The sequence below is a fragment of the Streptomyces stoeckheimensis genome (assembly GCF_045822005.1).
Lineage (GTDB): Bacteria > Actinomycetota > Actinomycetes > Streptomycetales > Streptomycetaceae > Streptomyces > Streptomyces stoeckheimensis.
Genome location: NZ_CP169550.1, coordinates 282415 through 396499 on the forward strand (window position 1 = coordinate 282415; position 114085 = coordinate 396499).

The window sequence follows — 114085 nt, forward strand, 5'->3', positions numbered from 1 at the left end:
CCCGGGACTCGTCACCGGCTTCGACACCACCACCTGGCAGGACCCAGTACACCGGGATGCCGGGTTTGGTGCGGCGGATGACCAGCATCGTGTCGTGCGCGGTGACGAGGACGGCTCGGACTCGTTCGATCATTTCGGTCTGTCTCCTTGCTTGTTGGCTTCTCAGTGCAGCAGCCGGCCACCGTCGACGTGGACGGATCTGCCCAGTGATGAACGACGCGGACGGGCTGACGAGGAACGCCACCAGGGCCGCCACGCCTTCGGGGCGTCCGCGTCGTGGGAGGCACAGGCGATTGATGGGCCGTGACCACGCGAGGATCGTCGGAGCTGCTGAGCGCGGTTCCCCGGCCGGCTACGCCTCCAGGGGCCGGCCGGTGAAGAAGGCGGTCAGGACGGGCGCCAGGGCCTGCGGGTCCACGGCGTGGGTCTGGCCGGGGAGGGTGTGCAGGGTGTAGTTGTCGCCGTGGGAGGCGAGTTCCTTCGCCGCGTGGGCCGTGTACGCCTCGCCCGCGCCGCCGTGGGCGACCAGGACGGGCACGCTCACCGAGGACCACCGGTCGGTGGGCAGCGGCCGGCCGGACATGGTGCCGGACATCAGCCGGCCGTCGTAGGGCAGGGTCCGGGCGGCGGCCTCCCACGCGGCCCACACCGGGGTGTTCCGCATGCCGGCGATGTCCTCGTCGGGGAGGGCCAGGCCCGTGGTCAGGAAGTGGGTGAGCGCCTCGGTGGCGCTCCCCCGCGCCAGGGCCGCTTCCACGCGGTCCACGTAGTCGGCGGGCAGGGGCGGGCGGGTGCCGTCGACCACGAACGGCGGCTCGTACAGGGCCAGGGCCGAGACGGAGCTGCCCCGGGCCACGGCCTCCAGGGCCAGGACGGCTCCGGAGGACATCCCGAAGAGCAGCACCGGCCCGCCGACGCTCTCGATCAGCGCGTCGAGGTCGTCGATCTCGCGCTGCACCTCGTAGACGGGGTGGTCTCCGCTGTCTCCGCGGCCCCGCCGGTCGTAGTTGACGACGCTGAACTCGCTTGCCAGGAGGGCGGCGAGCGGTGCGTGCCGGGCCCGGGTCATCAAGGTGCCGCCGACGAGGACGAGTACCGGGCCCGTGGTGCCGTGGCGCTCGGCAGCGATCGCCGTACCGTCGGACGAGACCACAGTGAACATGTCGATTCCCCCAGCATGTGGTTCTGCTGTCCCGTCGTCCCGCGCCCGCGGAGCTCTGGATCCTACCCAGCGCGGCCGGACCGCGAGCCCCCCACCCCCGTGGGAGGGCATCGCTCCGTCCGTGCCGTCCGCGCCGTCCGCGCCGTCCGTACCGTGCGGCCACGAACGCCACGCTACGACGGGGCAGTTCGGCTGCCCCAGGGCAGCACGCGCCAGCAAGGGGACCGACCGCGCCACGGGGGGACCCTGCGCGCCGTGTTGGGGTCCGCATGTGCCTAACCCCCACGACGACCTGGCACTTCGGGCTGGACTATGCTCTGCCGCTGTGGTCTCGCATGCACATCAGGGGACAACCTCCTCCGCCCTCGCCCGTCTGAGCGTCAGCGTCGCGCGACTGGTCGGCATACGTCCGCACGGATACGCCCACTTGCCGGGCATGGCGCCCCAGCACCTCAACGACGACCTGTGCCGCACTCCCTCGGCGACGGCCATCCGGATCGCGGAGCTCACGACGGTCCACGCCCCCTGGACCGACATGTCCGTGCTGCTGGCACAGGCGTCGGGCATCGGCACCCTGGGGGTCTGGGACTACCTGATCACCTCCGCGCCCACCCCGCTCGAAGGTATCCGGGACGCCGCCGCCTACTTCGCCACCGTCGCGGACCCCATGACGGACGGCATGCAGATCACCGAGGACGGCGAGCGCGTCACCATCAGCCACGTCAATCGGGCCGACATAGCCCACGAGGCGGCCTGCGGGATCCGCGGCTACGCGCTCGGTCTGTACCGGCGCCGGCTCGGCGAGGCCGCGGGGCGGTGCCTCGTTCCCCTGCACGTGTCCCTCTCCACCCCGGCGCCGCCGCGGCACGAGGGCCTGATCGAGCTCTACGGCACCCGGAAGATCGAGTTCGAGGCCCCGACCAGCTCGATCACCTTCCGTGCCTCCGACCTGAGCGCCCCGACGCCGCACGCCCAGCCCGGGCTGTCGGCCGTGCTCCGCCGGCACGCCGAGCAGAGCCTCGCGAGCGCGATCCCGCTGCACGACTGGCTGAACCTGTTCCGTACCGCCCTTGCGTCCGCGCACGACGCGGGCGCGCCGACCCTGTCCTCGGTGGCGCAGCGCATGGCCCTCAGCGCGCGGACCCTCCAGCGCCGCCTCGAGGAGCACGGGACGACGTGGAGCGAGGAGGTCGGGACCGTGCGGCGGGACCACATCACGCGGCTGCTCCACGACACCGACCTGAGCGTCGACTCGATCGCCGCCCGGAGCGGTTACGCCGATGCCCGCGCCCTGCGCCGGGCCGTCCAGCGCTGGTACGGGACCACACCCGCGGCCCTGCGTCGCGCGGGGCACGGCAGCGACGTTCAGGCCGGGGTGTAGCCGCGGGCTCGGACGTGCTCGTGGGTGAGCCGGGTGAACGCACCTGCGGCGGAGCTCCGGTAGGCGTTCTCGCGTCGCAGGAGGGCGACGGTGCGCGTGGGCAGGGCCGGTTCCAGGGCGACCGGAGCCAGATGGGGGTGGTCCTCCGTGACCGCGTCGGGCAGGACGGTCGCGAGGTCGGTGCGCCGGACGATTTCGGTGAGGGTCTGGACCGAGTTGGCCTCCACCGCGATGCGCGGCCGTACCCGGTGGCCGGCCAGATAGGCGTCGATGTGCCCGCGGGTGGCGAAATCACCGCTGAGCAGCGCCAGTTGACGGTCCGCCAGACCGGTCACGGGCAGGGGTGGGTGCGGGTCGGCGGCGGGGGCCGCCGGGCCGGCGGCGGTGACGAGGCTGAGGGTCTCGGCGTACAGCGGGGTCGCGGTGATCCCGGGCAGGTGCGGGCCGTCGAAGGCGATCCCCAGGTCGAGTTCGTCGGCGAGCAGGCCGGCTTCGATGCGGTCCTGGGCCATGTCCTTGACGTCCAGGGTGATGCCGGGGTGGCGGGCGTGGAGCTCCGCCGCCAGGGGCCCGACGAGGTAGGCGGTGAAGGTCGGCGTCACGGCCAGCCGCAGGTGGCCCCGGGAGAGGTCGGCGACGTCGTGGACGGCGCGTTCCGCGGCGGCGAGGTCGCGCAGGGCCCGACGGGCATGGAGGACGTAGGTCTCGCCGGCGTCGGTGAGGCGGACGCCGCTGCGGCCGGTGCGGTCCAGGAGCTGGACGCCGATGGTGCTCTCGAGCTGCTTGATCTGCTGGGACAGGGTCGGCTGGGAGATCCGCAGCTCTTCGGCGGCGCGGGTGAAGCTCGCGTGTTCGGCGACGGCGAGCAGATAGCGCAGGTGACGGAGTTCCAGGGCGGCCATGAGACCGATTATAGATCTCATCTATAGCAGAGATGGCCAATGCGTCTTGGACGCTATAGGCGCAGGTCGTGCATGGTGGATCTCGTCGGCCCGACGGGTCGGCAGGCAGCGAAGGGAGTCACCATGCACGACCTCATCGAGGGCGTCGCGCAGTTCCGGCGGGAGGTCTATCCGGCCAAGGCGGAGCTCTTCGCCCGGCTGGCGACGACCCACCGGCCGCGCACCCTGTTCATCAGCTGCTCCGATGCCCGTGTGGTGCCGGAGCTGATCACCCAGAGCGAGCCGGGCGAGCTGTTCGTCATCCGGACCGCGGGCAACCTCGTGCCCGCCCACGCCCCCGGCACGGACGGGGTGGCGGCAAGCATCGAGTACGCCGTGGCCGTCCTGGGTGTGAGCGACATCGTGGTGTGCGGGCACTCCGCCTGCGGAGCGATGACCGCCCTGGCCGAGCGGCACGACCTCAGCGGCGCCCCGGCGGTCGCCGTCTGGCTGCGCCACGCGGACGCCTCGCTCGCCCGTACCGGCGCCGCGCAGGACGGGCGGAGGGTCGACGCCCTGGTACGGGAGAACGTGCTAGCGCAGTTGGCGAACCTGGCCACCCATCCCTCGGTGGCCCGCGCCCTGGCCGCGGGGTCGGTGACCCTGCGCGGCTGGGTCTACGACATCCGTGCCGGGGGCATCGAGGAACTCGGCACCTCCCGGGCGGCCTCCCCGACGAGCTGACCGCCGCCACCCCTCGGGTCCCCGACCCGCATTCCCGCCTCCACCCCACCCCACCCCATCCGCCGCTCGCCCCCATCCCCCGGTGCGCGGCTCGTCCGAAAGGAAGCCCTCTCATGGTGCACGCACAGTTCGACAACACCGCCCGCCAGGCCCTGGCCGTCAAGGCCGTGGACGCCAAGATCCGCGAGGACCTGACCTGGCAGCGGATCGCGGACGCCGCCGGCCTGTCGGTCGCCTTCGTCACCGCGGCCGTGCTCGGCCAGCACCCGCTGCCCCGGGCCTCGGCCGAGGCCGTGGCCGGCCTGCTGGGCCTGGACGCCGACGACGCGGTGCTGCTGCAGACCATCCCGACCCGCGGCTCGGTCCCCGGCGGCGTCCCCACCGACCCGACGATCTACCGCTTCTACGAGATGCTCCAGGTCTACGGCACCACGCTGAAGGCCCTGGTGCACGAGCAGCTCGGCGACGGGATCGTCTCCGCGATCAACTTCAAGCTCGACGTGAAGAAGGTCGCCGACCCCGACGGCGGCGAGCGCGCGGTCATCACCCTGGACGGCAAGTACCTGCCGACGAAGCCCTTCTGATCCGCCCTCGCCCGCCTCGCCCGCTCTCGTCCGCCCTCGCCCGCCCGCGATCAGCGGTGGAGCCGTCGGCTCCAGTCCTCGGGGAGCCGGTCCGCCGGACCCGGGGCCGGCTGGTCGGACGGGTGGCCGGACGGCGGGGTCAGCTCGGGGCCGGACTCGTACAGCTCGTTCGTCGCGTAGTCCCAGAACCAGTCCTCACCCGGTTCGTAGCTCTGCACCAGGGGATGGCCGGTCGCCTTCCAGTGGGCGGTGGCGTGCTGGGCCGGCGAGGAGTCGCAGCAGCCGATGTGGCCGCACTGGGCGCAGCGCCGCAGGTGGAACCACCAGCCGCCCGCGGCATCGCATTCGACGCAGCCGCTGCCGCTGGGCGGGACGCTCGGGTCGACTCCGTCGATGGCGGTCATGCGGGCTCCTCGGAGGGCTCGGGATCGGCTGCGGACTCGGATTCGGGATCGGGCTCGGGCTCGGACTCGGGCTCGGATTCCGGTGCGGTCAGCGGGAGCAGCACCTGGAAGCGGGTGTCGCCCGGGACGGACTCGACCTGGAGGCTTCCGTGGTGCTTGTTGACGATGATCCGCCAGGAGATGTCCAGGCCGAGACCGGTGCCCTCGCCGACGGGTTTGGTGGTGAAGAAGGGGTCGAAGATGCGGCTGCGGATCTCGGACGGGATGCCGGGCCCCGTGTCGCGGAACTCCACGAGCAGCCGTTCGCCCTCGCGTGCCGTGCGGACCGTCAGGGTGCCCTCGCGACCCGTGCTCCCGATGGCGAAGACGGCGTTGTCGATGAGGTTGGTCCACACCTGATTGAGTTCCGCGGGGTAGGCCGGTACGTCCGGCGCGGAGCGGTCGTACTCCTTGACCACCCGGATCCGGGGGCCGATCTTCCCGGAGAGCATCAGCAGGGTGCTGTCGAGGAGTTCGTGGACGTCGACCACCCGGTGCGGGGCGCGGTCGAGCTGCGAGTACTGCTTGGCGGCGTCCACGAGGTGCGAGATGCGGGTGGTGGAGTCGTCGATCTCGTCCATCAACAGTTCGGTCTCGACCGTGTAGTTGAGCCAGCCGAGGGCCGCCGGCAGGAGGTCCTCGGCCACGCGCGCCGCGACCTGCTCCAGCCAGTCCGTGTCCAGGCCCGCCTGGACGAAGACCGGTGCGATGCGCCAGCCCTCGGGGAAGCCGTGGTCCTCCAGCCAGTCGGCGATCTCGTCCTCCCGGTCGGAGGCCTGCAGAGGGCTCAACACCGGGGCCTTCGCCACCCGTTCGACGGTGCGTTCCTGGATCTCGATGAGCTCGGCGATGGCCTCTCGCGGGTAGTTGCCCTGGGAGATGTGGGCCAGCTTGTGCCGCATCTTGCCGACGCGCTCGCGCAGGGTGGCGGTGGCCCGGACGGCTGCCGCGGCCGGGTTGTTGAGCTCGTGGGTGAGCCCCGCGGACAAGGAACCGAGGGCGAGGAGCCGTTCGCGCTGGCCGATGACCTGTTGGGTGCTCCTCGCGCCGAAGAAGAGCCCCTCCAGCAGGTGCGCGGCCATCGGGAACCATTCCCGCATGACGTCCGAGAAGGACTGCGCGGGCAGGACGAAGAACCGTGTCGGCTCGGTCACCCGCATCGTGTTGTTGTACGTCTGCGGGACCCGGTCGCCCAGGTAGGCCTGCATGGCGCCCGCGTACACCCCGCGCTGGGAGGTCCGGCCGACCTCCACCTCGTCGCCGCCGACCCGGCGGGACAGCACCACCGTGCCCTCGATCATCACGTAGAAGCAGGTGGCGGGGTCGCCCTCGGCGTACACGGGGCCGGTGTCGAACCGCTCGATGCGGCCCTCGGCGCACAGCCGCCCGAGCTGCTCCGGGGTGAGCTTCTCGAAGAGGAAGAGCGAGCCGATCTCCTGCGGGGAGCACGGCATCGCCTGCCCGCTCACGACTCCTCCAGGTACCGGTGGACGAGCATCACGGCCATGGCTCCCTCTCCGACGGCGGACGCGACCCGCTTCGCCGACCGGGCGCGCGCGTCGCCCGCCACGAACACTCCGGGCACGCTGGTCTCCAGGTGGTAGGGCGGCCGGTCCAGGGCCCACTCGGCCGGGGGCCGCCCGTCCGGGGTGAGGTCGGGCCCGGCCAAGATGAAGCCGTGGTCGTCGCGCAGCACCGTACCGTCCAGCCAGTCGGTGAGCGGGGCCGCGCCGATGAAGACGAACATCCACTGGGTGTCGACGAGTTCGGTCGCGCCGGTGTCCACGTCGCGCAGCGTGAGCTGCTCCAGGTGGCCTTCGCCGTGCGCCGACTCGACGGTGGTGCGGGTGCGCACCGTGATGTTCGGCATCTCCTCGATCTGCTGGATCAGGTAGTACGACATGGACGCGGCCAGGGACTTCCCGCGCACCAGGAGCGTCACCGATTTCGCACCGCGGGCGAGGTACATGGCCGCCTGTCCGGCGGAGTTGGCGCCGCCGACGACGTACACGTCCTGCTCCAAGCAGGAGGAGGCCTCGGTGAGCGAGGAGCCGTAGTACACGCCGCGGCCGGTGAGGCCGTCGCAGCCCGGCGCCCCGAGCTGCCGGTAGGAGACTCCGGTGGCCAGGATGATGCTCTGCGCGCCGATCGCCGAGCCGTCGGAGAAGCGGACGACGCGCGCCGCGCCGTTGACCTCCAGTCCGGTGACCTCGCGTGCCGTGAGGATCTCGGCGCCGAACCGGCCGGCCTGGCGGCGGGCGCGTTCGGTGAGCTGGGCGCCGGACACTCCGTCGGGGAAGCCGAGGTAGTTCTCGATGCGGGAGCTCTGCCCGGCCTGTCCGCCGGTCGCCGACCGCTCGACCAGTACGGTGCGCAGCCCCTCGGAGGCCCCGTACAGCGCGGAGCCGAGTCCGGCCGGGCCTCCGCCGATCACGACGAGGTCGTAGAAGTCGGCGGTGGGTGTGGTCGCGAGTCCCACGTGGGCGGCCAGGTCGGGTGCCGCCGGTTCGATCAGCACGGTGCCGCCGGGGGTGACCACCACGGGCAGCCGCTGACCGTCGACCCCGGCCGCCCGGAGCAGCCGCTGCCCCTCCGGCTCCTCGCAGGAGTACCAGCGGTACGGGACCTGGTTGCGGGCCAGGAACTCCCGCACGGCCGACGAGGGGGCCGACCAGCGGTGTCCGACCACTTTGGTGGCGGGCACGGGCCGGTGGTCGCCGGTGCGCCAGGCGGTGAGGAGGTCGTCGACGACGGGGTAGAGCTTCTCCTCGGGCGGGTCCCACGGTTTGAGGAGGTAGTGGTCGAGGTCGACGACGTTGATCGCGTCGATCGCCGCGTTGGTGTCGGCGTAGGCGGTGAGCAGGACGCGGCGCGCGCCCGGGTACACGGCGAGCGCCTCTTCGAGGAACTCGATGCCGTTCATCTGCGGCATGCGGTAGTCGGCGAGGATCACGGCCACCAGGTCGCCGCGGAGCTTCAGCTCGCGCAGCGCCTCCAGTGCGGATTCACCGGACTCGGCGCGCACGATCCGGTAGCCGGAGCCGTACCGTCGCCGCAGGTCACGGGCGATGGCCCGGGACACTCCCGGATCGTCGTCCACGGTCAGGATCACGGTCCTCGCCGTGTCGGCGGCCTCTGTCATGGCTCTCCCACCCCGAGCGGCCTGCGCTGGCGGCGTCGCGGCGAGCCGCCCGCACCCGGTTCCCGTCCATCCTAGGGTCGATCGTCCGGGTCCGCGCGGACGGGGGGTGGCGGGCCGGGCGGCCGGGGCGGGCGGTACGGGGCGGGCGGCCCCGGCAAGCGCTCCCGGGCGGGCGATTCCGGCGGGCGGGCGCCCTCACCGGCGGAAATTCCGTACCGCGGCGGCGGGAAGTGGATCAGACTCGCCCCATGGCTGACATGGTGGCGTTCGGGGATGCGGTGACCGCGTGGGCGGCCGGTGACGCCGGTGGACTCGGTGACGTCGGGCATGCCGGGGAGGCCGCGGACACCGCGCGCGAACTCGCCGCGCGGCTGCCCGTACGGACCGTCGTGCTGCTCGAAGGCGCGAGCGACGCCGAAGCGGTCGACGCGCTGGCCGTGCGACGGGGCCGGAACCTGGCCGCCGAAGGGGTCTGCGTCCTGCCGATGGGCGGCGCCATGAGCGTGGCGCGCTTCGCCGGCTTCCTCGGTCCGCGGGGCCTGGGCCTGCGCCTCACCGGTTTGTGCGACGAGGCGGAGCGCGGCTTCTACGAGCGCGGCTGGGAGCGGGCCGGTGCGCCTCCGCAGGGCTTCTTCGTCTGCGCGGCGGATCTGGAGGACGAGCTCATCCGCGCGCTGGGCGTGGCCCGGGTGCACGAGCTCGTCCGGGACGAGGGGGACGACCGCGCCCTGCAGACCTTCCTGCGCCAGCCCGCGCAGCGGGGCCGCACGGCTCAGCAGCAGGTGCGGCGCTTCCTCGGTACGAAGAAGGGGCGCAAGATCCGCTACGGCCGCGTCCTCGTCGAGGCCCTCGACCCCGGCCGCGTACCGGCGCCCCTCGACGGCCTGTTCGCGAGCCTGTAGCCCGGCCGCGTGCGGGCGGGCGCTCGGGTCAGCCCAGCTGCTCCAGGAAGAAGGCGGCGGCATCCTCGCCGGCCCTGACCCGGGCGGTCGGGTCTGCGGGCTCCGGGGCGAAGAAGTCGTCGTGCCGGACGGCCGGGCCGATCGAGCGGCCGCTCGCGGTGGGGACGTACTCCAGATAGGGCCGCGTGTCGGACTCGTACGGGGTGATCGTGTCCGCTCCGCCCCAGCGGACGGCGAACGGTACCCGTACGGCTTCCAGGCTCTCCCGGGTCACCAGGGAGCCGATTCCCGGAGCCATCTGGAAGACCGCCCGTACCCGGGGATCGGAGAGGTCGCCGTCCGCGCCGTCCAGTGTGCGCCGCGCATCCTCCTCCTGCGGGTACTTCGCGCGCAGGGCCTCCAGCACCCCGGGGAACTCGGGGATCTCCGGGAGCGGCACCTCGCCCGTGAGGACGGCCCACAGGATCCCCGGATCGACGCGGGCCCCGGCCAGTGCCGCGGCCGTGTAGCCGCCGATGGAGAAGCCCGCCACGCCCACCGGGCCGAGGGGTTGTTCCCGGGCGAGCACGTCGAGGGCGAAGGAGATGTCCCGGGGCCGTTCCCAGGGGTGGAGGAAGCCCTCCGGCTCGTAGCCGTCGACGAAGTTGTTGCCGTGGTGGTCGAGGGCCACCACCCGGAACCCCGCCGCGTGCAACGGGCCCACCAGCCACTCCATCTCGCTGCCCGAACCTCCGGTGCCGTGCGAGACGACGACGAGCGGGGCGGGTGCCTCCGCCGCTCCCGGGCCCGCCGTTTCGCCCGTGTCGCCCGGGTCCCCCGAGCGGGTCGGCTCCCACAGGTACAGGCGGACCGGCCGTGGCCGGGACGGATCGCCCAGATCGGGGCGGGACTCGTCGTACAGGACGCGTATCAGCGGCTCTGGCGCGGAGAGGATCATGCCGGCATCGTAGCGACGCGACGCGCGGTGCCTGCCAAGCCCCCGCGGATCAGCGCATCTTGAGCACGTGTCCGGGCGCGAGGGCGGCGGAGATGCGTTCGGCTATGGTCTGGGCCGAGTTGCCCTCGGGGCTCTTGGGGCCCTGGGTCACGGTGACGGAGATGGCGAGCTTCTCCGCCGGCAAGTAGGCCTGGATGGCCGCGTAGCCGGAGAAGGACGGGTTCGTCAGGATCCAGTCGTCGACGACGATCACGCCCAGTCCGAAGTGGTGGGCCGCCGTGTTGGTCAGGAGGCAGACGGTGTCCGGGCAGGAGTCCGTCGGGTGGCCGAGGCCGATGGTGCCCGGGTCGAGCTGGGTCTTGAAGGACTTCGCGGACAGCAGTTCGCCGGTCCCGATGCCGCGCGCGGACCGGTCCAGGTCGCAGATGTTCTGGACGAGGACCGCACCGGGCGCCGTGGTCCAGGAGGGGTTCCAGAAGGTGGACTCCTCGTAGGTTCCGCGCTCGGAGGTGAAGGCGTGCAGGACCGGTTCCGGGATCTGCGGGGTGTACTGGTTGCTGGTCGCGCTCAGCTCGAGCGGGCCGTACACGCGCTCCTTCAGCAGCCGGTCCAGCGGGAGGCCGCTGATCTTCTCCAGCGCCTCGCCGAGCAGTGCGAAGTTGGCGTGCGAATAACTCCAGTTGGTGCCCGGCTTGTAGAGGAGCGGCTTGTCCGTGGCGATGCGGATGACCTCGGCCGCCGTCCACTTGCGGAACGGTTTGGCCTCCAACTCGGCGAGGAAGGCCGGGTCGGTGACGTAGTCGTGCAGGCCGGACGTGGAACTGCCCAGCATGCGCAGGGTGATCTCGGATCCGTGCGGAACGTCCGGAAGCCAGCGGGACACGGGGTCGTCGAGCGAGGCCTTGCCCTCCTCGACGAGCTGGAGCAGGACGGCGCCCATGTAGACGATGGCCACGGACCCCGTACGGAATTGCATGGACGGCTCGGCCGGGACGCTCGTCATCGATTCCCCGAGAGCCGTGGTGAGCACCTCGCCTTCTGCGGAGGAGACCCGCAGGACCACCGCGTTCAGGCCGAACTCCTTCTGGGCCTGCTGCGCGATGGTGAGGACCTTGAGCGCGTCGCCCTGGGCGGGGCCGGGAGAGTTCACGCATGCCCCGGGGGGCGCGGCGGCCGGCTCCTGGCCCGCGGCCGTCCCCGCCGGTAGGGCCGCGCCCATCAGACCGGCGATGCACAGCAAGACCGTACGAGTACGCCTCACGCTCCCAGTATGGACGGGCCCGGCCCGGGGCGCATGTGGTGTCCCCCGCGGTCCCTCCGGCGGGAATCAGGGACGAACCTTGCCGAACCGGACAGGTTTTCCGCCCCATCTCGACCTGACGGTCATTCAGGTGACGAGAACTGCCCCGCGGGGACTTCCAGAGCCATGTGATGTGTGCCATGTTACATCGCACACTGCACAGCCGTGTACACGACAGAGTTGAAATCCCCACCAACTCCCGTCGACGTCACGGTCCGCACCCCTCGTCCGCCGCGTTGCCAGCGCGGCCGCAGACCGGCTCGGAGGCCCACCCCTCATGCGCAGTTCCCCCACCACGAAGGGCCGTGCCCGGCCCCTGATAGCCGCTCTGGCCTGTTGTCTGGGCCTGACGATGCTCGCCCCCGCCGGCCAGGCCTTCGCGCGCGAACCGAAGCCCGCCACGCCCGCTCCGGCCCCGAGGTCCGGCGCGGCCCCGCAGCCCTCCACCCCGGCCGCCGCGGCCGCCGCCCTCAGGGCCGAGCACGCCGCACGCCCGGACGCGAACCTGTCCGAGCGCGCCCCGCTCCGGGCCACCAAGGAGGACGCGCGCACCGAACAGCAGGCCTCCAAGGCGAAGTTGGCGCCCGGCGCCGCCGCCGCGGCCGAGGCACTCGCCGCGGCCTGCAACGTCGCGGACTTCACCTCGAAGACCGGGGCCGCGCTGGTCCAGCAGATCAAGTCCTCCGAGATGGACTGCGTGAACTCGCTGTTCCTACTCAAGGGCAACGACGCGAAGGCCGCCTTCCGCGAGGCGCAGATGGTCTCGGTGGCGGACGCCCTGCGCACCGTGGCCGCCAACTACCCCGGTGACAACAGCACCAAGACCGGGCAGCTCGTGCTCTTCCTGCGCGCCGGCTACTACGTGCAGTGGTACAACGAGTCCACCGTCGGCACCTACGGGCCGGCCCTGAAGAGCTCGATCCGGGGCGCCCTGGACACGTTCTTCGCCGCTCCGCGCGCGGCCGACGTGACCGACGCCAACGGCCCGACCCTGGGCGAGTCGGTCATCCTGATCGACAGCGCCCAGGAGAACGCGCGCTACCTCGGCGTGGCCAAGCGGCTGCTGACCGGCTACAACTCCTCGTACGACAGCTCCTCGTCGATGGTCGGCGCCGTCAACAACGCCTACACGGTGCTGTTCCGCGGCCACCAGACCGCCGAGTTCCTGCCCGCCGTGCAGGCCGACCCCAGCATCCTCACGGTGCTGCGCGACTTCGCCGTGGCCCACGACAACCTCCTGGGCACGGACAAGAGCTACCTGACGGCCAACGCCGGCCGGGAACTGGGCCGTTTCCTCCAGCATTCGGCGCTCCAGGCGACCGTGCGGCCGCTCGTCAAGCAGCTGCTGGACCGCACGTCGATCACCGGACGGACCGCCTCCCTCTGGGTGCCGCTCGCCGAGATGACCTCCTCGTACGACGCCACCAACTGCTCCTCCTACGGAACCTGCGACCTTCCGGCGCGGGTGCGCGCCGCCGTCCTGACGGTCAACCACACCTGTAGCCCCAGCCTCCGGATCGTCGCGCAGCAGATGACCACCGCCGAGCTCGGCGCGAGCTGCACCAGCCTGGCCAACCAGGACGCCTTCTTCCACAACGTGGCCAAGGACGGCGGCCCGGTCGCCAACGACAAGAACACCGCGCTCGAGGTGGTGGCCTTCGACTCCAGCGCCGACTACCAGACCTACGCCGGTGTCATCTTCGGGATCAGCACCAACAACGGCGGCATGTACCTGGAGGGCGACCCCTCGGTCACCGGGAACCAGCCGCGCTTCATCGCCTACGAGGCGGAGTGGGTCCGGCCGCAGTTCCAGATCTGGAACCTCAACCACGAGTACACCCACTACCTCGACGGCCGCTTCAACATGTACGGCGACTTCGACGCCGGCATGACCACCCCGACCGTGATGTGGGTCGAGGGCTTCGCCGAGTACATCTCCTACTCGTACCGTGGCATCACCTACGACCGCGCCGTCACCGAGGCGGGCAAGAACACCTACAAGCTCAGCACGCTGTTCGACACCACCTACGACAACTCCGACTCCACCCGCGTGTACCAGTGGGGCTACCTGGCGGTGCGCTACCTGATCCAGTCGCACCCGCAGGACGTGGCCACGCTGCTCGGCCACTACCGCACCGGCAACTGGGCGGCCGCCCGCACCCTGCTCACCTCCACCATCGGCACCCGCTACGACGCGGACTTCGCCGCCTGGCTGGTCAAGTGCGCGGCCGGAGACTGCGGCGGCGGCACCACCCCGCCGGTCAACCAGGCCCCGGTGGCCGGGTTCACCGCCGCCGTGAACGCCCTGGCGGTCACCTTCACCGACACCTCCACGGACGCGGACGGCACCATCGCCTCCCGCGCCTGGAAGTTCGGTGACGGCACCACTTCCACCTCCGCCAGCCCGGCCAAGACCTACGCCGCGGCCGGTACGTACACCGTCCAGCTCACCGTCACCGACAACAAGGGCGCCACCGCCACGACCAGCAAGGCCGTCACGGTCGGTACCGCCGGGCCCGGCGAATGCACCAGCCCCGACGTGCGGGTGCTGGGTGACAACTGCCGTCGCTCCAACGTCTCCGCCACGACCGGCAACTACGGCTACTTCTACCTGGACGTCCCGGCCGGCACCGGCTCCCTCAAGGTGTCCGTCTCGGGCGGCACCGGCAACGCCGACCTCTACTACAGCCCCACCGGCTGGGCCACCACCAGCAACTACACCGCCCGCTCGGCGCAGAGCGGCAACAGCGAGTCGCTGACCATCAACAACCCGGCGGCCGGACGCGTCTACATCAGCCTGTACGCCGTCCAGGGCTTCGCGGGCGTCACCGTCTCGACCCAGTTCGGGACGGCCCAGGTGGAGTGCGCGGACGCCGACATCCGGGTCCTGGGCGCCGACTGCAGCCGCTCCAACGTCTCCGCCACCGCCGGGAACTACCGCTACTTCTACGTGAACGTCCCGGCCGGCACCGCCTCCCTCAAGCTCACCGTCTCGGGCGGCACCGGCAACGCCGACCTCTACTACAGCCCCACCACCTGGGCCACCACGAGCAACTACACCGCCCGCTCGGCCCAGACCGGCAACACCGAAACCCTCACGATCAACAACCCCCCGGCCGGCTACCTCTACATCAGCCTGCACGCCGCACAGGACTTCGCCGGAGCCACCGTCTCCAGCCGCTTCTGAGCCCTGACGGCACACCGGCCCCCGTCCCTCCTCGGAGGGACGGGGCCGCTTCCGTGTGCCGTGTGTCACCCCGGAGGCGCAGGGAACTCCGAGCCCCCGAGCGCTTTTTCCCCCGCCCTAATGGGCGGAGCACTGCGCAGGATCAGAGGTTTCACCAGCGCAGGACGGCCCAGGCGCGGTGCGGGAGTTCGGGGTCCAGGCGCAGGGTGTGACCCCGTCGGCCGGTGTCCGCGGGGCGGGGCTCCGCAAGGGGCGCCAGGACGGTGGCCGCGACCGCGTCCGGGAGCGCGGGCAGGTCCACCACGGGCCGGGCGGGGTCCTGGCAGCCGTTGGCCACGGTCAGGGTGGTGACACCGTCGGCGTGTGAGAGGTGCGGGATCAGGTACGGGCCGCCGCTGACCAGGGGCAGGCGGGCATCCTCCCCCTCCAGGAAGCGGACCGTGCGGTGCAGCAGCCGCTGCGCGTGGCCGTCGGCCGGCAGCGTGTGGGGCTCGGTCGCGGCGAGTACGGCGACGCGTCCGCCGAGGGTGTTGGTGAAGACGGTGCGGCCCGCCCCCCAGGCACGGCCGTCCGGGGTGCGGACCTCGCTCCAGCGCTGTGCCCCGGGTGCCTCCCGGAGCCGGACGAGGGCGGGTTGGGTGTTGACGCTGAGGAGGAGACCCGCGAGGTCCTCGCCCGCTGCGGCGCACAGGTGCTCGGTGGCGTACGGGCCCGGCCCGCCGGGGGTGGCCGGGGCTTCGCGGTCCACCGGTTCGGCGTCGGTCAGCCCGAGGAGGGGTCCGAAGCCGCGCCGGTGCAGGATCACCGCGGCGGTACCGTCGATGAGCAGGCCTCCGGCCAGCAGGGCCCGTACCGCCTGGTCGTCGAAGGCCCAGGCCGACGGGCCGAACAGGGCCTGCACCGGGGCGGTTTCGGCCGTCACGGGTACTCCGTAGCGGAGCAGGAACTCGGCCGCCGGGCCCGGGTCGACGGCCAGCTCGGACAGGTCTCCGCCGTGGGCCCGCACGTGGGCCGCGGCGTCCTGGGCGAAGGGCAGGCCGACGCCGAGGGTGCGCTGCCCGCGCGGGTGCTGCCGGTGGACGAGGTCCAGCGCGGGGCGGGCGCGGCGGAGCAGTTCGGCGATCCCGGGATGGCTGCCGGGGTGGGCGCCGTGCATGGGGTGGAGGTTGAGCAGCAGGGCGTCCGCTCCGGAGAGCTGGGCGGCGACCATCTCCGACCAGGTCTGGACATCGGACTTGGACCAGGCGGTGTGCGGCCAGTTCTCGATCTCCGGCTCGCTGTCCACGCACTCCGGTCGCAGGGAGCGCTGCAGTTCCGGCATCCACAGCTGCCTGGCGAGCTCGCGTCCGGGGGCGTCCGCGTACGGGGCGAAGTGCGGGCGGTGCACGGCGCGGCCTCCGGGGGCGGCCAGGGCCCCGAGGAGAGCTCCCCAGTCCCGGCCCTCCACGGAGGCGGCGTCCAGGCCCGAGCTCATCAGTCCGGTGCGGGAGCGGCCGGCCGAGCGCCGGTGGACCTCGGCGGCCACCTGTGCGGCCACCTCCTGCTGCGCGGTGCGCCAGACCTGCTGCCACAGGGCGCGCAGCGGGTGCGGGGGTCCGGGGGCGGTGAGTGCGGCGACGAGTTCCGGTCGTGGGACCGGGCGTCCGGCCAGGGCGGCCAGCCGGTCCAGCATGAGGGGTTCGAAGCCGCCGCCCCAGTCCAGCGGGGCGTGGTTGTGGAAGCGGAAGTCGTCCTCCAGCCACAGCACGCGGAAGCCCAGTTCGGCGAAGCGTCCGTAGTGCCCGGTCAGCCAGGCGCGCCAGCGCGGGCAGGCGAAGGAGGCCTGGGCCGCGGAGACCTTGCCAGTCGGGGACACCATCGGTGCGAAGCCGTGGGTGTCGGTGCGGCCGCGGTCGGCGTGGCCGGTGGTCACCCAGGGGTTGAGGCTCACGTCGAGGCCGGCCCCGAGGAGGACCTCCTGCGCGAGGGCCGCCGCTTCGTACCAGAGGTCCTCGTCGGGTCCGGAGAGGTGGCCGGCGAAATGCTCCTCGGCCCCCAGGAGCAGCACCACTTCCGCCACTCCCGCGTCGGTGCAGGTCTTGGCGAGTTCGGCCGCCGTGGCCGCGACGGCGGCCGTGCCTTCGTACGGATGGATCTGGAACCGCAGGTGGTACCGGGCACTCACGCCGTCGGCCTCCTCGCCGTCAGCTCGCGGCCGGACGATCCGTCGAGCAATTAGTTTGGTTAGGATCTGAATTAATGAGGGTCCCGTCAACCCCGCGGGCCGCATCCACTCTTGAACGCGGAGGCGGGACCAGGGCCCGCGGGTGGCAGACTCTCGGGGACGGCAGTGAGGAGCACCGGTGAGGACTGATCCGCGCAGCACGCAGCGCAGCGGCGACGAGAGCGGGCGGGGTGACGCCGGCATCGGACCCGTCGTGATCAACGGCCCGGCGCGGCCCGCCGGGAGGGCTTCCATCCGCCGGGCCAACCTCGGTCTCGTGCTGCGCCTCCTGCGCGACTCCGGACCGCGCTCCCGCGCGCGGATCGCCGATGACGCGGGGCTGCCGCGGCCCACGGTCACCGGCCTGGTCACCGAGCTCATCGAACTCGGCCTGCTCCGCGAGGGGGACGCCGAGCGGGACGGCTCGGTCGGCCGTCCCGGCCAGAGCGTACGGATCGACGGCCGCGCGCTGTGCGGGATCGGCCTGGAGATCAACGTCGACTACCTGGCCGCCGTCGCCCTGACCCTGGGCGGGGACACCGTCTTCGAGCGGCGGGTCGCCATGGACGTCCGCGGCGCCGGGCCCGAGGCCGTTCTGGACTGCGCCGCCGGGCTGGTCCGCGAGGCCCTCGCCACCCTCGACGCCGCCGGGATCGCCACGGCCGGGGTCACCGTCGCCGCCCCGGGAGTCGTCGACATCACCGCGGGCACCGTCGTCTACGCCGCGAACATCGGCTGGCACGGCATCGAAGCGGTCAGCGGGATCCGCGCCCGCCTGGGGCGCGGGGCGCCGCCGCTGCGGCTGGAGAACGACGCGAAGCTCGGCGCGGTGGCCGAGTACGTGGAGGCCTCCGCGGCCGGCATCCACGACCTCATCTACGTCACCGGCGAGACGGGCGTGGGCGGCGGCATCATCAGCGGCGGCCGGCTCCACCGCGGAGCCGCCGGGTTCGCCGGGGAGATCGGCCACATGCCGCTCGATCCGGGCGGCGCGCTCTGCGCCTGCGGGCGCCGGGGCTGCTGGGAGACCATGGTCGGACTCACGGCCCTGCTGCGGCACGCCGCCGCCCCGGAGGATCCCGTGCACGACCCCTCCCTCGACCTGGAGGCCCGGCTGACGGACCTCCAGGGGCGGGCGGCCGCCGGGGACGCCCGCACGCTGGAGGCCCTGGACCGGATCGCCGACGGTCTCGGCCTCGGGCTGGCCCTGCTGGCGGACGTCCTGAACCCGCGCGCGGTGGTGCTCGGCGGCTACTTCACCTACTTCGGCGACCGGCTGGCCCCGCGGGTGGAGCGGCTGATGGCCGAACGGGTGATGGCCCCGGACACGGGCGGTTGCCGGCTGCTGCTGTCCACCCTCGGCTTCACCGCTCCGGCCCGCGGCGGCGCCCTCCTCGCCCTCGACCCGGTGTACGAGGACCCGGCCCGGACGGTGGCGGCGGCGACGGGCGCCTGAGGCCCCCGGGCCCCACCCGCGTCACGGGCCGCGCGTCACGCCCCTGCGGTCCAGAACGGCCGGGCCAAGAGGGCCGCTGCGCGCACCGCGGCCCCGTCCAGGATCCAGGTGGCGTCCCGCAGTCCGCGTTCCGGCCACGCGCACGACAGCGCGAGGGGGCCCGGCGGCGGCAGCGGCCACGTCCACAGGGTCAGGCGCACGTCCTCGCCGTCCTCGGGGCCGCCCCGGGCGGCCTGGTACCCGCTGACGACCATCACCGGTCCGCGTCCGTTCCGCAGTCCGGCCTCGTCGTCCTGCACCACGACCCTGCCGTCGCCGAGCCGGAGGCGGAAGGACGGCTGCGCGGGCTCGGTGAAGCCGTGGGGGTCCGTGAAGCCGTGGGGGTCCGTGAAGCCGTCGGGGTCCGTGAAGCCGCCGGGGTCGGACAGCGGCCCGCCGGGAGGTGGGGACGCGCCGCGTGCGTGGGCCTCCACCTCGATCTCGAGCCCGGCCGGGTAGGCCAGGACCTGCCGGGCGAGCACCACGAGCCCGTCCGTCCGGCCGATCACCGCCGGGCCCGCGACGTGTCCGCCGATCATCCGCGGCGGCGCGTGCCACTCGGGCAGATCGCCGGCGCTTTCCCTGCCCGGTTGCTCAAGCACGCCCAGAGCGTAGCCGGTTGAGACCCTCCCGGTGCGGCCGACGCAGAGGGACGCCGTGGGCCCGCCCGGCCGCGCAAGTCTTCGATGTCTGTTCACTCCCCCGTGACCTGCATCTTCCCGGCGGGAGGCGGTGCGGCCGGTCGAATGGTCGGAGCAAAGGTCTGGACCACCTGAGATGCGCCAATCCCGTGGCCGATTGCACGTGTTGGTCGTGCGGAAACAAATGGTCTATACCTCTGGCGCTATGGTGGCCATCTGAAACGGGCGCATAAACAGCTGTGGGGGGCTTTATGACGTTATCTCATCTTCCGCAACCTCCTTCCGACGAGGAGCTCTACTGGTACTTCGGCCCGCAACGACGCTGGGTCCTCATCAGCACGAGCCTCGCCTTCGTCTTCACCGCGGCGACCATGTTCACCTTCGCGCTGCGCACTCCGGCCCTGTGGGCCTTCCTCGCCGTCCTCGGGCTCAACCTCGTGGCGCTCGCCCTCTCCTCGGTGAACAGCCTGCGCCAGCGCAGGCTGACCCGGCCCTCTCACGAGGTGCTCGTCCGCGCCTGGCAGCCCGCCCGACTGCCCACCGTGGACCTGTACTTGCCGACCTGCGGCGAGCCGCTCCCCGTCCTGGACAACGCCTACCGCGCGGTGTCGGCCGTCGACTGGCCCGGCGCGCTGACCACATGGGTCCTGGACGACGCCGACCGTCCCGAAGTCGCCGCACTGGCGGCCTCGTACGGGTACGAGTACGTCGTACGGCCGGACCGGGGCCACCTGAAGAAGGCGGGGAACCTCAATCACGCCCTGACGCTGAGCAGCGCCGAGTTCATCGCCATCCTCGACGCCGACTTCGCACCCCGGCCGGACTTCCTGCGCCATCTCGTGCCCTATCTGGCCGACCCGGCCGTCGGGATCGTGCAGAGCCCGCAGTGCTTCGACACCGACGGGACGATGGGCTGGATCCAGCGGGCCGCGGGCTCCGCCCAGGAGTGGTTCTTCCGCTGGATCCAGCCCTCCCGGGACGCGAGCGACGCCGCCATCTGCTGCGGCAGCAACGCCGTCTACCGGCGCGCCGCCATCGACCTGGCCGGCGGCTTCGCCCGCCTCGACCACAGCGAGGACCTGTACACGGGCCTCGCCCTGCACGCGCAGGGGTTCCGCACCCTGTACGTACCGGTGCTGGTCGCCAAGGGCACCTCGCCCGACGAGGTCACCTCCTTCGTCAACCAGCAGTACCGGTGGGCGATGGGCAACCTCCACCTGCTCACCTCGCCCGTCCTGCGGACGATGGGCGCGCCCTGGCGGATGCGCCTGTGCTTCTACGAAGGCGTCGTCGGCTACCTGGCCGCCGCCGTGAACACCTTCGCGGCGCCGCTGCCGCCGCTGGTGATGATGTTCTGGTACCCGGACGACATCCGGCCCTGGCACGTCCTGCCGCTGCTCGCCCCGCTGTGGCTCTGGCACGTGCTCCTCCCGCGGATCAGCAGGACCCGCTGGCGGGTGGAGGTGATCCGGGCGAACGTCCTGACCAGCGTCGCCGCCGCCACCGCCTTCCTGCACACGCTGCGCGGCCGCAGCGCCGACTGGGTGCCCACCGGCACCCGGGGGCCCGCCCGTTCCGGCGGAATGGCCCGCCGGGTGGTGGGCGTCTCCCTGGTCTGGCTGGTCCTCTCCAACGGGGCGGCCGCGGCGGGTCTGGCGCTGGCCGTGGCCCGCAACGGCTGGGAGCCCAACTGGGGTCTGCTCCTCTACTTCCTCGTGCAGTGCCAGATCAACGGTCCACTGGTCCGGGACCTGATCTCCGAGATGCGGCCGGCGGCGGCCTCCGGGCAGCGGTCCGGGGAGGCGGCGTCCGGGGGCCGCGCGCGCAGCCTCGTACGGGCCCTCGGCGGCCGCGCCTCCACCGGCGTACTGCCGCGCCGCTGGCCCGAGACCCTCGCCGCCTCGGCGGTGCTCCTGCTCACCGGCCTGCTGGCATCCGGGTGGGTCAACCCCATGCTTCCCTGGCTGAGTTGAAAGGCTCGACGACCACCATGCACTCCCCCGTCCCCTCCTCCCTGACCTCCCCCGTACCACCTCCCGAACCGGCCTCCTCGGCGCGCTCCGGCGGCGAGTCCGGGCCCAGTCCGCACCGGTCCGCGTTCCGGCCCGACATCGAGGGGCTGCGCGCCGTAGCCGTCCTCGCGGTCCTCGCCTTCCACGCCGGGGTTCCGGGACTCGCGGGCGGTTTCGTCGGCGTGGACGTCTTCTTCGTCGTCTCCGGCTACCTCATCACCGGGCTGCTCGTCCGCGAGGCCGTCACCACCGGCCGGATCCGGCTCCTGGACTTCTTCTCCCGGCGGGCCCGCCGGCTCCTGCCGTCCGCCGCGGTCGTCCTCGGCGCGGTGGCCCTGGCCGGGGCCTGGCTGACCGTACCGCTGCGCCGCGCCGACTTGGAGCAGGACGTGGTCGCGTCGGCGCTCTCCGCCGCGAACTGGCGGTTCGTCGCCCAGCGGACCGACTACCTCGCCGCCGGGCACGAGCAGAGCCCGCTCCTGCACTTCTGGTCCCTCGCCGTCGAGGAGCAGTTCTACCTCCTCTGGGCTCCCCTGCTCGCCCTGATCGTGCTCGGAGCGGCCCGGGCCGTACGCCGTGGCCGTGCCGTGCGGGCCGCCGTGGCCCTGGCCGCCGTACCGCTGGTGCTCGCCTCGTTCGCGCTGTCCCTGCGCTGGACGGACCACTCCGCCTCCCTCGCGTACCTCGCCACGCCCTCCCGGGTCTGGCAGTTCGGCGTCGGCGCGCTGGTGGCACTGTTGCCCTGGCACCTCATGCGCGGCCCGCGCCCGCTGCGGCTGCTGTGCGGCTGGGCCGGGATCACGGCGATCGCCTGGAGCGCCGTCGCGTACGACGCGGCCACGCCCTACCCCGGCCACGCGGCCCTGGTACCGACCCTGGGGGCGGCGGCCGTCATCCTCGCCGCGATCCCCGGCCGGGGCGAGCGCAGCACGCCGGGCGGCTACGGAATCGGCCGGCTGCTCGCGGGGCGGGCTCCCCGGGCGGTGGGACGGCTGTCCTACACCCTGTACCTGTGGCACTGGCCGGTGCTCGTCCTCGCCGAGGCCCGCTTCGGGCCCCAGGACTGGCCGGTGAAGGCCGCGCTCACCCTGGCGGCCGCACTGCCCGCCTACGCCACCATGCGCTGGGTCGAGCAGCCGCTGCGCCGCAGCCGCACCGTCTCCGAATTCCCGCGCCGCGGGCTGTCGGTGGGCATCACGGCCGTGGTCCTGCCGGTGGTGCTCGCGCTGGTGGTGGGCACCACGACGCTCAACCTGCTGGGTCCGGCAACGCCCGTCCAGCTCGGCGGCCTGCCACCCGGCGCCGCTTCCGGCCCGCACCTGCTCGCCCGTACGGGCTCCGCGCCGCCGGCCGCCGGCCCGGTCGTGCCCGGCCCCGCGCAGGCGCGCAAGGACTTCCCGCCGGACGGGGCCTGCGAGGTGGCCCCGGCCGTGACCCGCAGCCCGGACTGCCTGTTCGGCGCGGTGGACAGCCCGGACCGGATCGTGCTGCTCGGCGATTCGCACGCCGGCCAGTGGTTCTCCGCGATGCTGGCCATGGCCGCGCAACGGGGCTGGGCCCTGCAGGAGTTGGTGAAGCAGGGCTGCCCCTTGCCGCAGCTCGCGGTGGACAGTCCGCAGCTCGGCCGCGCCTACCGGGAGTGCGACACGTGGCGCGCCGACGCCCTGGAGCGGCTGCGGCAGCAGCCGAAGCCGCGGCTCATCGTGATCTCCTCGCTCAACCGCTACACGGCCGATTCCGGACTCCTCGCCGAGGCCTGGGAGAAGACCCTCGCACCCCTGCGGGCGATCGGTGCGCCGATCGTCTACATCGAGGACACCCCCGTACCGGGTGCGGACGTCCCCGCGTGCGTCTCCGGCAGCCCCGAGGAGCCGGCGGCCTGCGCGTTCAGCCGTACGAACGCCCAGCAGCCCGATCCGCTGGCCCGGCGGATCGCCGCCGGCGCCCTGCCCGGCGTACGCGCCGTGAGCGTGAACCCGGTCCTGTGCCCGGGCGACGGGCCGACCTGCCCGGCCGTACTGGACCGCATCCTGCTGTACCGGGACGACGCCCACCTGACCAACGTGGCGGTCGTCGTCCTGACCCCCCGGCTGGAACGGCTGCTCACGGATTCGGGGGCGCTGCCCGCCGTGGGCGGGGCGGGGGCCGCGTCCGGGGCGGCGGGGCCCGCGGGCTGGACCGAGGTGTTCCGGGAGGAGTTCGACGGTCCCGCGGGCAGCCCTCCGTCCTCCGCCAACTGGCTTCACGACACCGGTACTTGCTATCCGGGATGCCCCGCCGCCCAGTGGGGCACGGGTGAGATCGAGACGATGACCGACTCGACGGACAACGTCCGTCTCGACGGCAAGGGCGCACTCGAGATCGTCCCCACCCGCACGGCGGACGGCGCGTGGCGCTCGGGCCGCATCGAGACCCGGCGCTCCGACTTCGCGGCCCCGGCCGGCGGGATCCTGCGGATCGAGGCCGCGATCGCCCTGCCGGACGTGACCGGCGCCGAGGCGGCCGGCTACTGGCCGGCGTTCTGGACCCTCGGGGCACCGCTGCGCGACGGGTACACGGGCTGGCCCGGGATCGGGGAGCTCGACATCATGGAATCGGTCAACGGCCGGGACAGCGTCTTCGCGACCATGCACTGCGGGACCCTCGAAGGCGGCCCGTGCCGGGAACCCGCGGGCCTGAGCTCGGGCCCGCAGCCGTGCGGGGACTGCCGTACGGGGTTCCACACGTACGCCGTCGAGGTCGACCTCTCCCCCGGCGCCGAGGAAGTGCGCTGGTACCTGGACGGCCGCGTGCACCACCGGGTGGCCGCCTCCCGGATGGACCCGGACACGTGGAAGCGGGCGGTGGACCACGGCCTGTTCCTGATCCTCAACGTGGCCATCGGCGGCGGCCTCCCGCTGGCCGACGGCGCGACCCCGGGCCCGGCCACCGAACCGGGCCACCCGATGCGGGTCGACCGGGTGACCGTCTCCACCCGGGCCCGGGTCGCGTAACCCCGCTGCCGCGCTGACCGCTCACCGCTCACCGCTCCCCACGGCGAGCTGTCAGTGCGGCCCGAAGCCGCGGAAGGTCCCTGATGCATCAGCGGCTTCGGCGTACTCCTCGAAGTACATGTTCGCGAGGCCGAGGTTGGCCGACACGTCGAAGAACCAACGGGCCGGGACCCTGAACGTCCGCCCGGGCTCGACCCAGAGGTCCACGATCAGAAGCGGGTGGACCGGATCCGCCATCGCGGTCGCGTCCGCGATGAACAGGTGGTTGAACCGCTCGTGTTCCTCCGCGGCGGCCGCCGCGTCCACCAGGGCCCGGACCTCCGCCCCGGCGAAGCGGCGGTCGCTGACGAACGTGGCGCCGTCGATCGCGCTCCGTAGCGCGTCCCACGCCACCTCGTCGCCGAAGTGGGTGCGCAGCACCAGAGAGGTCAGGTTGTCAGGCTGAGGCAGACGCATCGGCATGGGCGCGATCCTCCCACCCTGCTCTGACAACGGCCCCGGACACGACGTCCGTGTGTGGCGGACTCGGGCCCTCCCGGCCGGGAAGGGTGGGACAGTGGAGGCATGTGTGGTCGATACGCCTCCTCCCGGGCACCGGAAGACCTCGCCGGCCTCTTCGATGCCCGGCTCGATCCCGGCCGCGAGCTCGGGCCCTCGTGGAACGTCGCGCCCACCGACGAGGTGTGGGCGGTGCTGGAGCGCGCTGACCGGGACACCGGCGAGCTCGGGCGGCGGCTGCGTCCGGTGCGGTGGGGTCTGGTGCCTTCCTGGGCCAAGGACCCTGCCGTGGGGTCACGGATGATCAACGCGCGGGTGGAGACCGTCCACGAGAAGCCCGCGTTCCGGCGGGCCCTGGCCAAACGCCGGTGCCTGCTGCCCGCGGACGGCTTCTACGAGTGGGAGGCCGTACCCGCCACCGGTACGGCCAAGGCCTACAAGCAGCCCTACTTCATCCGGCCCGAGACCGGCTCGGTCATGGCCATGGCCGGGCTGTACGAGTTCTGGCGCGACCCGGCCGTCGCCGACCGGGACGACCCGGACGCCTGGCTCACCACGGCCACGATCATCACCACCGAGGCCACGGACGCGGCCGGCCGCATCCATCCCCGGATGCCGCTCGCCCTCGACCCCGGCGACTACGAGGCGTGGCTCGACCCCTCACACGAGGACACGACGGATCTCCGTGCCCTGCTCCACACCCCCGCCGGCGGCCGGCTCGCGGTGACCGCGGTCTCGACGGCCGTCAACAGCGTCCGCAACAACGGCCCCCACCTCCTCGACCCCGCCACTTCGTAACCTCGCATCCTCTCGGAAATTCGTACGAGCCCGGTGGCCGATTTCGGGGTTTCCAACGGTTTGGCGGGACGATCCGGCATTTGGCGCCCGCCGCGCCCCGGCCGCTGCGATGCTTCCGCCGGTATCACCGGGCCGTGGTCCTTCCAACCGGCCCTGGAATACCGGCGAACGGGCGGCACCGCCGGAGGAAGCTGCACTCCGGTCCGTCGTACGGGAGCGTCCGGCCGCGGCTTCCCGGGAGTATGCGACTCCGGCCGCCGCCGGACGGAGGCGAGAGGGGGAGACTCGATGTCTTCGACTGCTGTGTTACATGGTCCGCGCGCCCGGTGGCGGCGCCGGCTGCTGGCGGTGGCCGCGTCCTCGGCGCTGGCCGCGGGCGGCCTGACGGTTCTGGCGCCCCCGGCTTCGGCGGAGGGGGTGTGCGCCGCCCCGGTCCTGGTGGCCGCCACGACCACGATCACCTGCTCGGCGGGGGGTTCCGGAAGCGTCACGGTGCCCGCCGGCGTCTCCCTCGGCGTGGTGACCCTGGACGGCGCCGGGGGCGGGAACGCCGCCGACGGCACGGCCGGAGGCAAGGGCGCGCACCTCGTCGCGACCGTCCCGGCCACGCCCGGGCAGACCTTCAACGTGACCGTCGGCCGACGCGGCGCCAACGGCACGGCGAGCGCACAGTTCGGCGTGCCGGGCTCCGGCGGCGCCCTGGTCGCGGTGACCACCGCCACCAACGCGCCGCTCCTGACGGCCGGTTCGGGCGGTGGGGCGGGTGGAGCGGGCATCGGCTCCCCCGCCTACCGGGGAGCGGCCGGCGGTGACAGCGGCAGCGCGGGCGCCGACGGCAACGGCCTGGTCCCCGACGCGCAGGGCGGTACGGGCGGCGGCCCGGGCACCGACACGGCCGGCGGGGCCGCCGGAATCGGGGGTGCCGGGGCGGACAACGAGGGACCGAACGGCTCCCCGGGCGCCTTCCCGAACGGCTCCGGCGGCTCCGCCGGCCAGGGCGTGTTCAGCCCGACGGGCGCCGGCGGCCGCGGCGGAGCCGGGTACGGCGGCGGAGGCCGGGGAGGAGCCGGAGGCAGATACGGCAGCACCGGTGGCGGCGGAGGAGGGGGTGGCGGAGGGTCCAGCCTGGTCTCCGGGACGGTTCCCGGCTCGTCCGTGACCCTCACCGAGGGGGCCAACGCCGGTGACGGGCGGATCGTGTTCGCCTTCACCCTGCCGCCCACGGTCACCTCCGTCGGCCCGGCCGCAGGACCCACGGGCGGCGGTACGGCCGTGACGGTCACCGGCACGAACCTGTCGGGCGCCGTCCTCAGCTTCGGCGCGGACAACCCCGCCACCAACGTGGCGTGCACCGAGACCTCGTGCACCGCCACCGCTCCGGCCGGAACCGGCACCGTGGACGTCCGGGCCACCACCCCGGGCGGCACCAGCGACCCGTCCCCCGCGGGCCGCTACACCTACGTCCCCGTCCCCGTGGTGACCTCGCTCAGCCCCGCCGTCGGCACGACGGCGGGCGGTACGGTCGTCACCGTCGGCGGCACCGGCCTGGACGGCGCCACCGCGATCGCCTTCGGCCCCGGCAACCCGGGCACCGGCCTCTCCTGCACCCCCACGGCCTGCACCGCGACCGCACCCGCCCACTCCGCGGGCCCCGTGGACGTCCAGGTCACCACGCCCGGCGGCACCAGCGCGGTGACCGGCGCGAGCCGGTACACGTACCAGCTGCCGCCCGCGGACATCGACGTGGATCTGACCGCACAGCCGGGCTTGAGCCTGCTGGTCCCCTACCTCACCTACACCCTCACGGCCCGCAACACCGGTCCCGGTACGGTCACTTCGGCCACGCTCACCGCAACCCTGCCGTCGGGCGCGTCCGCCAACACGCTGTCCCCGGGATGCACGGCCGCCGGGTCCACGGTGACATGCGCCTACGGGACCATCGCCAACGGCGCCAGCGCCACCAAGACCTTCCGGGTACCGCTGGGCCTGCTCTCGCTGGGGCGCGTCACGGTCTCCGCCACCCGTACGGCGTCCTCGCCGACCGACCCGGGCCCGCTCAACGACAGCGCGACCGCCAGCTGCACGGTGGTCTCCGTCCTCCTGGCCACCTGCCCCTGATCCGGCACCGGCGTCGCCGCCAACGGGACGCCCCGCACGCGTGATTGCCGCCGGCCCGCCTCGTCACGAGGCGGGCCGGCGGTGCGTCCGGGGCGCGGTCGGGCGGGGCCGCGGTCAGGCGGGGTCGGCCTCCTCGTGGCCGGTCAGCTCATGACCCGTGACGGCCCGCGCGTAGGAGCGCAGGGCGGCGATCACCTCGGTGCGCGTGCGCCGCCCGGCGAGCACCTCCATCTGGTATCCGTCCTCCATGGCGACGAAGTTCGCGGCGAGCAGGCGGGGCGGATCCTGGAGCAGGAAGTGTCCCTGTGCCTGGCCGAGGACCAAGATGCCGGAGTACACAGCTATCTGGCGCTCCGTCAGGGCACTGTCGAGCGCCGCCGCCCGGGCGTCGCGCAGGCAGCGCGGCCAGTACTCGAAGAGCAGCCGGGTCAGCGCGTCGTCGGGGCCGCCGGCGACGCCGTGGTCGATGCAGGCCCGCAGTTTGTCGCGGGCGTCGTCGAAGCGGTCCGCGGCTTCCTCGCGCTCCTTGCTGTAGCGCTCGATGGCCTCCTGGTAGGTGGAGTGGACGAGGGCGTCCAGATCGCCGTAGTAGAGCACCGCGGCGGGGGTGACCCCGGCCTGGTCTGCGACATCCCGCAGCCGCAGGCCCTCCAGCCCGCGCACCAGTACGGCGCGCTCCACCGCCTTGCCCAGCTCGGTCCGGCGGTTCTCCTTGCCGGTCCCCTTCCTGGCTGCCACGCCATGCCCTCCAGACATCAATCATCTAAATCCAGATTTAACAATATCGCTCAGACCATTGACGGTCCAGGAAGCTGAGCATTAAATCTGCGTTTAACGCGGCGTCTCACGCTCTGCGCACCACACCTGCGGCCTCCAGGAGGCATCATGACCAACCCGACCGACACCGGGGCCAGAACCGGGCCGGCGCCCGCCCCCGTCGGCAAGGGGCTGCGCGGCGGCTCCGTGGGCCTGCTCGCCTCCGTCACCCTCGGGCTGTCGTCCGTTGCACCCGCGTACAGCATCGCCGTCACACTCGGCTTCGTGACGCTCGCCGTGGGAGACCTGGCTCCGGCCGCCCTGCTCCTGGGATTCGTACCGATCCTGCTCACCGCCTTCGCGTTCCGCGAGCTGAACCGCGAGATGCCGGACTGCGGCACCAATTTCGTGTGGACCACCCGCGCCTTCGGGCCGGTGGCCGGCTGGTTCACCGGGGGCTGGGTCGTGATCGTCGCCACCCTCATCGCGATGACCGCCCTGTCCCAGGTCGGCGCCGTGTACCTGCTGAACCTGCTCGGCCTCCATTCCCTCGCCGAGGACGACGTCGTCGTCACGGTGACCGCCCTCCTCCTGCTGGCCGCGTGCACCCTGGTCTCCGTCCGGGGACTGCACCTGGCCGCCTCCGTGCAGTACGTGCTCCTGGGCCTCCAACTTGCGGCCCTGCTCGGCTTCGGCGCGGCCGCCTTCGCCCGCGACGGCGCCGTCACCCCCTCCCTGGCCTGGCTCGACCCCAGCGCCTTCGACGGATTCGGACCCTTCGCCGAAGCCGTCCTGCTCTGTCTGTTCATCTACTGGGGGTGGGACTCGCTGCTCGCCGCGAACGAGGAGACCCGGGACGGCGAACGCGTGGCCGGGCAGGCCGCCGTCATCTCGACGCTCCTGCTCCTGGGCACCTACCTGTTCACCGCGTTCGCGGCGATCAGCTTCGCCGGGACCGGAACCACGGGCCTGGGCCTCGGCAACCCGGAGAACGCCGCCGACGTCCTCACGACCCTCGCGCCGCCCGTACTCGGCGGCGCACTCGCCAAGGTGATGCAGCTCGCCGTCTGCGTCTCGGCGGTCTCGGCCCTGCTCACCTGCCTCGTCGGCAATTCCCGCGGCACCTTGTCCATGGCCGCCCACGGCGCCCTGCCGCGCACCTTCACCCGGATCCACCCCCGGCACCGCACGCCCGCCTTCGGGACCCTGGCCTGCGGGACGGCCGCGGCCGGCACGCTGATCCTGCTCCGGCTCGTCTCCGCCGACTTCCTCGGCGACGCCGTCCTCTGCGTCGGGCTGCTCATCGCCTGCTACTACGGCACCACCGCCCTGAGCTGCGTCTGGTACTTCCGGCGGAGCCTGCGCGATTCCCCGCGCGACCTCCTGCTGCGCGGCGTCCTGCCCCTGCTGGGCGGCCTGCTCATGCTGGCGGCCTTCGCCCGCAGCGCGTACGACATGTACGACCCCGCTTACGGCAGCACCTCCTTCCACGGCGTCGGCGGAGTCTTCCTCCTCGGCGCCGGGTCCCTCGCCGCGGGCGCCCTGGCCCTGCTGATCGCCCGCACCCGTTTCCGCCGCTTCTTCCGCGAAGGCCGCACGTCGGTCGCCGCGCTCACCATCACCGAGGACTGACCACACCCATGCGCACTCTCGCCATCGCCGCCCTCCAGACCACGCCCGTGGCCCACGACCTCGAAGCGAGCTGGCAGCGTTTCAGCGACCAGGTCCGCGCCACGCACGAGCTCTTCCCCCACGTCCAGCTCGTCGTCGCCCCCGAACTCCTGCTCGCCGCCGAGGGCCCGCTGCTGCGCCCCGCACCCGACGACTGGATGGAGCGGGCCGCCGTCACGATCCCCGGACCGCTCACCGACCGGATCTGCGCCCTTGCCCGGGAGACCGAGCTGTGGCTGGTCCCGGGCAGCCTCTACGAGCGTGCGGAGGACGGCCACGTCTACAACACGGCCATAGCGGTCTCGCCCGAGGGCGAGATCGTCGCCCGCTACCGCAAGGTCTTCCCCTGGCAGCCGTACGAAAAGGCCCGGCCCGGCCACGAGTTCACCGTGTTCGACCTCCCCAGCATCGGGCGGGCGGGCCTGGCCATCTGCTACGACGGCTCCTTCCCCGAGACGGTCCGCCAACTCGCCTGGCTGGGAGCGGAGATCGTCATCCAGCCCACCCTGACACCCACCCGGGACCGGGAGATGGAACTGATCTGCGCCCGCGCCAACGCCTGGACCAACCAGGTCTACGTGGTCAACGTCAACGCCGCCGACCCCGCGGCGGTCGGCGCCAGCGCGATCGTCGACCCCGAGGGCACCGTCCGCCAGCAGGCCGGCCCCGGCGAGGAGGTACTCGTCGACGTACTGGACCTCGACACCGTCACCCGGGTGCGCCGCTACGGCTCCACCGGTCTCAACCGGCCCTGGAACCAGCTCGCCCGGTACGGGGAATCGATCGCCCTCCCGATGTACGGCGGCGCGACGTTCCGTACGCCGCGCTGGCTGGAGGAGGAGACGAAGGAGGAGGAGAACCCCACCGCGTAGCCGCCCGGGCCGGAAACCCGGTCGACAGGCGGGCCCCGGCGCGGTGGGATGGCTCCGAACGCCCGCCGTCCGGAGCGGGCCGGGAGCTGTCCGTCCGGCTCCCCCGCGGGCCCGGGGTCGCCGGGCAGGCCGCGAAGGAAGCCGAGTGGCTGCCGCGGCTCGCCCCGCACCTGCCGCCACGCCGCGACCGACCGCCGCGTCGCGGCGCAGACCACCCGGCAGATCGCCGAGGCGCTCATCGGCTGATCCCTCGGCCCCTCACCACACCTTGGCGAGGAAGGCGCGGGTCCGGGGGTGCAGCGGGTCGTCCAGGACGGCCCCGGGCGGTCCCTGCTCCACGACGGCCCCGTCATCCATGAACACGACGGTGTCGGCGACCTCCCGGGCGAAGCCGAGCTCGTGGGTGACGACGAGCATGGTGGTGCCGGTGCGGGCCAGGTCCTTGATGACGTCCAGGACCTCGCCGACCAGTTCCGGGTCGAGCGCCGAGGTCGGCTCGTCGAAGAGCAGCACCTTCGGTTCGAGCGCGAGCGCCCGGGCGATGGCCACCCGCTGCTGCTGTCCTCCGGACAGCTGCCGCGGGTAGGCGTCCGCCTTGTCGCTCAGGCCCACACGCTCCAGCAGCCCGCGGGCCGCCGCGTCGGCCGCCTCCCGCGGCCGGCGCAGCACGGAGACCGGGGCCTCGACGAGGTTCTCCAGCACGGTGAGGTGCGTGAAGAGGTTGAAGTCCTGGAAGACGAACCCGATGTGCGTGCGCTGTCTCAACACCTCCTTCTCCTTGAGCTCGTACAGCTTGCCGCGGTGGCCCCGGTAGCCGATGAGCTCGCCGTCGACGCTGATCCAGCCGCGGTCGACCTTCTCCAAGTGGTTGATGGTGCGCAGGAGGGTGGACTTCCCCGAGCCGGAGGGCCCCAGGATCACGGTGACCTCCCCGGCGCGGACGGTCAGATCGACCCCGCGCAACACCTCCAGGGGTCCGAAGCTCTTGTGGACTCCGCGGACCTCGACCATGACGGGTCCGGGCACGGGCTCGCTCACGTGTGCTCGGCCGGGTTGATCTGCGAGGTGTCGATCGCGGAGGGCGTGGTGCCCCACTTCTTCAGGATCCGCGCGTACGTGCCGTCCTTGATCAGCTCGTTGACGGCGGCCTGGAAGGCGGGGGTCAGCGGGGATCCCTTCTTGAAGGCGAAGCCGACGTCGAGGCGGTGGTACTCGCCGAGGAAGGTGGTCTGCGCGGCGGGCTGTGCGGCCTGGTGGCGCAGGCCGTTGATCGTCGACATGACGACGTCGATCCGGCCCTGCTGGAGGGCCGTGGTCACGGCCCCGGGCTCGGAGAAGACCTTGACCTCGTACGGCTTCTTCCCGGCGGCCGCGCAGACCTCCTTCTTCGCGGTGAGGGTCTTCTCGAAGGTCGTGCCGGCGCCGGTGCCGATGGTCAGCCCGCACAGCTGGGTGAGGTCGGAGACCTGCCCGGTCAGTGTGGTGCTGCCCGTCTTGACGGCGAAGCCCTGGCCGTCGTTGATGTAGGTGACGAAGTCGACGGACTTCAGGCGTTCTGTGGTGACGCCGAAGTTGCCCGTGCCGACGTCGTACTTGCCGCTGCCGAGGGCGGGGAGGATCGTCTCGAAGGAGGCGTCCTGGCGCTCCAGCTTCAGACCGAGGACCTTGGCCACCGCGGTGGCGATGTCGATGTCCTGGCCGGCGGGCGGCTTGTCCTGTCCCTTGGGGTAGTACGCCGACGGCGGGGATCCGACGGAGCCGCCGAGCCGCAGGCTGCCCGCCTTGCGGACCTCGGCGGGAAGCAGGGCCGCGATCGACTCCACGGCCCGTACGCCGGCGACCGGATCGTCGGCCGGCGCGGGTGAGGCGAGGGCGCCGGCCACCGGCGGGGATCCCTCGCCGGAGCCGCAGGCCGTCAGTGCGGTCAGGAGGGGCAGGACGGGCAGGAGCACGAGTGCGGTGCGCAGGCGCCCGCGGAGCCCGCTCGTGTGGAGGCTCATCCGCGCACCGCCGTCAGGGTCTGGCGGGGAGAGCCGGTCTCGGGGCGGGCACCGCGTACGGTGTCCGGGCCGGCGCCTTCCCGAGCTGCGCCTTCCCGGGCGGCGTCCCGCTTCGCGACCTCCTCGCGGACGAGGGGGATCACGTACCGGCCGAAGTCGATGGCGTCGTCGCGCAGGTCGTAGCCGCGGGCCGACAGGATGTCCACGCCGAGGTCGTAGTAGTCCAGCAGCGCCTGGGCCACCGTCTCCGGGGTGCCGACCAGGGCGTTGGAGTTTCCCGCGCCCCCGGTGGCGGCGGCGGTCGGGGTCCACAGCGCCCTGTCGTAGCGCTCCCCCGCCTCCGCGATGGCGATCAGACGCTGCGATCCCGTGTTCTGCGGCGCCGCGGCCTCCGTCACTCCGTTGCTGCGGTGGCGCTGCACGGTCCCGGCCAGCCTGCGCTCGCGGATGGCGCCCACCGTGCGGTGGGCCTTCTCCCAGGCCAGCTCCTCGGTCGGGGCGATGATCGGGCGGAACGCGACCTGGATCCGGGGCGGTTCCGCACGGCCGGCGGCCCGCGCGGCTTCCCGTACCGCCTCGATCTGCTGGGTCGTCTGTTCCAGGGGCTCGCCCCACAGGCAGTAGATGTCCGCCTCCGCGCCGCCGGCCGCGTAGGCGGCGGGCGAGGAACCGCCGAACGAGACGTTCGGGCGCGGCTGCTGGACGGGGAAGACGTCGCTGACGAAGTCGTGGAAGCGGTAGTGCTCTCCCTCGTGGTCGAAGGCCTCGTGGGTGGTCCAGATCTTCTTGACGATGCGGATGTACTCGCGGGTGCGGGCGTAGCGCTCGTCCTTGCCGAGGACGTCGCCCTCCCGGCCCTGCTCGTGGTCGTTGCCGCCGGTGATGAAGTGCACGGCCAGCCGGCCGCCGCTGATCTGGTCGAGGGTCGCGAAGGTCTTGGCGGCGAAGGTGGGGTACGAGACGTTGGGCCGGTGGGCCAGCAGGATCTGCAGCCGGTCCAGCTTGCCCGCGATGTACGCGGCGGCCGGCGCGGGGTCCGGCGTACCGGAGCCGTAGGCGAACAGCACCCGGTCCCAGCCGTGCTCCTCGTGCGCCCTGGCGAGCCGGAGCGTGTACTCCTTGTCGAAGGAGGCGCCGGATCGGGCGGTGGTTTCGGAACCGTCGTTGGTGGCGGCTATGCCGAGGAACTCCACGGGCATGGGTGTGGCCTTTCGGAAGGTGCGGCGGATCGCCTCGCGGCACGGTGAACCGGGCCCAGTGCGGCGGTGCATGAGGCTCCGTCAGCCGCAGAAGGTGCGCGGGGCGGAGGAGAGCGCGTGATGTGCAGGCGTGACGACGCGGGGCGTCGGGGTGCGGTGCGGCGGCAGCGCGCGTCCGGGTGCGCGGCGGCGCGAACGCCTTGCGGCGGTCACGGACGGCACGGAGGTGGCGCGGAGGGAGAGCTCGGCCCACGACGGGGTCACCGAGGGAGGGAAGGGCCGTTCAGGCAGCCCGCTGCCGCGTCAGGCGCAACAAGCCGCGGACCACACCCGACCGAAGTCGATGTAGTCGCGCGAGACCAGGCGCTGATGGGCATTCATGCGACTACTTGAACAGTACGGACTGCTCTTCGTCAAGCAACGGCCCGCATGCCGGACGGTCCCGACCCCCGCCGGACCGGGCACCGTTGACATGGCCGTGCCGTCGCCGCATACGATCGACGGCGGACCGGATGCGCCGTGCACGGAGCCGGTCCGGCCGTGTTGAGGGACACGGCGAGCGTGACGACCGCACCCCTGTCCGGCGGCCCGGGCGTGTCCGCCCGACCGCCGCCTGGCAGTCGTTGCCGCCCGCGATCCCTCCCATCCCCGGAGCACCTCCATGAGCACCGCTTCCGATCTCTCCCGCCCGCCCCGCACACTCGATGGGCTCGACTCGGCACCCCCCGGCAAGGAGCCGCCGCCGATCGTGCCCCGGCGGCGCGTCGGCCGCCAGGTGTCCGCTGCCGCCGCCCTGTTGGTCTTCGCGATGGTGCTGGCCTCCGTCGTCCGCAACGACGCGTTCCAATGGGGCTTGGTGGGGCGGTACTTCACCACCTCCGCCGTGCTCGACGGGCTGCTGCTGACCCTCTGGCTGACCGGCGTGGTGATGGTGCTGGGGTTCCTGTTCGGCACCGTCCTCGCCGTGATGCGGCTGTCGGCCAATCCGGTGCTGCGCACCCTGAGCTGGGGCTACGTGTGGATCTTCCGGTCCACGCCGCTGCTGGTCCAGCTGCTGTTCTGGTTCAACATCGGCGCCCTGTACCCGACGCTCGGCCTGGGTATCCCCTACGGCCCCCAGCTCTTCACCGTCTCCACGGTGAACCTGCTCGGCCCGACCCTCACCGCCGTCATCGGCCTGACCCTGCACGAGACCGCGTACGCCGCCGAGGTGGTCCGCGGCGGCATCCTCTCCGTGGACCCCGGCCAGACCGAGGCCGCGCAGGCGCTCGGGCTGAGCAGGCGTCGCACGCTGTACCGGATCGTGGTTCCGCAGGCGATGCGCTCGATCGTGCCGACCGCCGGGAACATGCTCATCGGGACGCTCAAGGGCACCAGCATCGTCAGCGTGCTGGCCGTGCACGACCTGCTGTACTCCGTGCAGTTGGTCTACAACCAGACCTACCAGGTCATCCCGCTGCTGATGGTGGCCACCCTCTGGTACGTCGCCGTCACCACCGTGCTGAGCGCGGGCCAGTACTACGTCGAGCGGTACTACGCGCGCGGCAGCTCGCGGGGCCTTCCGCCCACGCCGCTGCGGCTGCTGCGCATCCGGCTGGCCGGCCTGCGCGGGCGCCTGAACTCGGTGACCGCGCCCGGCGACCGCTGAGTTTCATTTCACGAACAGGCGTTGTGTGTACGGCGGATGAAATCGGAACACGATTTCGCGCATTCCGATATCCAGGCCGTTGACACCCCTTCTCCGGGCTGCCTAGCTTACGCCGCAGATAAAGAGATATCGGCGGCCTCTCCTGTACTGCTTGACGGCTGCTTTTCGATTCTGCGCCTATTCGAAGCCGTGGAGCGTCCTTGACCGAATCACTGCTCCTCTCCGCGCCCGCCGGCCCTTCCGGGCCGCCCGGGCCGGCCGAGCGGGTCCTCCCGCTGCGCCGGCCCGGGCGGTGGGTCGCCGGCGTCGTCGTCCTGGTGCTGGTCTCGCAGGCCGCCCACGGGCTGATCACCAACCCCTTCTACCAGTGGGACCGGTTCACGTACTGGTTCGCCCGCCCGGTGATCCTGGACGGGCTGCTCATCACCCTCCAGGTGGCCGCGTACAGCGCGGTCCTCGGCCTGGCCGGCGGCATCCTGCTGGCCCTCGGCCGGCTCTCGGGCAGCCCGGTGCTGCGGTCGGTGAGCTGGACCTACATCTGGCTCCTGCGTTCCGTGCCGCTGATCGTCGTCCTGCTCTTCCTCTACAACCTCAGCGCCCTGTACCCCACCCTCAGCATCGGCATCCCGTTCGGCCCCGCCTTCCTGACCTTCGACGAGTCACGGCTCGCCACCGACATGGCGGTCGCGGTGGTCGGACTGAGCCTGAGCGAGGCCGCGTACGCCGCCGAGATCGTCCGGGCCGGCGTGCTCTCCGTCGACCAGGGCCAGCACGAGGCGGCCGCGGCCCTGGGACTGCCCAAGCGCTACCAGTTCGCCAGGATCGTCTTCCCGCAGGCGCTCCGCTCCATCGTGCCGTCCTACGTCAACCAGCTGATCGGCCTGCTCAAGGCCACCTCACTGGTCTTCTACGTATCGCTGCTCGACCTGTTCGGCTCGGTGCAGAGCCTGGCCAGCACCTACCCCGGCGACGTGGTGCCGCTGCTGCTGGTGGCGACGGTCTGGTACGTGATCCTCACCAGTCTGGTCTCCGTCGTGCAGTACTACGTCGAGCGGTACTACGCCCGCGGAGCGCTGCGCACCCCGGCGCCCACTCCCCTCCAGCGGGCCCGGGCGGGCCTGATCGACCTGCGGATCCGCTACCGGAAGGAGACGGCCCGATGACTGGGAACGCGAGTACCGTCACCGCCACCAGCACCGCCACCGCACGGCCGGCCGCCATCGAGGTGCACGACGTGCACAAGTGGTTCGGCGGCCGGCGGGTCCTCGACGGGGTGAGCCTGACCGTCGAGCCCGGCACGGTCACCGTGATCCTGGGGCGCTCGGGATCGGGCAAGTCGACGCTCCTGCGGGTCCTCAACCACTTGGAGAAGCCCGAGGCCGGTCACGTCAGCATCGGCGGCGAGCTGATCGGCGTCCAGCGGCACGGGGGCCGGCTCAAGGAGCTGAGGGAACGGGCGATCCTCGCCCAGCGCGGCCGGATCGGCTTCGTCTTCCAGAACTTCAACCTCTTCCCGCACCTGACCGTGCTGGACAACGTCGCCGCCGCCCCGGTGGCCACCGGCAGGTTGTCCCGGCCACAGGCGCAGGCCCTGGCGCAGGACCTGCTGCGCCGCGTCGGACTCGGGGACCGCGGCGGCGCCTACCCGCGACAGCTGTCCGGCGGGCAGCAGCAGCGGGTGGCCATCGCCCGGGCGCTCGCCCTGCGACCGGGGGTCATCCTCTTCGACGAGCCCACCTCGGCACTCGACCCCGAGCTGGTCGGCGAGGTGCTCTCCGTGATCAAGGACCTGGCCACCGGGGGCACCACCCTCGTGATCGTGACCCACGAGATCGGCTTCGCCCGCGAGGTCGCCGACGAGGTCGTCTTCCTCCACGAGGGCCGCATCGTCGAACAGGGCCCGCCCGCACAGGTGCTGGACCACCCCGCGCACCCGCGCACCCGGGAGTTCCTCAGCAAGGTGCTCTGACGGCCCGGCCAGGCCCTCCGCTGCTTCACGCCGTCCGGCCTCGGCCTCCCTTGCTCCGGCTTCCTTTCCCGCAGCTTCCCTTCCCTCACCCTCCGTTCCTCGGCCTTCCCCGTATCGCCGCACACCCGAAAGGCAACGCCATGCACCGCCCGTCCCTCCTGCGCAACAGACTCGTCGGCGGCCTCGGCGCCACGACCGCCGCCGTCGCCCTCGCCGCCGGACTCACCGCGTGCGGCGGTGACGCGAAGGCCACCGGCAGCGCACCGAGCTCGGACAAGGTGACCATCGGCGCCTACTCCAACGGGGCCGCCCAGCAGGCCGAGCTGTCCGTCCCGGTCGTCGAGTCCCTGCGCGCACAGCTCCCGAAGGAGGTGCGCGACCGCGGGGAGTTGGTCATCGGGGTCGGCGCCCTGCCCGCCGGCTTCCCGCCCCTCGCCTTCGTCGGCACCGACCAGAAGACCCTCACCGGCTCGGAGCCCGACCTCGGCCGCCTCGTCGCCGCGACCCTGGGCCTGAAGCCCGTGGTGAAGAACTCGACGTGGGAGAACCTCTTCGTCGGCATCGACAGCGGCAAGGTCGACGTGGCCTTCTCCAACGTCACGGTCACCGAGGAGCGCAAGAAGAAGTACGACTTCGCGTCCTACCGGCAGGACAACCTGGCCTTCGAAGCCCTGAAGGAGAACACCTGGGAGTTCGGCGGCGACTACCGCAACCTGGCGGGCAAGACGGTGTCGGTCAGCAGTGGAACCAACCAGGAGAAGATCCTCCTGGAGTGGCAGAAGAAGCTCCAGTCCGAGGGCAAGGACATCACGGTCAAGTACTTCCCCGACGCCAACAGCGTCTACCTGGCGCTGAGCGGCAAGAAGATCGACCTCAACTTCGGCCCGAACCCCTCGATCGCCTACCACATCACCCAGACCGCGAGCAGCAACGCTCCGACGCGCAACGCCGGTTCGTTCTCCGGTGCCGGCGAGACCCTCCAGGGGCTGATCGCCGCGACCGCGAAGAAGGGCAGCGGACTGGCCGAGCCCGTGGCCCAGGCCATCAACCACCTGGCCGGGAGCGGCGCGTACGGGCAGCTCCTCACGGCGTGGAACCTCTCCAACGAGGCCGTGACCACCTCGCAGGTGAACCCGCCCGGGCTGCCCGCGACCAACTCCTGACCCCCCGCGGCCGTCCCCGGCCCGGCAGCCCACGGAAGGAGGGTTCCGCCCCCATGCCCACCACCACCATCCCCAGCCCCAGCCCGGCGCCCAGCTCCGCCGCCGGTGCGGTGATCCCGGGGATCCCAGGGATCCCGGTGACCCCGCACGTCCTCGACAACCCGGCCTGGGCCTCGCTGTCCGGCCCGCACGCGGCCTTCGCCGTGCGGGCCGGCGGTCACGCCGCCCGCTACGCCCCGGACGTCGCCGTGTTCTCCGCGGTCGCCGATCCGGCCGACCCCCGGTCCTGGGAGGCGCTGCGCTCCCTGGCCGGCCCCGACGGGGTCGTCTCGCTCTCCGGGGTACTGACGCCGCCCCGCGGGTGGGAGACCGTCTGGTCGGCGCAGGGGGTCCAGCTCGTCGACACCTCGCTGCGCGCCGAGCCCGCCCCCGAGGCGGTGCGGCTCGGGCCGGCGGACGTGCCCGAGGTCCTGGAGCTGATCGAGCTGACGAAGCCGGGGCCCTTCCTGCCCCGCACCATCGAACTGGGCACGTACCTGGGCATCCGCCACCGGGGACGGCTGGTGGCCATGGCCGGGGAGCGGCTGCGCCCGCCCGGCTGGACGGAGATCAGCGCGGTCTGCACCCATCCCGACTTCCGCGGCAGGGGCCTGGCCACGCGCCTGGTCCGCGCCGTCGCGGCGGGTATCCGGGACCGGGGAGACGTACCGTTCCTCCACACGGCCGCCGAGAACACCCGGGCGGTCCGCCTCTACGAGTCGATCGGTTTCACCGTGCGCCACAGCCCCTTCTTCTTGGCCTTCCGAGCGCCGGGCGGCGCGGACGACCTGGCCGCCACACAGATTTGATTCTGCCGAATCGAAATTCACACTCCCGTCATTCCGCACCCCCTGTTTCAGGGCCTGCCTGATTCAGGGCCTGCCGCCTTTCGATAGGAGCGAGATTGAAGTTCCTCGCCATCACCCTGATCACGGACGGGACGGACCCGGCGACGGGCGCCCCGACCCCCACGCGCGAGCGCTTCCGGCAGGTGGTCTCCGCCGCCCTGCAGGCGGAGGAGCTCGGCTTCGACGGGTTCGGGGTCGGCGAGCGCCACGAGCGGCCGTTCCTGTCGTCCTCGCCCCCCGTAGTGCTCTCCCACATCGCGGCCCTGACCCGGAACATCCGGCTGTACACCGCCGTGACCACCCTGAGCCTGCTGGACCCGGTGCGGGCGTACGAGGACTACGCGACGCTCGACCACCTCAGCGACGGCCGGCTCGAGTTGATGATCGGCAAGGGGAACGGCATCGCGCAGCGCGAGCTGTTCGACGTCACCCCCGAGGACCAGTGGGAGCGCAACTCCGAGGGCTACGAGCTGTTCCGGCGGATCTGGAGCGAGGACAAGGTGACGGCCGACCCCCGCTTCCGGCCCGCGCTGACCGGCGCCGAGGTACTGCCCCGGCCGTACCAGAAGACGCTGCGCGTGTGGCACGGCAGCGCCACCAGCCGGGAGTCCGTGGATCTCGCCGCGCGCTACGGCGATCCGCTCTTCTCCGCCAACGTCACCCACCCCATCGGCCTGTACGCCGCACTGATCCGGCACTACCGCGAGCGCTGGGAGCACTACGGACACGATCCGGCCCGCGCGGTCGTGGGCGCGGGCACGGCGGGCTTCCACACGGCGCCCACCTCGCAGGGCGCGGTGGCCGCGTACCGGCCGGCGTTCGCACGGTACCTCGCCGCCCACGCGGCGCAGGGTGTGGATCCGGTGTTCGCGACCCTGGAGGACTTCGTCGAGCGCAGTTCGGCCCTGATCGGCAGCCCCGAGCAGGTGATCGAGAAGGTGCACCGCTACCACGAGGAGTTCGGCCACACGGTCCTGCACCTCCAGGCCGAGCCGGGCGGCCTGACCGAAGCCCGGCACCGCGACTCCCTCGCGCTGTTCCAGTCGGAGATCGCCCCGGTGCTGCGCCGCTCGATCCCGGATCCCGCGTTCGCCTGAGGCGTCGAAGGGGGCCTATGGCGAAGGGCAGTTGACAGGAGCACCCCCTTGCACCACCCTTTCACTACTTGCCTAGTGAAAGGGTGGTGTTGTCGTGCTCGAGTACCGCATCGACCGGCGCAGCGGCATCGCCACGTACCTGCAGATCGTCCAGCAGACCAAACAGGCCCTGCGCCTGGGCCTGTTGGAGCCGGGCGACAAGTTGCCGACCGCGCGGGAGGTCGTCGAGGCCACCGCCATCAACCCGAACACCGTCCTCAAGGCCTACCGCGAGCTGGAACGCGAAGGGCTCGTCGAGGCGAAGCGGGGACTGGGCACCTTCATCCGCAAGTCCCTGGGCGGCGCCCCGGCGGATTCCCCGCTGCGCGCCGGACTCGCGGACTGGGCGCGGCGGGCCCGGGAGGCCGGGATGGAGCGGGACGACGCGGCCGCGCTCTTCTCGGCCGTACTGGAAGAGCACTTCAAGGGGGACGAAGACGTATGACGCACACCGTGATCGAGGCGGAGGGCCTCGGCCTGCGCTACGGACGCCGGGGCGGGTGGGCGCTGCGCGCGTGCTCCTTCCGGCTGCCCGAGGGCCGGGTCTGTGCACTCGTAGGACCCAACGGGGCGGGAAAGTCGAGCCTGTTGGCCGTCGCGGCCGGCCTCGTGTCCGCGACGGAGGGTCACCTCCGCTCGGTGCGGCGCGAGGAGCTGGCGTTCGTGGCCCAGGACAAGCCGCTCTACCCGCAGCTCACCGTCGGCGAGACCCTGCGCATGGGCCGCGAGCTCAACCCCGGCCGCTGGGACGCGAGTACGGCGGAGCGGATCGTCGAGGCGGGGGACCTCGACCCGCGCGCGAAGGTCCGTACGCTCTCCGGCGGACAGCGCACCCGGGTCGCCCTCGCCCTGGCCCTGGGCAAGCGCCCCAGCCTGCTCCTGCTCGACGAGCCGATGGCCGATCTCGACCCGCTCGCCCGGCACCGGCTCATGGGCATGCTGATGGCCGACGCCGCCGAGAACGGCACCTCCGTGGTGATGTCCTCGCACATCCTCACCGAGCTGGAGGGCGCCTGCGACCACCTGCTGCTCGTCGACGGCGGCCGGATCCGCCTCTCCGGCCCCGTCGACGAGGTCGGCGCGGCGCACCTGCTGCTCACCGGCCCCGCCACCGCCCGCGAGGAACTCTCCGCGCACACCGTCGTCGAGGCCCGCACGACGGGCCGGCAGCTCACGGCACTCGTACGGCCGCGGGGCCCCGTAGACAGCGGCACCTGGCAGACGACCCACCCGTCCCTGGAGGAACTCTTGCTCGCCCATCTGCGCGCGCCCGAAGCCCCGGCGTTCGCCGTCGACGCCGACACCGACACCGCCTCCGCCTCCGCCTCCGAGGGGGTGCAGGCATGAGCGCGCTGACGCTGAAGGGCTCCCACTGGGTCGTGGTGCGCCAGCACCGGCGCGTGCTGTGGGCGGTGCCCGCGCTGGTGGGCGCGAGCCTCGCGGCGGTGATCGTGCTGCGCGTGTGGCTCCGCGATCCGGGCTCCGACCAGGTGCTCCGGACGAACGACTTCTACGCGGAGGGCCTGCTCCGGCTCTGCATGGAGTACGCCGCCAACGCCCTGCTGTTCCTCCCCCTGCTGGTGGGAGCCTTCGTCGCCGGCCCGATGGTCGCCCGCGAGCTGGAGAGCGGGACCTGGCGGCTCGCCCTCACGCAGTCGACGACGGCGAAGGCCTGGCTCGGCTCGAAGGTCCTGGTGGCGGCCGCGGTCTCCGTGGCCGGTTCGGCCGCCCTGATCGGCATCTACCGTCTCGGATGGGTGCGGGTGAGCGGGACCTGGCAGCTCACCTGGGCCGACCGCGGACCGTACGAGGCCACCGGCCCCGTGCTCATCGCGTACTGCCTGCTCGCGGTGGCCCTCGGCGCTCTCGTCGGCCAGCTCGTGCGGCGCACCCTGGTCGCCATGGCGGTCACCGGTTTCGTCACGGGCCTGGTGCTGCTGGTCCTCGGGGCGCTGCGCTGGTCCTTCCTGCCCGTGGTGACGAACACCGCGCCGTTCCCGTGGGACAGGTCGCCGCTGTTGCCGGAGGGTGCCCTCATGATGGACACCGGGTTCCTCAATGCCACCGGCGAGCGCCTCTCGGAGAACATCTGTTTCGAGCGGACGCAGCGGCTGAACAGCTGCCCCGCCGACCTGAAGATCACCGCCGAGTACGTGGACTTCCACCCGGTCTCGCACCACTGGCCGACCCAGCTCATCGAGATCTCCCTCCTCCTCGCGCTGGCCGCCGCCGTCCTCTACGCGGCGTTCCGCCTGGTGCACGCGCGACATCCCTGAGGCGCCCGCGCGGGCCGAACGACCCGGCCGGTTCCGGGGCCGAAGGCCCTGGCCGGCCGGGACATCCGAGTCTCCGGTCAAGACCATCGCCGCTGGCGAGTGCCGTACCCCGGACCGTGCAATGGAAGGAGGTCCACGAGGCAGGAGAACGCCGTGTCCGAAGAGAAGAGGGGTTTCTGCACCCTCTGCAAGTCGCGCTGCGGCGCGATCTTCACCATCGAGGACGGCCGGCTGACCGGCGTACGGCCGGATCCCGATCATCCGACCGGCACGGCGATGTGCCCCAAGGGGCGCTCCGCCCCCGAGATCGCGCACAGCACCCGGCGGCTGACCACCCCGCTGCGCCGGACCAACCCCAAGTCCGACCCGGACCCGGGCTGGGTGCCCGTCTCCTGGGACGAGGCGATGGCGGAGATAGCCGAGAAGATCGGGACGATCGCCGCCGAGACCGGCCCCGAATCGGTGGCCTTCGCGGTGGCCACGCCTTCGGGGACCATGGTCTCGGACGCCACCGAGTGGATCGAGCGCTTCGTACGCCGCTTCGGCAGCCCGAACACCGTGTACAGCGCGGAGATCTGCAACTGGCACAAGGACTTCGCACACGCCTTCACCTTCGGCTCGCCGATCCCGCCGCCCGACTACGCGAACGCCGACCTCGCCCTGCTGTGGGGCTTCAACCCGGCCAAGACCTGGCTCGCCCAGTCCGCCGCCCTCTCCGCCGCGCAGGCGACCGGCACCAAGCTCACCGTGGTGGACCCGCGCCGCTCCACCAGCGCACTGCGGGCCGACCACTGGCTGCGGGTCCGGCCCGGCACCGACGCCGCGCTCGCCCTGGGCCTGGCCCACCTGCTCATCGCTGACGAGGGCTACGACGCGGCCTTCGTCCGCGCCTGGACCAACGCTCCCCTCCTGGTCCGCGCCGACACCGGACGGTTCCTGCGCGCGGACGAGCTCCCCGGAACGTACGCGGGCGCGGCCCCCTCCGGCTTCGCCGTCCTCGACGAGGAGACCGGCCGCGCCGAGGCGTACGACACCGCGCGCGCCGCCGACCGCCCGGAGCGCTTCGCGCTGCGCGGCACCCGCCCGATCGCGCTGCGCGACGGCTCGGCCGTCGACTGCGCGCCCGCCTTCGAGCGGTACGCGGACGCCTGCGCGGCCTGGCCACCGGCCCGGGTCGCGGCCACCACGTGGATCCCCGAGCGGGAGATCCGCGCCCTCGCCGCGGAGATCGCCGCCGCCCCGTCGGTCACCTACTACGGGTGGACCGGAGTGGGGCAGAGCGCGAACGCCGCGCAGACCGAGCGGGCGCTGGCCACCCTCTACGCGCTGACGGGCTCCTACGACACCCGCGGCGGCAACCACGTCGCCCCCGCCCCGCCCTACAACCCGGCGACGTCGGTGGCCCAGTTCGCGCCCGAGCAGCGTGCCAAGGCCCTCGGCCTCGACAAGCACCCGCTGGGTCCGCCCGCCTCCGGCTACATCAACTCGGGCGACCTGTGCACGGCCGTCGAGACGGGCCGCCCCTACCCGGTCCGCGCGCTCATCGGCTTCGGATCCAACCTCGTCGTCTCCCAGCCCGACTCCGACCGCACCGCGCGGGCGCTGGGCGCGCTCGACTTCCAGGTCCACCTGGACCTCTTCCACAACCCCACCAGCAGCAGCGCCGACATCGTCCTGCCGGTCAACAGCTCCTACGAGCACGAGGCCCTGCGCTTCGGCTTCGAGGTCAGCCACCGGGCCCAGGAACAGGTCCAGCTCCGGCCCCGGATGGTCGAGCCGCAGGGCGAGTCCCGCAGCGACACCGAGTTCGTCTTCGATCTCGCCTGCCGTCTGGGCATGGGAGCGGAGTTCTTCGACGGGGACGTCGAGGCCGCCTGGAACTGGCAGCTCGAACCCCTCGGCCTGACCGTCGAGGAACTGCGCCGGCGGCCGGGCGGCGTCCGGGTGCCCCGCGAGGAGGCCTACCGCAAGTACGCCGCCCCCGTAGCGGGCGACAGGGACGCCGACCGGGACGGGGTGACCGGTTTCGCCACGCCCACCCGGCGCGTCGAGCTGTACTCCGAGCGGCTGCTGGAGCACGGATACCCGGCGGTGCCCGAGCACCACGACCCCGCTCCCACGGACGCCGCGTACCCCCTCGTGCTGACCTGCGCCAAGCACGGGTACTTCGTCCACAGCCAGCAGCGGTCCCTGACCTCGCTGCGCCGCCGGGCCACCGACCCCTCGGTGGACCTGCACCCCCGGACCGCCGCCGCCCACGGCATCGGCGAGGGCCAGTGGCTGGAGCTCGCCACCCGCCGCGGCTCCATCCGGCTGCGCGCCCGCTTCGACGACTCCCTCCACCCCTCCGTCCTCGTCGGCGAGTACGGCTGGTGGCAGGAGGCCACCGACCTCGCCCTCCCCGGCGCCGACCCGACCTCGTCCGCGGGCAGCAACTTCAACCGGCTCGTCGACCACACCGAAACCGACCCGCTGAGCGGCTCCGTCCCGCTGCGGTCCGCCGCCTGCCGGATCGGTCCGGTGGCGGGTGACGGGTCCTGGCTCGGGACCCGGCCCTTCGCCGTGACGGCCCTCACCGAGGTGAGCCCCGGCATCCGCGGCCTGCGGCTGACCCCCGAGGACGGCGGAGCCCTCCCCGACTACCGGCCCGGCCAGCACCTGACCGTGCGCGCCGAGCACCCGGACGGCACCCTCCAGGACCCCTCGGACGGCCGCAGCTACTCCCTCACCGGACCCGCCCTCGCGAGCGGCCGCACCGACTACGGACTCGCCGTACGCCACATCCCCGGCGGAGCCTTCTCCACCCGGGTCCACGAGGAGCTCCGGGTCGGCGACCGGCTCCACCTGGCGAGCCCGGGAGGCGTCTTCGCCCTCCCGACGCACACCGACAACCCGGTCGTGCTGCTGGCCGGCGGCATCGGGATCACCCCGTTCCTCAGCTACCTCGAAACCCTCGCGGCCACCGGCGGCACGGTCCCCGAGGTCGTCCTGCACTACGGCAACTCCAACGCGGCCGACCATCCCTTCCGGGACCGGCTGCGCGACCTGGCCTCCCGCATACCGGCGCTCACGGTCGTCGACCACTACGCCGCTCCCGGTCCGCAGGACGTCCTCGGCCGCGACTACGACCGCACCGGGTTCATCACCGTCGACGACATCGACCCCGGTCTCATCGCCCGCCGGGCCCGCTTCTACCTGTGCGGGCCGCAGCCCATGCTCGACGCCCTCACCGGCGCACTGATCTCGCGCGGTGTCCCGCGCTTCGAGGTGTTCAGCGAGAAGTTCCGCCCGGCCCGGCGGGCGGTGACCGTTCCCGACGACGCCGAGTACACCGTCACCTTCGCCCGGTCCGGACGCAGCGCCGTCTGGCGCAAGAACGACGGCCCGCTCCTCGCCCTCGGTGAGGCGGTCGGGGTGGCCATGCCGAGCGGCTGCCGGGTCGGGCAGTGCGAGAGCTGTGCCTGCACCGTGCTCAAGGGCACGGCGGCGCACCTGGTGACACCCTCGGAGGACCTGCCCGACACCGACGTCCTGACCTGCCAGTCCCTGCCGACCTCCGACCTGGTGCTCGACGTCTGAGCACCCGCGGTCAGGAGGCGCTCCGCTCCGTCTCTTCCTTCTCCTCCAGCCCCTCCAGGCTGTCCATGAAGGAGGAGACGGAGAACACCGCGCGCCCGGGGCCGGCCGGGCCGTAGCCGGGCGGGGAGCTCAGGCCGAACTCCTCCAGGGTCGCCCGGTAGGTCTCGAGCAGGCGGACGTGGTATTCGAGGGGCGCGCCCAGCGGATTGGCCTTGCCCAGCGGGGTCGTCGGCTCCGGGCACCAGGTGGTGAAGCGCGGGACGACACCGTGCGACATGAAGTACCGCAGGCCCTCCTGGGTGGACGCGATCGCCTCGCTCACCTTGGTGAAGCCGAAGGGTTCGGCCATCTCGATGCCCGCCACGAAGTTCGGGATCACGTTGCGCGGGCCGAACACCTCCGTGGAGTCCAGGATCCTGCGGTGCCATTCGTCGCGGCCGACGTAGCGCTCCTTGCCCGGGCAGTGGAGCTTGAACAGGTACTCGTCCCACACCTCGAAGTTGGGGTGGTAGATCTTGACGCCGTGGTCGTGGAAGCGCTGCACGGCGTCGCGGGGCAGGGCCTGCGCGACGACCTTGCCGGTCCAGCGGCCGGGGAAGCGCTCCTCGATGGCCTTGGCGTACTGGCCGTAGAAGTCGGCCTCGTCACGGCCGCCGACCTGGGAGGTGATCGAGCCGCCCGTGAGGGTGTAGGCCTTGGAGATGCCCGCCGTGTCGTACCGGTCGATGATCTCCAGCGCCTCCAGCACCTCCTCGACCGGCTTCACACCGGTGTAGGGGCGGCCGGCCGCCTTGTGCTGGCGCCAGTTGTGGTTGATGTCGCAGAACTGGCACTCCTCCTTGGCGCCGAAGTACTGGCACACCCGGAAGACCGTCAGGTAGATGAGGTAGCCCCACTGGATGGTCGGCGCGACCTCCATGACGGACTTGCCGTTCGACAGCTTGTGCTTGTAGTACTCCGGCATCGGGGGCAGGCCGACGTCCGCGATCCGTACGCCGTCCAAGTACAGGCCGAGCGAGCCGTCCTCCCCGCCGCGCACCACGTACGGGGAGTCCGGGTTGACCCGTACGGAAACCACGGTGCGGCGCAGCTCGTACGGGCCGCCCGTGAGCACGATCTCCTCCGGGGGCCGGTTCAGCGCGGCGGCGCCGAGCTCCGGGAGGGTGCGGTGGTCGAAGGAGAAGATGAAGTACGACTTCGGCTTGACGTCGCCCGAAGCCCCGTCTGCGCCTCCGCTGAGCGCGGACTCGTCGAAGGCCATGCCGCCCCGCAGGAGGTCTTCCTTGATCACGGCTTCCCTGGGCACGTGCGGGAAGCGCCCCATCAGGTCCTCGATCAGCGCGGTACGGCTGGGACTCTCCATCTGCGGCTCCATTCCAGGCTCGTGCCGGTCCGCGGCGGTCCGCCCCCTTGGCGTTCCGCGCGGCACGGCGGTGATCTCACTCTATTGACATCCTCCACGCCCCGAAGAGGGAGGGCTCCCACGGCTCGCGCCGCGAGGCCTTCCGCTGCGCCGCCCACTGCCCGCCCGGAGAGCTCCGCCGAGGTCTTGCACCAGCTCCTCGGACGGACATGCCCCGCCCTGCGGAGACGGTTGTCCGCTGAGCGTCCTTGCAGGTCAGCGGAGTTGGCCGCTTTCCCGGGGGGACCCAGCAGGGGTCGTCGTCCAAGACCGTCCGGCTGGACCCGACCGGGGTGATGAACGCGCGAAGACGGGGGCGTCCTGCGCCGGGCTGGTCGCCGCCGGAGGCGAGGACATGGTCCAGGTCCAGCGGGTCAAGACCGTCGCCGCGGGCAAGAACCCGGGGTACTGACCCGCAGGACGCCCCTCGATCACGATCGTCCGGTCTGCCCGGCTCCGTGGGTGTGGGTGTGGGCGGGGGCCGAGTCCAGGGTGCCGCCGAGGCGGGCCCGGGCCGGGGTCAGGGCGTCCGCCGAGGGCGCCGTGATGATCCAGCGCTCGCCGACGAGGTACGTGCCGCCGTACTGCCGTGACTCCGACAGCCACGCGGCACGGCCCTCCGCCGTGCCGAAGGTGGCCAGCCGGAAGGCCTGCGCGCCCACCGTGCAGGCGCCCTCGCGCACCTCCTGCGCGTCGACGGTCACCTCGGCGCTGCACCCCAGGGCGGCCGCGATCCGGTCCAGCGGCGCGGGGGCGGGGGGCGGGGATGCCGCTCGCTCCCCTCCCCCGGCGCCCGGAGCGCCCGCGCAGCCCGCGCAAAGGAGGGCGGCGAGCAGAGCGATCGCACGGGGCGCCCGAGGAGTCCGGGGCGTTCGGGGAGTCCCTACTCCCCTATCGGGCAGCACGGCCGGTCAGCCCTTCGCCGGGATCTTCTTGCCCGCGTCGTTCACCGCGAACCAGAGGCCCTGTACGCCCTGTCCGTTGGTCTGGCCCGGTGCGGTGTCTCCGGTGTAGGTGTAGACCGGCCAGCAGTCGATCGTCAATTGACGGGTTCCGTCGGGACGTTCCGCGGATCCGACCAGCCCGGCGGGAATTCCGACGGCCTTGTCCGCTTCCACGGGTGCGGCGGGTTTCCACGTGTTCAGGCAGGCGCCGAGGCATCCGAATTTCATCGGCCAGGCGCTGTCCTTTCCGAACCGGTAGAGGGTGCGTCCCTGGCCGTCCACCAAGAGCTTTCCGAGTTTCGCGTCATTCACGGCGGAGAGCGGCGCGGATTCCTTTCCGGCGTCCGCAGCCTTTCCGGCGTCCGCGGCCTTGCCGCCGTCCGCCGCCAGCGCGTGCCAGGTCCCGCCGACGCCCTCGCCCTTCGCCTCGCCCGGCAGGGTGTCCTTCGCGTACCGGTACACGGGCCACCCCGCGAGCGTGAGCTGGCGGGTGCCGTCGGGCCGCTCGACCGAGCCGAGCAGCCCGGCCTCCACGCCGGCCGGGGCCTGGGCCCCGTCCGCCGGTACCGCGGGCCAGAGCGTGGCGCAGGCGTCCGCGCAGTTCGAACGGGGCGGCTGGGCGGTGTCCTTGTCGAAGCGGTAGAGCGTGGCTCCTGCCCCGTCCGTGACCACGTTGCCGACCTCGGGGATCTCCCGGACCGACAGCTTGCCGGCCGGGTTCGAGTCCTCCTCCGCATCCGCATCGACGTCCGCGTCCGCGTCCGCTCCCGCTTCCGCGCCGGCGCCGTACCCCTCGCCGTCCCCGGTGCCGTGGCCCACCGCCCGTTCCGCTCCCGCCGCCCGGACGGTCACCGTGCGGGCCTCGTCATCACCGCTGCCGCATCCCGACGCGAGCAGAAGGACCGTCAGCACCGATCCGGCGGCGGCCGTGGTCGCCCGGTTCCTGTTGCCCATGGTTCTCTCCTTCGATTTCCATCCGGCGTGCTTCCGTCTGGATATTCATAAGGTCTGCGAGGGCCGCCGCATTCGATGGAGCGGGAATTTGTCAGATCACGCCAAAGCGTGAACTCATTCCTGGATGCGGAGCGCGAGCGCCGGGCAACGGCGCACCGCGCGCAGTGCTTTGGGCCGCAAGGGACCGGGGACCGGCATGACGCCGCGCGCCGGATAGCCGTCCTCGTCGAGCCGCACCACATCGGGAAGCAGGTCCACGCAGAGCCCGTGGCCCTTGCACAACGTCCAGTCCACGACGAGCCGTTCGGGGCTCTCGTCCGCGGGCAGCGGCAGGGCGCCCAGGACGCGGCGTCCGCAGCCGCTGCCGAGCGCGTGGTCGCGGAACTCGTCGGGGAAGACGGCGAGCGCGGAGGCCACGAACGAGGACGTGCCGTCCGGGTGGGAGCAGGCCCCCCGGCCGCGCACCCCCCGCATCCGGGCCTGCACCGCATCGAGGGCCGCCCCGCCGCCGCCGGCCACCAGCCGTTCCACGGCGTCCGCCAGCGAGGGAAGTCCCCGCACGCACGGGCCGCACTGGCCCGCCGACTCCCGTGCCATCCAGCGCGTGACCCGGGCCACCTCTCCCGCCGGGCAGGTGTCCTCGGGCAGCGGGAGCACCGCACCGGCGCCCAGGACCGCGTCGTACGCCGCCAGGGACTTCCGCGAGATCAGCGCCTCGCGCGCCGCCCCCGGGTCCAGCCAGCGGCCGTGGAAGCCGCCGACCAGCACGCCCTGGCCGGGCACCGTGCCGCACAGGTCCAGTACGTAGGCCAGGGACGTGCCCAGGGGCACCTCGACGACGGTCGTGCCGGCGACGGTCAGCAGGGTCGTGCCGGGTTCGTCGGGCAGCCCGGCCGTCCCGAACACGGACGCGCCGAGCCGGGCGGCGACGGCGAGCTGGGCGTACGTCTCCGCGTTGGACAGCAGGGTGGGCAGACCGCCGAGACCCCGTTCGCTGGTCCGCGTACGATGCCCGGAGGGTAGGGCGGGCCCGCCGTCCAGGCCGTTCACGAGGGCGCTGCCCTCGCCCGTGACGAAGCGTTCGGGGAGCCGGACGACGCGCACGCGCCGCCCGGCCGGGCCCCGTTCGGCGACGGCCTCGGCCAGCGAACGCTCCACGTCCGGGCGGGTGACGCCGACGACCACGTCCTCGGCGCCGAGCGCGGAGGCGGCCACCAGCGCGCCGTCGAGCACGAGGTGGGGCACGTAGAGGAGCAGGGCGGCGTCCTTCAGGCAACTCGGTTCGCCCTCGGTCCCGTTGACGACCACGGCGGTGCGTCCGTCCTGTGCCCGGGCGGACCGGGTGACGGCCCGGAGTTTGCGGGCGAAGGGGAAGCCCGCTCCCCCGCGCCCGCCGAGCGCTATGCCCTCGGCGAGTTCGACGAGCCCTTCGGAGGGGTAGCGGGGCAGCGCGCCGTGCACGCTCAAGTGGCCGGTCCGGTCGAGCCGCTCGGAGGTGTCGAGTCCGGCCAGCAGCCGCGGTGCGCCGACGCAGCCGAGGGCTGGCCGCATCCCGGAGCCGCTCACCGTCCGCTCCGTACGCCGTCGAGCGGCTCGGCGGAGGGCCCTGCGGACGGATCCGCGGCCCGTCCGGGGCGGCCGGGGAACACCGTGGTGCCCGGCTGCCGGGTGAGGCGTGCCGTCAGCAGCTCCGCCGCCCACTCCGCCGGCCTGCGCACGAAGGGCGCCGGCCGGTGCGGCGGCGCCTGCCCGGGAGGCCGGGAGGGTACGGCCGGTGCGTGCGGCGGTGACTGCACCGGCGGCGCCGCCGGTGCGGCCGGTGCGCCGGACGGCCGCGCGGCCTGCGCACGCAGCTGCGCACCGGGCCGCGTGCGCGGTGGTGCGACGGCGAGCGCACGGAGCTTCGCGCGCAGCCGCAGCGCCAGCAGCCCGGCGACGGCGATCAGGCACAGGGCGTACCCGGTCGTCACCCAACCGCTCGCTGCGCGGCCGGACTTGAGCCCGTGCACCAGCGAGGCTCCCCATGCCGGGTAGGCACCCATGTGCAGGGCCCGCCACCACAGGGACCGCCCCCGGGCGGCGAAGGTGCCGCGGACGGCGCCGGAGACGGCCACGGCCACGAACCCGTAGCCGGCCAGGCTGCCGAGGCCGATAAGCAACGGCCGCTGGCCGTCCGTGAAGGGCAGGACCACGGCGGCGGCGTCGGTCCGGGACCGCCCGACCTTGATCCACACGTGCAGGAGGAGGAAACCGAGTCCGGCGACGGCGAGGCCGCGGTGCACGGCCTGGGCGACGAGCCGGTGCCCGGAGGCGAGCAGTCTGCGGTCGGTGGCCGCCAGGCCCCACAGGACGGCGCCGGTGAGGGAGACCAGCGAGAGCACGCCGGCCGCATAGTCGAGGAAGTCCCACAAGCGGGTCAGCGCACCGGCGCGGACCGCCACGAGCAGGGCGGCCCCGGCGGCGAGGGCCGCGGCGGCCAGGGCGGCGGGGTGCGGTCCCCCGGCGGCGGACAGCAGCGGCGGACGCCGCACCGCCCGCCGGCCGGAGGCGCCCGGTGCAGCCGGTGCAGCCGGGGTAGCCGGCGTCGACGCCGTCGGTGACACCGCCGCGGATGCCGGGCCGGGCACCGGGCCGGATCGCGCTCCGGAGGGAGCTCCGGCATGGCGCCGGGTGCGGCCTCTCGTGCGGTGGGCCCGGTGCGAACGGCCGGGCGGGCGGGGCTGGAGCAGGGGCATGTGGTCTCCCATACGTCCGGACCCGAGCACTTCCACCTCGCGCTCGGCGCCCGGGGGTCGACGTCGTAACCGCTCCTCGGCGGGCGGGAGATGGGCGCCTGGCCCACCGGGCCGGCCGGGAGCGGGGGCCGGAGTGCAGAAGCATCGTGGAGGTATGCAAGCCCTCCACAGGATTTATCGAAACGTGATAATTTCTGGCCCTCGCACAGCCATCGCATCGAACATCCCCGGAAGATTCCCTTCCAGTGGTGCGGTTGCGACGGGGTTGACGCCTGATCCGCCGCCGCACCTCCCCGACGGCGATCGAGCCGATGCCGCGGGACTGCGGGCTTGCCACCGTCCCACGGGGCAGGCCATACCCCGGCTTGAACGAGGTAACAATGTGCGAACTTCTGAACCGCATCTGGTCCCGACCGCGGGGCGAGTGGACCCGGGTCTTGCGCAAGGAACTGCCCACGGTGGCGGCGGGGATGGTGGAGGAACTACGGGAGACCGTGCCCGGATTCTCGGCGCTCGTCGAGGACATCGGCGACGAGGTGGTCAGACGGAAGGTGGAAGGGGCCCTGCTGACCGTCCTCGGCTACCGCGAGGGCGCCGGCGGCTCCGGATGCACGGGGACCGACGGGGCCGACGCTGACGACACAGCCCACGCGCAGGAATCTGCGGACCAGCACGCGCCGGCCCGGTCCGGTCCCGGACCCACCACCGCGGCAGCCGACTTCGAAGCCGAGCACGCCCGGCCCCACCCGCACGCACACCCCCACGCCCACCCGCACACGGCCTTCCGGGGCGGGGAGTCGCCACCCCTGCAAGCCGTGCCCTTACAACGGTTCGGCTCGGTGCGCGAGCACGCCCGGCGCGAGCTGTTCACCCTGCTCACGGGTGACGCCGCGCACCGCGAACCGGCCCTCACCGAACTGGCCGGCCCGGCCGGATGGCCCCTCCCGGTCGCCGTACGGGCGGTCGCCCTGGCCTCGCCGGGCGAGACCCAGCAGCTCGCGGCACTCCTCGACGACTGCCTCGGCGGGATGGTCGCGGGCCAGCCCTGCCTGCTCGTTCCCACCGCAGACCCGGAGGCCCGTACCGCCCTGGAGGGCGCGCTGCGCGGCCGCCTCGCCGTGGTCGGCCACCCGGTGGCTCCCGGCGACACCCCTTCTTCCCTGCGCTGGGCGGTACGCCTCCTCGCGCTGGTCCCGCCTCAGGCCCGGTCCGGCCCTGACGCCCGGACGGTGTTCGTGGACGACCACCTCTCGACGCTGCTGCTGCTCCAGGACGAGCCGCTGGCCCACGCCCTCGCCGCACGCTGGCTGCGGCCGCTGGCCGACCTCACCCCGCGCCAGAGCGAACGGCTCGAAGTAACCCTGCTTGCCTGGCTGGAGGGCGGCGGAGCACCCGAGGCGGCCAAGGCGCTGAGCGTGCACCCGCAGACGGTCCGCTACCGGATGCGCCAGCTGGAGAAGCTCTTCGGACCCGGCCTGCGGGACCCGCGCACCCGCTTCGAGCTGGAACTGGCCCTGCGCAGCCGCCGGTTGATGGCCCAAGTCCGGCTGCGGCCGGTCCGGGGCGGCCGCCGGGCGCGCGTGGTGAGCGCCGATTTCCGCCCGACTCCGGGCGACGGCCGCATCGCCCGCGTCAACGGCCTCTAGAGAGCGGACACATGGCGGTGCCGGCCCGGAGCGTGCTCCGGGCCGGCACCGCCTCTGCGTCCGGTCAGCGGCAGGCGCGTCCGCCGTTGACGCACCGCACCGCCCGGGCCATCAGCTCGTCCGGCATCACGTTGATGAAGTCGCCGTGGTCGGTCACCGGCTTGTGGAGCTGCTCGGGGAAGCTGTCCACCGCGAAGCGTGCTCCGGGGGGCGTCGCGTAGACGATCCGCTGGACCAGTTGCGGCACGGCCTTGAAGCCCGCCGGGCAGGATCCGTCGCGGCCGGCGAAGGCCACGTGGGTGCGGTGGTTGGCGCTGTCGGTGTTCTTGCCGTCCCAGCAGCTCTGGAAGGAGAACGTCCGCACCACGTCCGTCCCCTTGGGGCAGATCGGGTACTTGTCCTTCAGCTGCCGGTTCTCGAAGCCGGTGCAGCTCCACGAGGCGTTGGCGTTGGCCGGGCCGTTGGTGAAGGCCTTCGCGTCGCCCGTGATGATCCGCAGGAAGCGGGGCATGGCGGTGACGCGGGAGACGGGGCTGCCCTTGAACTCGATGGTCACCTGCTTCGGCCGCAGGATCGTGCCCACGTTGGCGTCCTGACCGCCGCCCGGGGCTCCCGCGTCCTGCTCCGCCTTGCCGTCGCGCAGCCTCAGCACGGGCCAGTAGTAGGTGGACAGGTCGCCGTTCGTGCAGGTGGTCCCGGAGGCGGCGAGGCTGTTGTTGGTGGAGAAGGCGTCCGTGGTCCTGTTGCCGACGTAGTCGTGCATGTGGTGGGCGCCGTTGCTCACCCCGGGGGCGACGATCACGTTGTCGGGGTTGAGGTGGCGCTCTTCGTTGCGGCCGCATTCCACGGCGAAGGATCCCTTGGAGGCACCGGACTTGGGGGCCGGGCGCCGTACGTTCGGCTTCACCGAGCCGATGCGGACGAAGTCGGAGCGGGCCGGGCCCCCCTTCGGGGCGCCGCCGCCCGCGCCGAGCCCGGCGGTCTCCTCCTCGGCGGCCGGTGCCTCGCGCATCGCGCAGGCGCTCAGCTCCGCCAGCCCGTCCGGGCGGGCCGCGGTGCGTCCGATCGCCTCGGAGACCCGGCCGATCGACGCGTCGCGCCGGTCCTTCAGCTCCCCGAGCAGCGTGTCCGCCGGCGCCCGGCCGGCGGCCAGCCGCTGGTAGGCCTCGGCGATCTGGGTGTCGAGACCGGCGAGTTCCCGGTCCACTTCGCCGCGCGCCTGATCGGGAACCTCGCGCAGCCGCTCCCCCACGTCGGGGCAGTCGATGGTGGCCGTCACCGGCGCCGGGCGCGCCGGGTCCTGGCCCGCGGAGGCCACCTGGCCGGCGATCACGACCGCGCCGCCGCCCAGGATCAGTGCGGACGCGGCGGCGATTGCCTTGTACAGGGGTCGCCTCCTGCGTTTGTGCCCTGCCCCGTCCTGGCGCGCCGGGCTGTGCGGGGAGTCGTTGTCGCGCATGTGATCACTTCACTTCCTCGGTCGGGTGGCGGTGGGAGAGGGGTCCGCCGGGCGGGCGGCCGTGGGAGGAGCGGCCGTCGCGGGAGGGCTGTCCGCCAGGCCTTCGAAATCGACCAGGCCGCTGGCTTCGAGTACCGCGATGTGGTCCAGGACCGTGGTGTTGGCGTCCGTGGCCAGCTCGCGGACCACGGAGTTGCGGGTTTGCGCCCGCACTTGGGCGACGAGCGTGAACACCTTGCCGTGCGCCCGCCGCAGCAGTTGCACGAAGAGCCTTTCGTAGGTGGCCCCTTGGGCCCGGTCGAGCTGGTCGAGCCAGGCCTGCTGCTGGCCGGACGGCCGGTCCGGCAGTTCGACACCGAGCGCCTCGCCCACCTCCAGGACCCTCCGGTCCAGTTCGGTGTGCCCTTCCACGAGGTGCTCGCCGGCCGTCCTCACCGACTTGCGGGTGCCCCGTTCCTGGGCCTGCTTGCCCGCGGGCAGTTCCCACAGGCCGGCGAGGCGGACCTTGCGCACGAACTCGCGGTCCTGCGGGGTCAGCGGCCCGAAGGCCGTGTTCATGACTCCGGCGCCGTCGTCATCGGCGGAGGCGGGGGCCGGGGCGGGCGAGGCGGCGACGGCGGGTGAGGCGGCCGGGGCCGCCGCGGCGGTGCGGCCGCCGAAGCTCCGCACCGGTATCAGCAGCGCGATCAGCGTGAGGGCGAGGGCTCCGATGACGATGCCCGTGCCCATGACGTGTCGCGAAGCGACCGACATGCCGCCGAGGTTCGTCCGACGGATTGACAGCACTGTGCCTCCTTGGGTCCCGGGACGCCCGGGAGCCGCCGCACGGAGCGCACCGCTCCCGCGGGTCCCCGGGTGCCAAGGGACGCTAGTGCCGGCTCCGGCTCCTCCACCGAAGGCCCATCCGGACTGGACAAACATCCGGGCGGCCCCCCGAAAGACTGCTACGGTGCCGCGCGCCCGGCCGCCGCGGAGCCCGCCCCATGGAATCTGATGTGCGGACAAAAACCCCGGCGCGTCGGCCAGTTGTCCGGATTTCCAGTCATTCGCGAGGAGTAGAGGGCCCCGCCCCTCAGGTGGATTCGCCCGGCCTACGGGGTGACCCAGGGTGGGGTGCGAACCGCCGCCCACCCGAAGGGAACGCCCCGTGCGCAAGAAACGACTGGCATCCTTACTGGCCGCCGACGGCATCCGGGCCGACAGCGTCCTCGCGGACAGCGCTCGGACCGACGGCGTCCCGGCCGACGCCGCGTACCTGCGGCAGAAGCCCGCCTGGCACCGGTGCGCCGCCGATCAGCCGGCCTCGTACGAGTGCGCCACCATCAAGGTGCCGCTCGACTACCGGCGTCCGTCGGGACGGACCCTCGACCTGGCGATATCCCGGGTGAAGAGCACGAACCCCGCGAAACGGCACGGGGTCCTCCTGTTGAATCCGGGCGGCCCGGGCGGCAGCGGGCTCGATCTGCCGCTGGCCCTCGGCGAGGTGGTCCCCCCGGAGGTGGCCGAACAGTACGACCTCATCGGCTTCGATCCGCGCGGGGTCGGCGCCAGCAGTCCCATCAGCTGCGGGCTGACCGACGCCGAGCAGGGCATCGACCGGCCGTACCATCCCGGGTCCTTCCCCTCGGACGTGGCCTGGGCGCGGAACATCGCCGAGAAGTGCCGGGAGAACGCCGGCTCGGTGCTCCCGTACATCACGACCCGCAACACCGCCCGCGACATGGACACGATCCGTGCCGTCCTGGGCGAGCGGAAGCTCTCGTACCTGGGCTACTCCTACGGGACGTACCTCGGCGCGGTGTACACGCAGATGTTCCCCGGCCGGACCGACCGCTTCGTGCTCGACAGCGGCGTCGACCCGGACGTGATCTGGCGGGGCATGTTCCGGACCTGGGCCACGGAGGCCGAGCCCGCCTTCTCCCGGTGGACGCGGTGGGCGGCGGAACGCTCGGGCGAGTACCACCTCGGCGAGAGCCCCGCGGCCGTGTCGAAGACCTTCTGGGACCTGGTGGCACGCGCCGACCGGGATCCGATCGTCTTCCAGGGGGAGAAGATCAACGGCGACGACATCCGGGGCGCCCGCGCGCTGTTCTTCTATCCCGCGCAGGTCACCCCGCTGATGGTGGCCCTGAAGGACGCGGCCGACGGAAAGCCCGCCGTCACTCCCGGGGCCTCCGGGCCCGACTTCTCCATGAAGCGGGCGCTCGCCGGCGAGTCCGGGCCGGCCCCGGCCGAGCCGGCCTCGGACAACGCCGTCGCCGTCCTCTGGAGCGTGATCTGCGGTGACACCGACTCCTGGCCGCGCGATCCCGGGCAGTACCGTCGTGACGCGGTCCGGGACAAGGCCGCGTACCCGCTCTACGGGGACTTCGCCTCGAACATCAAGCCCTGCGCCTTCTGGCCGCGGCCGCTCGAGGCGCAGACCCCGATGAAGGCTCGGGCCGGGGTGCTGACCGTCCAGAACGAGTGGGACTCGCAGACCCCGCTGGCCAGCGGCCAGGGCCTGCACCGGGCGCTGAAGGGCTCGCGGATGGTGCTGGCCCTGGGCGCCGAGGGCCACGGGGTGTACCTGGCCGATCCCTCCTCCTGCGTCTCAGCCCCGGTCACCGCGTACCTGACCACCGGGCGGCTGCCGGCCGAGGACATCGCGTGCCGTACGCCGGCACCCGGCGGGGAGAGGCAGGTGGCGCCGGTGAAGCCGCTTCCGATTCCGTCCGTGCCCGGACGCTTCTGATCACGTGAGCCGGTGAGCCGGTGACCTAGCGACCCGGCGGTCCGGTGACCTGGCGAGCCGGCGATCCGGCCCGGGCCTCAGTCCGGCCGTGGGGACGCCTCCGCCGCCGCCTTGATCCGGCGGCCGAAGTCGGGGGCGTCCTTGCGCGCCGCGCTGAGGGCGAGGCCGACCAGGAGGCGGCCGAATCCGTGCCCGGTCAGAGTGTTGAAGACGCGCAACCGCGTCCGGCCTCCGGGGAGTTCGGCCAGGTCGTAGCCTCCCTCGGCGGTCACCAGGTTGTGGCTCAGCTCCGTCCAGCGGATCCGCCCCGGCGCGTCGAGTTCGGTGATCTGGAACTCCCGGGCGGTCTTCATGCCGGCGTCCTTCACCGTGCTGCGGAAGACCGTCCCGACGGCGGTCGGGGCGTCCGGGCTCCGGGTGATCCGCTGGACGCGCGGGCTGAACTCCGGGTCGTTGCGTCCGTCCGCGAGGTACGCGAACACCTCGGCGACGGGCCGGTCGATCTCGACGCTCGCCTCGAACAGTCCGGACATGTCCGCTCCTCACCACGCGCCCCGACGGCGGAGCCGGTACCCCTCCTTCCACGATGGCAGAGCCCCGCTCCGGGCGCACCGCCGCACGCTCAGGCCCCACCGGAGGCCTGGGCCCCGGCACCGGCACCGGCACCGGCCCCCCGGTCGAACAGCGCCACGTCCGCGGTCAGCGAGCCCAGCCAGGCCATCGCGGTGTAGAACACCGGCGGCGCGTCCTCGGGTCCGGCCCGGCGGGGGGCGGGACCCGCGGGGCCGGGATCCGGGAGCCCCGCGGCGCGTACGGGGTCCGCGGCCGCCGCCGCGCGGCGCAGCCCGGCCGCCACCCAGGCCCCGTACTCCATGACCATCGCCTCCTCGCGCGGGCCGGGCGGGGTGCCGAGGGGGCTGCGGCCGCCCCAGAGGACGTGGTGGCCGGTCATCATCGCCGCCTGCCAGTCCTCGCCCCCGGCTGCGGCCGGACGCTGTCGTTCCGTCTGGTACTGGGCGTACGCGCTCTCCGCCAGGGCCAGCGCGTGCCGCACCCGCTGGTCGGGCTCCACCTCGCGGGCCCGGCCGAAGGCGGCCGTGGCCGCCTGGACGTCGTCGGCCGCGGCGTGCAGCAGCTCGGCCACGGCGCGCCCCAGTTCGTCGTGGGCGCCGCGCGGCCAGGCCAGCAGTCCGCACACCATCCCGATCGCACTGCCGACCAGGACGTCCAGGAACCGGACCTCGGCCAACTGCCACGTCACGGGGGCGAGCTGGGCGAAGGCCATGGCCACCACCAGGGTGAACATGGCCTGCGCCCAGCCGACGCCGCGCACGGGCCCGACGCAGAACGCGAACAGCATCAGCGGCGGCAGCAAGAACGCGTACACCGTGCTCGCCTCCCCGGCCACCGCGAGGACCCCGCCGGCGGCGACCGCGCCCACCAGGGTGCCGATCAGGGCTAGCCGGACGGTGGCCCGGGTCTGCACGGCGTTGGTGCGGGTCAGGCTGATGACGGCGAGCATCGCCCAGAATCCGTGCGGCAGGGAGTCCAGGCCGGCGACGGCCCGGGCGACGGCGAGGGCCGATCCGAGCCGGACGGCGTTCTGGAAGTGCACGGACCGGGGCCCGGTGTTCCCGGCCAGCCGGTACCACCAGAGCCGCACCGGCCCCTTCCCGGCGTACCAGAACCGGTCGGGGGGCCCGGCGTCCGGTCCCACCCCCGGCCCCACCGCGTCCGCGGCTCCCGCACGCCCCCGTACGGCTATCCCGGCGGCGCCGCGCAGCACGAGCGCGGCTTCCGCCAGCTCCACCAGGGCGGCGTTGCGGAAGCCGGGCCCGGGACCCGTCACGGGGGTCCGGGCGAGGGAGACCTGCAGGTCCCGCAGCCGCGTCGAGTCCGTCGCGGGCGGGCTCCCCGTCACGAGCAGCGCGGCCGTCCCGGCGGCCGACTCGCGCACGGCCGCCACGAGGTCCGGCCCGGCCGTCCCGGTGGCCGGTCCGGGTTCCGGCGGGGGCAGGGACCGGAGGCGGGCCAGCAAGGTGCGGGCCGCCAGCCCGGTGTGGGCCAGCGCGCGTTCCCGTACGCCGGGCCCCGCGGGCCGCTGCGCCTCCCCGACCCGGGAGGGCCGCAGGGCCTGCTCCCGCTCCACGGCGCGGGCGGTCTCCGCGGCGGAGAGGGTGTGGGGCGGCCGCTCCAGCACGGCGGCGCACCGGGCCGCCTCGGCCGCGGCTCCGGCGGCCAGGTCCCGGTAGCCGGGGACGGCCGGGTCGGGCAGCACGGTGGCTTCGGCGAGGATCAGCAACAGGACCCCGACGACGGTGCCGGTCAGCCGCTGGCCGAGGGTGTCGGGGGCGTACGGCGGGAAGCTGGGCAGGATGTACAGCAGCTGGAGCCCGGGCGCGGCGCCCGCGAGACGGGGTCCCGCCGCCGAGGAGAAGGCCACGCAGAAGCCGATGACCAGCATGCCCGCCACGGCGGCCCAGGTCCGCACCGAAAGCAAGGTGCCCAGTACCACCAGGGCGCAGGCGGCGGGGAGCACGCGGGCGACGACGACGGCCCGCAGGCGTCCGCTGCCCGGTATGCGGGAGAGACCGGCCAGCGCGACGGCGGCGAAGAGGGCGTACGTGGCCTCGACGGGCCGGTCCAGTCCGTACAGGAAGGCGTAGAAGCCGAGGCCGGCGGCGAGGGTGACCCGGACGGCCCGCCGTGCGGCCGCCGGCACGGGGCCGGTGCCGGTACGGAGCTCCCTCAGGGCGGCACGCACCCTTTCAGCGTCCCACCGGGCGCCCGTTCGGTCCTGCGGTACCGCTTGACACTTCGCCAGGGAGGGCGCAACTTATATCGGCAACCCGATATAAATCCGCCCGGTACAACCAGCGATCCGGAGCCCCGGTGGAGTCGTCCCGCACCCCAGAACACCCTCGGCGCCGCACCCCGCAGGCGCAGCGCAAGTCCGAGAGCCGCGCCCGCCTCATCGACGCGGCAGCCGACCTCTTCGCCCGCAAGGGGTTCCACGCCGTCTCCGCCGAAGCCGTCGCCGAGGCGGCCGGACGCACCACGGGCGCGCTGTACAGCCACTTCGGCGGCAAGGAGGGCCTGCTGCTGGCGCTCCTGGAGGTCTGGAAGGAGCGGACGAGCGAGGAGCTGGCCGCGGAGATCGCGGCCGGGGACCCGGCCGACCCCGCCGTGCACTTCTCCGCGATGTGGGGCAGCCTCACCCGCCCGCACCCCGAACACGGCGACTCCTGGCTGCTCCTGGAGACGGAGCTGTGGCTGCACGCCGCCCGCGGCCCCCTCATCGGGGACCGGCTCGCCCAGCGCTACACCGAGATCCGCGCCCAGCTCGGCGAAGGGCTGGCCGACTGGGCGAAGGCCACCGGCACGCCCCTGGCCCGCACGCCGGAGGAGACCGGCGCCCTCGTGCTCGGCATCCTCCTCGGCCTCTCCATGCAGCACCGCCTCGAACCGCGCGCCGTCCCCGACGGGCTCGTCATCGAGGCCCTCGGCACCGTCCTGGGACTCGGCAGGTCCGCCTGACGGGTACGGCCCCGTACGGCCGTACCCGTACGACTCCGGCACGCACCCGATCCGTACGACTGGACTCCGACCACAACGCCGACCACACGCCGGCCACACGCCGGCCATCGCTCCGATCCGTCCGACGAAGGGAACCGCCCCGTGCTGCCCACCGGCGAGATAGACCTCCTTGAGGACACCTGGGCCCGCGAGGTCCCGCACGCCCAGTTCACCCGGCTGCGCCGCGAGGACCCGGTCCACTGGCACGAGGTGCCGGGCCGGCACGCCGGCTTCTACGCCGTCACCCGCCACGCCGACGTCAAGGCCGTCAGCCGCGATCCCGAGCTGTGGTCCACCGAACTCGGTTCGTTCATGATCCGCGACCAGAATCCCGAGTCCCTGGAGACCCTGCGCCTGGTCCTGCTGGGCATGGACGCCCCGCGCCACTCCCGGTACCGCTCGCTGGTCAGCGCGGGTTTCACGCCCCGGGTCGTACGCAGGCTCGCGGCCCGGATCCAGGAGCGGGCCGTGACCCTGGTGGAACGCGCGGTCACCCCGGGCCGGGACATGGACTTCGTCGCGGAGGTCGCCGCGTGGCTGCCGATCCAGACGATCTGCGAGATGGTCGGCGTGCCCGAGGGGGACGAGCGGCTGATCTTCGAGTGGAGCAACCGGATGGCCGGGTCCCAGGACCCCGAGCTCTCGGCGGGCAAGCACGACAGCGATCTGGCGGCCGCCGAGATCTACGCCTACTGCGACGCGCTGGCCGACGAGCGGCGGGCCCGCCCGCGGGAGGACATCCTCTCGACGCTGGTGCACGCCGAGGTGGACGGGGACCGGCTGTCGCCGGACGAGATCAACATGTTCTTCGTCCTGCTCTGCGTCGCCGGCAACGAGACCACCCGCAATCTCCTCTCCGGCGCCCTGATCGCCCTGATCGACCACCCTTCGGCGCGCGCCGAACTGGCCGCGGCCCCCGAGGACGAGGCCCTGTGGACCACGGCGACGGAGGAGTTCCTGCGCTGGGGCGGATCGATCCACAACTTCCGGCGCACGGCCACCCGTGACACCGTCCTGCGCGGGCAGCCCGTCGCCGAGGGGCAGAAGGTGGTCACCTACTACACCTCCGCCAACCGCGACGAGGAGGTCTTCGCCGACCCCTTCGCCTTCGACATCCGGCGCACCCCGAACGAGCACCTCACCTTCGGGGGCGGCGGCCCGCACTTCTGCCTGGGGGCCGGCCTCGCCCGCACCCAGATCAAGGCCCTGGTCCGGGAGCTCCTGCGGCGGCATCCGGAGGTCTCCCTCACGGGGGAGGTACGCCGCCTGCGCTCGGACTTCATCAACGGGGTCAAGTACCTCCCGGTGCGCTTCGGATAGCCGCGCCCGGGACTTCCGGCCCTGCCGGGGCACTCCGCGTCGCTGTTAGAGTGGTCGGCAGCGAAGGGGAGTAGTCCCGAAAACCGCTGGTCGACATACTGGACGCCTCGACGGGTCCCGGCCACCGGGCCACCGCGCTTCACGCGCGGGGCGGACGAGACCTTCGGCCAAGGCATGACCCGTCCCACATCACCGTGTGGGCCGCTTCGTCGTGCCGGGCCGAGTGGTTCTTCCCGTCGCCTCCCCGCTGGGTGCCGATCCGAGCCATGAGAGCCCGGCTCCAGCAGAAAGCAGCACCCGGAATGGCTCTCGACCCCGTGGCGATCTTCACCGCCTTCGGTCTGATCTTCCTCGCCGAGCTCCCCGACAAGACCATGTTCGCCTCGCTGGCCATGGGCACCCGGATGCGGCCGCTGTACGTGTGGTTCGGCACCTCCACCGCGTTCATCGTCCACGTGGCCATCGCGGTCGGCGCCGGAAGCCTGATCGGCATGCTGCCGAACATGGCCGTCAAGCTCACCTCCGCCGCCCTGTTCGCCTTCGGCGCCGTCGTCATGATGCGCTCCGGCGCCGACGACGACGAGGCGGACTCGGCGGCCAAGGCCGTCACCGGCTTCTGGCCCGTCTTCACCACGGCGTTCATGGCCGTCTTCATCGGCGAGTGGGGCGACCTGACGCAGATCACGACCGCCAACCTCGCCGCCACCAACGGCTGGCTGCCCACCGCCATCGGCTCGGCGGCGGCCCTCATGTCGGTGTCCGCCCTGGCCCTGGTCGTGGGCCGGTTCATCGCCAAGCGGGTCCCCCTCAAGACCGTTCAGCGCTTCGGCGCCCTGTGCATGGCGGCGCTGGCCGTCTGGACGCTCGTCGAAGCCTTCACCGGCTGATCATCCGGCTGGTCCGGCTCTTCCGATCGGTCCGGCCGGTCTTCCGGGTCACTCGCCGCGCGGCGCGGCCTTGAGCAGGGCGAAGACCGCCCCGCTCGGGTCCGCCAGCCAGGCGATCCGCCCGACGTCGGGCACGTCCGCGCCCGGCATCAGCACCGTGCCGCCGCTGGTGCGCGCGGTGCTCACCACGGCGTCCACGTCCGCTACCGCGAAGTACGGCACCCAGCGGGCGTCCCGCTCCCCCTCCATCAGCGGTGCAACCCCTCCGAAGGAGCCGTCCTCCTGGTCCCCGGCGGCGGTGCTGAGCACCTGGTAGGTCATGCCGGGCGCCTCCATCGCCTGTGAGCGCATCCCGAAGAGGGCCCCGTAGAAGGCCAGCGCCGCCATCGGGTCAGGTACGTGCAGTTCGACCCAGCACAGCGCGTTGTCGGCGGAGGTCAGCTCCAGACCCGGGGTCCGGCCCGGCTGCCAGACGGCGAAGTCGGCACCCTGCTGGTCGGTGTACTGCGCGAGCCACCCCTCCCCCATGACGTCCATCGGCTCGACGCGTACGGCGCCCCCGCCGTCGCGCACGCCACGGGTGGCGGCCTCCGCGTCGTCGGTCCGGAAGTACACGGTCCACGCGGAGGTCGCCCCCGGGTCGAGCTGCCCGACCGCGGCGACGGTCTTCCCGTCCACCTGGAAGAACCCGTACCCGCCGGTCTCGGGCCCGAGCAGGTGGAACTCCCAGCCGAAGACGGCCCGGTAGAAGGCGGCGGCCCGGGGGATGTCGGGGCTCCCGAGGTCGATCCAGTTGGGCGAGCCGGTGCGGTAGTCGGTACCGAGCATGGTGTCCTCCTGCGATGGGGTTTCGGATGCGAGGTACCCGCAGAGCGGCCCCTCACCCCGGCATCCCCTCCCAGCGCCACACGTACGGGTCCCCCCGGCACACCGCATTCGGCCGGTGCGTGCCCCCGCGGCCCGCCCGCCGGTCCGCCGGTCGCCCACCCGACCGGTCCCAGCCCGCGCCGCCGGCCGGGTCCTAGTAGGGGCCGCCGCGGAACAGCACGCTGCCCTGGTGGCGCGGGCGGTCGCCCCGCTCGTGGGGTGCCGCCGACCGAGACCCCGGCCAGGGCGGCGCCCCGCTCCTGCGCCGACCAGTCGGCGAGGACAGACCACGAGCACCCGGCCGGTGAACCGGACCAGCCACGTGCCGTGGTCCTGGTGCCGGACCGGTCCGGCGGGTGCGGGCTCGTGCTCCACGGAGGGGAAGGACATGGGCGACGTGCTGCCGGCCCCTCCCCCGCCGGGCACGCGCCACCCGGGACTCACCGCAGGGTCGGCGTGGTCTCGGTGTCCACGTGGGACAGCTTCTCCGGGTTGCGGACGAAGTAGAGGCCGGTGATGCGGGCGTCCTCGACGCGGACGGCGATGACTCCGTCGAGCTCTTCGTCCACGTGGACGGCCAGGGCCGGGGTGCCGTTGACCATGGTCGGAGTGAAGGAGAGACCGATCCCGGCCTTCCCGGCCTTGCCCGTCATGCCGGTGAACAGGCGGGCCACGTGGAGGGCGCCCACGACCGGCCGCAGGGCGGCGTGCTTGATGCCGCCGCCGTCGCCCATGTAGACGACCTCGGGGGCGAGCACGTCGAGCAGGCCCTGCAGGTCACCGGTCTCGAACGCCCGCTGGAACAGCTCGACGGCCACCCGCGCTTCGCTCGGGGAGACCGCCCGGCGGGGGCGGCGCGCGTCGACGTGCTTGCGGGACCGGTGTGCGATCTGCCGGACGGCCGCCGGCGACTTGTCGACGGCGGTGGCGATCTCCTCGTAGTCGAGGCCGAACACCTCGCGGAGCACGAAGACGGCCCGCTCGGTCGGCCCGAGCGTCTCCAGGACCAGCATCATCGCCATCGACATGCTCTCGGCCAGTTCCACGTCCTCGGCCACGTCCGGCGTGGTGAGCAGCGGCTCCGGCAGCCACTGGCCGACGTAGGCCTCCTTGCGGCGGCTCATGGTGCGCAGCCGGTTCAGTGCCTGGCGGGTGGTGATCCGCACCAGGTAGGCGCGCCGGTCGTCGACCGTGTCGAGGTCGACGCCCGCCCAGCGCAGCCAGGTCTCCTGCAGCACGTCCTCGGCGTCGGCCGCCGATCCGAGCATCTCGTAGGCAACGGTGAAGAGCAGGTTGCGGTGGGCGACGAAGGTGTCGGTCGCCGTATCCGGGGCCTGCGAGGGGGGTATGTCCACAGCTGGTTCTCTTCCCGTCAAGTGCCGCCGGCCTTCCGGCGGTTCGAATCCTTTCATGATCGACTCATGATTCGACTCATGACACAAGACCCCCGACGGCCATGAGGGGTTGTACTCGGCATTCGGTTCCACCGTCCCGGCGGCACGGGCCGCAGCGGTCAGCCGACCTTCCCGGGAGCGGCGGCCGTGGCCCGCAGCAGGTCCTTCAGGAGCGCGAAGTCGATCTTCTCCGGCGTGCGGAACCGCAGGCAGGCCTTGCCCATGTCGTGGTCGGCGAGCCGCTCCGCGAAGGCCTCGCGGACCTCGTCGCGCATCAGATAGAAGGAGACGTACTGCTTCTGGCTCGCGAAGGCGATCTCCCCGACGCCTCCCCGTTCGTACACGGGCATCCCGTACGCCATCGCTTCGGTGAATCCGCGCAGTTCGGTACGGCACAGCTCGCGCAGCCGGGTCAGCGCCTCCCTGCGCCCCTCGGGGACCTCGGCGAGGTATGCGTCCACGTTCTCAGCCCGGCTCTGCACCATGGCTCCGAGCCTAGGCGAACCCGCACGGTCCGTCCTCGCGCAACTCCACGGTTGCGGGATGCGGGGCAACGTGCAACCCTGGAGTTGCACCGAATCATTCGATGGCTTGCGACGAAGGAGTCCCTGATGAACGCGGACCGGATCGAACGCGACACCCTGATCGAGGCCTCCCTGGACCGGGTCTGGTCCCTGGTGGCCGAGCCCGGCTTCTGGGTGGCCGACGAGGGGAGCCTGGCCGGCACGATGGCCCGGGAAGGGGAGTCGATCGTGGCGAGGAACAGCGAGTACGGCGAGTTCCCGGTACGGGTGGAGAAGGTCGACCCTCCGACCTACCTGGCGTACCGGTGGGCCAGCGCCTTCCCCGGGCAGGAACTGCGCGAGGACAACAGCACCCTGGTGGAGTTCACGCTGAGCCGCGAGGGCGACAAGACGCGGCTCCGCGTCGTGGAGAGCGGGTTCGCGGCCCTGGCCGGATCCGAGGAACTGCGCGGCAAGGCGCTGAAGGACAACACCGGCGGCTGGCCGCAGGTGCTGGACGCCTTCAAGAAGCGCGCCGAACAACCGGCCGCGTGAGCGAGGAACACCCCGGCGCCGACGAGGCCGTCGACCACGTCCTCTCCGCACTGGCCGACCCGACCCGGCGCAAGCTGCTCGGTCTGCTCGCCGCCCACGGCGAGGTCACCGCGACCACCCTTGCCGAGGGGCTGCCCGTCTCCCGGCAGGCGGTGGTCAAGCACCTCTCCGTCCTGGACGCCGCCGGGCTGGTCTCCGGCAGCCGGGTAGGACGCGAGGTCCGGTACACCGTGCGTCCCGCGGCCCTGGACGCGACGGCCAGGTGGATGGCCACCCTCGCCGCCGACTGGGACCGCCGGCTCGCGGCCGTCAAACGGATCGCCGAGGCGGCGGAACGGGATGCGCACTAAGTCGCCACGGCCCGATAGTGGGAACTGTGAGCGACCGGTCAGAGGGAAGCGGACGAGACGCGCGAGCCGGAACGGGCGGCGCGGACCACGGCGGCGGGCAGGAGCCCGTCGCCTGGTCCGGGCCGGAGGGCGCGCGGGCCTTCGCCGCCGTGGAGGCGGCCACGGACTGGCTGCTCGGGTATCCCTTCGTCTTCCGGAGCCTGGCCCGGTGGGTCGGCAGCGGGTCCGTCCTGGTGGACTACGGGTGCGGGCCGGGCAAGGTCGCCGACCGCGCGGCCCGGCAGCTCGGAGCGAAGGTGCTGGGCGTGGACACCTCCCCCGAGATGCTGGCGCTGGCCCGCGGCTCGGGGACCGCGGTCGCCGAGTACCACCTGGTCACGGACGGGCGGGCGGCCTGCCTGGCCGACGGCAGCGCCGATGCCGTGATGTGCAACCACGTCCTGGCCTCGCTGCCCACCGCGGAGGCGGTGCTCGCGGTGTTCCGGGAGATCCGCCGGATCCTGCGGCCCGGCGGCCCGTTCGTCCTGCTGGCCACGGATCCCGCGTGCAGCGGGAGGGAGTACGCCTCGCTGAGCATCGGCGACCCGGGCCGCGCGTACGGCCCGGGCGACGAACTGCCCGTACGGCTGCGGCGCACGGACGGCAGCTGGCAGACGATGCCCAACCACGCCTGGCCCGTGGACTTCTACCCGGCCCTCCTGGCGCGGGCCGGATTCGCCGACCTCGTCCAGCACCGCCCGACGGTGGACGAGGCCCTCGGCCTCCCGGGTCTCGTCGACCCGGACCACGCCGCCGGGCGCACCTGGTCGGCGGAGCGGTCCGCGCCCCCGCTGGTGATCACCACGGCACTGGCGGTCTGAGGGAGCGGGACCGCCGGGTCTCACCGCAGCCGGAGCACGCTTCGGACACCGGCGTGGTCGGACGGCCACAGACCTGACGGGGTGCGATCGGCCTGGGTGTGGCCCACCCGGTGGGCCGTCAGCGCCTTGACCTTGCCGCGGAGGAGCACGTAGTCGATGCGCTGGGTGAGCGTGGAGGTGGCGTTGCGCAGGTCGGGGGCCTGGCAGCAGGTGAAGCCGGGGTCTCGGGGGCGGGCGGCGGTCCAGGCGTCGGTGAATCCGGCGGCGAGGAGGCGGCCGTGGCTCTGCGTGTTGGTGCCCGGTGTCGCGCCGACTCCGCCGGCGGCCGAGTTGAGGTCACCCAGCAGCACGGTGGGGAGCGTGGTGTTCAGCGGGCCGGCGAGCAGTTCGTCGGCCTGTGCTTCCTGGACGGCGGGGGCGGCGGGCTCGAGATGGGTGGTCACCACGCGGGCGGTGCGGCCGCCCAGCGTGGCGTCTGCCGCGACCCAGCCGCGTTCGATGCGCAGCGGGGCATTGGGCGGGCAGCCCAGCACGGGGCGGCAGACGGGCAGGTGGCTCTGGAACCGGGCGGACTGCGGGTTGGCCACGGAGAACTTGTGGGCGGGCAGGTCGGTGCGGGCCAGGAGTACGTCGCGGTCGGTGAGGCGGATGTCCTGCAGACCGCCGGGCGTGGAGCGCGGGGCCTCGAAGTCGCTGCCGACGGTGACGCTCGCCACGGCCTCGTAGTGCTTGCCCCGGGCGGAGAGCTCGTCGAGGAGGATCTGCAGGAAGTCGTACTCGACGTGGGTGGCGCTCCCCGGCCCGGCAGGGGTCTGGCTGCGCCACAGCACGGCTTCCTGGACGCCGACGAGATGCGGATCACTGTCGGCGATCTCGTCGGCCAGCGCTTCGGCCCGCTCGGGGAAGTTCGTCGCCTGGACGTTGGCCCATACCGCGGTCACCGCGGCGACGAGCCCCTGCGGGCTGGTGGCGGCGAGAACGGGTGCGAGGTCGGCACCGAGGTAGAGGTTGCGGGTCATCACCCGCAGGGAAGTGCGGCCGCCTTCGGCTTCGGCTTCGGCGGCCGAGGCCGCCCCGATCGACCCGGGTGCGAGGAGCGCGAGTGCGCACAGAGCGGATGTGATCCAACGGCGAGCCATGCGGGCAGCCCTTCCGGTCGAGGCGGGCGAATGCCCGCATACTCGCCGAAATCTAGAGCGACCGAAGGAATCCGACGATCCGGGTGTGAGCTGGACGGCCTACGGTGCGCCGCGCGTCCTCCTCGCGGAACGGCGCCGCCACCGTCTGCTCAGCAGGCGCAGGAGATGCCCGAGCGCGGGGCGGTCAGGTCGTCGATGGCGCGCTGGTCGGTGCCCTGGGCGGTCTCGAAGGCGAAGCCCTCGCGGACCCAGTACTCGAATCCGCCGAGCATCTCCTTCACCTGGTAGCCCAGGCGGGCGAAGGCCAGCGCAGCGCGCGTGGCGCCGTTGCAGCCGGGACCCCAGCAGTAGGTGACCACGGTCAGTGCCGGGTCGATCAGCGTCGGCGCCAGCTCCGCGATCCGCGCGGTCGGAAGGTGCAGCGCCCCCGGGATGTGGCCCTGGTCCCAGGCGGCCTCGCTGCGGGAGTCGACCACCACCAGACCGGGCACACCGGAGAGCAGGTCGGCCCGTACGTCCGAGACGTCCGCCTCGAAGGCGAGCCGCGCGGCGTAGTGGGCCGCGGCGACGCCCGGAGCCGCGGCGGGGACGGAGAGAACGGCACTGATGGGCTCGGCGGTCAGGGTGGGCTCGGCGGCCAGGGTGGACGGGGCGGTCAGGATGGTCGAGGCGGTGACGATCGAGGCGGTCACGGACATCGGGGAACTCCTTGTACGGGGCGGAGGGCGGGGGGCTCGCCGGCCGGGTGGACTCCCTTGCGGCGATGACTCCATCCTCAGTCCCTGCCACCCCCGCGACGAGTGGCGTAAACGCCTCCACTCGTCAAGATCCCGCCAGGGGTGCGGTGACCCTGACGAACGCCTTCCGGTAGGCCGTCGGCGTCGTCCGCATCTGCCGGGTGAAGTGGTGGCGGTACGTCGCGGTGGAGTCGAAGCCGACCGCCGCGGCGACCTCGTCCACCGTGCCCTCGCCCGACTCCAGCAACGGCAGGCTCGCCGCGATCCGCTGGGAGACCACCCAGCGGATCGGGCTCACACCGTTGCGGCGGGTGAAGTGGCGGAGGAAGGAGCGCTCGGACATGTTCGCCGCGCGCGCCAGGGCCGGGACCGAGAGCGGCCCGTACAGCCGCTGGAGGGCCCAGGCCATGCTCCGGGAGATCCCGTCGTCGGCGCCGTCGGGTCCTATCTCTCCCACCGCCGCCTCGATGAACTGGGCCTGCCCGCCCTCGCGATGGGGCGGTACGACGAAGCGGCGGGCCACGGTGTTGGCGACGGCGGCGCCGTGGTCGGCGCGGACCAGGTAGAGACAGAGGTCGATGCCGGCGGCGCTGCCCGCGCTGGTCAGCACGTCGCCGTTGTCGACGTAGAGGACGTCCGCGTCGACCTCGACCGCGGGATGGCGCTCGGCGAGGGTGCGGGCGTAGCGCCAGTGGGTGGTGGCCCGGCGGCCGTCGAGGAGACCGGTCGCGGCGAGCGCGAAGGCGCCCGAGCAGATGGAGACCAGGCGGGCACCCCGGGCATGGGCCTTGAGCAGGGCGTCCACCAGCGAGGGCGCGATGGTGCCGCCCGCCGGGGAGACTCCGGGGATGATCACGGTGTCCGCGGCGGAGAGGGCCTCGAGCCCGTGCTCCGCGCGGAGGGTGAAACCGCCCACCACGCGCAGGTCCCGGCCGGGTTCCGCCGAGCACACCCGCAGCTCGTACCAGGGCAGATCCCCCAGCTCGGGGCGGGCGAGGCCGAACACCTCGACCACCACGCCCAGTTCGAAGGGCGCCATTCCGTCGAAGGCGAGTACGGCCACCACATGGGCCGGCGCCGACTTCGTGAGGTGAAGGGGTACGGCCTGGGAAGTCATGGCCGTACTGTAGCCAGCCGTCCTCACCAGGCCTGATCGGGCGGGCGGAGGAGGGGCGCGGAGTGCGTGGAGAGCGGCGAGGAGGAATACGCACTCCTTGCCATGTACAACATATAGCGCACTGGGGGGCTTGCGACAAGGCCCCCGGCCTGGGGCAAAATCGCGGACCTAGGCCAGAACTTGCCGAAAAATGGGAGATTCACTCAGTGCGTTCCGATATGTCAGCTCTTGGATCACACGGTTCCGTCGAGGCGGTGGCGACCACCCCCAGTGCGTTCGAACTTCCCGACCACCTTTCCCCCAAGGCCGACCCGGCGCTGATCGCCGGCGACGAACGGCACTTCGCGGCCGTCTCGCACTGCCTGGAGCAGACGATCGCCGAACTGTCCGACCGCCTGGAGGCCACGCGCAAGGCGCCCGGCGGCATCGGCCGGGAGGCGATGGACCGTGACGCGGAAATCCACCGTCTGACCAGCCGGCTGCGGACCCTGCGCCGCTTCGGGCTGGACCTGTGTCTGGGGCACATCGTCCCCGCCGACGGCTCCGAGCCCGTGTACATCGGCCGCCTCGGCCTCACCGACAGCGCGGGCAACCGGCTGCTGCTGGACTGGCGCTCCCCCGCGGCCGAGCCCTTCTTCGCTGCGACGCACGCCTCCCCGATGGGTCTGGCGAGCCGTCGCAGGTACCGCTGGACCCGCGGGCGGATCAGCGACTACTGGGACGAGGTGTTCTCCGCGGACGGGCTCGAAGGGCGTGCCGCGCTCGACGACCAGTCCGCGTTCATCGCGAGCCTGGGCGGCAACCGGTCCGCCCGGATGCGCGACGTGCTCGCCACCATTCAGACCGACCAGGACGCCATCATCCGGGCCGGATCCCGGGGCGCCCTCGTCGTCGACGGCGGTCCGGGCACCGGCAAGACCGTCGTCGCCCTGCACCGCACCGCCCACCTGCTCTACTCCGACCCCCGGCTGGGTCAACGCCGCGGCGGCGTGCTGTTCGTCGGCCCGAGCCGGCCCTACCTGGCCTACGTCTCGGACGTGCTGCCCAGCCTCGGCGAGGAGGGCGTGCAGACCTGCACCCTGCGCGACCTCGTCACCGAGGGGGCCGCAGCGGCGGTCGAGGCCGATCCGCGCGTGGCCCTCCTCAAGTCCTCCGCCGACCTGGTGAAGGCGGTCGAGGCGGCGGTGCGCATCTACGAGGAGCCGCCCACCAAGGGGACGGCCGTCTCCAGCCACTGGTCGGACCTCTGGCTCGGCCCCGACGACTGGGCGGCCGCGTTCGGGGCGGTGGAACCGGGCACCCCGCACAACGAGGCGCGCGACCAGATCCTCGAGGAGCTCCTCACGATCCTGATGGACCAGGACGACAGCGACGTCGCGCCCCACCTGCTCCGCCGTTCCCTGCTCCAGGACCGGGAGCTCATCACCACCCTCAACCGTGCCTGGCCGATGCTCGATGCGGGCGAGCTCGTCGGAGACCTCTGGTCGGTGCCCGCCTACCTGCGCAAGTGCGCTCCGTGGCTCGGGCCCGACGACGTGTCCCTCCTCCAGCGCGCCGACGCCCAGGCCTGGACGGTGTCGGACCTGCCGATCCTGGACGCGGCCCGGCAGCGGCTCGGCGACGCCGAAGCCTCCGTGCGCAAGCGCCGGCACGAGGCGGCCGTCGCCGCCGAGCGTGCGCGCAGGTCCGAGGTCATCGACCGGCTGCTCCAGGACACCGAGATCGACGAGAGCCAGGGCGCGGTGGGGATGCTGCGGGGCCGGGATCTGCAGGACGCCCTGATCGACGGGGACGCCCTGCCCGGCGCCGAACCCGACCTGCTCGCGGGCCCGTTCGCCCACATCGTCGTGGACGAGGCGCAGGAACTGACCGATGCCGAATGGCAGATGCTGCTGGCCCGCTGCCCGTCGCGGAGCTTCACGATCGTCGGGGACCGCGCGCAGGCTCGGCACGGGTTCACCGAGTCGTGGCGGGAGCGGCTCGAGCGGGCTGGGGTCGACCGGATCACCATGGCCTCCCTGAGCGTCAACTACCGCACCCCGGAGGAGGTGATGGCCGAGGCGGAGCCGGCCATCCGCGCCGCACTTCCCGACGCGAACGTACCGACTTCCGTCCGCAGCAGCGGCATCCCCGTCGCGCACGGCCGCACCGCGGACCTGGCCGCGGTCCTCGGCGACTGGCTCGACGCCCACGCCGACGGGGTCGCCTGCGTCATCGCCGCCGCAGGCGTCGACGACGGCACGTACCCGGCGAGCTCCCGCGTCCGCGTGCTGACACCGACCCTGTCGAAGGGACTCGAATTCGACCTGGTCGTCCTCATCGACCCGGACGCCTTCGGCGAGGGCATCGAAGGCGCCGTCGACCGCTACGTCGCGATGACCCGCGCGACGCAGCGCCTGGTCGTGCTGACTTCCACCGCATGACGAAACGGCCCCTGGGGAGCCGGTCGGCCGTGGGACGATGACGGGCCCGGGTGGGCCGGACGCATCGGGTGAGGGGCGGAGCGACGCGTGGGGTTGACGTACTGGCGCAAGGTGATCTTCTTCTTCTCCATATCCGGCCTGTCCGGTGCGGGCCTGGTGGCTGTGGGCACCTACGGGGAGGGCTTCCAGAAGGACGACGACAAGAGCGCGATCTACCTGATCGGGATGTCGCTGGCCGTGGTGGCGGTGCTCGGAACCTTCGTGGAGAACCACCTGGCCGAGCGGGCACGGGCCCGGGCACGGGAACGCGCGATCAAGGCCGAGACGGAGCTCGCCCTGCTCTGCACGACGGTGCTGCCGGCCATCGCGGCGAGCGTCCGGGCCCAGGCGTCGCGGCAGATGGCGCTCAACCCGCCGCCGGCCGGCGCAGGACCGGATCCGGCGCTGGACGCGGAATTCGCCTCCCTGGTGCGGACGGTGCTGATGGCGTCGGTGAACCTGACCGTGCCACCCGTCAACCCGCTGTCCCCGGCGCGGGCCAGGAGCGCCTACTACGAGCTGGACGCGGCGGGCGACTTCCGGCTCACCGGCTTCTACCCTCCGAACGCCGCGTCCCCTCGCGCGGTGATTCCCGGCTCCAGTACCGGGGGTACTCACATCAAGACGGAGATCCTGGGCGTCGGTCAGGTGTGGGTGGTGGACGGGACGGCGAGCCGGATCAGCCATCTGCGCCCGACGTCCGCGAACACCTACGAGGCGGTGATCGCCGCCCCGGTCGTGGACGGGACCCGGCACTTCGGGATGCTGTCGGTGGACGCGCCCGAACTGGAACAGTTCATCGGCGAGCACAGGCAGCTGATCGAGGCGCTGGCCGGGCTGCTGGCCGCCGGCAGGGTACCGATCACGCCGTGAGCGGGGTCCCGGGGGGGTACCGATCACGCCGTGAGCGGGGTCCCGGGGGGGCGTGGACCAGCCGGATGGGATGAGGTGGAGCATGGTTTCGGCATCGAACACGAATCCGCGTGACGACGGTGGCCACGACGGCGTGCCTCACCGGGAGATGCCGCCCGAGTACGAGGTCCTGCTGGGCATGGACGCCCGGAGGCGGCAGGCGCGGGAGAGCGCAACCCGGCGGGTCGACGCGGATCTGGCACGGACGCGGGACGAGGCCGTGCCGCATCTGGTCGTCACCGGTCTGGCTACGGTCGCCTTCACCATCGTGGGCCTCGCGCTGGCGCGGATGACGGACGGCTGGTGGTGGACCGGTCCGATGGGGGCCGCCTTCGCCACCGCGTTCGCCGCCATGGGGTACCTCCGCGCAGGCCGCCGGCGTCCGGAGGGCCGGGCCCGCCGCACCGGCTGAGCACGCCCGGCCCGGCCGGTCACGAAACGGCCGGGTGCCGTGCCGGACGCAGCGAGGCGGGCCGGACCGTGACGACGGGCCCTAGCGCAGGGCTCCGAAGGCCTTCGTGAAGGCCAGGGGCTGCTGGAGGATCGAGCTGCACGTCGCGTCGGCGTAGTTCACGACTCCGGCCGGGCACTGCCGGTCGCGGGTCGCGGACCACATCGCCAGCCTGCCGATTCCCTTCTCGCTCGCGAATTCCACGAGCTGGGTGGCGTCGGCGACGGTGAAGACCTCGGTGGTGACGTCGTTGACGCCGATCATCGGGGTGACGGCGACGGTCTTCCAGGCCGCCGCGTCGGTGAGGCCCAGTACGCCCTTGATCTGGGCCTGCGTGGCCGTGGCGGCCTGGATCGCGTACCGGCCCATGTCACCGCTGTAGGCGGGTCCGTAGTCCATGGCCATGATGTTGACGCCGTGGATGCGCACGCCGGCCTTCTTCGCGTCCGCCAACAGGGCCACGCCCGGCTGGGTGAGCCCCTCGGGCATCACGGGCAGGGTGAAGGCCACGTCGAGGCCCGGGTGGGAGGACTGCAGCAGGGCGATGGCCTGCGCGCGGCGGGTGTTGGCGGCGGTGTCGGGCAGGGCCGCCCCCTCGATGTCGAAGTCAACCTTGGTCAGCCGGTACTGGTCGACGACCTTGCCGTAGGCGGCGGCGAGCTCCTGCGCGGAGCCGCAGTTCAGGGCCAGTTCGTGGCCGGCGGCTCCACCGAAGGAGACGCGGACGTCGCCGCCCTTGGACCGCAGGGCGCCGATCTGCGCGGCGACCTTGTCGTCTCCGAGCCCGGTGACCCCGCCCCACAGCGGGGCGCAGCCGCCGCCGGAGGTGATGAAGGCCAGGTGAAACTCCTTGACGCCGGTCTTGGCCGCCGTGTCGACCAGGTCGTAGGCCGGGTGGAGGGAGGTGTCCACGTACGGCGCGAAGCGCGCGCCGCCGGCCGGGTTCCCGGTCGGGGGCGGGGTCGTGGCGGTGGCCGTCGGGGTGGGCGGGGCGGGCTTGGTCGGCTGCCCCGTGGGGGTCGCGGGAGCGCTCGTACCGGCCGTCGGCGCCGGCGTCGGCGCGGTGGTCGGGGCGCCCGTGGGGGCGGTGGTGGGACGGCCGCCCGGCGGGGGCGTCGGGCCCGGGTCCGCCGAGCACTTCGCCCCGTTGATCCGGCAGGCCGTCGGGTTGCCCGGGTTTCCGCTCGCGCTCGTGACGAAGCCGATCGAAACGGAGGCTCCCGCGGCGAGCTCCTTGTTCCATGCCGCCGGTTTCACGGTGACGCGGCGGCCGCTGACCGTGTGCGAGCCGTTCCACAGGGAGGAGAGCGTGGTGCCGGCGGGCAGGTCGAACTCCAGGGTCCAACCGGTCTGCGCCCGGGTCGTATTGTTGGTGATCACGTACGTTCCGGTGTAACCGCCGCTCCAGGAGCTCGACTTCGTGTACACCGCGCCGACCGAGGCGGCCTGGGCCGTACCCGTGAAGGCGAAGGCGGCGGCTGCGATCAGCACCGCCACCGCCGTACCGCCCGCGGCCTTGGCCTTCTTGCCCGTCCTGCGCCGGTGACCGGTCGTGCTGCCCATCGCGTGCCTGCCTCTGAATTGCTGGGGAGTTCGGGGTGCGGCAGCACGCTAGCCGCCCCGAAACGGACATTTGATCGATTCGGGGCGGCGATGGCGAACCTTAGGTTCCACTTAAGGAAGCGATCGGGCGACCTTAAGACAGCGGACGCCGCTGCGGCCGAGGAACCGTCAAGTCCACTCCGTGAACAGTCGGTTGATCTTCGGGGCGCACGCGGGCGATGCGACATATGCTCCCTCCGTACCTCAATGCGACGTACATCCATGCGACGTACATCCGAACGCCTCGCGAGCCGTAAGGGGACCGCCCCGTGAGTGTCCGAATTCAACCCTCCTCCCAGGTCGACGAGACCGCCGAACTCGGCGAGGGGACCACGATCTGGGATCTGGCGCAGGTGCGGGAGGAGGCCAGGCTCGGCCGCGACTGCATCGTGGGACGCGGGGCGTACGTCGGCCCCGGCGTACGGATCGGGGACAACGTCAAACTGCAGAACTACGCCCTCGTATACGAGCCCGCCGAGCTCGGCGACGGGGTGTTCATCGGCCCGGCCGCGGTGCTCACCAACGACTTCTATCCGCGGGCCGTCGACCCCGACGGCCGGCAGAAGCGCGGCGGCGACTGGGAGGCGGCCGGGGTCATCGTGGCCGAGGGAGCCTCCCTGGGGGCCCGTTCGGTGTGCGTCGCGGGGGTCCGGATCGGGCGGTGGGCGCTGGTCGCGGCCGGCGCGGTCGTATCCCGGGACGTACCGGACTTCGCGCTCGTGGCCGGCGTGCCGGCCCGGCGAATCGGCTGGGTGGGCCGGGCCGGGGTCCGCCTGCTGGAACGCGACGGCGAGCCGGGCGTATGGGAGTGCCCGCGCACCGGCGCCCTGCACGACGAGACCGACGCAACCCTGGCCGAGCGCACCTGACGCAACGTCGGCAATTTGGGTCAATGGCATTTCCTCAAAACCACAATCAATGAACATCCTTGGGCATACCTTGTCCCTGTACACGGGATCTGAGCAGGCAACAGGCTGTGTTCAGTGGGGGGTTGTACACGACGAGGGCAATCGCGGACAAGGTGACGGCAGGCGCAATTCCATGCGCCCGCCCGCCGCCGTCCGCGCGCCCCGATCCGGGACTTCGCTGGAGGGGGATCCAGCGGACCCGGACCGCTCGTGCCATCGGGGGGATCACACCGTTGGCACGCGCAGCGTCATGCGCAGTCCCCTCCGCTGGACGACGACCGCCGGGTCTGTCCTAGGAACGATTTTTCAGAGGGGGTAGGTGTGTTGGAGCAGTACGGCTACAGCTCGGACATACAGGGCTGGCAGGGCATGCGGGAAACCGAGGTGGGGACCCGGTGACCGCCAGACGATTAGCAGCACTGGCCCACGAGGACCCGTCGCTGCACGCCCTCGCCGAGCGGCTGCTCGCACTGGCCGAGGCGGGGCTGCCCGAGATGTACCTGCCGGGCGCGGAGACCTTCGTCTTCACGCGGGTGGGGACCGTCTCCCCCGACGGCGCGAGGCGCATGGAACGGCGCGGTACGAGCACCCGGTACGCGGCCATCACCGCGCTGGGAGCGCGCTTCCTCCCCGAGGAACGCCAGCGCGCAATCTTCGACGGCCACAGCGCCGCGGAGTTCACGTCCCTGCTGGTGGAACGGCTGCCCGCGGTGACGAACCTCGGCGACGCCGCGCTCATCACCTGGGCCGCGGCCGAGACCGGCCACCCCAAGCTCGCGGACGCCGTGGCGCGGGTGGCCGAACTGGACGTCCCCGGACGTCCGCAGTACACCGTGGAAGCCGCCTGGGTGCTGTCCGCCCTCACCGCGGCCCGTACCTCGGTGGACGTCGAGTACCGGCTGGCGGCCGCCCGCGACCGCCTGCTGGCGGCCCGGATCGGGGACGGCCCGCTGTTCCCGCACGCCACCGCGCCCGGACTGGTCCCCGGGTACCGCTCCCACGTGGCCTGCTTCGCCGACCAGACCTATCCGCTCCAGGCACTGGCCCGGCTGCACGCCAGCGCCCCCGACCCGAAGGCCCTCGCGGCCGCCGACGCCTGCGCCGCCCGGATCTGCGCCCTGCAGGGGGACGGCGGACAGTGGTGGTGGCACTACGACGCCCGCACGGGCGGCGTGGTGGAGGGCTACCCCGTCTACAGCGTGCACCAGCACGCCATGGCACCGACGGCCCTCTTCGACCTGGCCGAAGCGGGCGGCACCGACTTCGGCGCCGAGATCCGCCGGGGTCTGCGGTGGATGACGGAGGTGCCCGAGATCAGCGGGCCCGACGGCGTGCCGCGCGAGCCCATGATCCGCGAGGAGTTCGGGGTCACCTGGCGCAAGGTCTACCGCGGCGACCCCGCCAAGGCCGTGCGCGCCGCCCGCGGCCTCACCACCCGGGTCGCCCCGCGCGCCCGGCTGGCCCCCCTCGACCGGATCTTCCGCCCCCTGGCGGTGGACCGCGAGTGCAGGCCCTACGAGTTCGGCTGGCTGCTCCACGCCTGGCTCGGGGGGCTCGGGAGATGAACCACAGACAGTCCCTCTTCGGAGTGGCGCTCGACCCCCTGACCATGGACGAGACGGTCCGGCGCTGCCTCGACGCCGTCCAGCGCGGTGAGCAGATCGAGATCGGCATGGTCAACGCGGCCAAGCTGGTCAACATGCGCCGCGACCCCCGCCTCGCCGCGGCGGTCGCCGGCTGCGACCTCGTCCTGGCCGACGGCCAGGCCGTGGTCTGGGCCGGTCGCGTCCTCGGGGTCCGGCTGCCCGAACGGGTCGCGGGAATCGACCTGTTCATGCGGCTGCTGGCCGCGGCGGAGACCGCCGGGGTCCCCGTCTACCTGCTCGGCGCACGGCAGGACGTACTGGACCTCATGCTCGGGCGGATCTCCGAGCGGTTCCCCGCCCTGCGCGTCGCGGGGAGCCGCAACGGCTACTTCGAGGACTCCGAACAGGGCGAGATCGCCGACGCCGTGGCCTCGAGCGGGGCCCGGATGCTGTTCCTCGGCATGACCTCGCCCAAGAAGGAGATCTTCACCGCCGGCTACGGCAAGCGCACCGGCGCCCACGTGGTGCACGGCGTGGGCGGCTCCTTCGACATCCTGGCCGGCATCACCAAGCGCGCCCCCCTGCTCTGGCAGCGGATGGGGCTCGAATGGTTCTACCGGACCCTCCAGGAACCGCGCCGCCTGGGCAAGCGCTACCTCACCACCAATGCCGCCTTCCTCCTCATGACGGTCCGCGAACTCATCCACCGCACACCGTCCACACCGCCTTCCGGTTCCGCGAACAGGAGTCACTGATGCGCGTCGTCGTCGTGGGACAGGGATACGTAGGCCTTCCGCTGGCCATCAGGGCCGCCGAGGTCGGACACCAAGTGGTCGGCTACGACGTGGACGCCCGGCGGGTCAAGAGCCTCGCCGCCGGCGAGTCGTACGTGGAGGACGTCTCCTCCGCCCGGCTGGCCAAGGCGCTGGAACTGGGTACGTACCAGGCCAGTGACCAGGCCCGGGACTGCGGCGGCTTCGACGTCGCGGTCGTCACCGTCCCGACCCCCTTGCAGGACGGTGCCCCCGACCTGCGCTACATCGAGGAGTCCGCGCACACCCTGGCGCGCTTCCTGCGGCCGGGAGCCACCGTCGTACTGGAGTCGACCACCTACCCGGGCACCACCGAGGAGCTGTTCGGGCCGATCCTGGAGGACGGTTCGGGCCTCACGGCCGGCGTGGACTTCCACCTCGGATACAGCCCCGAACGCATCGACCCCGGCAACAAGGTGTGGGGCTTCCAGCAGACGCCGAAGGTGGTCTCCGGTGTCAACGCCCTCTCGCTCAAGGCAGTGGAGACCTTCTACGCGGGCCTCGTCGACACCACGGTGCCGGTGCGCTCCCCCAAGGAGGCCGAGCTGGCCAAGCTGCTGGAGAACACCTTCCGGCACGTGAACATCGCCCTGGTCAACGAGATAGCCATGTTCGCCCGCCACCTCGACATCGACGTGTGGCAGACCATCGAGGCCGCCTCCAGCAAGCCGTTCGGCTTCATGAAGTTCACCCCGGGTCCCGGTGTCGGCGGGCACTGCCTGCCCATCGACCCCTCGTACCTGTCGTGGCGGGTGCAGCGCGAGCTCGGCCAGAACTTCCGTTTCGTGGAACTGGCCAACGACATCAACAGCCACATGCCCGAGTACGTGGCGCGCCGCGTCATGGACGCGCTGAACGCCAAGCGCCGCTCGGTCAACGGCTCCCGGATCCTGCTCCTGGGACTGGCGTACAAGAAGAACACCGGCGACGCCCGGGAGTCTCCCGCGGTACGCGTCTCCCAGTTGCTCCTGGACATGGGCGCCAAGGTGCGCGCGGCCGACCCCCACGTGGTGGAGAGCATCAAGGTCGACGCCCGCCTCTCGCGGGTGGAGCCGACCCGCAAGGAGCTGGCCGCCGCCGATGTGGTCGTCCTGCTCACGGACCACGACTCCTTCGACTACCCGATGATCACCGAGCACGCCTCGCTGATCCTCGACTGCCGCAACCGGCTGTCGGGACCCACGGTGGAGGTGCTCTGACTCCATGACCAGGATCGTCTGCGTGGCCGGGGCCCGGCCCAACTACATGAAGATCAAACCGGTGATGGACGCGCTGGAGCGCCGCGGCGCCGAAGTCGTCCTCGTCCACACCGGCCAGCACTACGACGAGTCCATGAACGACGTCTTCTTCCGCGACCTCGGCATCCGCTCCCCCGACCGCTATCTGGGAGCCGGGTCCGGCAGCCACGCCCAGCAGACCGGCCGGGTGATGGAGGCCTTCGAGCCGCTGCTCGAGGAGCTGGTCCCGGACGCGGTCGTGGTGGTCGGGGACATCAACTCCACCCTGGCCTGCGCCGTGGTCACCGCGAAGGCCGGGCCGCTGCTGGCCCACGTGGAGGCGGGGCTGCGCAGCCGGGACTGGAGCATGCCCGAGGAGGTCAACCGGGTCGCCACCGACCGGATCAGCGACTACCTGCTGGCCCCCTCCCCCGACGCCGCCGCGAACCTGCGGTCGGAGGGGTACCGGGAGGACCAGATCCACGTCGTGGGCAACGTCATGATCGACACCCTGTTCGCCAATCTGGACCGGGCCCGGCGCTCCGACGTCCTCGACCGCTACGGGCTCACCCGCGGCGGGTACGGCCTGGTCACCCTGCACCGGCCGGCCAACGTGGACGATCCGGACGCCCTGCGCGGTCTGCTGAAGGCGCTGGGCGAGATCGCGGGCCGCTGCCCGCTGCTGCTGCCCGTGCACCCCCGGGCGGCCGAACGGCTGGCCGAGATCGGCGTGCCCGGCGGCATCCGGCTGGTGCCGGCCGCCGGATACCTCGATTTCATCGCCCTGCAGGACTCCGCCCGCGTGGTGCTCACCGACTCCGGGGGCATCCAGGAGGAGACCACGGCGCTCGGCGTGCCCTGTGTGACCCTCCGGGAGAACACCGAGCGCCCGATCACCGTCGAGCAGGGCACCAACGTCCTGGCGGGCACCGACCCGGACCGCATCACGGCCACGGTGCACCGGGTGCTCGACGATCCGCCCGCGCCCCGCTGCCCCGAGCTGTGGGACGGCCGCGCGAGCGAGCGCATCGCGCAGGTGCTCCTGGAGGGCGGGAGCGCGGCGACCCGGCCGCGGCCCACCGACCTGGTCCCGGGCACCGCGCCCGTCGTCTAGCGCCGTGGCCGGAAGGGTTCGCCGTACGGCGGACCCTTCCGGCCACGGCACCGTTTCCACCCCTGTTCCACCTGGATCGAAAGAAGGCTGATGGACCTCGCGGAGATCTGGCGGGTCATGCGCAGGCGCTGGTACGTGCTGCTGCCCGGGCTGCTGCTCACGGCCGCGCTCATCACCGGCGTGTACCTGCTGGTCCCGGTGGAGTACCGGTCGCAGAGCACCGTGACCCTCCTGAACTCGAAGAAGGCCACGGTCGCCTTCGACGGCAACCCCTTCCTGAGCACCCAGGCCTCGCTCACCGGCATGGCCGACGGGCTCGCCCGCAACCTGAACTCCGACGATTCCAAGGCCGACCTCAAGGCCCAGGGACTCACCGGCGTGTACGAGGCGAAGATCGCCGACAACGCCCAGGGGCCCTTCATGTGGCTGAGCGTCACCGGCACCGACCCGGCCGCCGTCCTGCAGTCCGACAAGCTCTTCACCGCGTACGCCGAGAAGCGGCTCCTGGAGTTCCAGGCGCAGCAGTCGGTGACTCCCGAGGCGATGATCCGGATGGCGACGATCGTGCCGCCGCAGAAGCCCGAGGCGCAGACCAAGACCCGGCTCCAGTACCTGGTCATGGCGGCGGCGCTGGGCTTCGTCCTCAGCCTGGTGGCCACCTTCTTCGTCGAGGCCCGGCGCCGCAAGGCCGACAAGCCCGGCCGGCGCAAGCCCGTGGCATCCGACCCGGAGCCGCCCGAGGACCACGGCTCAGGGCCGGGTTCCGGTTCCGGTTCCAGTTCCGGTTTCGGTTTCGACGACGGGTCCGACGATCACACCGGCGCCGCCGACCCCACGGCCACGATGGCGCTCAAGGTCCTGCCCTCGTCGGCCTTCCGCTCCAAGGCACCCAAGTGACCGCCCCCACCACGGACACCGGCACCCAGGACCCGTCCGGGGCGCCGCCCGAGGAACCTTCCCTGGGCCGCAAGGTGGGGTCCGCCGCCCGGTGGAGCCTGGTCAACACCATGGTGATGCGCCTGGGCAACTTCGCCATGGGCATCGTCCTCGCCCGCTTCTTCCTCGGTCCCGAGGCCTGGGGCGTCTACGGGATCGCCCAGACGGTCCTGCTGGTCCTGCTCTCGGCCAACGAGCTGGGGGTCTCCCTGGCCATCGTGCGCTGGGAGGGCGACCCGCGCCGCTTCGCCCCGACGGTCCTGACCCTGAGCGCCGCCTCCAGCTGCCTGCTCTACGCGGTGCTGTTCGCGCTCGCCCCGGCGGTCGCCGGTGTGCTGGGCTCGCCCGAGGCCTCCGGCGTCCTGCGGGTGATGTGCCTGGTCGTGGTCCTCGACGGCCTGTCGCAGGTACCCGCCGGCTTCCTCACCCGTGCGTTCGCGCAAGGCCGGCGGATGGCCGTCGACGCGGTCAACTTCGTGCTCAGCACCACGGTGACCCTGCTCCTGGCGATGCAGGGCTGGGGTGCGATGAGCTTCGCCTGGGGCGCCGTCGCCGGCAGCGCGGGCGCGCTCGTCGGCTGCTGCCTCGCGGCCCCGGGCACCCTGCGGTTCGGCTGGGACCGGGAGCAGGCACGGGCACTGCTCCGTTTCGGGCTGCCGCTCGCCGGAGCCAGCCTGCTCGCCCTCGGCGTCGCGAACGTGCCGCCGATGGTGGTGGGTTCGACCCTGGACCAACTGGCCCTCGGCTTCTACGTCCTCGCGTTCAACATCTCCGGCTGGCCCGTACGGATCGTCTCCGAGGCGGCCCGCCGGGTCTCCTTCGCCGGATTCTCCCGGCTGGCCGAGTCCCCCAAGGCACTGGCCGACGGATTCGGCCGGGCCCTCGGCGTCCTGGTGACGGTCACCGTGCCGCTCTGCGTGCTGCTGGCCGGCCTCGCCGGACCGATCGTGGTGCTCGTCTACGGGGAACGGTGGGAGCCCGCAGCCCGTGCACTGCCCTGGCTGATGGCTCTCGGCCTGATCCGCATCGGCTGCGAACTCGCCTACGACTGTCTGGTGGCCATCGGGCGACGCCGCTCGCTGATCGCCGTACAGGGCCTGTGGCTCCTCCTCCTGGTCCCGGTCCTCGTGGCCGGCGCCCGCACCGGCGGGATCGCCGGGGTGGCCCAGGGCCAGGTCCTGGTTGCCGGGGCCGTCGTGGTGCCGGTGTACCTCGTCGCGCTGCACCGCGGCGGTGTCCGGCTGGGCATCGTGGCGCGCGCCTGCGCCTGGCCCCTCCTCGGCGGGGCCGTGATGGCGGGTGCGGTTCTCGGCATGGAACGGGTCCTGGGCGACGGCGTCCTCGCGCTCCTGACGACCTCGGCCGCCGCCACCCTGTGCTATGCCGTGTGCGTCCTGCCCAGCCTCGGCTTCCTCCGCGGCACCGCACCGGCCGCCACGTCCACGACGATCAAGGAATGACACCATGGCACGCCTTCGCAGACGACTGTGGGCCTGGCTGCTGGCCGGGTTCTTACTGGCCGCCGCCCTGACCCTCTACCAGGCCGAGCGGACGGGCCGCAGCGAGTCGGCGGCCGATTCCTGCCCGGAAGCCGCCCTGGAGTGCCCCGGCGAGGAGAAGCCCCTCCCGCTGCCGGTGCCCACCACCGAGCCCTCCGCCTCGCCGTCCGCACCCGGCAGCCCGAGCCCCTCCGCGACCTCCGCCTCCCCGTCACCCACTCCCCCGCCGGGCAGCAGTGCGCCGCCCGCACCGGGCCCCGCCTGCAACGCCACCTCACCCGGCGCCTGCGGCTTCCCCGACGCGCGCTCCACCGGACCGCGGATCGCACTGGAGCGGCACGACACCGGGAACATGTCGATCAAGACCGACGGCACGGTCATCAAGGGCTGGGACATCCGCGGTTCGCTGGACGTGTACGCCGACAACGTCACGATCATCGACAGCCGGATCACCTCGACCAACTGGTGGGGCGTCAACCTCCGTCCGGGCTTCAAGGGCCTGCGGGTCCTGCACACCACGATCACCGCCGTACCGGGCAAGGGCCCCGACAACGGCGGCGTCAACTACGCGGTGTCCAACATGGGTGACAGTTCCGTCGAGGTCGGCTGGTGCGACGTCTCGGTGTTCGGCAACGCCCTGTCCATGGGCCAGGGCAATCTGCACGACAACTACGTCCACGACATCGTCGCCTTCCGCAATCTCGGCGGGGAGTGGCAGCACACCGACGCCGTGATCAGCGGCGGTGGCAACAAGGGCCGGCTGACGGTCCGCCACAACACCCTGCTGAACGCCGTCCCGGTCGACAAGGGCGCCAGCGCGGCGCTCGGTCTCTTCGCCGACACCGGTGTGGTCTCCAACGTGATCGTCGACGACAACTGGCTGGCCGGAGGGGCGTACGCGCTCTACGGCGGCGGCCCGGGGGCCACCGGCATCCAGGTCACGGACAACGTGTTCTCCACCCAGTACCACCCCAAGAGCGGGCTCTACGGGGCGGTCGCCGCGTGGAACGCGGGCGGCGCGGGGAACGTGTGGCGCGGCAACCGGATGTCGGACGGGCGTCCCGTCGTACCCGAACCCTCCCCCTGACCACCGAGAGGACATGACATGCGCCGCATCGCCCGGGCCCCCTGGGAGCTGCTCAAGCGGGCCTTCGGCTGGCTGGTGCTCTTCGAGGCCAGGAACAAGCTCCTGCTGGCCCCCTCCGCCCTGCGGCTGCGCCGTTTCGAGAACGCGGAGACCGGCCGGCTGGGCTCGCTCCTGGAGCGGCCGCCGTCCGCCCTGGTGGCCACCGTGATCGCCACCCACCGCCGCCCCGAGGCCCTGCGCTCGGCCGTGCGCTCGGCTCTCGCGCAGACCGTGGCCGACCAGGTGGTCATCGTCGTGGACGACGGCGCGGGGCTGCCCGAACTCCCCGCGGATCCACGGCTCTTCGCGGTCTCGCTGGCACGGAACACGGCCACGGCCGGAGTGGTGCGCAATGTGGGGATCCGGCTCAGCCGCTCGCGGTACGTGGCCTTCCTGGACGACGACAACCTGTGGGAGCCGGACCACCTGGAGCAGGCCCTGACGGCCCTGGAGTCGCCGGGCGGGCCGGACGCGGTGTACACGGCGCTGCGCAGGATGCTCCCCGACGGTACCCAGCGGGACGTGCTGTCGGTGCCCTTCGACCGACGACGCAGCGCGCACGAAGCCTTCCTCGACACCAATGCCTTCGTGGCGCGCCGCACCCCGGCCCTGTACTTCAGCCGCCTGCGGCGGACCCCCGAAGTGCTGCCCCGCGAGGACTGGGAGCTGGTTCGCCGCTACAGCCGGCGCCACGAGGTGCGCCACCTGCCCCGTCCCACCGTCCGGTACCTGGTCAATCCGGAGAGCTTCTACACCGCCTGGGACGGGCCGGCGCCGACCGGTCCCGCTCCCGCCGGTCCGGCCCCCGTCGCCTGACCGCCGGCTCAGGGCCCCGGGGTGGCGCGCAGGGCGGTCCGGCTGGCCAGGGCGCGCGCCGCGGCCCGGTTCGCCGGGCGGCCGAGCGCCGCCCGGGAGGTCTCCCGTAGCAGCACGGCCGCGCGGAAGGCCGCGGTGGCGGGCGCCGAGTGGCGGCGGCCGTAGAGGCGTACGCGGTTGAGGGTCAGCAGGGTCCACAGCCGCGGGGAGACCTGCGAGTCCCCGCCGAGGTGGACGGCCGAGGCGGCGGGTTCGAGCCGGGTGGCGAAGCCCCGGTCGCCGGCCCGCAGGCAGTACTCGGTCTCCTCCGAGTAGAGGAAGAACGATTCGTCCCAGGCGCCGCAGACCTCCAGGCACTCCCGGGAGAGCGCCATCAGCGCGCCGGTCGCCCAGTCGGCGACCGTTCTGCGTCCGTACGCCGACGGATCGGTGACCAGCTCGCTCCAGCGCGGGAAGCGTCCGGCGCGGCGGTTGCCGATCACGGCCTCGCCCAGGGCGCGGGTCACCCGGGACTCCCGGCGCAGCGAGTAGTGGAGCGTCCCGTCCTCCTCGTACAGCAGCGGGACGCTGATCCCCACCCGGCCCCCGCCGTTCACCGGGTCTCCGAGCGCGCCCACGAGGAGCTCCGCGCAGCCCCGCCGCATCCGGATGTCCGGATTGCACACCAGGGCGGCGCGGAAGCCGCCCTCCCATCCGGCGGCGGCCGCCAGGGCGGCGTTCACCCCGGCCGCGTAGCCCGCGTTGCGGCCGGTCTCGACGACCGTGGCCTCGGGAGCCAGCGACCGGACGAGGTCCACGGTGCCGTCGGCGGAGTCGTTGTCGGCGACGACCAGCCGCCAGTCGACGCCGGCCATGCCCTCGGGCAGGGAGGCGAGGAACTCGGGTATCACCCGGGCGCTGTTCCAGGTGACGACGAGGACGGCTACGGGGCCGGTTGAAGCTGTGTCGGTTGAAGCGGTGCTGTCGGAAGCTGTGCTGTCGGAAGGCACGGGGACTCCACGTTTCGGGGCTCGGGCGCGGCGCGCCGGATGAAGCCGAGGTAGCTGCCTCCGGCGGCGATCGTCAGGAAGAACATCCCGGCGAACATCGGGAAGCTGAGGGCGTCGAAGGTGGCCGCGCTGACCAGGGCGACGAGGGCCGAGGCGAAGAAGGCCTGGCCGAGCTCCCGGTCGGACTCGTCGGCGGCGAGACGGCGGATGGCGCCGCCCTGGTGGATTCCGGTGAGGAAGAGCGCCAGGAGCGCGAGCAGACCCAGCAGGCCCATCTCCGCCAGGGTCAGCATGTACTGGTTGTCGGTGAAGAAGTAGAGGTCCGGGGTGAAGGTGCCCAGGCCCCGGCCGAACAGCGGGCGTTCCTCCAGGTAGGGCACGATCGCGCTGTACTTCACCGTGCGGGCCTGGGTGCTGCTGTCGGAGTTCGACACGAAGGACGCGAAGAGCGTGGTGATCGTGCCGATCAGGCCGGGGACGAGGACCTTGAAGACGGCCACCGAGCCGAGCAGCAGGCCGAAGGTGGTCCAGCGGCGCTGCGGCTTCCACCGGGGCACCATCACCAGCACCACGATGAGGGCGCCGATGATGGAGGTCCGGGACACCGTCAGCGGCAGGGCGCCGCCCATCAGCGCCACCGGAGCCCAGCGGCGCCAGCGGCTGAGCTGGGCCCGGGCCGGATCGAAGGCCTGCTGGATCGCGAAGGGCAGCAGCAGGGCGAGCATGCCGCCGAACTCCAGCGGCTGCGCGGTCGTCGACCGCGGCCTGGTGAAGGCCCCGCGGTCCAGGGTGGTGATCTGCGCGACGCTCGACTGGAGCCCCGGGATGCTGATCTTCTCGGCGATGTTCGTCGCGGTGAAGAAGTCGTAGTAGCCGATGGCGGCGACCACCGCCCCCATCACCACGGCCCGCCGCAACAGCACGTCCAGGCGTGCCCGGTCCTGGATCCCGGCGGAGATCAGCACCACCAGCGATACCCAGACCAGCAGCCCGATCAGCCCCCGGTCGGCGCCCAGCACCTCCTTGTGCGAACTGCCCCGGGAGGCGTTCGCGAGGTACGAGGCCAGGACCGAGACGGCCAGCAGCCACATCACGACCCGGGGCAGCCGGGTACCGGGAGCCGGTCTGATCCGGCCGGTCAGCCAGGTCGCCAGGTACCAGAACAGGGCAAGGAGCGCGAAGACGTTGGCCGGGGTGCCCACACCGCCGAGACCCGGCAGGGTGAGGTTCGAGGGGATGAAGAAGGCCAGCCCCAGATAGCCGGTGAGCAGGGCGGTGGCGTCCAGCTCGCGGTGGCGCGTCCGCCGGCGCACGCGCGGGGCCGTCCCCGCGGCGGCCGCGGCGGCCTCGCGCCGACGGCGGCGGCCCGCCAGCATGCTCTCCAGGACGAAGGAGGCCGTGAAGCCGGCGACCAGGCCGGCGATGAGCACGGCCAGGACCTGCTGGTAGCGGGTCTTGAGCTGTGGTTTCGGGGTCTGCGGCAGCACCACGGGCGCGGTCTGCACGAAGTACGCGGGCTGCACCTTGGCCGCCGCCTGGAGCGCGTTGAGCTGCTCCCCGGCGAAGTCGGTGAGCAGGCTGGTCTCCTTGAGCACCTTGGCCCGGTTGGTGCCCGTGACGGTCAGCGTGAGCATCGGGCCCGAGGCGTTCGCCGCGAAGCCGACCGTGTAGGGGTCGGTCACCCCGAGCCCGTGCAGGTCCCGGGCCGCATCCGCGCCCGACAGGGTCCTGATGAGCACGTCGGCGGTCACCACGAGGGAACCGCCCGCGTTCGCGATGGGGTTGCCGAAGGCGGGGGCCAGCTGGGCCACGGCCGCGGAGTCGAGCAGGGCCACCGAGCTCTGGGACTGGTAGGACACCGGGACCGACTGGTAGAGCTGCGCTCCCGCGAGGACCCCGCACAGCGTCAGGGGCGCCATGACGTACCAGCGGCGCCGCAGCACCGCTCCTATCTCACCGATGTTCACGAACGCTCCCTCGCAACTGCCCGGGAACCGTTGGCGTGTTGCCCGGCGTCCTGGGAAGATCGAACACGACGGAAGGAATCCTGTGTCGCCTGGTGAGCTGTTCCGCACGTTGCGCCGCCGCTGGTACGTGCTGGTCCTGGCGGCAGTGCTGGCGGCCGCCGGGGCGCTCCAGGTGCTCCGGCCCACCACGACGTACGTGAGCACCGCGATCGTCGTCCTCAAACCGCCGGTGACCGGCAACCAGCCGAACCAGCTCGCCAATCTGCAGCCGCCGCTGGCCGCCGTCTCGCTGGCCGCCGTACAGCAGTTGGACTCCTCCGACGGGGAGGCCGAACTGCGCGCCGCCGGGGTGCTGGGCACCTACCGGCTGATCCCGCGCAACAGCGGCACGAGCGTCACCCCGCGCTATCTCATCCCCTCCCTCCAGATCCAGGCGCAGCACACGGACCCGGCCACGGCCGACCGTTCGGTGCTGAAGGTCGTCGAGGTCTACGGGAAGCACCTCTCGGACATGCAGGCCGAGCAGCAGATCCCGGCGGCGGGCCGGATGAGCGTCACCCTGCTCGTACCGCCGTCCGCGGTGGCGCAGCTCGGGACCAAGAGCCGCGGACTGGCCGGGACGGCCGTCCTGGCCCTGGTCGCCGGCACGGCCTGCGCACTGTGGACCGATCAGTTGCTGGCGGGCCGCGCCCGGCGCCGGCGCGAACGCGCCGGCGCCGGAAGCAACAGGACGGAGCGGGACGGGAGTCCCGTGCCGGCGGCCGCGGCGGCCCGCTGAGACAGCGGGCCGCCCGGCCGCCAACGCCCCCGGATCGGGGCGGTGGTGCGGTGTCATCAGATCCCTCGGCGCTTCCAGGACTGCCACCAGAGCCATTCGCGTCCCCTGTCGGCGACGGCCGACAGCACGAGCGGCTGGAGGTACGGCATCACACGGGCCCCGATCCGCCGGCGCCGGCGCAGCGCCCCGTACTCCGCGAGCGAGGTGTACCGGGGCAGGCACTCGGCGGCGAAGGCCTCCAGTTCCTCGACCGGGACCACCGCGGTGCGCCCGCGGTCGTAGGCCCGGTAGGCGCGCCGCAGGGCGTACCGGGCGAGCCGGGTGCGGGCCGCGGTCGACAGCCGGCCCGCCTCCGGAAGCAGGCCGCCGCACTTCTCCAGCACCGAGTCGAAGGCGACGAGGCGCTGGCGCAGGTCGTCGAGCTGCCCACCGAAGTCCGTGGTGGACATGTTGTTGCCGTGGACCCGGTAGAAGGCCTGGTCGGCCCCCCGGACGTACCCCACGTCGGCGTGGGCCGCGAGCCGCATCCACATCTCGATGTCCCCGGCGTGCGGAAGCTCCGGGTCGTAGCCCCCGACCTTGCGCTGGAGGCTGGTGCGCACGACCACCTCGGGCGAGGTGATGCATCCGGTGCCCTCCCGGAAGCGCCGCTCCAGCCACCACCGCCCGGGATAGACCACCGAACCGGTGGACCGGGTGCGGGCCGCCGGCAGCGGCCCGCCGTGCTGGAACCGCAGTGGCCTGCCGTAGGCGAAGCCTGCTTCCGGGTGGGCGTCGAGCAGGGCCGCGGCGCGCACCAGGGCGCCGGGGACCAGCCGGTCGTCGGCGGACAGCAGGGCGACGTAGTCCCCGTCCGCCCACTCGAGCAGGCCCTCGTTGTAGGTGGCGATGTGGCCCTGGTTCGTCTCGTGGACCCGGACCTCGATCCGCGGGTCGGCCGCCGCGAGGGCGCGCGCGACGTCCGCGGAGTCGTCGGGGGAGGCGTCGTCGATGATCAGTACCCGTACGTCGACGCCTTCCTGTTCGTCCAGGACGCTCTTGACGCAGTCGGCCAGGAAGTGGCCGTACTTGTAGCAGGGGATCACCACGCTGACGGTGCTCACTGGCCGGACACCTCCGTGGACCCCTCCGCGAGCGGGGCGGGGGCCGTGGTGGTGAAGACCGGGCCGACCCAGTAGTTCACCGATCCGAAGGTGTTGTTCGGGAAGACCGTGCCCGCCCCGTACTTGTAGAGGCCGTTGCCGGTGCCCGCGCCGCCGCCGTCGGCCGGGGCCACCAGCGGATAGGAGCGGTGCGCGGCGCTGAAGTAGCCGCCGTCCACGGAGTACTTGCCGTTCGGTGCGTGGTACGAGGCCACGTACTCGGTGTTCGCGGTGATGGCCACCGGGGTGGCGAAGTGCAGCTGCTGCCAGCCGGAGACGGTCTCGCTGCCGAAGGTTCCGGTGGCCAGGAGCGTGCCGCCCGCGGACCAGAGGCTGCCGGTGTGGGTGCCGGTGTTCCCGGGGCCCTTGTAGAAGGTGATGCCGGTGACGTAGCCGGCGACCGTGGACTGGAAACGGGTGCCCAGTTCCACGGAGTTGGTGTCGTCGTTGACGTTGGCTGTGGTCGGGGTGGCGTTCGGACCCCACAGGGTGCAGGGGCAGTTCACCGCCGGCGGGCTCGTGCTGGTGGTGAAGGTCCAGGTGACCGGCGCGGCCATGGCGTTGCCCCACAGATCGGCCACCTGCACCGACGCCGTGTAGGTGGTGCCCAGTGCCAGTTCGCTGGAGGGGGTGAAGGTGGCGCTGTTGGAGACGTCGAGGACCTTGCTGCCCGGGACGGTGACGCCGCCGGGACCCTTGACGGTGAACACCAGCGTGTCGGCGTCGACCGCCGAGTTGAAGGTGGCCTTCACCGTCGTGGTGATCGACGTGCCGGTCGCCGCGGACTGCGGGGTGGTCGAGGTGACGGTCGGGGGCGTCGTGCTCGCGGTGGCGGTGTCCAGGACCGCGTCCACCCAGTAGTTGCTGCCGGAGGCGGCGGTGGACGGGAACCCGCCCGTGCCGCTGTAGCGGTAGACGCCGTTGCCGCCGTCGGTGCCGCTCTTCAGCGCGGTGAAGGGCGCCAGCCCGGCGTCGGCCGAGGCGAAGGTGGTGTCGAAGGAGTACCCGCCGTTGGGGGCGAAGTAGGAGGCGATGTAGGTGGTGTTGGCCTTGATGGGGATCGGCGAGGAGAAGTTGAGCTGCTGCCAGCCCGATGCCGTCTCGTTGGTGAAGGTGCCCGTGGCCAGGCGCTGGCCGGTGCTGCTCCAGAGGCTGCCCGTGTGGGTGCCGGTGTTGGCCGGGGACTTGTAGAAGCGGACGCCCGTGATCGAACCGGGCACCGAGGAGCGGATCTTCACGCCGAGTTCGACGGCGCTGCCGTCGCCGGCATTGACGGTGCCCGGCACGGCCGCGGCGGGCCATACGGTACAGGGGCACTGCTGAGGTCCCACGGTCAGCGGCACGGTGGTGGTGGCGCCGATGTTGACGCTGTCGTCCACCGCGCGGACCTTGATCTGCGCGGAACCCGGGGTGGTCGGGGTCCACTTGTAGCTCCAGGACGCGACGCCCGTGGTGGCCTTCCAGGTGGTTCCGCCGTCGGTGGAGACCTCCACGCGGGCCACGACTCCGCCGCCGCTGTCGGAGGCGGTGCCCGTGATGGTCACGGGCCGCAGGGCGGGCACGGTGGCGTTCGCCGCGGGGCTGGTCACGGTGATGACCGGGCCGGTGTGGTCCGCGGAGGCGGTGGCCACGACCAGGTTGCTCTGCAGGGACTTGGGCTGGACCCCCATGTCGGCGAAGATGTTCACCGTCGCCTGCTGCATCCGCTTGTCCTCGGTGACCACCGCGTCGTCCGGATTGCCGGTCGGCATGTTGGTCAGGCCCCAGGACCACTGCACGGTGCCGGAGCCGAAGACCAGGGCGCCCGAGGTCTGGTCCCGGAAGGCGACCAGGCTGTGCGTCGCGGTCCCGTTGCCGTACGTGTTCCCGTAGTCGAGGCGGTACTTGCCGTCGTTGATGTCCACCGTGGTGGACGACATCGCGATCTGCCCGGGCGGGCGCGCCGCGTCCTCCACGTCGCTGTCCCATTCGTAGCCGAGCGTGCCGACGGGGAAGGTGGCGGTCTGGGAGGGGGTCAGGTTCGCGACGGTGGTGTTGCGCCACAGCCGCATCTTGGCGTAGGCACCGGGGACGGTGATCGCGTCGCTGCGGTAGCCGTTCACGGTGAACAGCGAGCCCGTGAGCTGGTTCTGCGGCTGGTAGGGACGGCCGTTGGTGGCGCTGGCCGGGTCCATGAAGGTGCCCGTCCAGATCCCGCTCGGGTCGGGGATGCCGTTGGGCTGCGGGAAGGAGAGCTTGGTCTCCTTGTAGCAGACCAGGGTCCGGTTGGCCGTGTTGGCCCCGTCGATGCTGGGGGCCAGGCGGGTCTTCCAGAAGATCTCGTTGCCTGCGAAGTAGGTCTGGTGCTGGCCCGCGCGGCGGGCGTTCAGGGCGTTGGTGAACTGCTCCTGGGTCCAGTACTCGTCGTGCCCCGAGGACATGAACACCTTGTGGTTCTGCAGCTGGGTCGCACCCCTGGTCGACATGTCGATGCCGGACATGTAGCTGACGTCGTACCCGTTGCGCTCCAGCCAGGCGACCATCTGGTACTCGGATCCGTAGATCCCGTTCTCGCCGCCGATGTCCATCGGCCGGTTGTAACTGACCTCGTAGGCCCGGCCGTCGGGGGCGGGGCCGCCGCCGTCGTACAGGTCCTGGCCGCCGTAGTTGTTGTACGCCTGCCAGGTCTGGTCGCTGGTCTGCACGACGATGTCGGAGTGACTGGCGTCGTTGCGGACCACGAACGGGTAGGGCATGACCCCGTTGCCGTCCGCCTGGTCGAAGTTGGCTATGTAGAGGCCGGATACGGCGTCGGAGGGCACCGTCCAGGTCGAGGTGACCGGCCAGTTGCCGCAGTCGACGAGGCCGGTGGAGGCCTTCTTGGTGCAGGCCGCCGGGTTGCCGCCCTGGGGGAAGTTGGCCGGGTACGTCTGGGCCGCCTGGGCCGCGGTCGACATCAGGCGGGCCCCGTCACCCCCGTAATGGCCGAGCCGGTAGACCGACACCTTGTAGGCCGTCGGCGACTGGACCTTGAACTGCAGGGTCTCGCCCGCCTGCACGCTCGTCTGGGCCGGGAAGCCCTTGATGTCGCCGTAGGCGCTGGGTGCGAACCAGTCGGACATCGGCGTGCCCGCCTTCGAGTTCTCGCACACGATCGCGTTGGAGCCGGGGCCGCACGGGTCCGCCGCGACCGCCACCGATGGCGGCAGCGCCGCCGCCATCAGGGCTGCCACCACGGTGAAGAGCCCGTACCGCAGCAGCCTTGTCCGTCTGTTCATCCGAACCTCATTTGGGAGTGCCTGGGGTGATGCGACGCCTGGCGTCAGCGCAGCGCTGCTGAGAGCGCGTCCACGACCCGCTGCTGTTGGGCGGCGGTGATCTGGGGGAAGAGCGGCAGGGAGAGCATCCGGTCGGCGGCCAGCTCGGCGTGCGGGAAGGCCCCGCGGCCGTGGCCGAGGTGGGCGAAGGCCGGGGTGAGGTGGACCGGGGCCGGATAGTGCACGCCGGCGCCGATGCCCTCCGCGTTGAGCTTGCCGACGACCGCGTCGCGGTCCGCGCCGCTGACCCGGATGACGTACAGGTGCCATACGTGGACGTTGCCCGGCGCCGTGACCGGCAGGGTGAGGCGTCCCGTGGCCGCCAGGTCTGCCAGCAGCCCGTCGTAGCGGGCGGCGGCGGCCCGGCGGGCCTCGTTCCCCTCGGCGAGCCGGGCCAGCTTGGCCCGCAGCACGACGGCCTGCAGACCGTCGAGCCTGCTGTTGAAACCGGCCACGTCGTGCCGGTACTTGGCGACGCCGCCGTGGTTGGCCAGCGCCCGGACCAGGTCGGCGGCCTCCTCGTCGTCGGTCACCACCGCGCCGGCGTCCCCGTAGGCGCCGAGGTTCTTGCCCGGGTAGAAGCTGGTCGCGGCGATCCCCCCGCTGCCGGGGGTGCGGCCCTCCCGGGAGGCCCCCTGGCTCTGCGCGGCGTCCTCGACGAGCTTGGCGTACGAGGGCAGGGCCGCGGCCAGCGCGGAGGTGTCGGCGCACTGCCCGTACAGGTGGACCGGGACCACCGCGCGGGTGGCCTTGGTGACCGCGTCGAGCGCGGCCTGCGGGTCGAGGAGCAGGGTGTCGGGGAGGCAGTCGGCGAGAACCGGCTTGGCGCCGATCCGGGCGACCGCGCCGGCGGTGGCGATGAACGTGTTGGCGGGGAGCACGACCTCGTCGCCGACGCCCACCCCGCTCGCCCGCAGGGCCAGTTCCAGGGCGTCGGTGCCGTTGGCCACGCCGACGCAGTGTCCGACCCCGGCGAACGCCGCGTACTCGCGCTCGAAGGCCCGTACCTCCTCGCCGCCGATGAAGGCGGTGTCGGCGAGCACGCGGTCGAATCCCGCACGTAAGGCGTCCGCGACCTCGGCGTGCGCGGCCTTCAGGTCGACGAGCGGTATCTGGTTCATGCGGCTGTGCTCCCCATCCGTGTCTCCGGCCTCCGGCCGGTCTGCGACTCATCGGCCCGGAGCTCTTCGAGCGCCGGGCCCCCCGCCTCGCGCAGCCGGCGGGCGGGGCTTCCGGCCCACACCTCGCCGGCCGGCACGTCGGCCAGGACCGTGCTTCCCATCCCGGTCAGCGACCAGGCGCCGACCTTCGTGTACTCCCTGACCAGTGCGCCGGCGCCCACGTAGGCGCCGCGCCCCAGCCGTACCCCGCCGCCGAGGCGGACCCCGGAGGCCAGGGTCGCGAAGTCCCCGACCTCGTCGTCGTGGGTGAGGACCACGTGCGGCATGACCGCCACGTGGGCCCCCACCCGTACCGCCGCGGTCAGCACGCAGTGCGCGAGCAGGACCGTGCCCGGCCCGAGGACCGAGGAGCCGGAGAGCGCCGCGGTGGGGTGGACCACGACGGCGTACCGGATCTCGGGCAGCGCGAGCCGCCGCACCAGGCGGGCCCGTACCCCGTAGTCGCGGGGGCTGCCGACGCAGACCACCACGCGGGCGTCCGGGCGTTCGTGCACCAGGGCGCTGCCGCCCAGGACGGGGACGCCGTCGACGTCCCGGCCGTGCAGGGCCGGGTCGTCGTCCAGGTGCCCGTCGAGCCGCCAGCGCGGGGCCCGGCCGGCCGCCAGGTCGGCGGCGGCCGCGTCCCGTACGGCCTGGGCGGTTTCCCGGGCGAAGCCGCCCGCGCCGACGATCAGCAGGCTTTCCGTCGCCGCGGCCCCGGCGACGGGACCGTGCGGCCCGCTCATCCGCCGCCGGCCTGTGCGCGCAGCGCCGCCACCACCCGGTCCTGCTGCTCCTCGGTCATGGTGTGGAACAGCGGCAGGATCAGGGAGTCGCGGGTGATCCGCTCGGTCACCGGCAGCGCCGCCGCACCGTGACCGGCGTACGCCGGCTCCAGGTGGGAGGCCATGATCCCGCGGCGGGCCGAGATTCCGGCCTCGGCCAGCGCCGCGAGCAGCTCGTCGCGGCCGACGGGGAAGTCCTCGGCCAGGAGCACCCAGTAGGACTGGAAGTTCCCCTCGCCGTGGGAGGGGTCCCGGATCGGGGTCAGGCCCGGGACACCGGCGAGGAGCTGCGCGTACCGGGCGGCGAGGAACCGCCTGCGGGCCACGATCTCGTCCAGCTTGCCCAGTTGCACCAGGCCGACAGCGGCCTGGATGTCGGTCATCCGGTAGTTGTAGCCGACCTCGAGGTAGCTCTCGGCGATCGGCTTGCTGCTCGCGTGCCGCTGCGCCGCCGACACGTTCATGCCGTGCTCGCGCAGCCTGCGCAGCCGCTCGGCCCACGCGGCGTCGTCCGTGGTCACCATGCCCCCCTCGCCGGTGGTGATCACCTTGCGGGGGTGGAAGGACCAGGCGGCCAGCAGGGCCCCCTGGCCGACCGGCTTGCCGCCGACGGTGGCGCCGATGCCGCAGGCGGCGTCCTCCACCAGGGCGAGGCCCCGGTCGGCGCAGGCGGCGCGCAGGGCGTGCACGTCGGCCGGGACCCCGCCCTGGTGGACCGCGATCACGGCCTTGGTGCGCGGGGTGCGGACGGCGTCCACGGTGGCCGGGGTCAGGTTCCCCGTGGCTTCCTCGACGTCCGCGAACACCGGCTGCGCGCCGACGTAGCGGACCGCGTTGGCCGTGGCGATGAAGGAGAGCGAGGGGACGACGACCTCGTCGCCCGGACCGAGGTCCAGGGCGATGAGCGAGAGGTGCAGGGCCGTGGTGCACGAGCTCACCGCGATGCCGTGCTCCGCGCCCACCCGCTCGGCGAAGGCCCGTTCGAACTCCGCGACCCTCGGTCCCTGGGCCACCCAGCCGGACAGGACCGCGTCGGCGGCGGCCCGCGCCTCGTCCTCACCGAGCCACGGGATCATGACGGGGATGCGGGCGGGGGCGGCGGCGCCGGTGTCCTGGCTGCTCATCGGCCGGCCTCCGCAGATGCGGCGCCCTCGGCCGCCGCGGCCTCCGCGCGCTCGGCCCGCCACCAGTCGACCAGGTCGCGCAGCCCGCTGCGCAGGTCGATCTCGGCCGTGAAGCCGAGGCGCTCGGCGGCCTGCGAGGTGTCCGCGAGCCGGCGGGTCACCCCGTTCACGGCGCGGGCCGGTCCGTGCTCCGGCGTGAGGCCCTCGGCCCCCATGGCCTCCAGGAGGCCGTTGGCCAGCTCCAGCAGACTGGTCTCGGAGCCGCTCGCGACGTTGAACACCTCGTCGGTCAGGTCCGATTCGGCGGCCAGCAGGTTGGCCCTGGCGATGTCCCGGACGTCGACGAAGTCCATGGTCTGGGTTCCGTCGCCGAGGATCAGGGGCGGTTCGCCCGCGGCGATCCGCTCCATCCAGCGGATCAGCACCTCGGTGTACAGACCGTGGATGTCCATCCGGGGGCCGTACACGTTGAAGTAGCGCAGTGCGACGTAGTCCAGCCCGTACATGGCGTGGAAACTGCGCAGCACGCCTTCGTTGAAGGCCTTCGCGGCCCCGTAGAAGGTGTCGTTGTTGTACGCGTGGTGGCGCTCGGTGGTCGGGAAGGACTCGGCCATCCCGTAGACCGAGGCCGAGGACGAGGCGATGACCTTGCCCACGCCGGCGGCCGCGGCGGCCTCCAGCACGTTGAAGGTCCCGTCGACCATCACCTCGTTCGCCAGCCGCGGCTCCTCGGCGCACTGGGTGATCCGGATCGCCGCCAGGTGGAAGACCAGGTCGGCGCCTTCGGTCGCCTTGCGCACGGCGGCTACGTCCCGGATGTCGCCCTCGACCAGGTCCACGACCCCGCTCGGCAGGGCGCGGGCCAGGTTCGCGGTGCGTCCCCGTACGAAGTTGTCGAGCACGACGATCTCGCGCGCCCCGTTGTCCACCAGCAGGTCCACCAGGTGCGAGCCGATCGTGCCCGCTCCGCCGGTGACCAGAATCCTCTTGCCTCGTACGCTGCTCAACGCCCTGCCCCTACTGAGTCGGTCATGGTCTTTCCTGCTGTGCCCGGAGCGCCGTACGCGGCTGCGCTCCGGGCGGCGTCGTCAACGCTCAACGTCCGGTGCGCAGTCCGACGACGGCGCCCTTGAACTCCAGGCTGCGGGAGGCAGCTTCGAGGATGTCGAGGACCTGGAGTCCCGCCCGGCCGTCGGTGAGCGGGGGCCGCCCCGTCCTGATCGCCGCGGCGAACTCCTCGACCATGCTGCGCAGGGCCTCCTTCTCGCCGAGTGCGGGGGCCACCATGTCGCCGGTCCGGTAGGAGACGAGCATGTCGCGGCGCTCGTCCGCGCCGATCTCCTGCGGGGCCGTGAGGTCGACGCCCCGGTCGAAGACCGCGACCCGCTGCGTGGGGTTGAGGTCGTCCCACACCAGGGTGCGCTTGGAGCCGCCGACCATCGTGGTGCGGACCTTCACCGGGGACAGCCAGTTGACGTGGACGTGCGCGATGGCGCCGGTGTTGAGCTGGAGCGTCAGATAGGCCACGCAGGACTGGCCGGCGCCTATCGGGTCGGCCCCGTGCGCGGCGACGGCGACCGGGTGGACGTTCTCCGGGAGGATGAAGTCGAGCACCGAGAGGTCGTGCGGGGCCAGGTCCCACAGGACGTCGATGTCCTTCTGGACCAGCCCGAGGTTGATCCTGACCGAGTCCACGAACTGGATGTCGCCGAGTTCGCCGGAGCGGACCATGTCCCGGATGCGGGCCACCGCCGGGGTGTAGCAGTAGGTGTGGTCGCACATCAGGGTCAGGCCGCGTTCCTCCGCCTCGTTCACCAGCCGCAGGCCGTCCTCGTAGGTGGCCGCGAGCGGCTTCTCCACGAGGACGTGCTTGCCGGCGCGCAGGGCGGCCAGGGCGACGTCGAGGTGGGTGCCGGCCGGTGTGGCCACGGCGACGGCCTCGACCGCGGGGTCGGCCAGGACCGCCGCGTAGTCCGCGGTCGCCTGGACCGTGGAGTAGCCGCCGAGCACCTGCCGGGCCCGGTCGACGTTCAGATCACAGAGCCAGCGGAGCCTGAACTCCGGACTGGACTGGAAGTTGCGGACGAGATTGGGGCCCCAGTAGCCCGCTCCGACGACGGCGACCCCTAACGGTTCGGTCCGTCCCGCACCCGCACGTGCGCCCGTGGCGTCCCGCCCGGCGTCCTTCGCGGTGTCCTTCACAGCGTTCCCTTTCCTTCCGCGCACGCCCGCAGGCGTGTCGACGACCCATGGCCGGGACGCGTGCGAAGGAAGGGGGTGCCGTCGAGGGCACGCCGGGCGCCTGTGCGACCCGTGCGCGGCCCGTCCGACGGTGATGGCCCCCACGACCGATGCCGTACGTGTTCCACGTACTTCCGCCCCCCGGCCGTCCGGCACCCCTAGCGCCGGCCGACCACGGACAGGCGGCCTGTTCCCCCAAGCCGCCGAACCCGTAACCTGCCCCAACTACCCTGCGCCGACTGGACTGCAGCGTGGATCACGGCATTGCCGAAGCACGCCGAATCCGGTCGGCTGCGTTCAATCTAGACCACTGGGCGTACCCCCGGGGAGAGTTGGAGGAAACGGTCGGTACGGGCGTTCGACCATGCATACTTCCGGGGTGACCAGCATCGTGATCCCGGCCCACAACGAGGGCCGGGTCATCGGCCGGCTCCTCGACGCGCTCCTCACCGAGGCCCCGGCCCCGGGACCCGACATCGTCGTGGTGTGCAACGGCTGTACGGACGACACCGCCGCGGTGGCCGCCGCGCGAGGCCCCCGCGTACGGGTGGTCGAGATCCCGACTCCGTCCAAACATCAGGCACTTCGGGTGGGCGACGAGCACGCGCGCGGCTTCCCCCGCCTCTACGTGGACGCCGACGTGGTGGTCGGCGCGGCCGACGTACGGGCCCTGACCGATGCACTCGCCACCGGCCCGGGCCTGCTCGCCGCGGCCCCCGGCCGGGACATTCCGCTTACCGGCTGCGCGTGGCCGGTCCGGGCGTACTACCGGGTCTGGCAGTTGCTGCCCGCGGTCCGCGAGGGGCTGTTCGGGCGCGGGGTCATCGCGGTGACCGAACCGGGGCACGCCCGGCTCGCCGCCCTGCCGCCCCTGATGGCCGACGACCTGGCCGCGTCCCTGGCCTTCGCGCCGGGTGAGCGGCGGGTCGTGGAGGCGGCCAGGGTCGTGGTGCTCCCGCCGCGCACCTGGGGGGATCTGATCAAACGCCGGGTACGGGCGGCGACTTCCTCCGCCGAGCTGGAGCGGTTCCAGGCCGCCCGGGCCTCCGGGCAGGCGGCGCCCCAGCCGTCCGCACGCACCGGTACGGGCGACCTGCGGGCGATGCTCCGGGCCCAGCCGCGGCTGCTCCCCGGGGTGGCGGTGTTCGTCGTGGCGGCCCTCGCGGCCCGCCGGGGAGCCCGCAAGGCCATCCGGAGCGGGGACTTCTCCACCTGGCTGCGCGACGAGAGCAGCCGGCAGGGCTGAGCGGCCGGCCGGGTCGAGCAGCCCGGAGGACTGAGCGGCCAGGGGGCCGAGCGGCCGAATCCCGTCGTAACCAGCCCAGTTGGCCCGTACAACCATTAGGGTGCCATTCGCACGTACGACTGGCTCACCGTTCAGACGCCCGACCGGGAGTTCGAAAAGCATGTACCTCGCGGACCGCTCCGCGCCCGAGGACGCGAAGGCCACCGCCGACGGATCCCCCGTCCGCGGACCCGCGGTCGCCTCGGCCGTCCTCGCACTGGGCTCGGTCAGCCTGATCACCGACGTCTCCTCCGAGATGGTCACCGCCGTCCTGCCGCTCTACCTCGTCGCCGGACTCGGCCTGAGTCCGCTCGGCTTCGGCGCCCTCGACGGCCTGTACAACGGGGTCAGTGCGCTGGTGCAGCTGACCGGCGGCCACCTCGCCGACCGGATCCGCAACCACAAGCTGATCGCCGGCATCGGCTACGGACTCTCCGCGGCGTGCAAACCACTGCTGCTGCTCGCCCACAGCCTCGGCCCAGTGGCACTGATCCTCGCGCTGGAACGGACCGGCAAGGGGCTGCGCACCGCCCCGCGCGACGCACTCATCTCCCTCTCCACGCCGCCCGAGTTGCAGGGTCGGGCCTTCGGCGTGCACCGCGCCATGGACACCACCGGGGCCCTGCTCGGGCCGCTCGCCGCGTTCTTCATCCTGAGCGTGACGGTCGACGGGTACGACGCCGTCTTCGGGGTCAGCGCCTGCGTGGCCGCCCTGGGCGTCGTGGTGCTCATGCTGTTCGTCCCGTCCGGGGCGCAGCCGCGGCCCGAACGCCCGAAAGCCGCCGCTCCCCCGGTCCCGGCTCCGCGGAAGCCCTCCGCCCCCGGGGCCGCCTCCCCGAAGCCGGACGCGGTGAACCTGCGCGACGCGCTGGGCCTGCTGCGGCTGCCCCGGCTGCGCGCGCTGGCGGGCTGCGCCGCCCTGCTCGGTTTCACCACCGTCAGCGACGCCTTCCTGTACCTGCTGCTCCAGGACCGCACCGGGATCGGCGAGCGGTGGTTCCCCCTGCTCCCCCTGGGCACCGCGGCCGTGTTCCTGCTGCTGGCCGTCCCGGCGGGCGCCCTCGCCGACCGCATCGGACGCCGCACCGTGTTCCTCATCGGACACGCCCTCCTGCTGGCCGGTTACGGGCTGCTCCTGTGGGCCCCCGGCCTGCCCGCGCTCCCCTACCTCGTCCTCGCCCTGCACGGCATGTTCTACGCCGCCACCGACGGGGTGCTGCCCGCGGCCGTCGCCGCGACCGTCCCCGCGAAGCTGCGGGCCACCGGCATCGCGCTCGTGGGCACCGGCCAGGCCCTGTCCCGCTTCGGCTGCTCGCTGGCCTTCGGCGCCGCGTGGACGGTCCTGGGCTCGGGCCCGGCGCTCGCCGCCGCCGCGGCCGGCCTGTGCTGCTGCGCGGCCGTCGCCGGTTTCGTACTCCGCCCCACGGCCCCGGACGGCGCCACCGCCCGGGCCCCGCACCCCCGACGCCCCCGAGGAACCCGATGACCCGCTCCCGCCGGCTGCTCGTACTCGCCCTGGCCGTGCTGCTCCTCGGAGGCGTGGCCGGCGTGCTGGTGGTGCGCGCCGCCGCCCGCTCCGAGCAGACCCGGGCGGGCGACCCGACGGCAGCCCCGGGCAAGGTCACGCTCGACCGGCGCGGCGGCCTGGCCTTCCTCAACGGAGCGCAGGGCCCGCACCGCGGAGCCCTCGTCTCCGTACCGGACCGCTCACCGCAGGAAGCACGGACCGCCTCGGGACTCAGCTGCCTGCGGTTCCACGCCGCGGCCGGCACCGGCGTGTGCCTGAGTTCCTCCCCGGGCGCCCTCGCCCAGGACAACCGGGCGCTGATCGTCGACTCCGAACTGCGCACGCAGCGCGAGTTCCCGCTCGCGGGCACCCCCTCGCGGGCCCGGGTCTCCCCGAGCGGCCGCTTCGCCGCCTGGACGGTCTTCGTCTCCGGTGAGTCCTACGGCTCCGCGTTCTTCTCCACCCGGACCTCGATCGTGGACACCCGTACGGGGGCGCTCGAACCGGACCTGGAGAAGTTCGCCATCGAGCGGGACGGCCGCCCCTACAGCGCGAGCGACATCAACTTCTGGGGCGTCACCTTCTCCAAGGACGACGACACCTTCTACGCCACCCTCAACACGGACAACCAGACGTACCTGGTGAAGGGTTCGATCGCGCGGCGCAGCGTCACCACCCTCGCCTCGAACGTCGAGTGCCCGTCCCTGTCCCCCGACGAGACCCGTGTCGCGTACAAGAAGCGGGTGCAGCGCGGTGCGTCCCTGTGGCGCGAACACGTGCTGGACCTGCGGACGTTGCGGGAGCAGCCGCTGGCGGAGAAGCGCAGCGTGGACGATCAGGCGCTCTGGCTCGACGACCGGACCCTGGCCTACGCCCTGCCCGCCGAGGGCTCCGTGGACACCACGGACCTCTGGACGGTCCCGGCGGACGGCACCGGGACCCCCCGCGTCCTGGCCCCGGCAGCCTCTTCGCCCACCCGGCTGGGCTGACGGGCTCCCCGCCCCGTGCTCCATCCCGCCGGTCCCGGAGGCGTACCCCGGGGGCCAGCAGAATCGTTGGGGCGGGCATGGGCACTCCACACGCCGTCTCCCCGTCCCCGGCCCGGCACCGGGCACCCGACCGCGTCCCCGCCGCGTTGGCACGGGGCATTCCCCGGCAGCAGTCGGGCAGTCCCGCCCCCTCGGGCGGAGCGGTCGTCTTCGAGCAGCTCGCCCGCGAGTGGGAAGCGCGCGGGGCCACCGTTCCGGGCCGTCCCGACCCGCTGTGGGAGCGGCTGATCACCTACGCGCACTTCCAGCGCGAAACGGACGCCACGCTGCGCAGCCTGCGCCTGGACGGAGCCGAACCGCCGCCGGCCCCCGCAGCGGCGGGCCCGCGCTGGACCCGGGCGTGAGTCGGGCCCGATCCGGGCGCGAGTCGGCCTGACCCGGGCCGAGGCGGCGTGGCACACAAAGGCCCAGGGCCCCGGTCGGCTGTGGCCGGCTGGGGCCCTGGGCTCCGTACGCGTTGTTCCTGCGGCCCTGCTACACGCCCGACGGGGCGCCGAGCATGGCCGACGCCTTCTGGAGCGGCGTCATGGCCGGGGCGGGCGCCGGGACCGTTTCGAGCGGGCGGCAGGTGAAGCCCAGTGCCGTCAGGGCCCTGATCACCTCGGCGGCGGTGAAGTCGCGGCGGTCCTGGCGGGTGACCACGGCGCCCACCTGCTTCACGGGGTAGGACCGACGGCCTATGACCACGGAGTCACCGGTGATCGGTTCGGGCTTGACGCCCTTCATCGATTCGAGGACGCCGGCCTTGGTCAGGTCGAACGGAAAGCGGGCGATGACGAAGCGCATGCTGCCTCACAGGTAGAAGAGAACCGTCCGTGCCCGGTCCGGCAGGATCCGGGCGGGGCCGCCTAGGCCGTCTAAGCCGCCGTGGTGGCCGGGGACTGGCGCTGCGGCCCCCGGGCGGTGGCGGAGGTCCTGCTGCGCCGGTCCTGTGCGGGCCGGCTGCGACGGCCGCGGGAAGCGCCGCCGGCGCCGCCCCTGGGCCGCTCGGTGACGGGGGCCGTGATGACGACCGGGACGCCGGACGGTGCCTGGGCGCCGGTGATCCGGCTCAGTTCGGCCTCGCCGGAGCGGACCTGGGCGGTCTGCGGGGTGATGCCCGCGGCCTGCATGAGACGGACCATGTCGCGGCGCTGGTTGGGCAGGACCAGGGTGACGACGCTGCCGGACTCGCCGGCGCGGGCGGTGCGGCCGCCGCGGTGCAGGTAGTCCTTGGGGTCGGTCGGCGGGTCCACGTTGACGACGAGGTCGAGGTTGTCGACGTGGATGCCGCGGGCCGCGACGTTCGTCGCCACGAGCACGCTGACGTGCCCGGACTTGAACTGCGTGAGCGTACGGGTGCGCTGGGGCTGCGACTTTCCGCCGTGCAGCGCAGCGGCGCGCACCCCGTTGCTCAGCAGGTGCTCGGTGAGCCTGTCCACGCCGTGCTTGGTGTCCAGGAACATGATCACGCGGCCCTCGCGGGCGGCGATCTCGGTCGTGGCGGCCTGCTTGTCGAAGTTCTGGACGTGCAGGACGTGGTGTTCCATCGTGGTGACGGCGCCCTGCGAGGGGTCGACCGAGTGCACGACGGGGTCGGTCAGGTAGCGGCGGACCAGCAGGTCGACGTTGCGGTCGAGGGTGGCGGAGAACAGCATCCGCTGGCCCTCGGGGCGCACCTGGTCGAGGAGCGCGGTGACCTGGGGCATGAAGCCCATGTCCGCCATCTGGTCGGCCTCGTCCAGGACGGTGATCCCGACCTGGTTCAGCCGGCAGTCGCCCCGCTGGATGAGGTCCTTCAGACGGCCCGGAGTGGCGACGACCACTTCGGCACCGCCGCGCAGCGCGCCGGCCTGCCGGTGGATCGGCATGCCGCCGACGACGGTGGCGATCCTCAGCTTCACCGCACGGGCGTAGGGCGTGAGGGCCGCCGTGACCTGCTGGGCGAGTTCACGGGTGGGTACGAGGACCAGCGCGAGCGGCTGGCCCGGCTCGGCCTGCTGGCCAGCGGTACGGGCCAGCAGTGCGAGGCCGAAGGCCAGGGTCTTTCCGGAGCCGGTGCGGCCGCGCCCCAGGACGTCCCGGCCCGCGAGGCCGTTGGGCAGCGTGGCGGCCTGGATCGGGAACGGGGTGGTCATGCCCTCACGGGTGAGCGTGGCGAGCAGCTGCGACGGCATCTCCAGATCGGCGAACGCCTCGACGGCGGGCAGCGCGGGGACCACGGTGACCGGCAGGGCGAACTCGCCCTGCGGTGCGGCGGGACGGCGCCCGTAGCCGCCGCCACCCGAGCGCTTGGGAGCACCGGAGCGGCTGGGGGCGGAGGAGCCGAAGCGGCTGCCGGAACGGCTGCCGGAGCCGGAGGAGCCGCCGTAGGAGCCGTAGGAGCTGTTGGATCCACCCGTACGGGAGGACGAAGAGCGGTCATTCATGCGGGTCGTGCGGTTCATGCAGAACCTTCCTCGATACGGCGCACATCGAGGAGTTCTCGGCAGCGGAAATCTGGCCGCACGAGGATTCGCAAGAATGAGCCGGAGCATAAAAGATATGGACGGCATCGAATCGAACTTCGCTCGATCGACCGGCCATGAAAGGATTATCACCCTATGTGTCGGCGAGAATATGTGCCACATACGAGTGGGGAGCCGAGGAGTGCATCCATCGGCCGAACGGTGGGGCGCTGGGTCGGGTTTCCCCGCCGCGCCGCGCACGCGGGCCCGGACGGCCCGCAGATCCAAAAACGCAACGAGCTGGGGCCCGCACCCAAGGTGCGGGCCCCAGCTACGCGGTTACGCGTGAACGTCAGGCGGTGACGATGTTCTCGGCGGTCGGGCCCTTCTGGCCCTGCGCGATGTCAAAGCTGACCTTCTGGCCTTCCTGAAGCTCACGGAAGCCCTGCGAGGCGATGTTCGAGTAGTGGGCGAACACGTCAGGACCGCCACCCTCCTGCTCGATGAAACCAAAGCCCTTTTCCGCGTTAAACCACTTCACGGTGCCATTTGCCATGTTTTTTTACTCCTTCGGGGCACAGCCCGGAGGTCCGCACTGTGCGAACCTCAAGTCGCCGATGATTGCCCAGCCCGGAAAACGCCGGAAATACAAGAACACTCGCCCTGCTCCTGCGAAGGAGTGGGCAGAGGTGCTCGAAATTTTTGGGAACCACAACTGCAACTAAAACCACAGTAGCACGCCGGGGTCGGATGGGCGGGAAAATAAAATCCGCCCCGTGCGCCGCTTCAGAAATTCTCACCTGGCCGGTGTGTATTTTCCGACCCGGTGGACCCGGATTTTCGGCCGTGGTCCGAGGCGGGCCCGGGATCCCGTACAGTGATGTTCACAACGACGCGGGGTGGAGCAGCTCGGTAGCTCGCTGGGCTCATAACCCAGAGGTCGCAGGTTCAAATCCTGTCCCCGCTACGAAAGGCTTCGGCCCCCTTGACGCCCAGGCGTCAAGGGGGCCGAAGCCGTTTCCGGGCCGGTTCGCCCTGGCGCGACCGGTTCCCGCGGCCGTCAGGCGGCGGCGCCACCATCGATCACCAGGTCGGTGCCGACCACGGAGGCGGCGTCCGGCGATGCCAGGTAGAGCACGGCCGCCGCGACCTCGGCGGTGGAGGACACCCGGCCCAGCGGCGATTCGTCCTGCATGCGGGCGGCACGGTCCGCTTCGTTCTCCCCCGGCCGGAGCGACATCGTGGTGGCGGTCGCTCCGGGGCTGACCGCGTTGATGCGGACCCCGTCGGCGATGTGGTCCAGGGCGGCGGCCCGGGTCAGGGCGGAGACGGCCGCCTTGGTGGTGAGGTAGCCGGCGACTCCGGGGATGCGGGCGTGTGCGCCGAGGTTCGAGGAGACGTTGACGATCGCTCCGCCGGCGGGCTGGTCGCGCATGGCGGCTACCTCGGCCTGGAGGCTGAGCAGGACGCCGGTGACGTTGATGTCCAGCATGCTGCGCCAGTCCTCCTCCGGAAGGTCCGCGACGGGCCCGACGCCCCGCAGGACGCCCGCGTTGTTGACCGCGACGTCGAGGCCGCCGAAGTGCTCCACGGTGCGGCGCACCATGGCCCGTACGTCCTCGGCGCGGGTCACGTCCGCGGTCACCGCGAGGGCCCGGCCCCCCTCCTTCTCGATCAGCTCGACCGTCGCGTCGAGCGGCGCCGCCGTACGGCCGGCCACGGTCACCGCGGCCCCCTCGGCGGCGAAGGCGAGGGCGATGGCCCGGCCGATGCCCGAGCCGGCACCGGTGACGAGGACGCTCTTGCCTGTGAAACGTGCGGACATGATGGTGATTCCCCTACTCGGTTGGCTGTCGGTTGCTTGATGTGTCTGTCGGTTACTTGATGCGGGTGTTGAGGAAGGCCGCTGCGGCGAAGGCGACCGCGGTGGCGGCGAGGGAGACCGTGTCGGAGCCCAGGGAGAGCACGGCGGCGAAGACGACCGTCGGGCCGAGCTCCATCGCGGTGTTCATGACCCCGCCGGCGAGTCCCGCCCGGTGGGGCGCCACCCCGTCGGTGGCGAGGACCGCGGCTCCGGCGAAGGCGGCCGCCGCTCCGGCGGGCAGCAGGAGCAGGCCGGGGAGGAGGCCGTAGGCGTACGGGATCTGCGCGGCCAGGCCGGTGAGTGCGAGGAGCGCCAGCCCGGCCGCGGCGACCACGAGGCCCGCGGTGGTGACGCGGGGCGCCCCGTACCGGCCCACGAGGGGACCCGCCACCCGGCCCGCCACCAGGAGCGCCACCGCGAAGGGGAGGAACGCGGCCGAGGTCCGCAGCGCCGACCAGCCGAGTTCCTGCTGGAGGTGGAGCGAGAGGAGGACGAAGGTCAGCGCGGTACCGGCGGCGGTGAGGCCGATGGCGGCGAGGGCGAGGCCCCGGCGCCGGTCACGGAGGAATCCGAGCGGGAGCAGGGGGTCACGGACCCGGCGCTCGACGAGCGGGAAGGCCAGCAGGAGCGCGGCCGCGGCCACCAGGGCGACCAGGACGCTCGTCGATCCCCAGGACCGGACGTCGGTGAGGACGAAGCCGTAGCTGGCGAGGCTGATCCCGGCGGTGGCCAGCAGGGCGCCCGGCAGGTCCAGGGACCGGCCCTCACCCTCCGCAGTGGCGGGCAGCAGCCGGGGAGCGAGGAGCAGGGCGGCGGCGGCCACGGCGACCGGGACGGCGAAGGACAGCCGCCAGCTGCTCAGGGCCGAGATGACCCCGGAGAGCAGGTTCCCGGCGGTCGCGCCGAGCACCGACAGTCCGCCCCAGGTGGCCATCGCCCGCCCGAACGCGGCGGGTTCGGGGAAGACCGCCCGCAGTACGGCCATGGCGGCCGGTGCGGTGAGCGCGGCGCCCACCCCCTGGGCGAAGCGGGCGGTGAGCAGGGTCCCGGCCCCCTGGGCGAACGGTGCCGCGAGGGAGGCCACGGCGAAGAGGAGCAGGCCGGCGGTGAGCACCCGGCGCCCGCCGAACCGGTCGGTGAGGCGGCCCCCGAAGAGCAGCAGGCCGGCGAAGCTCAGTCCGTAGGCGGCGCTGAGGAGCAGCAAGTCATCGCGGCCCAGGGTGAATTCGCGGCCGATCGCGGGCAGCGGCACGATGAGCGAGGTGAGCGCGAAGATCAGCGTCATCTGCACGGTGCCGAGCAGCGCGAAGGCCGGGCCGGGCGCCGGGCGGGCCGCCCTGGATCCGGACGCGGTGAGCGTCTGCGTGGTGCGTGTGGTCTGCGTGACGGCCATTACTCCCCCTCATGATATGAACTGGATCGTACATTCCAGAATGAAGCCTTAAAAGAACCTCCCCGAAGGGAGGCGTCAAACAGTCGTGCGGCCGGTCAGTCGAGCAGGGCCAGGGCCTGCTCCGCGGCGGCCAGCACCCGGGCCGGGTCCTGCGAGGCCTTGCCCACGACGCGCATGCCCTGCATGAGCACCAGCAGCATGCTGGCGAGCGTGCGCGGATCGCGGCCCGCCGGCAGCTCGCCCTGGGCCTGGGCCCGGGTCAGCGCCGAGTGCAGCAGCGTCTCGATGTGGCTCCAGCTCGCTTCCACCTTGCGGGCCGCATCCGGGTCGTGCGCACCGAGCTCCGCGGCCGTGTTGGTCACGAAGCAGCCGTTCTGCCGCAGGTCACCGGTGCTCGACTCGGCGGCGAAGCGACGCACCACCGTGCGTACGGCCGGCAGCGCGGGCCCCGGCTGGGACAGCTCGCGCAGCAGGCTGGGGTCGCGGTACTCGCCGTAGCGGTCCAGCGCCTTCAGGTAGAGCTCGCGCTTGTTCCCGAAGGTGGCGTACATGCTGGCTCGCCCGATGCCGAGCTCCTCGACGAGGTCCGCCATCGACGTCGCCTCGTAGCCGCGCCGCCAGAACAGCTCCAGAGCCGACTGCAGCGCGGCGTCCGGATCGAATTCCTTGGTCCTGGCCACATCCCGTACTCTACGGATACTGGAACGGTCAGTCAAGTAATCCGTGCGGTTCGCTCAGATGACCCGGGGCTCCCCCGCCGGGTGGGCGCTCAGCTCGACCACCTCGACGCACCGCCGGAGCTTGGCCTGGGCGCGCGGCGAGTCCGCTGCGGGCACCACGATCTCGCACACGGCGAGCCCGCCGCCCTCGGCGGCCCTGAAGGACAGCGCCCTGACGGAAAGGTTGTTGAGGAGCGCGGAGATGCGGTTGAGGGCGTGGCCGCCGTCCCGGACGGTGACGGTCAGCGCGTGGCAGGCGGTGTCGCCGGTGCGCACGGCGTCGTCGACGGCGGGGAGAACATCGCTGCGGGTCATGAGAGGTGGGCTCCTGTCCTGGGGCGGAGGTGCGTGGTCCCGGAAAACAAGAAGACCCCTCGCGGATGCGAGAGGTCTGCGTGCGGGCGGTGGGCTGCTGGGGTGGTCTCAGTTCAGCTCCGGGCCGGCACGCCGGCGCTAATAATCTTCTGCTGGCGCATGCCCAGGAGTCTGGCACGCCGGCGCCGACATGTGACACCGCATCTCAGAATGCGGATGGCTCGTGCCGCGGCCGTCCGCGGGAGGCGCCCTCCGACACGGCACCCTCCGACATCGCGCCCGCCCAATGGCGCACCCGGGTCGCGACCCGCCGTGGGGGGTGGTGGCCTGGGTGGGTGACCGTACGGCCGACCGGGGCCCGTACGGCCAGGGCGAGGAGACACATCGTGGCCAAGGCCTATCTGGTGGGTGCCGGCATCGCTTCCCTGTCGGCAGCGGCGCTGCTGATCAGGGAGGGCGGGTTCGCGGGCTCGGACATCACGATCCTGGAGGCGCAGGGCCGCACCGGCGGGAGTCTGGACGCCGCGGGAGACCCCGAGAACGGCTACACCATGCGCGGCGGCCGGATGTTCGAGCTGCACTTCGAGTGCACCTACGACCTGCTGCGCTCCATCCCCTCACTGGACGCGCCGGGCACCTCGGTCACCGAGGACACCTTCGCCTTCCACGAGGACTTCGCCTGGAACGACAAGGCCCGCCTGGTCGACTCCGCCGGCCTGCGGGTCGACACCCGTTCCATGGGGTTCTCCGAGCGCGACCGCCTGGACCTGGTCGCGTGCGTGGCCTCCCCCGAGTCCCGGCTCGACGGCAAGCGCATCTCCGACTGCTTCACCCCCGCGTTCTTCACCACCAACTTCTGGTACATGTGGTGCACGACCTTCGCCTTCGAGCCCTGGCACTCGGCGATCGAGTTCCGGCGCTACCTCAACCGGTTCGTGCACCTCTTCAAGACCTTCGACACCATGTCGGGCATCTACCGCACCCGCTTCAACCAGTACGACTCGATCGTGCGCCCGCTCCAGAGCTGGCTGCGGAGCAACGGCGTCGTGTTCACGATGAACACCACCGTGACCGACGTGGAGCTGGCCGACGGCGAGGGCACCACCGTCACCGCCCTCGCCTGTACGCGGGAGGGCGCGGACCTGCGGATCCCCGTCGCCGCCGAGGACCTGGTGTTCGTCACCAACGGATCGATGACCGCGAACTCGACCCTGGGGTCCACGGACACCCCCGCCGTACTGGACACCTCCGCGCCGGACGCTTCGTGGCGCCTGTGGCAGACCCTGGCGGCCAAGCGCCCCCACCTGGGCGACCCTTCGGTGTTCGACTCCTCCGTCTCGGACTCCACCTGGGGCTCCTTCACCGTCACCACCCAGGACCCCACCTTCTTCAAGGCCATGGAGGAGTTCTCCGGCAGCGAGGCCGGCAAGGGCGGTCTGATCACCTTCAAGGACTCCGGCTGGCTGCTGACCATCGTCCTCAACCACCAGCCGCACTTCCACGAGCAGCCCGAGGGCACCTACGTCTGGTGGGGGTACGCGCTGTTCCCGGACAAGGCCGGCGACCACGTGGGCAAGACGATGGCCGAGTGCACGGGCCGCGAGATCCTCACCGAGGTGCTCGGACACCTGCGCCTGGAGCAGAGCGAGCAGATCCTGGAGTCCTCGGTCGTCGTTCCGGCCCTGATGCCGTACATCACCAGCCAGTTCCTGGTGCGCAAGGCCGGCGACCGGCCCGAGGTCGTCCCGGAGGGCTCCACCAACCTGGCCTTCATCGGCCAGTACGCCGAGGTCCCCGACGACGTGGTGTTCACCGTCGAGTACTCGGTGCGCACCGCGTGGACCGCCGTGGCCCGGCTGCTGCACCTGGACCGGCAGCCGCCGCCCGTCTACAAGGGCGGCCACGATCCCAAGGTGCTCCTCGAAGCCCTGCACACGATGCACCGCCGCTGAGCCGCGGTCGGGTACCGTACGCCCCTCGACGACAGAGAGGTGCGGCCATCGTGACCCGAATCCCGGACGTGGGCGATGTGATGGGCGATTTCTCGCTCCCCGGCGGCCGGCTCAGCGAGGACGTGTTCGTCCGCGGGCAGTACGCCCTCGGCGAGCAGCGCGGGAACCCGGTCGTTCTCGCCTTCTACCCCGGCGACAACACCCCCGTCTGCACGACGCAGTTGTGCTCCTACTCCGACGGGCTGGAGGCGCTCTCCGCGTGCGGTGCCCAAGTGTGGGGCATCAGCCCGCAGGGCGTCGACAGCCACGAGGCCTTCGCCCGGGCCCGCGGCCTGCGGATGCCGTTGCTGGCCGACACCGACCGCGAGGTGGCCCGCGCCTTCGGCATCTCGGCTCCGGTGATCGGACTGCGCCGGGCCGTCTTCGTCATCGCACCGGACGGCACCCTGCACTGGAAGCACGTCGGGACCCTGGGCATGAGGTTCCCTTCCGCGGACACCATCGCGGAGCAGCTCGTCGGTGTGGCCACCGGCTGACGCGCCGGGTCCCCGGCCGGCCGAGAGCAAGCCGATCGGCCGAACGTGCCGAACACCGGTGGAGAAGGTACTGGGCGGCCTCGGCCCAGGGGTTGGCCGAGGCCGCAGAGGCGCTACGGGATCCGAAAGCCGGACGGGAACACCTGGCGTCACGTGAGGAGGAGAAACGTCACGTCGGGTGTCGGTTCTAGGACGGTGTGGGGACACCTTCCTTGGCATCTTGACGGATGACCGCGCCGCCATCAGTAAACATATATACCGCCGAGTAAGCAAGGGTATGAAAATATTCATGTTTAAGGGTGGTGTGAATATGGCACCTCAGGCCCGTGCACAGCCCTTGCCGACAGCCCTCAGAGGAAG

The 114085-nt window shown here is 72.5% G+C and carries 98 protein-coding genes and 1 tRNA gene (2 of these 99 running past the window's edge); 50 read left to right on the plus strand and 49 right to left on the minus strand.

The annotated features are described in order from the left end of the window. On the minus strand, positions 1 to 133 hold the 5' end (the start) of the coding sequence (locus ACE1OC_RS01335) for an NUDIX hydrolase (protein WP_407835369.1). It extends 305 nt beyond the left edge of the window; 133 of the gene's 438 nt are visible here — the first part of the coding sequence; it begins with the start codon at positions 131 to 133; its stop codon lies off the left edge, out of view. Between the two features lie 219 nt (positions 134 to 352). Then, positions 353 to 1162: an alpha/beta fold hydrolase gene (locus ACE1OC_RS01340; RefSeq protein WP_407835370.1), complete on the minus strand. Its 810-nt coding sequence runs from the start codon at positions 1160 to 1162 to the stop codon at positions 353 to 355. A 436-nt stretch (positions 1163 to 1598) separates the two neighbouring features. Here ACE1OC_RS01340 and ACE1OC_RS01345 point away from each other — a divergent pair, with 436 nt between their 5' ends. After that, complete coding sequence (locus ACE1OC_RS01345) at positions 1599 to 2543, plus strand: AraC family transcriptional regulator (protein ID WP_407835371.1); 945 nt, start codon at positions 1599 to 1601, stop codon at positions 2541 to 2543. Here the strand turns inward: ACE1OC_RS01345 and cynR are convergent. Beyond that, positions 2528 to 3445, minus strand: a complete 918-nt coding sequence (gene cynR / locus ACE1OC_RS01350) for a transcriptional regulator CynR (RefSeq protein ID WP_407835372.1) — start codon at positions 3443 to 3445, stop codon at positions 2528 to 2530. The genes ACE1OC_RS01345 and cynR overlap by 16 nt on opposite strands. 123 nt (positions 3446 to 3568) lie before the next feature. Between cynR and ACE1OC_RS01355 the strand changes: the two genes are divergently transcribed. Next, on the plus strand, positions 3569 to 4168 hold the full coding sequence (locus tag ACE1OC_RS01355; RefSeq protein WP_407835373.1) for a carbonic anhydrase: 600 nt from the start codon (positions 3569 to 3571) through the stop codon (positions 4166 to 4168). Positions 4169 to 4281: 113 nt separating this feature from the next. Then, positions 4282 to 4752 (plus strand): cyanase, encoded by a 471-nt coding sequence (cynS, locus tag ACE1OC_RS01360; protein ID WP_250745754.1) that lies wholly within the window; start codon positions 4282 to 4284, stop codon positions 4750 to 4752. A gap of 50 nt (positions 4753 to 4802) precedes the next feature. On the opposite strand, the gene ACE1OC_RS01365 is transcribed toward cynS, so the two are convergent. Genes ACE1OC_RS01365 through ACE1OC_RS01375 form a run of 3 tightly spaced genes read right to left on the minus strand, consistent with a single transcriptional unit; the run spans position 4803 to position 8337 of the window. Continuing rightward, positions 4803 to 5156, minus strand: a complete 354-nt coding sequence (locus ACE1OC_RS01365) for a UBP-type zinc finger domain-containing protein (protein WP_407835374.1) — start codon at positions 5154 to 5156, stop codon at positions 4803 to 4805. Further along, positions 5153 to 6664, minus strand: coding sequence for an ATP-binding protein (locus ACE1OC_RS01370; RefSeq protein WP_407835375.1), 1512 nt, complete (start codon positions 6662 to 6664; stop codon positions 5153 to 5155). Before ACE1OC_RS01370 ends, ACE1OC_RS01365 begins: the two co-directional genes overlap by 4 nt. Beyond that, a complete protein-coding gene (locus ACE1OC_RS01375) occupies positions 6661 to 8337 on the minus strand; it encodes an FAD-dependent oxidoreductase (RefSeq protein WP_407835376.1) in 1677 nt (558 codons plus the stop codon). Before ACE1OC_RS01375 ends, ACE1OC_RS01370 begins: the two co-directional genes overlap by 4 nt. A gap of 248 nt (positions 8338 to 8585) precedes the next feature. Here ACE1OC_RS01375 and ACE1OC_RS01380 point away from each other — a divergent pair, with 248 nt between their 5' ends. After that, a complete protein-coding gene (locus ACE1OC_RS01380; protein WP_407835377.1) occupies positions 8586 to 9239 on the plus strand; it encodes a TOPRIM nucleotidyl transferase/hydrolase domain-containing protein in 654 nt (217 codons plus the stop codon). A gap of 28 nt (positions 9240 to 9267) precedes the next feature. Here ACE1OC_RS01380 and ACE1OC_RS01385 read toward each other — a convergent pair whose 3' ends face one another. Then, entirely contained in the window at positions 9268 to 10176 is a 909-nt protein-coding gene (locus ACE1OC_RS01385) for an alpha/beta hydrolase family protein (protein ID WP_407835378.1), read from the minus strand. Positions 10177 to 10225: 49 nt separating this feature from the next. Beyond that, a complete protein-coding gene (locus ACE1OC_RS01390; RefSeq protein WP_407835379.1) occupies positions 10226 to 11437 on the minus strand; it encodes a serine hydrolase domain-containing protein in 1212 nt (403 codons plus the stop codon). Positions 11438 to 11753: 316 nt separating this feature from the next. Here ACE1OC_RS01390 and ACE1OC_RS01395 point away from each other — a divergent pair, with 316 nt between their 5' ends. After that, positions 11754 to 14663: a collagenase gene (locus ACE1OC_RS01395; RefSeq protein WP_407835380.1), complete on the plus strand. Its 2910-nt coding sequence runs from the start codon at positions 11754 to 11756 to the stop codon at positions 14661 to 14663. Between the two features lie 151 nt (positions 14664 to 14814). Here ACE1OC_RS01395 and ACE1OC_RS01400 read toward each other — a convergent pair whose 3' ends face one another. Then, positions 14815 to 16827 (minus strand): hypothetical protein, encoded by a 2013-nt coding sequence (locus ACE1OC_RS01400; RefSeq protein WP_407835381.1) that lies wholly within the window; start codon positions 16825 to 16827, stop codon positions 14815 to 14817. A gap of 178 nt (positions 16828 to 17005) precedes the next feature. Between ACE1OC_RS01400 and ACE1OC_RS01405 the strand changes: the two genes are divergently transcribed. Beyond that, the gene (locus ACE1OC_RS01405) at positions 17006 to 18322 is read left to right on the plus strand and encodes an ROK family protein (RefSeq protein WP_407835382.1); all 1317 of its coding nucleotides are present in this window, start codon (positions 17006 to 17008) and stop codon (positions 18320 to 18322) included. A gap of 35 nt (positions 18323 to 18357) precedes the next feature. Here ACE1OC_RS01405 and ACE1OC_RS01410 read toward each other — a convergent pair whose 3' ends face one another. After that, complete coding sequence (locus ACE1OC_RS01410) at positions 18358 to 18963, minus strand: hypothetical protein (protein WP_407835383.1); 606 nt, start codon at positions 18961 to 18963, stop codon at positions 18358 to 18360. A 290-nt stretch (positions 18964 to 19253) separates the two neighbouring features. On the opposite strand from ACE1OC_RS01410, the gene ACE1OC_RS01415 reads away from it, so the two are divergent. Further along, positions 19254 to 20975 carry a glycosyltransferase family 2 protein gene (locus ACE1OC_RS01415; RefSeq protein WP_407835384.1) on the plus strand — a complete coding sequence of 574 codons (1722 nt, stop codon included), beginning with the start codon at positions 19254 to 19256 and terminating at the stop codon, positions 20973 to 20975. Positions 20976 to 20992: 17 nt separating this feature from the next. Further along, entirely contained in the window at positions 20993 to 24007 is a 3015-nt protein-coding gene (locus ACE1OC_RS01420) for an SGNH hydrolase domain-containing protein (RefSeq protein WP_407835385.1), read from the plus strand. A gap of 51 nt (positions 24008 to 24058) precedes the next feature. Here the strand turns inward: ACE1OC_RS01420 and ACE1OC_RS01425 are convergent, their stop codons facing one another. Further along, entirely contained in the window at positions 24059 to 24469 is a 411-nt protein-coding gene (locus ACE1OC_RS01425; protein ID WP_407835386.1) for a DUF6924 domain-containing protein, read from the minus strand. A gap of 102 nt (positions 24470 to 24571) precedes the next feature. Here ACE1OC_RS01425 and ACE1OC_RS01430 point away from each other — a divergent pair, with 102 nt between their 5' ends. Continuing rightward, on the plus strand, positions 24572 to 25303 hold the full coding sequence (locus tag ACE1OC_RS01430; protein WP_407835387.1) for an SOS response-associated peptidase: 732 nt from the start codon (positions 24572 to 24574) through the stop codon (positions 25301 to 25303). 303 nt (positions 25304 to 25606) lie between these two features. Next, a complete protein-coding gene (locus tag ACE1OC_RS01435) occupies positions 25607 to 27421 on the plus strand; it encodes an IPT/TIG domain-containing protein (RefSeq protein WP_407835388.1) in 1815 nt (604 codons plus the stop codon). 114 nt (positions 27422 to 27535) lie between these two features. Here ACE1OC_RS01435 and ACE1OC_RS01440 read toward each other — a convergent pair whose 3' ends face one another. Next, on the minus strand, positions 27536 to 28159 hold the full coding sequence (locus ACE1OC_RS01440) for a TetR/AcrR family transcriptional regulator (RefSeq protein ID WP_407835389.1): 624 nt from the start codon (positions 28157 to 28159) through the stop codon (positions 27536 to 27538). A gap of 147 nt (positions 28160 to 28306) precedes the next feature. Here ACE1OC_RS01440 and ACE1OC_RS01445 point away from each other — a divergent pair, with 147 nt between their 5' ends. Both ACE1OC_RS01445 and ACE1OC_RS01450 read left to right on the plus strand, forming a co-directional pair. Further along, on the plus strand, positions 28307 to 29809 hold the full coding sequence (locus ACE1OC_RS01445) for an APC family permease (protein WP_407835390.1): 1503 nt from the start codon (positions 28307 to 28309) through the stop codon (positions 29807 to 29809). An 8-nt stretch (positions 29810 to 29817) separates the two neighbouring features. Next, positions 29818 to 30720: a carbon-nitrogen hydrolase family protein gene (locus ACE1OC_RS01450; RefSeq protein ID WP_407835391.1), complete on the plus strand. Its 903-nt coding sequence runs from the start codon at positions 29818 to 29820 to the stop codon at positions 30718 to 30720. Between the two features lie 258 nt (positions 30721 to 30978). On the opposite strand, the gene ACE1OC_RS01455 is transcribed toward ACE1OC_RS01450, so the two are convergent. From ACE1OC_RS01455 to ACE1OC_RS01470, 4 genes are all read right to left on the minus strand, one after another. Continuing rightward, positions 30979 to 31731, minus strand: coding sequence for an amino acid ABC transporter ATP-binding protein (locus ACE1OC_RS01455; protein WP_407841454.1), 753 nt, complete (start codon positions 31729 to 31731; stop codon positions 30979 to 30981). A gap of 23 nt (positions 31732 to 31754) precedes the next feature. Then, positions 31755 to 32720 (minus strand): ABC transporter substrate-binding protein, encoded by a 966-nt coding sequence (locus ACE1OC_RS01460; RefSeq protein ID WP_407835392.1) that lies wholly within the window; start codon positions 32718 to 32720, stop codon positions 31755 to 31757. Then, complete coding sequence (locus ACE1OC_RS01465; RefSeq protein ID WP_407835393.1) at positions 32717 to 33919, minus strand: LLM class flavin-dependent oxidoreductase; 1203 nt, start codon at positions 33917 to 33919, stop codon at positions 32717 to 32719. Before ACE1OC_RS01465 ends, ACE1OC_RS01460 begins: the two co-directional genes overlap by 4 nt. 81 nt (positions 33920 to 34000) lie before the next feature. Further along, complete coding sequence (locus tag ACE1OC_RS01470) at positions 34001 to 34183, minus strand: hypothetical protein (RefSeq protein WP_407835394.1); 183 nt, start codon at positions 34181 to 34183, stop codon at positions 34001 to 34003. Between the two features lie 397 nt (positions 34184 to 34580). Between ACE1OC_RS01470 and ACE1OC_RS01475 the strand changes: the two genes are divergently transcribed. From ACE1OC_RS01475 to ACE1OC_RS01520, 10 genes are all read left to right on the plus strand, one after another. Then, positions 34581 to 35567, plus strand: a complete 987-nt coding sequence (locus ACE1OC_RS01475) for an amino acid ABC transporter permease (RefSeq protein ID WP_407835395.1) — start codon at positions 34581 to 34583, stop codon at positions 35565 to 35567. Positions 35568 to 35767: 200 nt separating this feature from the next. Next, positions 35768 to 36730 carry an amino acid ABC transporter permease gene (locus ACE1OC_RS01480; protein WP_407835396.1) on the plus strand — a complete coding sequence of 321 codons (963 nt, stop codon included), beginning with the start codon at positions 35768 to 35770 and terminating at the stop codon, positions 36728 to 36730. Continuing rightward, positions 36727 to 37536, plus strand: coding sequence for an amino acid ABC transporter ATP-binding protein (locus tag ACE1OC_RS01485; protein ID WP_407835397.1), 810 nt, complete (start codon positions 36727 to 36729; stop codon positions 37534 to 37536). The genes ACE1OC_RS01480 and ACE1OC_RS01485 overlap by 4 nt, the downstream gene beginning before the upstream one ends. A 140-nt stretch (positions 37537 to 37676) precedes the next feature. Beyond that, positions 37677 to 38699, plus strand: coding sequence for a transporter substrate-binding domain-containing protein (locus tag ACE1OC_RS01490; protein WP_407835398.1), 1023 nt, complete (start codon positions 37677 to 37679; stop codon positions 38697 to 38699). A gap of 53 nt (positions 38700 to 38752) precedes the next feature. Continuing rightward, on the plus strand, positions 38753 to 39547 hold the full coding sequence (locus ACE1OC_RS01495) for a GNAT family N-acetyltransferase (protein WP_407835399.1): 795 nt from the start codon (positions 38753 to 38755) through the stop codon (positions 39545 to 39547). Positions 39548 to 39642: 95 nt separating this feature from the next. Next, positions 39643 to 40683, plus strand: a complete 1041-nt coding sequence (locus ACE1OC_RS01500; RefSeq protein ID WP_407835400.1) for an LLM class flavin-dependent oxidoreductase — start codon at positions 39643 to 39645, stop codon at positions 40681 to 40683. Positions 40684 to 40777: 94 nt separating this feature from the next. Further along, entirely contained in the window at positions 40778 to 41167 is a 390-nt protein-coding gene (locus ACE1OC_RS01505; RefSeq protein ID WP_407835401.1) for a GntR family transcriptional regulator, read from the plus strand. Further along, the gene (locus ACE1OC_RS01510; protein ID WP_407835402.1) at positions 41164 to 42069 is read left to right on the plus strand and encodes an ABC transporter ATP-binding protein; all 906 of its coding nucleotides are present in this window, start codon (positions 41164 to 41166) and stop codon (positions 42067 to 42069) included. The genes ACE1OC_RS01505 and ACE1OC_RS01510 overlap by 4 nt, the downstream gene beginning before the upstream one ends. Next, positions 42066 to 42998, plus strand: coding sequence for an ABC transporter permease (locus ACE1OC_RS01515; protein WP_407835403.1), 933 nt, complete (start codon positions 42066 to 42068; stop codon positions 42996 to 42998). The genes ACE1OC_RS01510 and ACE1OC_RS01515 overlap by 4 nt, the downstream gene beginning before the upstream one ends. Positions 42999 to 43151: 153 nt before the next feature. Further along, positions 43152 to 46577, plus strand: a complete 3426-nt coding sequence (locus tag ACE1OC_RS01520; RefSeq protein ID WP_407835404.1) for a molybdopterin-dependent oxidoreductase — start codon at positions 43152 to 43154, stop codon at positions 46575 to 46577. 10 nt (positions 46578 to 46587) lie between these two features. Here ACE1OC_RS01520 and ACE1OC_RS01525 read toward each other — a convergent pair whose 3' ends face one another. From ACE1OC_RS01525 to ACE1OC_RS01545, 5 genes are all read right to left on the minus strand, one after another. Then, positions 46588 to 47940 carry a radical SAM protein gene (locus ACE1OC_RS01525; protein ID WP_407835405.1) on the minus strand — a complete coding sequence of 451 codons (1353 nt, stop codon included), beginning with the start codon at positions 47938 to 47940 and terminating at the stop codon, positions 46588 to 46590. Between the two features lie 470 nt (positions 47941 to 48410). Beyond that, entirely contained in the window at positions 48411 to 48683 is a 273-nt protein-coding gene (locus ACE1OC_RS01530) for a hypothetical protein (RefSeq protein ID WP_407835406.1), read from the minus strand. Positions 48684 to 48890: 207 nt separating this feature from the next. Continuing rightward, positions 48891 to 49877, minus strand: coding sequence for an SCO0930 family lipoprotein (locus tag ACE1OC_RS01535; protein WP_407835407.1), 987 nt, complete (start codon positions 49875 to 49877; stop codon positions 48891 to 48893). A gap of 114 nt (positions 49878 to 49991) precedes the next feature. After that, positions 49992 to 51443, minus strand: coding sequence for an NADH-ubiquinone oxidoreductase-F iron-sulfur binding region domain-containing protein (locus tag ACE1OC_RS01540; protein ID WP_407835408.1), 1452 nt, complete (start codon positions 51441 to 51443; stop codon positions 49992 to 49994). Continuing rightward, positions 51440 to 52408, minus strand: a complete 969-nt coding sequence (locus ACE1OC_RS01545) for a hypothetical protein (RefSeq protein ID WP_407835409.1) — start codon at positions 52406 to 52408, stop codon at positions 51440 to 51442. The genes ACE1OC_RS01540 and ACE1OC_RS01545 overlap by 4 nt, the downstream gene beginning before the upstream one ends. Positions 52409 to 52992: 584 nt before the next feature. Between ACE1OC_RS01545 and ACE1OC_RS01550 the strand changes: the two genes are divergently transcribed. Further along, complete coding sequence (locus ACE1OC_RS01550) at positions 52993 to 54258, plus strand: PucR family transcriptional regulator (protein ID WP_407835410.1); 1266 nt, start codon at positions 52993 to 52995, stop codon at positions 54256 to 54258. Positions 54259 to 54322: 64 nt separating this feature from the next. Here ACE1OC_RS01550 and ACE1OC_RS01555 read toward each other — a convergent pair whose 3' ends face one another. After that, the gene (locus ACE1OC_RS01555) at positions 54323 to 55717 is read right to left on the minus strand and encodes a DUF1996 domain-containing protein (protein ID WP_407835411.1); all 1395 of its coding nucleotides are present in this window, start codon (positions 55715 to 55717) and stop codon (positions 54323 to 54325) included. Between the two features lie 9 nt (positions 55718 to 55726). Further along, entirely contained in the window at positions 55727 to 56470 is a 744-nt protein-coding gene (locus tag ACE1OC_RS01560) for a DUF4142 domain-containing protein (RefSeq protein ID WP_407835412.1), read from the minus strand. Positions 56471 to 56864: 394 nt separating this feature from the next. Here ACE1OC_RS01560 and ACE1OC_RS01565 point away from each other — a divergent pair, with 394 nt between their 5' ends. Further along, on the plus strand, positions 56865 to 58451 hold the full coding sequence (locus ACE1OC_RS01565; RefSeq protein ID WP_407835413.1) for an alpha/beta hydrolase: 1587 nt from the start codon (positions 56865 to 56867) through the stop codon (positions 58449 to 58451). Between the two features lie 77 nt (positions 58452 to 58528). On the opposite strand, the gene ACE1OC_RS01570 is transcribed toward ACE1OC_RS01565, so the two are convergent. Then, a complete protein-coding gene (locus tag ACE1OC_RS01570) occupies positions 58529 to 58984 on the minus strand; it encodes an SRPBCC family protein (RefSeq protein ID WP_351370106.1) in 456 nt (151 codons plus the stop codon). Positions 58985 to 59073: 89 nt separating this feature from the next. Beyond that, a complete protein-coding gene (locus ACE1OC_RS01575) occupies positions 59074 to 61215 on the minus strand; it encodes an FUSC family protein (protein ID WP_407835414.1) in 2142 nt (713 codons plus the stop codon). 128 nt (positions 61216 to 61343) lie between these two features. Here ACE1OC_RS01575 and ACE1OC_RS01580 point away from each other — a divergent pair, with 128 nt between their 5' ends. The 3 genes from ACE1OC_RS01580 to ACE1OC_RS01590 all read left to right on the plus strand — a co-directional run bounded on the left by ACE1OC_RS01580 (position 61344) and on the right by ACE1OC_RS01590 (position 64234). After that, positions 61344 to 61988, plus strand: coding sequence for a TetR/AcrR family transcriptional regulator (locus ACE1OC_RS01580; RefSeq protein ID WP_407835415.1), 645 nt, complete (start codon positions 61344 to 61346; stop codon positions 61986 to 61988). 141 nt (positions 61989 to 62129) lie between these two features. After that, the gene (locus ACE1OC_RS01585) at positions 62130 to 63347 is read left to right on the plus strand and encodes a cytochrome P450 (protein ID WP_407835416.1); all 1218 of its coding nucleotides are present in this window, start codon (positions 62130 to 62132) and stop codon (positions 63345 to 63347) included. A 302-nt stretch (positions 63348 to 63649) separates the two neighbouring features. After that, entirely contained in the window at positions 63650 to 64234 is a 585-nt protein-coding gene (locus tag ACE1OC_RS01590) for a TMEM165/GDT1 family protein (protein ID WP_407835417.1), read from the plus strand. 48 nt (positions 64235 to 64282) lie between these two features. On the opposite strand, the gene ACE1OC_RS01595 is transcribed toward ACE1OC_RS01590, so the two are convergent. The 3 genes from ACE1OC_RS01595 to ACE1OC_RS01605 form a co-directional block, all read right to left on the minus strand. After that, entirely contained in the window at positions 64283 to 65062 is a 780-nt protein-coding gene (locus tag ACE1OC_RS01595; RefSeq protein WP_407835418.1) for a VOC family protein, read from the minus strand. Positions 65063 to 65541: 479 nt separating this feature from the next. Beyond that, a complete protein-coding gene (locus tag ACE1OC_RS01600; protein WP_407835419.1) occupies positions 65542 to 66513 on the minus strand; it encodes an RNA polymerase sigma-70 factor in 972 nt (323 codons plus the stop codon). Between the two features lie 101 nt (positions 66514 to 66614). After that, on the minus strand, positions 66615 to 66980 hold the full coding sequence (locus ACE1OC_RS01605; protein WP_407835420.1) for a DUF1801 domain-containing protein: 366 nt from the start codon (positions 66978 to 66980) through the stop codon (positions 66615 to 66617). Positions 66981 to 67106: 126 nt separating this feature from the next. On the opposite strand from ACE1OC_RS01605, the gene ACE1OC_RS01610 reads away from it, so the two are divergent. From ACE1OC_RS01610 to ACE1OC_RS01620, 3 genes are read left to right on the plus strand one after another with little or no spacing between them, the layout of a single operon-like run. Beyond that, entirely contained in the window at positions 67107 to 67553 is a 447-nt protein-coding gene (locus tag ACE1OC_RS01610) for an SRPBCC domain-containing protein (protein WP_407835421.1), read from the plus strand. Then, entirely contained in the window at positions 67550 to 67903 is a 354-nt protein-coding gene (locus ACE1OC_RS01615; protein ID WP_407835422.1) for an ArsR/SmtB family transcription factor, read from the plus strand. The genes ACE1OC_RS01610 and ACE1OC_RS01615 overlap by 4 nt, the downstream gene beginning before the upstream one ends. A 26-nt stretch (positions 67904 to 67929) precedes the next feature. Further along, on the plus strand, positions 67930 to 68763 hold the full coding sequence (locus ACE1OC_RS01620; RefSeq protein ID WP_407835423.1) for a class I SAM-dependent methyltransferase: 834 nt from the start codon (positions 67930 to 67932) through the stop codon (positions 68761 to 68763). A 20-nt stretch (positions 68764 to 68783) separates the two neighbouring features. Here ACE1OC_RS01620 and ACE1OC_RS01625 read toward each other — a convergent pair whose 3' ends face one another. From ACE1OC_RS01625 to ACE1OC_RS01635, 3 genes are all read right to left on the minus strand, one after another. Further along, the gene (locus ACE1OC_RS01625; RefSeq protein ID WP_407835424.1) at positions 68784 to 69902 is read right to left on the minus strand and encodes an endonuclease/exonuclease/phosphatase family protein; all 1119 of its coding nucleotides are present in this window, start codon (positions 69900 to 69902) and stop codon (positions 68784 to 68786) included. A 149-nt stretch (positions 69903 to 70051) separates the two neighbouring features. Continuing rightward, positions 70052 to 70600, minus strand: a complete 549-nt coding sequence (locus ACE1OC_RS01630) for a rhodanese-like domain-containing protein (protein WP_407835425.1) — start codon at positions 70598 to 70600, stop codon at positions 70052 to 70054. Positions 70601 to 70724: 124 nt separating this feature from the next. Beyond that, positions 70725 to 71756 carry a helix-turn-helix domain-containing protein gene (locus tag ACE1OC_RS01635; RefSeq protein ID WP_407835426.1) on the minus strand — a complete coding sequence of 344 codons (1032 nt, stop codon included), beginning with the start codon at positions 71754 to 71756 and terminating at the stop codon, positions 70725 to 70727. Between the two features lie 254 nt (positions 71757 to 72010). Here ACE1OC_RS01635 and helR point away from each other — a divergent pair, with 254 nt between their 5' ends. The 3 genes from helR (at position 72011) to ACE1OC_RS01650 (ending at position 75542) form a co-directional block, all read left to right on the plus strand. Continuing rightward, the gene (helR, locus tag ACE1OC_RS01640) at positions 72011 to 74179 is read left to right on the plus strand and encodes an RNA polymerase recycling motor ATPase HelR (protein ID WP_407835427.1); all 2169 of its coding nucleotides are present in this window, start codon (positions 72011 to 72013) and stop codon (positions 74177 to 74179) included. 87 nt (positions 74180 to 74266) lie between these two features. Next, positions 74267 to 75091 (plus strand): GAF domain-containing protein, encoded by an 825-nt coding sequence (locus tag ACE1OC_RS01645; RefSeq protein ID WP_407835428.1) that lies wholly within the window; start codon positions 74267 to 74269, stop codon positions 75089 to 75091. An 82-nt stretch (positions 75092 to 75173) separates the two neighbouring features. After that, the gene (locus tag ACE1OC_RS01650; protein ID WP_407835429.1) at positions 75174 to 75542 is read left to right on the plus strand and encodes a hypothetical protein; all 369 of its coding nucleotides are present in this window, start codon (positions 75174 to 75176) and stop codon (positions 75540 to 75542) included. A gap of 81 nt (positions 75543 to 75623) precedes the next feature. Here the strand turns inward: ACE1OC_RS01650 and ACE1OC_RS01655 are convergent, their stop codons facing one another. Next, positions 75624 to 77144, minus strand: coding sequence for a cellulose binding domain-containing protein (locus tag ACE1OC_RS01655; RefSeq protein WP_407835430.1), 1521 nt, complete (start codon positions 77142 to 77144; stop codon positions 75624 to 75626). A 308-nt stretch (positions 77145 to 77452) separates the two neighbouring features. Here ACE1OC_RS01655 and ACE1OC_RS01660 point away from each other — a divergent pair, with 308 nt between their 5' ends. The 9 genes from ACE1OC_RS01660 (at position 77453) to ACE1OC_RS01700 (ending at position 87197) form a co-directional block, all read left to right on the plus strand. After that, entirely contained in the window at positions 77453 to 78052 is a 600-nt protein-coding gene (locus tag ACE1OC_RS01660) for an acyltransferase (protein WP_407835431.1), read from the plus strand. 434 nt (positions 78053 to 78486) lie between these two features. After that, positions 78487 to 79656 (plus strand): hypothetical protein, encoded by a 1170-nt coding sequence (locus ACE1OC_RS01665; RefSeq protein ID WP_351370120.1) that lies wholly within the window; start codon positions 78487 to 78489, stop codon positions 79654 to 79656. Beyond that, positions 79653 to 80432 carry a WecB/TagA/CpsF family glycosyltransferase gene (locus tag ACE1OC_RS01670; protein ID WP_407835432.1) on the plus strand — a complete coding sequence of 260 codons (780 nt, stop codon included), beginning with the start codon at positions 79653 to 79655 and terminating at the stop codon, positions 80430 to 80432. Before ACE1OC_RS01665 ends, ACE1OC_RS01670 begins: the two co-directional genes overlap by 4 nt. Beyond that, positions 80432 to 81688: a nucleotide sugar dehydrogenase gene (locus ACE1OC_RS01675; protein WP_407835433.1), complete on the plus strand. Its 1257-nt coding sequence runs from the start codon at positions 80432 to 80434 to the stop codon at positions 81686 to 81688. Before ACE1OC_RS01670 ends, ACE1OC_RS01675 begins: the two co-directional genes overlap by 1 nt. A 4-nt stretch (positions 81689 to 81692) precedes the next feature. Next, positions 81693 to 82820 (plus strand): non-hydrolyzing UDP-N-acetylglucosamine 2-epimerase, encoded by a 1128-nt coding sequence (gene wecB / locus ACE1OC_RS01680; protein WP_407835434.1) that lies wholly within the window; start codon positions 81693 to 81695, stop codon positions 82818 to 82820. A 90-nt stretch (positions 82821 to 82910) separates the two neighbouring features. After that, positions 82911 to 83717: a chain length determinant protein gene (locus ACE1OC_RS01685; protein WP_407835435.1), complete on the plus strand. Its 807-nt coding sequence runs from the start codon at positions 82911 to 82913 to the stop codon at positions 83715 to 83717. Further along, a complete protein-coding gene (locus ACE1OC_RS01690; protein ID WP_407835436.1) occupies positions 83714 to 85216 on the plus strand; it encodes an oligosaccharide flippase family protein in 1503 nt (500 codons plus the stop codon). The genes ACE1OC_RS01685 and ACE1OC_RS01690 overlap by 4 nt, the downstream gene beginning before the upstream one ends. 4 nt (positions 85217 to 85220) lie before the next feature. After that, positions 85221 to 86342 (plus strand): hypothetical protein, encoded by a 1122-nt coding sequence (locus ACE1OC_RS01695; RefSeq protein WP_407835437.1) that lies wholly within the window; start codon positions 85221 to 85223, stop codon positions 86340 to 86342. An 18-nt stretch (positions 86343 to 86360) separates the two neighbouring features. After that, positions 86361 to 87197 (plus strand): glycosyltransferase family 2 protein, encoded by an 837-nt coding sequence (locus ACE1OC_RS01700; RefSeq protein ID WP_407835438.1) that lies wholly within the window; start codon positions 86361 to 86363, stop codon positions 87195 to 87197. Between the two features lie 8 nt (positions 87198 to 87205). Here ACE1OC_RS01700 and ACE1OC_RS01705 read toward each other — a convergent pair whose 3' ends face one another. Continuing rightward, positions 87206 to 88186 carry a glycosyltransferase gene (locus tag ACE1OC_RS01705; protein WP_407835439.1) on the minus strand — a complete coding sequence of 327 codons (981 nt, stop codon included), beginning with the start codon at positions 88184 to 88186 and terminating at the stop codon, positions 87206 to 87208. Next, entirely contained in the window at positions 88120 to 90153 is a 2034-nt protein-coding gene (locus ACE1OC_RS01710; RefSeq protein ID WP_407835440.1) for an O-antigen ligase family protein, read from the minus strand. Before ACE1OC_RS01710 ends, ACE1OC_RS01705 begins: the two co-directional genes overlap by 67 nt. An 82-nt stretch (positions 90154 to 90235) precedes the next feature. Here ACE1OC_RS01710 and ACE1OC_RS01715 point away from each other — a divergent pair, with 82 nt between their 5' ends. After that, positions 90236 to 90931 (plus strand): hypothetical protein, encoded by a 696-nt coding sequence (locus ACE1OC_RS01715; protein ID WP_407835441.1) that lies wholly within the window; start codon positions 90236 to 90238, stop codon positions 90929 to 90931. A gap of 56 nt (positions 90932 to 90987) precedes the next feature. Here ACE1OC_RS01715 and ACE1OC_RS01720 read toward each other — a convergent pair whose 3' ends face one another. The 7 genes from ACE1OC_RS01720 to ACE1OC_RS01750 all read right to left on the minus strand — a co-directional run bounded on the left by ACE1OC_RS01720 (position 90988) and on the right by ACE1OC_RS01750 (position 100640). Beyond that, positions 90988 to 92034, minus strand: coding sequence for a glycosyltransferase (locus ACE1OC_RS01720; protein ID WP_407835442.1), 1047 nt, complete (start codon positions 92032 to 92034; stop codon positions 90988 to 90990). Continuing rightward, on the minus strand, positions 92031 to 95330 hold the full coding sequence (locus ACE1OC_RS01725; protein ID WP_407835443.1) for a DUF4082 domain-containing protein: 3300 nt from the start codon (positions 95328 to 95330) through the stop codon (positions 92031 to 92033). Before ACE1OC_RS01725 ends, ACE1OC_RS01720 begins: the two co-directional genes overlap by 4 nt. A gap of 44 nt (positions 95331 to 95374) precedes the next feature. Beyond that, the gene (locus ACE1OC_RS01730; protein ID WP_407835444.1) at positions 95375 to 96490 is read right to left on the minus strand and encodes a DegT/DnrJ/EryC1/StrS family aminotransferase; all 1116 of its coding nucleotides are present in this window, start codon (positions 96488 to 96490) and stop codon (positions 95375 to 95377) included. Beyond that, positions 96487 to 97275, minus strand: coding sequence for a NeuD/PglB/VioB family sugar acetyltransferase (locus ACE1OC_RS01735; protein WP_407835445.1), 789 nt, complete (start codon positions 97273 to 97275; stop codon positions 96487 to 96489). Before ACE1OC_RS01735 ends, ACE1OC_RS01730 begins: the two co-directional genes overlap by 4 nt. After that, on the minus strand, positions 97272 to 98438 hold the full coding sequence (locus ACE1OC_RS01740) for a DegT/DnrJ/EryC1/StrS family aminotransferase (protein WP_407835446.1): 1167 nt from the start codon (positions 98436 to 98438) through the stop codon (positions 97272 to 97274). Before ACE1OC_RS01740 ends, ACE1OC_RS01735 begins: the two co-directional genes overlap by 4 nt. Then, complete coding sequence (locus ACE1OC_RS01745) at positions 98435 to 99445, minus strand: NAD-dependent epimerase/dehydratase family protein (protein ID WP_407835447.1); 1011 nt, start codon at positions 99443 to 99445, stop codon at positions 98435 to 98437. Before ACE1OC_RS01745 ends, ACE1OC_RS01740 begins: the two co-directional genes overlap by 4 nt. A gap of 88 nt (positions 99446 to 99533) precedes the next feature. Beyond that, complete coding sequence (locus tag ACE1OC_RS01750) at positions 99534 to 100640, minus strand: Gfo/Idh/MocA family protein (protein WP_407835448.1); 1107 nt, start codon at positions 100638 to 100640, stop codon at positions 99534 to 99536. 418 nt (positions 100641 to 101058) lie between these two features. On the opposite strand from ACE1OC_RS01750, the gene ACE1OC_RS01755 reads away from it, so the two are divergent. The 4 genes from ACE1OC_RS01755 (at position 101059) to ACE1OC_RS01770 (ending at position 104864) form a co-directional block, all read left to right on the plus strand. Then, positions 101059 to 101925 (plus strand): glycosyltransferase, encoded by an 867-nt coding sequence (locus ACE1OC_RS01755; protein WP_407835449.1) that lies wholly within the window; start codon positions 101059 to 101061, stop codon positions 101923 to 101925. A 160-nt stretch (positions 101926 to 102085) separates the two neighbouring features. Then, positions 102086 to 103450: an MFS transporter gene (locus tag ACE1OC_RS01760; RefSeq protein WP_407835450.1), complete on the plus strand. Its 1365-nt coding sequence runs from the start codon at positions 102086 to 102088 to the stop codon at positions 103448 to 103450. Next, positions 103447 to 104460, plus strand: a complete 1014-nt coding sequence (locus tag ACE1OC_RS01765; protein WP_407835451.1) for a TolB-like translocation protein — start codon at positions 103447 to 103449, stop codon at positions 104458 to 104460. Before ACE1OC_RS01760 ends, ACE1OC_RS01765 begins: the two co-directional genes overlap by 4 nt. A 77-nt stretch (positions 104461 to 104537) precedes the next feature. Further along, on the plus strand, positions 104538 to 104864 hold the full coding sequence (locus tag ACE1OC_RS01770) for a hypothetical protein (protein ID WP_274551217.1): 327 nt from the start codon (positions 104538 to 104540) through the stop codon (positions 104862 to 104864). A 130-nt stretch (positions 104865 to 104994) separates the two neighbouring features. Here ACE1OC_RS01770 and ACE1OC_RS01775 read toward each other — a convergent pair whose 3' ends face one another. The 3 genes from ACE1OC_RS01775 to ACE1OC_RS01785 all read right to left on the minus strand — a co-directional run bounded on the left by ACE1OC_RS01775 (position 104995) and on the right by ACE1OC_RS01785 (position 107502). Continuing rightward, a complete protein-coding gene (locus ACE1OC_RS01775) occupies positions 104995 to 105306 on the minus strand; it encodes an SCO5918 family protein (RefSeq protein WP_407835452.1) in 312 nt (103 codons plus the stop codon). Between the two features lie 71 nt (positions 105307 to 105377). Continuing rightward, positions 105378 to 106946 carry a DEAD/DEAH box helicase gene (locus ACE1OC_RS01780; RefSeq protein WP_407835453.1) on the minus strand — a complete coding sequence of 523 codons (1569 nt, stop codon included), beginning with the start codon at positions 106944 to 106946 and terminating at the stop codon, positions 105378 to 105380. Between the two features lie 352 nt (positions 106947 to 107298). Further along, on the minus strand, positions 107299 to 107502 hold the full coding sequence (locus ACE1OC_RS01785; protein WP_053678014.1) for a cold-shock protein: 204 nt from the start codon (positions 107500 to 107502) through the stop codon (positions 107299 to 107301). A gap of 337 nt (positions 107503 to 107839) precedes the next feature. On the opposite strand from ACE1OC_RS01785, the gene ACE1OC_RS01790 reads away from it, so the two are divergent. Next, positions 107840 to 107913, plus strand: a tRNA-Met gene (locus ACE1OC_RS01790). A 93-nt stretch (positions 107914 to 108006) separates the two neighbouring features. Here the strand turns inward: ACE1OC_RS01790 and ACE1OC_RS01795 are convergent. The 4 genes from ACE1OC_RS01795 to ACE1OC_RS01810 form a co-directional block, all read right to left on the minus strand. After that, positions 108007 to 108771, minus strand: a complete 765-nt coding sequence (locus ACE1OC_RS01795; RefSeq protein ID WP_407835454.1) for an SDR family NAD(P)-dependent oxidoreductase — start codon at positions 108769 to 108771, stop codon at positions 108007 to 108009. Positions 108772 to 108823: 52 nt separating this feature from the next. Beyond that, positions 108824 to 110203 (minus strand): MFS transporter, encoded by a 1380-nt coding sequence (locus tag ACE1OC_RS01800; RefSeq protein ID WP_407835455.1) that lies wholly within the window; start codon positions 110201 to 110203, stop codon positions 108824 to 108826. A gap of 95 nt (positions 110204 to 110298) precedes the next feature. Further along, a complete protein-coding gene (locus tag ACE1OC_RS01805) occupies positions 110299 to 110883 on the minus strand; it encodes a TetR/AcrR family transcriptional regulator (protein WP_407835456.1) in 585 nt (194 codons plus the stop codon). 54 nt (positions 110884 to 110937) lie between these two features. Beyond that, positions 110938 to 111237 (minus strand): hypothetical protein, encoded by a 300-nt coding sequence (locus ACE1OC_RS01810; protein ID WP_407835457.1) that lies wholly within the window; start codon positions 111235 to 111237, stop codon positions 110938 to 110940. A 383-nt stretch (positions 111238 to 111620) separates the two neighbouring features. Between ACE1OC_RS01810 and ACE1OC_RS01815 the strand changes: the two genes are divergently transcribed. Both ACE1OC_RS01815 and ACE1OC_RS01820 read left to right on the plus strand, forming a co-directional pair. After that, complete coding sequence (locus ACE1OC_RS01815; protein ID WP_407841455.1) at positions 111621 to 113189, plus strand: oleate hydratase; 1569 nt, start codon at positions 111621 to 111623, stop codon at positions 113187 to 113189. A gap of 80 nt (positions 113190 to 113269) precedes the next feature. Beyond that, on the plus strand, positions 113270 to 113725 hold the full coding sequence (locus ACE1OC_RS01820) for a peroxiredoxin (RefSeq protein WP_407841456.1): 456 nt from the start codon (positions 113270 to 113272) through the stop codon (positions 113723 to 113725). A gap of 350 nt (positions 113726 to 114075) precedes the next feature. Here the strand turns inward: ACE1OC_RS01820 and ACE1OC_RS01825 are convergent, their stop codons facing one another. Beyond that, positions 114076 to 114085 carry the 3' portion of a MurR/RpiR family transcriptional regulator gene (locus tag ACE1OC_RS01825; RefSeq protein WP_250745767.1) on the minus strand. It continues 908 nt past the right edge of the window, so 10 of the gene's 918 nt are visible here — the last part of the coding sequence; its start codon lies off the right edge, out of view; it ends in the stop codon at positions 114076 to 114078.

What these genes read in the sequence shown, in the direction of transcription:
- ACE1OC_RS01725 (WP_407835443.1), bottom strand. Translation starts at nt 95,330, where the DNA reads ATGAACAGACGGACAAGGCTGCTGCGGTACGGGCTCTTCACCGTGGTG.
- ACE1OC_RS01730 (WP_407835444.1), bottom strand. Translation starts at nt 96,490, where the DNA reads ATGAACCAGATACCGCTCGTCGACCTGAAGGCCGCGCACGCCGAGGTC.
- ACE1OC_RS01695 (WP_407835437.1), top strand. Translation starts at nt 85,221, where the DNA reads ATGGCACGCCTTCGCAGACGACTGTGGGCCTGGCTGCTGGCCGGGTTC.
- ACE1OC_RS01365 (WP_407835374.1), bottom strand. Translation starts at nt 5,156, where the DNA reads ATGACCGCCATCGACGGAGTCGACCCGAGCGTCCCGCCCAGCGGCAGC.
- ACE1OC_RS01635 (WP_407835426.1), bottom strand. Translation starts at nt 71,756, where the DNA reads ATGACTTCCCAGGCCGTACCCCTTCACCTCACGAAGTCGGCGCCGGCC.
- ACE1OC_RS01785 (WP_053678014.1), bottom strand. Translation starts at nt 107,502, where the DNA reads ATGGCAAATGGCACCGTGAAGTGGTTTAACGCGGAAAAGGGCTTTGGT.
- ACE1OC_RS01415 (WP_407835384.1), top strand. Translation starts at nt 19,254, where the DNA reads ATGACGTTATCTCATCTTCCGCAACCTCCTTCCGACGAGGAGCTCTAC.
- ACE1OC_RS01770 (WP_274551217.1), top strand. Translation starts at nt 104,538, where the DNA reads ATGGGCACTCCACACGCCGTCTCCCCGTCCCCGGCCCGGCACCGGGCA.
- ACE1OC_RS01800 (WP_407835455.1), bottom strand. Translation starts at nt 110,203, where the DNA reads ATGGCCGTCACGCAGACCACACGCACCACGCAGACGCTCACCGCGTCC.
- ACE1OC_RS01465 (WP_407835393.1), bottom strand. Translation starts at nt 33,919, where the DNA reads ATGCCCGTGGAGTTCCTCGGCATAGCCGCCACCAACGACGGTTCCGAA.
- ACE1OC_RS01600 (WP_407835419.1), bottom strand. Translation starts at nt 66,513, where the DNA reads ATGAAAGGATTCGAACCGCCGGAAGGCCGGCGGCACTTGACGGGAAGA.
- ACE1OC_RS01740 (WP_407835446.1), bottom strand. Translation starts at nt 98,438, where the DNA reads ATGAGCAGCCAGGACACCGGCGCCGCCGCCCCCGCCCGCATCCCCGTC.
- ACE1OC_RS01795 (WP_407835454.1), bottom strand. Translation starts at nt 108,771, where the DNA reads ATGTCCGCACGTTTCACAGGCAAGAGCGTCCTCGTCACCGGTGCCGGC.
- wecB (WP_407835434.1), top strand. Translation starts at nt 81,693, where the DNA reads ATGACCAGGATCGTCTGCGTGGCCGGGGCCCGGCCCAACTACATGAAG.
- ACE1OC_RS01625 (WP_407835424.1), bottom strand. Translation starts at nt 69,902, where the DNA reads ATGGCTCGCCGTTGGATCACATCCGCTCTGTGCGCACTCGCGCTCCTC.
- ACE1OC_RS01510 (WP_407835402.1), top strand. Translation starts at nt 41,164, where the DNA reads ATGACGCACACCGTGATCGAGGCGGAGGGCCTCGGCCTGCGCTACGGA.
- ACE1OC_RS01445 (WP_407835390.1), top strand. Translation starts at nt 28,307, where the DNA reads ATGACCAACCCGACCGACACCGGGGCCAGAACCGGGCCGGCGCCCGCC.
- ACE1OC_RS01430 (WP_407835387.1), top strand. Translation starts at nt 24,572, where the DNA reads ATGTGTGGTCGATACGCCTCCTCCCGGGCACCGGAAGACCTCGCCGGC.
- ACE1OC_RS01560 (WP_407835412.1), bottom strand. Translation starts at nt 56,470, where the DNA reads ATGTCGGTCGCTTCGCGACACGTCATGGGCACGGGCATCGTCATCGGA.
- ACE1OC_RS01425 (WP_407835386.1), bottom strand. Translation starts at nt 24,469, where the DNA reads ATGCCGATGCGTCTGCCTCAGCCTGACAACCTGACCTCTCTGGTGCTG.
- ACE1OC_RS01675 (WP_407835433.1), top strand. Translation starts at nt 80,432, where the DNA reads ATGCGCGTCGTCGTCGTGGGACAGGGATACGTAGGCCTTCCGCTGGCC.
- ACE1OC_RS01780 (WP_407835453.1), bottom strand. Translation starts at nt 106,946, where the DNA reads ATGAACCGCACGACCCGCATGAATGACCGCTCTTCGTCCTCCCGTACG.
- ACE1OC_RS01735 (WP_407835445.1), bottom strand. Translation starts at nt 97,275, where the DNA reads ATGAGCGGGCCGCACGGTCCCGTCGCCGGGGCCGCGGCGACGGAAAGC.
- cynR (WP_407835372.1), bottom strand. Translation starts at nt 3,445, where the DNA reads ATGGCCGCCCTGGAACTCCGTCACCTGCGCTATCTGCTCGCCGTCGCC.
- ACE1OC_RS01375 (WP_407835376.1), bottom strand. Translation starts at nt 8,337, where the DNA reads ATGACAGAGGCCGCCGACACGGCGAGGACCGTGATCCTGACCGTGGAC.
- ACE1OC_RS01490 (WP_407835398.1), top strand. Translation starts at nt 37,677, where the DNA reads ATGCACCGCCCGTCCCTCCTGCGCAACAGACTCGTCGGCGGCCTCGGC.
- ACE1OC_RS01820 (WP_407841456.1), top strand. Translation starts at nt 113,270, where the DNA reads ATGGGCGATTTCTCGCTCCCCGGCGGCCGGCTCAGCGAGGACGTGTTC.
- ACE1OC_RS01605 (WP_407835420.1), bottom strand. Translation starts at nt 66,980, where the DNA reads ATGGTGCAGAGCCGGGCTGAGAACGTGGACGCATACCTCGCCGAGGTC.
- ACE1OC_RS01380 (WP_407835377.1), top strand. Translation starts at nt 8,586, where the DNA reads ATGGCTGACATGGTGGCGTTCGGGGATGCGGTGACCGCGTGGGCGGCC.
- ACE1OC_RS01685 (WP_407835435.1), top strand. Translation starts at nt 82,911, where the DNA reads ATGGACCTCGCGGAGATCTGGCGGGTCATGCGCAGGCGCTGGTACGTG.
- ACE1OC_RS01485 (WP_407835397.1), top strand. Translation starts at nt 36,727, where the DNA reads ATGACTGGGAACGCGAGTACCGTCACCGCCACCAGCACCGCCACCGCA.
- ACE1OC_RS01420 (WP_407835385.1), top strand. Translation starts at nt 20,993, where the DNA reads ATGCACTCCCCCGTCCCCTCCTCCCTGACCTCCCCCGTACCACCTCCC.
- ACE1OC_RS01595 (WP_407835418.1), bottom strand. Translation starts at nt 65,062, where the DNA reads ATGCTCGGTACCGACTACCGCACCGGCTCGCCCAACTGGATCGACCTC.
- ACE1OC_RS01385 (WP_407835378.1), bottom strand. Translation starts at nt 10,176, where the DNA reads ATGATCCTCTCCGCGCCAGAGCCGCTGATACGCGTCCTGTACGACGAG.
- ACE1OC_RS01650 (WP_407835429.1), top strand. Translation starts at nt 75,174, where the DNA reads ATGGTTTCGGCATCGAACACGAATCCGCGTGACGACGGTGGCCACGAC.
- ACE1OC_RS01460 (WP_407835392.1), bottom strand. Translation starts at nt 32,720, where the DNA reads ATGAGCCTCCACACGAGCGGGCTCCGCGGGCGCCTGCGCACCGCACTC.
- ACE1OC_RS01550 (WP_407835410.1), top strand. Translation starts at nt 52,993, where the DNA reads ATGTGCGAACTTCTGAACCGCATCTGGTCCCGACCGCGGGGCGAGTGG.
- ACE1OC_RS01630 (WP_407835425.1), bottom strand. Translation starts at nt 70,600, where the DNA reads ATGTCCGTGACCGCCTCGATCGTCACCGCCTCGACCATCCTGACCGCC.
- ACE1OC_RS01610 (WP_407835421.1), top strand. Translation starts at nt 67,107, where the DNA reads ATGAACGCGGACCGGATCGAACGCGACACCCTGATCGAGGCCTCCCTG.
- ACE1OC_RS01760 (WP_407835450.1), top strand. Translation starts at nt 102,086, where the DNA reads ATGTACCTCGCGGACCGCTCCGCGCCCGAGGACGCGAAGGCCACCGCC.
- ACE1OC_RS01450 (WP_407835391.1), top strand. Translation starts at nt 29,818, where the DNA reads ATGCGCACTCTCGCCATCGCCGCCCTCCAGACCACGCCCGTGGCCCAC.
- ACE1OC_RS01495 (WP_407835399.1), top strand. Translation starts at nt 38,753, where the DNA reads ATGCCCACCACCACCATCCCCAGCCCCAGCCCGGCGCCCAGCTCCGCC.
- ACE1OC_RS01340 (WP_407835370.1), bottom strand. Translation starts at nt 1,162, where the DNA reads ATGTTCACTGTGGTCTCGTCCGACGGTACGGCGATCGCTGCCGAGCGC.
- ACE1OC_RS01765 (WP_407835451.1), top strand. Translation starts at nt 103,447, where the DNA reads ATGACCCGCTCCCGCCGGCTGCTCGTACTCGCCCTGGCCGTGCTGCTC.
- ACE1OC_RS01590 (WP_407835417.1), top strand. Translation starts at nt 63,650, where the DNA reads ATGGCTCTCGACCCCGTGGCGATCTTCACCGCCTTCGGTCTGATCTTC.
- ACE1OC_RS01535 (WP_407835407.1), bottom strand. Translation starts at nt 49,877, where the DNA reads ATGGGCAACAGGAACCGGGCGACCACGGCCGCCGCCGGATCGGTGCTG.
- cynS (WP_250745754.1), top strand. Translation starts at nt 4,282, where the DNA reads ATGGTGCACGCACAGTTCGACAACACCGCCCGCCAGGCCCTGGCCGTC.
- ACE1OC_RS01345 (WP_407835371.1), top strand. Translation starts at nt 1,599, where the DNA reads ATGGCGCCCCAGCACCTCAACGACGACCTGTGCCGCACTCCCTCGGCG.
- ACE1OC_RS01670 (WP_407835432.1), top strand. Translation starts at nt 79,653, where the DNA reads ATGAACCACAGACAGTCCCTCTTCGGAGTGGCGCTCGACCCCCTGACC.
- ACE1OC_RS01355 (WP_407835373.1), top strand. Translation starts at nt 3,569, where the DNA reads ATGCACGACCTCATCGAGGGCGTCGCGCAGTTCCGGCGGGAGGTCTAT.
- ACE1OC_RS01570 (WP_351370106.1), bottom strand. Translation starts at nt 58,984, where the DNA reads ATGTCCGGACTGTTCGAGGCGAGCGTCGAGATCGACCGGCCCGTCGCC.
- ACE1OC_RS01525 (WP_407835405.1), bottom strand. Translation starts at nt 47,940, where the DNA reads ATGGAGAGTCCCAGCCGTACCGCGCTGATCGAGGACCTGATGGGGCGC.
- ACE1OC_RS01455 (WP_407841454.1), bottom strand. Translation starts at nt 31,731, where the DNA reads ATGGTCGAGGTCCGCGGAGTCCACAAGAGCTTCGGACCCCTGGAGGTG.
- ACE1OC_RS01775 (WP_407835452.1), bottom strand. Translation starts at nt 105,306, where the DNA reads ATGCGCTTCGTCATCGCCCGCTTTCCGTTCGACCTGACCAAGGCCGGC.
- ACE1OC_RS01515 (WP_407835403.1), top strand. Translation starts at nt 42,066, where the DNA reads ATGAGCGCGCTGACGCTGAAGGGCTCCCACTGGGTCGTGGTGCGCCAG.
- ACE1OC_RS01810 (WP_407835457.1), bottom strand. Translation starts at nt 111,237, where the DNA reads ATGACCCGCAGCGATGTTCTCCCCGCCGTCGACGACGCCGTGCGCACC.
- ACE1OC_RS01700 (WP_407835438.1), top strand. Translation starts at nt 86,361, where the DNA reads ATGCGCCGCATCGCCCGGGCCCCCTGGGAGCTGCTCAAGCGGGCCTTC.
- ACE1OC_RS01395 (WP_407835380.1), top strand. Translation starts at nt 11,754, where the DNA reads ATGCGCAGTTCCCCCACCACGAAGGGCCGTGCCCGGCCCCTGATAGCC.
- ACE1OC_RS01655 (WP_407835430.1), bottom strand. Translation starts at nt 77,144, where the DNA reads ATGGGCAGCACGACCGGTCACCGGCGCAGGACGGGCAAGAAGGCCAAG.
- ACE1OC_RS01555 (WP_407835411.1), bottom strand. Translation starts at nt 55,717, where the DNA reads ATGCGCGACAACGACTCCCCGCACAGCCCGGCGCGCCAGGACGGGGCA.
- ACE1OC_RS01475 (WP_407835395.1), top strand. Translation starts at nt 34,581, where the DNA reads ATGAGCACCGCTTCCGATCTCTCCCGCCCGCCCCGCACACTCGATGGG.